The sequence below is a fragment of the Streptococcus sp. FSL R7-0212 genome (assembly GCF_038007985.1).
Taxonomy (GTDB): Bacteria; Bacillota; Bacilli; order Lactobacillales; family Streptococcaceae; genus Streptococcus; species Streptococcus parauberis.
The window spans coordinates 666,714-782,056 of record NZ_JBBOYF010000001.1; the positions used below are offsets into that span (position 1 = coordinate 666,714).

109 protein-coding genes, 1 riboswitch and 1 other annotated feature (2 of these 111 cut by a window edge) are annotated in these 115,343 nt (G+C 34.5%); of the genes, 101 read left to right on the forward strand and 8 right to left on the reverse strand.

Annotation, left to right across the window (positions count from 1 at the left end; translation table 11 throughout):
• Window positions 1-494, reverse strand: the 5' portion of a protein-coding gene (locus MKY69_RS03560; protein WP_003106457.1) for a helix-turn-helix transcriptional regulator. Its footprint begins 181 nt before the window's first position; only the first 494 of its 675 coding nucleotides appear in the window; it begins with the start codon at window positions 492-494; the stop codon falls past the left edge of the window.
• 165 nt (window positions 495-659) lie between these two features.
• Between MKY69_RS03560 and MKY69_RS03565 the strand changes: the two genes are divergently transcribed.
• The 12 genes from MKY69_RS03565 to nfsA all read left to right on the forward strand — a co-directional run bounded on the left by MKY69_RS03565 (window position 660) and on the right by nfsA (window position 12,167).
• Window positions 660-1,019: a RidA family protein gene (locus tag MKY69_RS03565; RefSeq protein ID WP_340790973.1), complete on the forward strand. Its 360-nt coding sequence runs from the start codon at window positions 660-662 to the stop codon at window positions 1,017-1,019.
• A gap of 36 nt (window positions 1,020-1,055) precedes the next feature.
• On the forward strand, window positions 1,056-2,078 hold the full coding sequence (locus tag MKY69_RS03570) for a PTS sugar transporter subunit IIC (protein WP_340790974.1): 1,023 nt from the start codon (window positions 1,056-1,058) through the stop codon (window positions 2,076-2,078).
• Window positions 2,079-2,538: 460 nt separating this feature from the next.
• Complete coding sequence (locus tag MKY69_RS03575) at window positions 2,539-2,862, forward strand: hypothetical protein (RefSeq protein WP_003106460.1); 324 nt, start codon at window positions 2,539-2,541, stop codon at window positions 2,860-2,862.
• Window positions 2,852-4,852, forward strand: a complete 2,001-nt coding sequence (locus MKY69_RS03580) for a V-type ATP synthase subunit I (protein WP_003106461.1) — start codon at window positions 2,852-2,854, stop codon at window positions 4,850-4,852. Before MKY69_RS03575 ends, MKY69_RS03580 begins: the two co-directional genes overlap by 11 nt.
• Complete coding sequence (locus tag MKY69_RS03585) at window positions 4,852-5,331, forward strand: V-type ATP synthase subunit K (RefSeq protein WP_003104626.1); 480 nt, start codon at window positions 4,852-4,854, stop codon at window positions 5,329-5,331. Before MKY69_RS03580 ends, MKY69_RS03585 begins: the two co-directional genes overlap by 1 nt.
• A 63-nt stretch (window positions 5,332-5,394) precedes the next feature.
• Complete coding sequence (locus MKY69_RS03590; RefSeq protein WP_003106465.1) at window positions 5,395-5,979, forward strand: hypothetical protein; 585 nt, start codon at window positions 5,395-5,397, stop codon at window positions 5,977-5,979.
• 8 nt (window positions 5,980-5,987) lie between these two features.
• A complete protein-coding gene (locus tag MKY69_RS03595; RefSeq protein WP_004234336.1) occupies window positions 5,988-6,995 on the forward strand; it encodes a V-type ATPase subunit in 1,008 nt (335 codons plus the stop codon).
• Window positions 6,988-7,308, forward strand: coding sequence for a V-type ATP synthase subunit F (locus MKY69_RS03600; protein WP_003104675.1), 321 nt, complete (start codon window positions 6,988-6,990; stop codon window positions 7,306-7,308). Before MKY69_RS03595 ends, MKY69_RS03600 begins: the two co-directional genes overlap by 8 nt.
• A gap of 107 nt (window positions 7,309-7,415) precedes the next feature.
• A complete protein-coding gene (locus MKY69_RS03605; RefSeq protein WP_013793791.1) occupies window positions 7,416-9,191 on the forward strand; it encodes a V-type ATP synthase subunit A in 1,776 nt (591 codons plus the stop codon).
• A gap of 1 nt (window position 9,192) precedes the next feature.
• A complete protein-coding gene (locus MKY69_RS03610; RefSeq protein ID WP_003103945.1) occupies window positions 9,193-10,572 on the forward strand; it encodes a V-type ATP synthase subunit B in 1,380 nt (459 codons plus the stop codon).
• A 39-nt stretch (window positions 10,573-10,611) separates the two neighbouring features.
• Window positions 10,612-11,229, forward strand: a complete 618-nt coding sequence (locus MKY69_RS03615) for a V-type ATP synthase subunit D (RefSeq protein ID WP_340790975.1) — start codon at window positions 10,612-10,614, stop codon at window positions 11,227-11,229.
• A 197-nt stretch (window positions 11,230-11,426) separates the two neighbouring features.
• Window positions 11,427-12,167, forward strand: a complete 741-nt coding sequence (gene nfsA, locus MKY69_RS03620; RefSeq protein WP_003106473.1) for an oxygen-insensitive NADPH nitroreductase — start codon at window positions 11,427-11,429, stop codon at window positions 12,165-12,167.
• Between the two features lie 355 nt (window positions 12,168-12,522).
• Here nfsA and MKY69_RS03625 read toward each other — a convergent pair whose 3' ends face one another.
• Window positions 12,523-13,119 carry a TMEM175 family protein gene (locus MKY69_RS03625; protein ID WP_076751711.1) on the reverse strand — a complete coding sequence of 199 codons (597 nt, stop codon included), beginning with the start codon at window positions 13,117-13,119 and terminating at the stop codon, window positions 12,523-12,525.
• A 172-nt stretch (window positions 13,120-13,291) separates the two neighbouring features.
• Window positions 13,292-13,406, forward strand: a riboswitch (PreQ1 riboswitch).
• Between MKY69_RS03625 and MKY69_RS03630 the strand changes: the two genes are divergently transcribed.
• The 28 genes from MKY69_RS03630 (at window position 13,404) to MKY69_RS03765 (ending at window position 43,948) form a co-directional block, all read left to right on the forward strand.
• On the forward strand, window positions 13,404-13,910 hold the full coding sequence (locus MKY69_RS03630) for a QueT transporter family protein (protein ID WP_003103402.1): 507 nt from the start codon (window positions 13,404-13,406) through the stop codon (window positions 13,908-13,910). (Overlaps the previous riboswitch by 3 nt.)
• A 117-nt stretch (window positions 13,911-14,027) precedes the next feature.
• Entirely contained in the window at window positions 14,028-15,992 is a 1,965-nt protein-coding gene (ligA, locus tag MKY69_RS03635) for an NAD-dependent DNA ligase LigA (RefSeq protein ID WP_003106480.1), read from the forward strand.
• 11 nt (window positions 15,993-16,003) lie between these two features.
• Window positions 16,004-17,026: a diacylglycerol kinase family lipid kinase gene (locus MKY69_RS03640; RefSeq protein WP_003105693.1), complete on the forward strand. Its 1,023-nt coding sequence runs from the start codon at window positions 16,004-16,006 to the stop codon at window positions 17,024-17,026.
• 4 nt (window positions 17,027-17,030) lie between these two features.
• Complete coding sequence (pulA, locus tag MKY69_RS03645; protein ID WP_340790976.1) at window positions 17,031-19,343, forward strand: type I pullulanase; 2,313 nt, start codon at window positions 17,031-17,033, stop codon at window positions 19,341-19,343.
• Between the two features lie 65 nt (window positions 19,344-19,408).
• On the forward strand, window positions 19,409-21,292 hold the full coding sequence (gene glgB, locus MKY69_RS03650) for a 1,4-alpha-glucan branching protein GlgB (protein WP_013793796.1): 1,884 nt from the start codon (window positions 19,409-19,411) through the stop codon (window positions 21,290-21,292).
• 70 nt (window positions 21,293-21,362) lie between these two features.
• On the forward strand, window positions 21,363-22,502 hold the full coding sequence (locus MKY69_RS03655) for a glucose-1-phosphate adenylyltransferase (RefSeq protein ID WP_003104625.1): 1,140 nt from the start codon (window positions 21,363-21,365) through the stop codon (window positions 22,500-22,502).
• Entirely contained in the window at window positions 22,492-23,625 is a 1,134-nt protein-coding gene (glgD, locus tag MKY69_RS03660; protein WP_340790977.1) for a glucose-1-phosphate adenylyltransferase subunit GlgD, read from the forward strand. The genes MKY69_RS03655 and glgD overlap by 11 nt, the downstream gene beginning before the upstream one ends.
• Window positions 23,622-25,052: a glycogen synthase GlgA gene (glgA, locus tag MKY69_RS03665; RefSeq protein WP_003106489.1), complete on the forward strand. Its 1,431-nt coding sequence runs from the start codon at window positions 23,622-23,624 to the stop codon at window positions 25,050-25,052. The genes glgD and glgA overlap by 4 nt, the downstream gene beginning before the upstream one ends.
• Before the next feature lie 19 nt (window positions 25,053-25,071).
• Window positions 25,072-27,468: a glycogen/starch/alpha-glucan phosphorylase gene (locus MKY69_RS03670; protein ID WP_340790978.1), complete on the forward strand. Its 2,397-nt coding sequence runs from the start codon at window positions 25,072-25,074 to the stop codon at window positions 27,466-27,468.
• A 258-nt stretch (window positions 27,469-27,726) separates the two neighbouring features.
• Window positions 27,727-27,924 carry a F0F1 ATP synthase subunit C gene (locus tag MKY69_RS03675; protein ID WP_003106492.1) on the forward strand — a complete coding sequence of 66 codons (198 nt, stop codon included), beginning with the start codon at window positions 27,727-27,729 and terminating at the stop codon, window positions 27,922-27,924.
• Window positions 27,925-28,015: 91 nt separating this feature from the next.
• Complete coding sequence (gene atpB / locus MKY69_RS03680) at window positions 28,016-28,729, forward strand: F0F1 ATP synthase subunit A (RefSeq protein WP_003104296.1); 714 nt, start codon at window positions 28,016-28,018, stop codon at window positions 28,727-28,729.
• A gap of 15 nt (window positions 28,730-28,744) precedes the next feature.
• Window positions 28,745-29,239 carry a F0F1 ATP synthase subunit B gene (gene atpF / locus MKY69_RS03685; RefSeq protein WP_003102869.1) on the forward strand — a complete coding sequence of 165 codons (495 nt, stop codon included), beginning with the start codon at window positions 28,745-28,747 and terminating at the stop codon, window positions 29,237-29,239.
• A gap of 1 nt (window position 29,240) precedes the next feature.
• Window positions 29,241-29,777 carry a F0F1 ATP synthase subunit delta gene (locus tag MKY69_RS03690; protein ID WP_062806701.1) on the forward strand — a complete coding sequence of 179 codons (537 nt, stop codon included), beginning with the start codon at window positions 29,241-29,243 and terminating at the stop codon, window positions 29,775-29,777.
• 15 nt (window positions 29,778-29,792) lie between these two features.
• Entirely contained in the window at window positions 29,793-31,298 is a 1,506-nt protein-coding gene (gene atpA / locus MKY69_RS03695; protein WP_003106498.1) for a F0F1 ATP synthase subunit alpha, read from the forward strand.
• An 18-nt stretch (window positions 31,299-31,316) separates the two neighbouring features.
• Window positions 31,317-32,195, forward strand: coding sequence for a F0F1 ATP synthase subunit gamma (locus tag MKY69_RS03700; RefSeq protein ID WP_003105640.1), 879 nt, complete (start codon window positions 31,317-31,319; stop codon window positions 32,193-32,195).
• Window positions 32,196-32,311: 116 nt separating this feature from the next.
• Window positions 32,312-33,718 carry a F0F1 ATP synthase subunit beta gene (atpD, locus tag MKY69_RS03705; protein WP_003104762.1) on the forward strand — a complete coding sequence of 469 codons (1,407 nt, stop codon included), beginning with the start codon at window positions 32,312-32,314 and terminating at the stop codon, window positions 33,716-33,718.
• Window positions 33,719-33,730: 12 nt separating this feature from the next.
• On the forward strand, window positions 33,731-34,147 hold the full coding sequence (locus MKY69_RS03710) for a F0F1 ATP synthase subunit epsilon (protein WP_003103020.1): 417 nt from the start codon (window positions 33,731-33,733) through the stop codon (window positions 34,145-34,147).
• Between the two features lie 124 nt (window positions 34,148-34,271).
• Window positions 34,272-34,508, forward strand: a complete 237-nt coding sequence (locus tag MKY69_RS03715) for a DUF1146 family protein (protein WP_003105566.1) — start codon at window positions 34,272-34,274, stop codon at window positions 34,506-34,508.
• A gap of 64 nt (window positions 34,509-34,572) precedes the next feature.
• Complete coding sequence (murA, locus tag MKY69_RS03720; protein ID WP_340790981.1) at window positions 34,573-35,844, forward strand: UDP-N-acetylglucosamine 1-carboxyvinyltransferase; 1,272 nt, start codon at window positions 34,573-34,575, stop codon at window positions 35,842-35,844.
• 3 nt (window positions 35,845-35,847) lie between these two features.
• Window positions 35,848-36,036 carry a DNA-directed RNA polymerase subunit beta gene (locus MKY69_RS03725; RefSeq protein WP_003104489.1) on the forward strand — a complete coding sequence of 63 codons (189 nt, stop codon included), beginning with the start codon at window positions 35,848-35,850 and terminating at the stop codon, window positions 36,034-36,036.
• A 30-nt stretch (window positions 36,037-36,066) separates the two neighbouring features.
• On the forward strand, window positions 36,067-36,936 hold the full coding sequence (locus MKY69_RS03730) for a DNA/RNA non-specific endonuclease (protein WP_003104439.1): 870 nt from the start codon (window positions 36,067-36,069) through the stop codon (window positions 36,934-36,936).
• Window positions 36,937-37,211: 275 nt separating this feature from the next.
• Window positions 37,212-38,255 carry a phenylalanine--tRNA ligase subunit alpha gene (gene pheS / locus MKY69_RS03735; RefSeq protein WP_003106509.1) on the forward strand — a complete coding sequence of 348 codons (1,044 nt, stop codon included), beginning with the start codon at window positions 37,212-37,214 and terminating at the stop codon, window positions 38,253-38,255.
• 85 nt (window positions 38,256-38,340) lie between these two features.
• Window positions 38,341-38,865, forward strand: a complete 525-nt coding sequence (locus tag MKY69_RS03740; protein WP_340790982.1) for a GNAT family N-acetyltransferase — start codon at window positions 38,341-38,343, stop codon at window positions 38,863-38,865.
• 14 nt (window positions 38,866-38,879) lie between these two features.
• Window positions 38,880-41,285 (forward strand): phenylalanine--tRNA ligase subunit beta, encoded by a 2,406-nt coding sequence (gene pheT, locus MKY69_RS03745; RefSeq protein ID WP_340790983.1) that lies wholly within the window; start codon window positions 38,880-38,882, stop codon window positions 41,283-41,285.
• Window positions 41,286-41,461: 176 nt separating this feature from the next.
• Entirely contained in the window at window positions 41,462-41,707 is a 246-nt protein-coding gene (locus MKY69_RS03750; protein WP_340790984.1) for a PfkB family carbohydrate kinase, read from the forward strand.
• A gap of 72 nt (window positions 41,708-41,779) precedes the next feature.
• Window positions 41,780-42,145 carry an OsmC family protein gene (locus MKY69_RS03755; RefSeq protein WP_003106515.1) on the forward strand — a complete coding sequence of 122 codons (366 nt, stop codon included), beginning with the start codon at window positions 41,780-41,782 and terminating at the stop codon, window positions 42,143-42,145.
• Between the two features lie 52 nt (window positions 42,146-42,197).
• A complete protein-coding gene (locus MKY69_RS03760) occupies window positions 42,198-43,271 on the forward strand; it encodes an ABC transporter permease (RefSeq protein WP_340790985.1) in 1,074 nt (357 codons plus the stop codon).
• Between the two features lie 8 nt (window positions 43,272-43,279).
• Window positions 43,280-43,948, forward strand: a complete 669-nt coding sequence (locus tag MKY69_RS03765; protein WP_340790986.1) for an ABC transporter ATP-binding protein — start codon at window positions 43,280-43,282, stop codon at window positions 43,946-43,948.
• 22 nt (window positions 43,949-43,970) lie between these two features.
• On the opposite strand, the gene ypfJ is transcribed toward MKY69_RS03765, so the two are convergent.
• Entirely contained in the window at window positions 43,971-44,915 is a 945-nt protein-coding gene (gene ypfJ, locus MKY69_RS03770) for a KPN_02809 family neutral zinc metallopeptidase (protein ID WP_003106525.1), read from the reverse strand.
• Window positions 44,916-45,102: 187 nt separating this feature from the next.
• Here ypfJ and rexB point away from each other — a divergent pair, with 187 nt between their 5' ends.
• From rexB to rpsU, 5 genes are all read left to right on the forward strand, one after another.
• On the forward strand, window positions 45,103-48,366 hold the full coding sequence (rexB, locus tag MKY69_RS03775) for an ATP-dependent nuclease subunit B (protein WP_340791884.1): 3,264 nt from the start codon (window positions 45,103-45,105) through the stop codon (window positions 48,364-48,366).
• On the forward strand, window positions 48,356-51,994 hold the full coding sequence (gene addA / locus MKY69_RS03780; protein ID WP_340790987.1) for a helicase-exonuclease AddAB subunit AddA: 3,639 nt from the start codon (window positions 48,356-48,358) through the stop codon (window positions 51,992-51,994). Before rexB ends, addA begins: the two co-directional genes overlap by 11 nt.
• Before the next feature lie 109 nt (window positions 51,995-52,103).
• Window positions 52,104-53,234 (forward strand): aminotransferase, encoded by a 1,131-nt coding sequence (locus MKY69_RS03785; RefSeq protein ID WP_311981275.1) that lies wholly within the window; start codon window positions 52,104-52,106, stop codon window positions 53,232-53,234.
• A 14-nt stretch (window positions 53,235-53,248) separates the two neighbouring features.
• Window positions 53,249-54,061: a transporter substrate-binding domain-containing protein gene (locus tag MKY69_RS03790; RefSeq protein ID WP_003104103.1), complete on the forward strand. Its 813-nt coding sequence runs from the start codon at window positions 53,249-53,251 to the stop codon at window positions 54,059-54,061.
• A 127-nt stretch (window positions 54,062-54,188) separates the two neighbouring features.
• Entirely contained in the window at window positions 54,189-54,365 is a 177-nt protein-coding gene (gene rpsU / locus MKY69_RS03795) for a 30S ribosomal protein S21 (RefSeq protein ID WP_000048058.1), read from the forward strand.
• A 108-nt stretch (window positions 54,366-54,473) separates the two neighbouring features.
• Here the strand turns inward: rpsU and mscL are convergent, their stop codons facing one another.
• Window positions 54,474-54,854 (reverse strand): large conductance mechanosensitive channel protein MscL, encoded by a 381-nt coding sequence (gene mscL / locus MKY69_RS03800; RefSeq protein ID WP_003104850.1) that lies wholly within the window; start codon window positions 54,852-54,854, stop codon window positions 54,474-54,476.
• A gap of 126 nt (window positions 54,855-54,980) precedes the next feature.
• Between mscL and dnaG the strand changes: the two genes are divergently transcribed.
• The 17 genes from dnaG to MKY69_RS03885 all read left to right on the forward strand — a co-directional run bounded on the left by dnaG (window position 54,981) and on the right by MKY69_RS03885 (window position 76,417).
• Window positions 54,981-56,792, forward strand: coding sequence for a DNA primase (gene dnaG, locus MKY69_RS03805; protein WP_003106531.1), 1,812 nt, complete (start codon window positions 54,981-54,983; stop codon window positions 56,790-56,792).
• 8 nt (window positions 56,793-56,800) lie between these two features.
• Window positions 56,801-57,910, forward strand: a complete 1,110-nt coding sequence (gene rpoD / locus MKY69_RS03810; RefSeq protein WP_003105447.1) for an RNA polymerase sigma factor RpoD — start codon at window positions 56,801-56,803, stop codon at window positions 57,908-57,910.
• Window positions 57,911-58,063: 153 nt separating this feature from the next.
• Entirely contained in the window at window positions 58,064-58,402 is a 339-nt protein-coding gene (locus MKY69_RS03815; RefSeq protein ID WP_013793810.1) for a metal-sulfur cluster assembly factor, read from the forward strand.
• A gap of 91 nt (window positions 58,403-58,493) precedes the next feature.
• Window positions 58,494-59,345: a dTDP-4-dehydrorhamnose reductase gene (gene rfbD, locus MKY69_RS03820; RefSeq protein ID WP_003103693.1), complete on the forward strand. Its 852-nt coding sequence runs from the start codon at window positions 58,494-58,496 to the stop codon at window positions 59,343-59,345.
• Between the two features lie 115 nt (window positions 59,346-59,460).
• Window positions 59,461-60,615, forward strand: coding sequence for a beta 1-4 rhamnosyltransferase Cps2T (cps2T, locus tag MKY69_RS03825; RefSeq protein WP_003106534.1), 1,155 nt, complete (start codon window positions 59,461-59,463; stop codon window positions 60,613-60,615).
• Window positions 60,605-61,537 carry a glycosyltransferase family 2 protein gene (locus MKY69_RS03830; RefSeq protein ID WP_003105744.1) on the forward strand — a complete coding sequence of 311 codons (933 nt, stop codon included), beginning with the start codon at window positions 60,605-60,607 and terminating at the stop codon, window positions 61,535-61,537. The genes cps2T and MKY69_RS03830 overlap by 11 nt, the downstream gene beginning before the upstream one ends.
• A 3-nt stretch (window positions 61,538-61,540) precedes the next feature.
• Entirely contained in the window at window positions 61,541-62,344 is an 804-nt protein-coding gene (locus MKY69_RS03835; protein ID WP_003103004.1) for an ABC transporter permease, read from the forward strand.
• Window positions 62,344-63,561, forward strand: a complete 1,218-nt coding sequence (locus tag MKY69_RS03840; protein ID WP_103347043.1) for an ABC transporter ATP-binding protein — start codon at window positions 62,344-62,346, stop codon at window positions 63,559-63,561. Before MKY69_RS03835 ends, MKY69_RS03840 begins: the two co-directional genes overlap by 1 nt.
• 10 nt (window positions 63,562-63,571) lie before the next feature.
• Window positions 63,572-65,347, forward strand: coding sequence for a glycosyltransferase (locus MKY69_RS03845; RefSeq protein WP_340790988.1), 1,776 nt, complete (start codon window positions 63,572-63,574; stop codon window positions 65,345-65,347).
• Window positions 65,344-67,092 carry a rhamnan synthesis F family protein gene (locus tag MKY69_RS03850; protein WP_340790989.1) on the forward strand — a complete coding sequence of 583 codons (1,749 nt, stop codon included), beginning with the start codon at window positions 65,344-65,346 and terminating at the stop codon, window positions 67,090-67,092. Before MKY69_RS03845 ends, MKY69_RS03850 begins: the two co-directional genes overlap by 4 nt.
• On the forward strand, window positions 67,089-69,560 hold the full coding sequence (locus tag MKY69_RS03855) for an LTA synthase family protein (RefSeq protein ID WP_340790990.1): 2,472 nt from the start codon (window positions 67,089-67,091) through the stop codon (window positions 69,558-69,560). The genes MKY69_RS03850 and MKY69_RS03855 overlap by 4 nt, the downstream gene beginning before the upstream one ends.
• 8 nt (window positions 69,561-69,568) lie before the next feature.
• Entirely contained in the window at window positions 69,569-70,822 is a 1,254-nt protein-coding gene (locus tag MKY69_RS03860; protein ID WP_340790991.1) for a DUF6056 family protein, read from the forward strand.
• On the forward strand, window positions 70,809-71,741 hold the full coding sequence (locus MKY69_RS03865) for a glycosyltransferase family 2 protein (RefSeq protein WP_340790992.1): 933 nt from the start codon (window positions 70,809-70,811) through the stop codon (window positions 71,739-71,741). Before MKY69_RS03860 ends, MKY69_RS03865 begins: the two co-directional genes overlap by 14 nt.
• A gap of 2 nt (window positions 71,742-71,743) precedes the next feature.
• A complete protein-coding gene (locus tag MKY69_RS03870; RefSeq protein ID WP_076751696.1) occupies window positions 71,744-72,172 on the forward strand; it encodes a GtrA family protein in 429 nt (142 codons plus the stop codon).
• A gap of 170 nt (window positions 72,173-72,342) precedes the next feature.
• On the forward strand, window positions 72,343-74,586 hold the full coding sequence (locus tag MKY69_RS03875) for a GBS Bsp-like repeat-containing protein (protein ID WP_340791886.1): 2,244 nt from the start codon (window positions 72,343-72,345) through the stop codon (window positions 74,584-74,586).
• Window positions 74,587-74,676: 90 nt separating this feature from the next.
• Window positions 74,677-75,900, forward strand: a complete 1,224-nt coding sequence (gene pepT / locus MKY69_RS03880; RefSeq protein ID WP_013793822.1) for a peptidase T — start codon at window positions 74,677-74,679, stop codon at window positions 75,898-75,900.
• Between the two features lie 25 nt (window positions 75,901-75,925).
• Window positions 75,926-76,417, forward strand: a complete 492-nt coding sequence (locus MKY69_RS03885; protein ID WP_003104539.1) for an EbsA family protein — start codon at window positions 75,926-75,928, stop codon at window positions 76,415-76,417.
• On the opposite strand, the gene MKY69_RS03890 is transcribed toward MKY69_RS03885, so the two are convergent.
• Window positions 76,404-76,601 carry a ferredoxin gene (locus MKY69_RS03890; protein ID WP_003102781.1) on the reverse strand — a complete coding sequence of 66 codons (198 nt, stop codon included), beginning with the start codon at window positions 76,599-76,601 and terminating at the stop codon, window positions 76,404-76,406. The genes MKY69_RS03885 and MKY69_RS03890 overlap by 14 nt on opposite strands.
• A gap of 46 nt (window positions 76,602-76,647) precedes the next feature.
• Here MKY69_RS03890 and MKY69_RS03895 point away from each other — a divergent pair, with 46 nt between their 5' ends.
• The 5 genes from MKY69_RS03895 to rplT all read left to right on the forward strand — a co-directional run bounded on the left by MKY69_RS03895 (window position 76,648) and on the right by rplT (window position 79,190).
• A complete protein-coding gene (locus MKY69_RS03895; protein ID WP_003103656.1) occupies window positions 76,648-77,151 on the forward strand; it encodes an SAG1386/EF1546 family surface-associated protein in 504 nt (167 codons plus the stop codon).
• 14 nt (window positions 77,152-77,165) lie between these two features.
• Window positions 77,166-77,846, forward strand: a complete 681-nt coding sequence (cmk, locus tag MKY69_RS03900) for a (d)CMP kinase (RefSeq protein ID WP_003102803.1) — start codon at window positions 77,166-77,168, stop codon at window positions 77,844-77,846.
• A 23-nt stretch (window positions 77,847-77,869) separates the two neighbouring features.
• Window positions 77,870-77,992, forward strand: a sequence feature (ribosomal protein L20 leader region).
• A gap of 14 nt (window positions 77,993-78,006) precedes the next feature.
• The gene (gene infC / locus MKY69_RS03905; protein ID WP_003105630.1) at window positions 78,007-78,537 is read left to right on the forward strand and encodes a translation initiation factor IF-3; all 531 of its coding nucleotides are present in this window, start codon (window positions 78,007-78,009) and stop codon (window positions 78,535-78,537) included.
• A gap of 40 nt (window positions 78,538-78,577) precedes the next feature.
• Window positions 78,578-78,778, forward strand: a complete 201-nt coding sequence (gene rpmI / locus MKY69_RS03910; RefSeq protein ID WP_003099936.1) for a 50S ribosomal protein L35 — start codon at window positions 78,578-78,580, stop codon at window positions 78,776-78,778.
• 52 nt (window positions 78,779-78,830) lie between these two features.
• On the forward strand, window positions 78,831-79,190 hold the full coding sequence (gene rplT / locus MKY69_RS03915) for a 50S ribosomal protein L20 (RefSeq protein WP_003103029.1): 360 nt from the start codon (window positions 78,831-78,833) through the stop codon (window positions 79,188-79,190).
• 68 nt (window positions 79,191-79,258) lie between these two features.
• Here the strand turns inward: rplT and MKY69_RS03920 are convergent, their stop codons facing one another.
• Window positions 79,259-81,469: an LTA synthase family protein gene (locus MKY69_RS03920; RefSeq protein ID WP_340790999.1), complete on the reverse strand. Its 2,211-nt coding sequence runs from the start codon at window positions 81,467-81,469 to the stop codon at window positions 79,259-79,261.
• Between the two features lie 309 nt (window positions 81,470-81,778).
• Between MKY69_RS03920 and MKY69_RS03925 the strand changes: the two genes are divergently transcribed.
• The 5 genes from MKY69_RS03925 (at window position 81,779) to gorA (ending at window position 86,710) form a co-directional block, all read left to right on the forward strand.
• A complete protein-coding gene (locus MKY69_RS03925; protein WP_311981452.1) occupies window positions 81,779-82,939 on the forward strand; it encodes a class I SAM-dependent rRNA methyltransferase in 1,161 nt (386 codons plus the stop codon).
• The gene (gene aroD, locus MKY69_RS03930; RefSeq protein WP_003103566.1) at window positions 82,939-83,619 is read left to right on the forward strand and encodes a type I 3-dehydroquinate dehydratase; all 681 of its coding nucleotides are present in this window, start codon (window positions 82,939-82,941) and stop codon (window positions 83,617-83,619) included. The genes MKY69_RS03925 and aroD overlap by 1 nt, the downstream gene beginning before the upstream one ends.
• Before the next feature lie 61 nt (window positions 83,620-83,680).
• A complete protein-coding gene (gene aroC, locus MKY69_RS03935; RefSeq protein WP_003106557.1) occupies window positions 83,681-84,847 on the forward strand; it encodes a chorismate synthase in 1,167 nt (388 codons plus the stop codon).
• A 60-nt stretch (window positions 84,848-84,907) separates the two neighbouring features.
• Window positions 84,908-85,246 carry a YlbF/YmcA family competence regulator gene (locus MKY69_RS03940; protein WP_003105820.1) on the forward strand — a complete coding sequence of 113 codons (339 nt, stop codon included), beginning with the start codon at window positions 84,908-84,910 and terminating at the stop codon, window positions 85,244-85,246.
• Between the two features lie 111 nt (window positions 85,247-85,357).
• On the forward strand, window positions 85,358-86,710 hold the full coding sequence (gorA, locus tag MKY69_RS03945) for a glutathione-disulfide reductase (protein WP_340791000.1): 1,353 nt from the start codon (window positions 85,358-85,360) through the stop codon (window positions 86,708-86,710).
• A 26-nt stretch (window positions 86,711-86,736) separates the two neighbouring features.
• Here the strand turns inward: gorA and MKY69_RS03950 are convergent, their stop codons facing one another.
• Together MKY69_RS03950 and MKY69_RS03955 are read right to left on the reverse strand one after the other, a co-directional pair.
• Window positions 86,737-87,984, reverse strand: coding sequence for a bifunctional folylpolyglutamate synthase/dihydrofolate synthase (locus tag MKY69_RS03950; RefSeq protein WP_076751692.1), 1,248 nt, complete (start codon window positions 87,982-87,984; stop codon window positions 86,737-86,739).
• A 67-nt stretch (window positions 87,985-88,051) separates the two neighbouring features.
• Window positions 88,052-88,471, reverse strand: a complete 420-nt coding sequence (locus MKY69_RS03955) for a DUF6556 family protein (RefSeq protein ID WP_340791001.1) — start codon at window positions 88,469-88,471, stop codon at window positions 88,052-88,054.
• 221 nt (window positions 88,472-88,692) lie between these two features.
• On the opposite strand from MKY69_RS03955, the gene MKY69_RS03960 reads away from it, so the two are divergent.
• From MKY69_RS03960 to MKY69_RS04100, 29 genes are all read left to right on the forward strand, one after another.
• Entirely contained in the window at window positions 88,693-89,835 is a 1,143-nt protein-coding gene (locus MKY69_RS03960) for a cysteine desulfurase family protein (protein ID WP_003106563.1), read from the forward strand.
• A 1-nt stretch (window position 89,836) separates the two neighbouring features.
• The gene (gene thiI / locus MKY69_RS03965) at window positions 89,837-91,051 is read left to right on the forward strand and encodes a tRNA uracil 4-sulfurtransferase ThiI (protein ID WP_099567825.1); all 1,215 of its coding nucleotides are present in this window, start codon (window positions 89,837-89,839) and stop codon (window positions 91,049-91,051) included.
• 83 nt (window positions 91,052-91,134) lie between these two features.
• Entirely contained in the window at window positions 91,135-92,334 is a 1,200-nt protein-coding gene (locus tag MKY69_RS03970) for a CapA family protein (protein WP_004234282.1), read from the forward strand.
• A gap of 129 nt (window positions 92,335-92,463) precedes the next feature.
• A complete protein-coding gene (locus MKY69_RS03975; protein ID WP_155777843.1) occupies window positions 92,464-92,652 on the forward strand; it encodes a hypothetical protein in 189 nt (62 codons plus the stop codon).
• Complete coding sequence (locus MKY69_RS03980; protein ID WP_155777842.1) at window positions 92,653-93,702, forward strand: replication initiator protein A; 1,050 nt, start codon at window positions 92,653-92,655, stop codon at window positions 93,700-93,702.
• A 206-nt stretch (window positions 93,703-93,908) separates the two neighbouring features.
• Window positions 93,909-94,061, forward strand: coding sequence for a hypothetical protein (locus MKY69_RS03985; protein WP_155777841.1), 153 nt, complete (start codon window positions 93,909-93,911; stop codon window positions 94,059-94,061).
• Window positions 94,062-94,435: 374 nt separating this feature from the next.
• A complete protein-coding gene (locus tag MKY69_RS03990; RefSeq protein WP_076752054.1) occupies window positions 94,436-94,756 on the forward strand; it encodes a hypothetical protein in 321 nt (106 codons plus the stop codon).
• Window positions 94,757-94,777: 21 nt separating this feature from the next.
• On the forward strand, window positions 94,778-96,637 hold the full coding sequence (locus MKY69_RS03995) for a signal peptide protein (protein ID WP_340791003.1): 1,860 nt from the start codon (window positions 94,778-94,780) through the stop codon (window positions 96,635-96,637).
• 59 nt (window positions 96,638-96,696) lie between these two features.
• Window positions 96,697-96,924, forward strand: a complete 228-nt coding sequence (locus tag MKY69_RS04000) for a hypothetical protein (RefSeq protein ID WP_076752058.1) — start codon at window positions 96,697-96,699, stop codon at window positions 96,922-96,924.
• Between the two features lie 11 nt (window positions 96,925-96,935).
• Entirely contained in the window at window positions 96,936-97,685 is a 750-nt protein-coding gene (locus MKY69_RS04005; protein WP_340791005.1) for a hypothetical protein, read from the forward strand.
• 51 nt (window positions 97,686-97,736) lie between these two features.
• On the forward strand, window positions 97,737-98,102 hold the full coding sequence (locus MKY69_RS04010) for a hypothetical protein (protein ID WP_340791006.1): 366 nt from the start codon (window positions 97,737-97,739) through the stop codon (window positions 98,100-98,102).
• A gap of 75 nt (window positions 98,103-98,177) precedes the next feature.
• Entirely contained in the window at window positions 98,178-98,540 is a 363-nt protein-coding gene (locus MKY69_RS04015; protein ID WP_076752064.1) for a type III secretion system protein PrgI, read from the forward strand.
• Complete coding sequence (locus MKY69_RS04020) at window positions 98,485-100,860, forward strand: VirB4-like conjugal transfer ATPase, CD1110 family (protein WP_340791007.1); 2,376 nt, start codon at window positions 98,485-98,487, stop codon at window positions 100,858-100,860. The genes MKY69_RS04015 and MKY69_RS04020 overlap by 56 nt, the downstream gene beginning before the upstream one ends.
• 12 nt (window positions 100,861-100,872) lie before the next feature.
• On the forward strand, window positions 100,873-103,422 hold the full coding sequence (locus MKY69_RS04025; RefSeq protein ID WP_340791008.1) for a phage tail tip lysozyme: 2,550 nt from the start codon (window positions 100,873-100,875) through the stop codon (window positions 103,420-103,422).
• Between the two features lie 12 nt (window positions 103,423-103,434).
• Window positions 103,435-104,013 carry a helix-turn-helix domain-containing protein gene (locus tag MKY69_RS04030; protein WP_340791009.1) on the forward strand — a complete coding sequence of 193 codons (579 nt, stop codon included), beginning with the start codon at window positions 103,435-103,437 and terminating at the stop codon, window positions 104,011-104,013.
• Window positions 104,006-104,638 (forward strand): hypothetical protein, encoded by a 633-nt coding sequence (locus MKY69_RS04035; protein WP_340791010.1) that lies wholly within the window; start codon window positions 104,006-104,008, stop codon window positions 104,636-104,638. Before MKY69_RS04030 ends, MKY69_RS04035 begins: the two co-directional genes overlap by 8 nt.
• A gap of 8 nt (window positions 104,639-104,646) precedes the next feature.
• Window positions 104,647-104,886 (forward strand): hypothetical protein, encoded by a 240-nt coding sequence (locus MKY69_RS04040; protein ID WP_340791011.1) that lies wholly within the window; start codon window positions 104,647-104,649, stop codon window positions 104,884-104,886.
• Window positions 104,886-105,704, forward strand: coding sequence for a hypothetical protein (locus MKY69_RS04045; RefSeq protein ID WP_340791012.1), 819 nt, complete (start codon window positions 104,886-104,888; stop codon window positions 105,702-105,704). Before MKY69_RS04040 ends, MKY69_RS04045 begins: the two co-directional genes overlap by 1 nt.
• 29 nt (window positions 105,705-105,733) lie before the next feature.
• Complete coding sequence (locus MKY69_RS04050; RefSeq protein WP_340791013.1) at window positions 105,734-106,600, forward strand: LPXTG cell wall anchor domain-containing protein; 867 nt, start codon at window positions 105,734-105,736, stop codon at window positions 106,598-106,600.
• A gap of 46 nt (window positions 106,601-106,646) precedes the next feature.
• On the forward strand, window positions 106,647-107,225 hold the full coding sequence (locus MKY69_RS04055; RefSeq protein WP_340791014.1) for a DUF3801 domain-containing protein: 579 nt from the start codon (window positions 106,647-106,649) through the stop codon (window positions 107,223-107,225).
• Window positions 107,222-109,078: a VirD4-like conjugal transfer protein, CD1115 family gene (locus MKY69_RS04060; protein ID WP_340791015.1), complete on the forward strand. Its 1,857-nt coding sequence runs from the start codon at window positions 107,222-107,224 to the stop codon at window positions 109,076-109,078. The genes MKY69_RS04055 and MKY69_RS04060 overlap by 4 nt, the downstream gene beginning before the upstream one ends.
• A 150-nt stretch (window positions 109,079-109,228) precedes the next feature.
• A complete protein-coding gene (locus tag MKY69_RS04065) occupies window positions 109,229-109,609 on the forward strand; it encodes a hypothetical protein (RefSeq protein ID WP_340791016.1) in 381 nt (126 codons plus the stop codon).
• 42 nt (window positions 109,610-109,651) lie between these two features.
• Window positions 109,652-110,716, forward strand: a complete 1,065-nt coding sequence (locus tag MKY69_RS04070) for a hypothetical protein (protein ID WP_340791017.1) — start codon at window positions 109,652-109,654, stop codon at window positions 110,714-110,716.
• 60 nt (window positions 110,717-110,776) lie between these two features.
• On the forward strand, window positions 110,777-111,010 hold the full coding sequence (locus MKY69_RS04075) for a hypothetical protein (protein WP_340791018.1): 234 nt from the start codon (window positions 110,777-110,779) through the stop codon (window positions 111,008-111,010).
• Window positions 111,007-111,345, forward strand: a complete 339-nt coding sequence (locus MKY69_RS04080; RefSeq protein WP_340791019.1) for a hypothetical protein — start codon at window positions 111,007-111,009, stop codon at window positions 111,343-111,345. Before MKY69_RS04075 ends, MKY69_RS04080 begins: the two co-directional genes overlap by 4 nt.
• Window positions 111,338-114,310 carry a PBECR4 domain-containing protein gene (locus tag MKY69_RS04085; RefSeq protein WP_340791020.1) on the forward strand — a complete coding sequence of 991 codons (2,973 nt, stop codon included), beginning with the start codon at window positions 111,338-111,340 and terminating at the stop codon, window positions 114,308-114,310. The genes MKY69_RS04080 and MKY69_RS04085 overlap by 8 nt, the downstream gene beginning before the upstream one ends.
• A gap of 55 nt (window positions 114,311-114,365) precedes the next feature.
• On the forward strand, window positions 114,366-114,632 hold the full coding sequence (locus MKY69_RS04090; RefSeq protein WP_340791021.1) for a hypothetical protein: 267 nt from the start codon (window positions 114,366-114,368) through the stop codon (window positions 114,630-114,632).
• A gap of 207 nt (window positions 114,633-114,839) precedes the next feature.
• Window positions 114,840-115,190 (forward strand): plasmid mobilization protein, encoded by a 351-nt coding sequence (locus tag MKY69_RS04095; protein ID WP_340791022.1) that lies wholly within the window; start codon window positions 114,840-114,842, stop codon window positions 115,188-115,190.
• Between the two features lie 3 nt (window positions 115,191-115,193).
• A protein-coding gene (locus tag MKY69_RS04100; protein WP_340791023.1) for a relaxase/mobilization nuclease domain-containing protein crosses the window boundary here: on the forward strand, window positions 115,194-115,343 show its start. 1,467 nt of this gene lie beyond the right edge of the window; only the first 150 of its 1,617 coding nucleotides appear in the window; its start codon is at window positions 115,194-115,196; the stop codon falls past the right edge of the window.

Here is a 115,343-nt window from a genome sequence, read left to right on the forward strand (position 1 = left end):
ATAATTTCACTAATAATATCTTGGATATTGTTAGATAAAACTTCAACTGTTTCTTCTTGGGTCATAGTCGTTGCTTTTTGAGTTAAATCAGGAATCAGTTGACCTAGGTCTAAATTAGCCAATGATAAAACATTTGCAGCTATATTTTTATAAGCGGAAATGTCCAAATTAATACATAACATACCTTCTAACTGTCCCTGATCATTTTTTATAAAATAAGTTGATCCACGGACTTCCTTATTTTCAGGGCTAACAATTGCTTTATAATTTGTAACATAGTCCTTTTCTAAATAAACCTTTTTATTTATCAAATCTAAAGCAAAAGTAGTAAGAGGGGAATTCTTTGTTCGACCACTAATATGATTATTGACAATCTCACCAATATAAATATCATCTTCATCAATCACATGAAGAATAATTTCATAATTTTTTCCTAAAACACCACTTAAAAATGCAATAACAGTTTTCCAATGATTTAATTGTTCACTTTTCATGTTGATTTTCCTTTACAGCTCTGTTACTTATATAGTAATATATTTCCTCCTAAAAGACAAACAATAGTTATCGTGATAATAAAAAATTATTAAAATGATAAATTTTTATTGACTATGTATCCGATTTCATGTAAAATTTATTTATATCAAAAAGTAGGTTCATTTATGAGTGAGTATCCCAATCCAATTGGGCCATATTCTATTTCCAGAATTGAATGGGATATCCTATATCTTTCTAGTCAATTACCAGTTAATCCAGAAACTGGTAATGTATCCAGTGATTTTAGAGAGCAGTGTCGACAAGCCTTCACAAATATTAAAGGTATTCTACAAGAAAATAATCTTGATTTGAATGCAATTTTTAAACTAACGATATATTTAAATGATATATCACAATTTAATCATTTAAATGAAATCATGTTGCATTTATTTGAAAAGCCTTATCCCACACGAACAGTTGTTCAAGTGGCTGCATTCCCATATGATGCTTCTATCTGTATAGAGGCATGTGCAAAATTATTATAATAAAAAATTTTATTAAAGAATGGTGGAAAATCTTTTATGGACATTATTATTGGTACAGGTCTTCTTTTACTCGTTTTAGCATTATTTTCTCTTTTTAACTATAAAGCACCTCATGGTACTAAAGCAATGGGTGCGCTTGCGGCAGCAGCTTGTGCTTCATTTTTAGTAGAAGCATTTCAAGACTCTTTTTTTGGACAAGTTTTAGGATTTAAGTTCCTAAGTGAAGTTGGTGCTGCTAATGGATCAATGGGAGGTGTGGCAGCAGCTATTTTAGTTGCTATTGCAGTAGGTGTAACACCAGGTTATGCAGTGTTAATTGGTCTTTCAGTAACTAGTTTTGGAATTTTACCAGGTTTTATAGCTGGTTATTTAATGTCATTTGTTGTTAAATGGATGGAGAGAAAAATTCCCGGTGGTTTAGATTTAATTTCAATTATTGTTTTTGCTGCACCAATGACAAGACTTATTGCTAAAGTAATTTCTCCAATAGTTGATAAAACACTTTTAACAATTGGTGAAATCTTAACTTCAACTGCCCAAAGTTCTCCAATAATTATGGGGATTATACTTGGAGGAACAATTGTTGTCGTAGCAACAGCTCCATTATCTTCAATGGCTTTGACAGCTATGCTAGGACTCACTGGTATTCCAATGGCTATCGGTGCCTTATCAGTATTTGGTTCTTCATTTATGAACGGTGTCCTATTTTATAAACTTAAGCTTGGTGAAAGAAAAGACAATATCGCATTTGCGATTGAACCTTTGACTCAGGCCGATGTAACTTCAGCTAATCCTATTCCAATATATGTAACCAACTTCTTTGGCGGAGCAGCATGTGGTGTGTTAATTGCTTTGATGAGGCTTGTAAATGACACGCCAGGAACAGCCACTCCGATTGCAGGATTTGCAGTTATGTTTGCATATAACCCGATGGTAAAGGTTTTAATTACAGCAGTGGGCTGCATCATCTTAAGTCTACTAGCAGGTTACTTAGGTGGCGTTGACTTTAAAAACTTCAAAGTAATTACAAAACAAGAATTACAAGCTATGGATCATTAAGAGCAGAAAGCTTATCAATTAAAATATTAATGAAGACTTAAACCGGATATTAAGTTAATCAAAAAAATAAAAAAATATACAACTTAATATGCAAAAGCTTACTTTTTTTAGAAAAAAGGAGTATTGTATACTTATAAATATCGTACAAGACAAAGAATTTTAGACAGTGTCAGGTCAACTAAAAACGAAACAAATAAATAGTATAATTTTATACAATTTATGTAAGGATTAAGTGCGTGAATAATTGGCTTGTCTTTACAAGCTCCCAAATGAGTTTGAACCAAATTTTTGAGATGATCAGTGATCCAAACTTTATGGGATATCGCATGGCAGAATGAGTCTGCCGGATTTCCCTAAAATTTGGGTTTTTAATTTTTTTGAATGGCATATCAAAAATAAATTCTTACTTAAATTTAATTGGTGAATTTTAAATTGAAGTCTTGTAAGAAAGGAGAAATCTATGTCTCAATCAATTTTGACAGAAATGACAAGCATTGAAGCTGAAGCAAAAGCAATCAGCGATAGCTTTTTACAAAAGAAAAAAGACTACAAAATTCAAAAAAATGAAGAGATTACAAAGTTGAAAGCTACCTATGATGTCGAAATTCAAAATGCTTTAACAGAAAAAGAATTTGACTTAATCAATCAGCTGAAACTTCTGGAAAGCAAAGTGCTAAGTACTCAAGAAATGAATAAAGAAAAAGCTGAAGCTATTATGAAGGATAATAAAGAAACCATTATCAATCAAATAGTAGACAAGGTGGTAAGTACCTATGGCTATTAGTCAAATGAGAAAAATTTCTTTTCTATTTAATAAAGAGATTTTAGATGATTTACTAGTGACACTGCAAGAATTGGAGTCGGTTGAAATAAGAGATATCAGTCAGTTAGATTCTTGGAAAAGCGCTTTCGAAAGTCAAGAGGTTACAATTCCTCAAGTTAAGACTAATAATTTGATGGGTGAAAGTCCGATTAGTGAACATGATTATTTGCATGTATTACAAACAAGGCAAGCAGAGCTAGAAAAATTAATAGCCTCTCTTTCAAACTTTTTACCTAAAGAAAGTAAAATTTCAGCATTAAAAAAAGGGAAGCAAACTGTCTCGCTAGAACAATTATTTGCAGAGGATGCTGATAAAAGATTTAGTTTAGTCCAAGAACTATTAACGCAAAGAATCAATAAGTTAGAGAATGTTAACAAAAAGATATCTGAGTTGAAAGCATTAAATGCAATTCTCTCTAAATGGCTTCCACTGAAAACCTTACCCATCCAACTTAGTCAATACCAATTTCTTCAAGGAGCAATCGGCACAATACCAAATACTGCTGATGGCAAAATTTATGAGCAGTTAAAAAAGAATTCGCAAATGGTTTGTGAAGAGATATTTCATGATGAAACTGAAATTGGATTGTTACTTTTTTGGAATAAGGAAGATGAGGTTAATCTTGAGGAATACCATTTTCTCTCTCTCGACTATCAGGAATCAAAATTGCCTGAGGAAGTAATAAAAATTAATAATGACAATCTTGCAAAACTAGAAAAAGAGAAAATTGCCTTAGAAAGTCAATTAGGAACTTCTGGGCAGGAATTACTGCAATTACAAATAGCTACTGATGCTGTTATTGATACTTATAATCTTCATCAATCAAAATCTAAAATGGCTAGTACTAGCCACTTGGTGACAATCCAAGGATGGAGTGAAACTCAGTCAATAGCTAGAGTTAAAGAAGTCCTCACTAAAAAATTTGGTCAAGCTATTATGATTGATGACCAAGAAGTTACAGAGGCAGATTGGGAAAAAGTACCAATTAAACTTAAGAATCATCCACTAATTAGTCCATTTGAATTGATTACGGAGATGTATGCTTTACCAAAATACAATGAAAAAGATCCAACCCCATTTTTAGCACCATTTTACTTTACCTTCTTTGGAATGATGGTAGCGGATTTAGGTTACGGCTTACTCTTGTTTGTAGCTACTTTCTTAGCTTTGAAACTCTTTTCATTGCAAGAAAAACAAAAACGTTTTTTATCATTTTTCAATATCTTAGGACTTGCTGTTTCACTTTGGGGTCTGATTTATGGCTCGTTTTTTGGCTTCAATCTTCCTTTTGCAATATTATCCACTCAAACTGATGTCATGTCAATATTGATATTATCCGTTATATTCGGATTCATCACAGTCATAGTTGGACTGGTATTGGGTGGTTTACAAGAAGTAAAAATGAAAGATTACGGTGAAGCCTATCGTTCAGGATTTGCTTGGTGTTTCATCTTAATCGGCTTACTATTGATTGCAATAGGTTTAGCAATACCAAAATTTGTTGGTTTATTAATTATAGGTAAATGGTTAGCAATAATTAATGCCATTGGTATTGTGATTGTGGCTGTTGTTAAAGCTAAGAGCCTAAAAGGGATTGGTTCAGGCCTGTATAATCTTTATAATATCAGCTCCTATATTGGAGATTTGGTTTCTTTTACCAGACTGATGGCGCTAGGATTATCAGGGGCGAGCATTGGTTCTGCATTTAATTTAATTGTTGGGATTTTTCCTCCAGTCGGTAGATTTACCATTGGGATTATCCTATTTATCTTATTGCATGCTATAAATATCTTTTTATCACTCTTGTCAGGATATGTTCACGGGGCAAGATTAATGTTTGTAGAATTTTTTGGTAAATTTTATCAAGGTGGCGGGCAGGCTTTTCAACCACTTAAATATTCAGAAAAGTATCTTAAAATTAATAGAGAAGAACAATTGGAGGAAAAATAATGGAAAACTTAGCATCATATTTTGCAACTCACGGAGGCGCTTTTTTTGCAGCTATGGGAATTGCTATCGCGGTCAGTTTGAGTGGTATGGGGTCAGCCCATGGGGTTGGTAAGGCAGGACAAGCTGCAGCAGCGCTTTTAAAAGAAGAGCCAGAAAAATTTGCCTCAGCTTTAATATTACAGCTTTTACCAGGTACACAAGGTTTGTATGGATTTGTTATTGGTATCTTGATTTGGTTGCAATTAACACCAGATTTGTCTCTAGAAAAAGGAGTAGCTTATTTCTTTGTAGCACTTCCAGTAGCAATTGTTGGTTATTTTTCAGCTAAACACCAAGGTAATGTTTCTGTTTCAGCAATGCAAATTCTTGCCAAACGTCCAGAGGACTTTATGAAAGGTGCCATTTTGGCAGCTATGGTTGAAACCTATGCTATTTTAGCCTTTGTTATTTCCTTCATTTTAACTCTTCGTGTTGGTTAATAGGCCTAACTTTTATGAAAATAATACAAGAACTGAAAGAAGGCTTGAAAGGAGTACAGGTTAATGACTGCTATTGAAAATTTAAAAGCTAGTGTTCTTGAAAAAGCTTATCAGGAAGGGCAGGCTCAACTAGATAAAGACTTGCTAGCTATAGATCAACAATTCGATTTGGAAAAAGAAAAAGTAATTGTTGAAAAAAAAGAATCAAAATTGATTCAGTTAAAAGAGCTTGACCGTGGCTATCAGGTCCAGATGCAACAATTACGTAATCAAGAACGGCAATCTAGCTTAGCCATTAAGCAAGAGGTATTAAAATCTTTATTTAATGAGGCTTTGTCCAAAATGGAAAATTGGGAAAAAGGTGAAGAATTATCATTTATGAATCAAATTCTGACAAAATACCAAACCGAAAGCTGTCAGGTAACTTTTGGGCAAATCACCGCTCAAAAATTTAATCAGGATGATTTTCGAAAATTTGAAGAAACATACCCTAATTGTCAATTTTCAAAAGATTTTATTGATGGAGAAGCTGGGTTTGTTATTTCGATGGATAAGGTTGATTATACATACTTGTACAGTCTTCTAGTAAACTCCCTTTTTAAAAGTGAATGCGCGGAGATTTCAAATCAATTATTTAGTGATCGATAGGAGGCGTTATGGAAAAAGAACAATTCGCCCAAATCAATACGACGATTGCAGTTAAAGAAAAAGAAATGATTTCAGCTCAGCAATTCCAAAAAATCCTTTTAAATCCGAATAAAGAGACAATTATTAATCTTATGCAGGAGAAAGGTTACGCCATTAAAGTTGAAAATTTTGAGAATTTGGATCTTGTCGAAAAGGCGCTGATGTCTAAATTAATTGTTGCTTATCAATGGGCTTTTCAAGAGTCTCCTTCGGGTGAGGTTGTGGAAGTTTTAGCTCTCCCTTATCTCTATCATAATTTGAAGGTTCTCCTGAAAGAAAAGGCTAGCAAGCAAGATTTGAGTAAGCTCCTTATCCCGATTGGAAAAGTTTCTTTGAGTCATTTAGACCATCTGGTAAGAACTCTATCCTCAGATGTTTTACCTGACCATTTGGTAAATGAGGTAGCTGCTATTTGGCAAGAACACCTAAACTATCAGGATTACAGGGTCTTAGAAGTTGGCTGTGATTTGGCTTACTTTAAACACCTTAAGCGAATTGCTGAGCAGTTAGACGACCAGAAAATTTATCAAGCAACAAGTCTTATCATTCAATTTTACAACCTAATAACAGTTAAACGTGCTGATGCTTTACACAAAAATCAAGGCTTTATGAAACAATTGATAAGTGATCAAGGTCATTTAGGCCTGAGTACTTATCTTGATCTAGCCGAGGGCAAGGAAGTATCCACTTGGTTTAATCAATTAAATCCGGATGTGTTTTCGTTGCAATTTAAAGAGGCTCAGACTGCTTTAGTTAATGATAAATTAACCCTGCCAGAACTTGAAAGGCTAGTTGATCAACTCTTATTTAGTGCTTTTGAAAGTGGAAAATATAATGCAGATGGTCCTTATCAGCTTTTAAGATATCTTTTAGGACTGGAGTTTGAGATTAAAAATTTCAGACTCTTAATCTCGGCACTTGTCAATGATTTGCCAATTGAACTTGTTAAAGAAAGAATGAGACCTATTTATGAATAATACAACTTATAAAATTGGTGTCATAGGAAATCGGGATGCCATTCTACCTTTTCAAATTATTGGTTTTTTCACTTATCCTGTTGTTAGTGCGGAAGAAGCAGTAAATACTCTCCGTCAATTAGCCATGGATAATTTTGGCATCATTTATATCACAGAAGATATTGCAGAAAAAATACCTGATACCATTGCTTTCTATGACAATCAAATTATGCCAGCCATTATCTTAATTCCAAACTTCAAAGGTAAGGCAAAACTAGGTCGGCAATTTTTGGAAGAAAGAGTGGAAAGAGCAGTTGGGCAAAATATATTATAAGCATTTTAAGATGCATTAAATGAATAGCCAATTTTTAATTAATTGAGATTGTCAGTAAGTAGATTAAATAAATGCATATTTAAAGATAGATTTTAAAGGAGACAAACTTGAGTCAAGGGAAAATTATAAAAGTTTCAGGACCATTAGTTGTGGCCTCTGGAATGGAAGAAGCTAATATTCAAGATATTTGTCGAGTAGGTCGTTTAGGACTAATTGGTGAAATCATTGAAATGAGAAAAGATCAGGCTTCTATTCAAGTATATGAGGAAACTTCTGGGATAGGTCCTGGTGAACCAGTTTCATCAACTGGCCAACCTTTGTCAGTAGAATTAGGTCCAGGATTACTTTCAGAAATGTTTGATGGTATCCAAAGACCACTCGATCGTTTCAAATCAGTTACCAAAAGTAACTTTTTAATTCGTGGAGCTGAAGTTCCAAGCTTAGATCGTGAAGCAAAGTGGTCATTTGATGCTAGTATAGAAATTGGCAGTGAGGTTAACCCAGGTGATATACTAGGTTGTGTTCAAGAAACAAAAGTTATTGAACATCGTATCATGGTTCCAAACCAGGTTTCAGGTAAGTTGATTGCCATTTCATCAGGTCAGTTCACTGTTGATGACTGTGTATATCAAATTAAACAAGCTGATGGTAGTATTTACAAAGGAAGTTTAATGCAAAAATGGCCTGTCCGTAAAGGACGTCCTGTTGCTAAAAAATTAATTCCAGTTGAACCACTGATTACAGGTCAACGTGTCATCGACACCTTTTTCCCAGTGGCAAAAGGAGGAGCTGCAGCTGTTCCAGGACCATTTGGTGCAGGAAAAACAGTCGTACAGCATCAGATTGCAAAATTTGCTAATGTCGATATTGTTATCTATGTAGGTTGTGGTGAGCGTGGTAATGAGATGACCGATGTATTAAATGAGTTTCCAGAATTAATTGATCCCAATACAGGTCAATCAATTATGGAACGGACAGTATTAATAGCGAATACATCGAATATGCCGGTAGCTGCGCGTGAAGCTTCGATTTATACAGGGATAACAATTGCTGAATATTTTAGAGATATGGGTTATTCAGTGGCTATTATGGCAGATTCAACATCTCGATGGGCTGAGGCGCTTCGGGAAATGTCAGGCCGCTTAGAAGAAATGCCTGGTGATGAAGGTTATCCTGCATATTTAGGTAGTCGGATTGCTGAGTATTATGAACGTGCAGGACGTTTTCAAGTTTTAGGAACTGATGGACGTGAAGGTTCAATTACGGCTATTGGAGCTGTCTCACCTCCAGGAGGGGATATTTCTGAGCCAGTTACGCAAAATACATTGCGGATTGTTAAAGTCTTTTGGGGTCTTGATGCACCACTGGCTCAACGTCGCCATTTTCCGGCAATCAATTGGTTGAATTCTTACTCCTTATATAAGGATGAATTAGCAAAAGTGATTAGTAAGAAGGAAAATACAAATTGGTCTGAAAAAGTGACCAGTGCTATGAATACACTGCAAGAAGAAGCAAGTTTAGAAGAAATTGTGCGTTTGGTTGGTTTAGATTCATTATCTGAACAAGATAAATTAACAATGGCAGTTGCCCGCCAGATTCGAGAAGATTTTTTACAGCAGAATGCATTTGATACAGTTGATACATTCACATCATTCAAAAAGCAAGATGCTATGTTAACAAATATCCTTACCTTCCAAAAAGAAGCACAGAGAGCCTTAGCTTTGGGCGCTTATTTTACTGAGATTATGGATGGGACTGTTGCCAATCGTGATAGATTGGCTAGAAGCAAATATATTGCTGAAACTGAACTTGAACAAATAAGTGCCATCAGCGAGCAAATAAAAGTAGACATTCAAAGTATCATTGAGAAAGGAGGACTCTAATATGACAGCTATAAAAGAATATCGAACAGTCAGTGAAGTGGTTGGTCCTCTAATGATTGTGGACCAAGTTTCAGGCGTCCACTATAATGAGCTAGTCGAAATCAGTATGCATGATGGTCAAAAGCGCCAAGGACAAGTCTTAGAGGTTCATGAGGATAAGGCCATGGTTCAATTATTTGAAGGTTCTAGTGGGATTAATCTTGCCAAAACTAAGGTTAGATTTACAGGACATCCACTGGAAGTTGCCGTTTCAGAGGATATGATTGGGCGGATTTTTGATGGCATGGGGAAACCGATTGATGGGGGACCTGATTTGCTACCTGAAAAATATTTAGATATTGATGGGCAAGCAATAAATCCCGTGGCGCGTGATTATCCTGATGAATTTATTCAAACAGGAATCTCAGCCATCGACCATCTGAATACACTCGTCCGCGGACAGAAATTACCAGTTTTCTCAGGTTCTGGGCTTCCTCATAATGAATTAGCTGCGCAGATTGCCAGACAAGCAACAGTATTAAACGCCGATGATAACTTTGCTGTTGTCTTTGCAGCCATGGGCATCACATTTGAAGAGGCAGAATTCTTCATGAATGATCTCCGTGAAACAGGGGCAATTGACCGGTCAGTCTTATTTATGAATTTAGCTAATGACCCAGCAATTGAACGGATAGCAACACCACGAATAGCTCTAACAACCGCAGAATATTTAGCTTACGAAAAAGATATGCACGTTTTGGTTATTATGACTGACATGACTAACTATTGCGAGGCACTTCGAGAGATTTCAGCTGCTAGACGAGAAGTTCCTGGTCGACGTGGTTATCCCGGATATCTTTATACCAATTTATCAACACTTTATGAACGCGCTGGAAGATTAGTTGGTAAAAAAGGCTCTGTAACCCAAATTCCAATTTTAACCATGCCTGAAGATGATATTACCCATCCTATCCCAGATTTAACGGGTTACATTACAGAAGGTCAAATCATTTTATCTCATGAATTGTATAATAGTGGTTTTAGACCTCCAATAAATATTTTGCCATCCTTATCACGTTTGAAAGACAAGGGTTCAGGTGAAGGGAAAACTAGAGTAGACCATGCTGCAACAATGAATCAATTGTTTGCCGCTTATGCTCAAGGAAAACAAGCTAAAGAATTAGCTGTTGTCCTTGGAGAATCAGCCTTGTCTGATACTGATAAACTTTATGTAGACTTTACAAATCGTTTTGAAAAGGAATATATCAATCAAGGTTTCTATAATAATCGAAGTATTGAAGAAAGCTTAAATCTCAGTTGGAAGTTATTAGCTATTCTGCCAAGGACCGAATTAAAGCGGATTAAAGATGATATGTTGGATCAATATCTTGGTAAAGAGTAAGATTTAGCTATAACGCAGTGACAGAAAGGTTTATCACAGATGGTTAGATTAAATGTTAAACCGACGCGCATGGAATTAAATAACTTAAAAAAAAGACTGAAAACCGCTAAAAGAGGTCATAAGTTATTAAAAGATAAACGAGATGAACTCATGCGTCGTTTTATTGCTTTGATAAGAGAAAATGATAGTCTTCGGAAGACAGTCGAGGACAGTCTGCAAGGCACTATGCAGGAATTTGTCTTGGCTAAATCAGTTGAAAGTGACGCCATGGTTGAGGAATTATTTGCTCTACCAGTTCGACAAGCAAACCTTTTTATTGAAGAAGAAAATATTATGAGCGTCCACGTGCCCAAATTTCACATAAAAGAAGAGATTGATAATTCTCAAAGAGAATTTACATATAGCTTCTTAAGTTCAAATAGTGAAATGGATCGAACCATCGAACAGATGGAATCACTGATGGAAAGTTTACTAAGACTGGCTGAGGTGGAAAAGGTCTGCCAATTGATGGCTGATGAAATTGAAAAGACTCGTCGAAGAGTTAATGGTCTGGAATATGCAATTATTCCTCAGTTGGATGAGACAATTCATTATATTGAATTAAAACTTGAAGAAGCAGAACGTTCTAATTTAGTACGTATTATGAAGGTGAAATAAGTATAATCTCTCTTATTTGAACAATAAAAAGACTTGGATCAAGATTCAAGTCTTTTTGTACACAAAATTGTTTAATAAATTCTCATGAATTGACATTGTCTGCAATTACTGATAGAGTCAGAATGACAGTTATTTTATGTTTGTAGCAGGCTTACTATTGCTTATCATTTAATAGAAAAAGTAGAAAGTAAAGATATATGAATCAAACAATCCACACTATATTAGACCATGTTTCTGTAAGAAACTTTATAGACCAAAAATTGTCTGAAAAGGAGATTGAGGTGCTTGTTGAAGCGGCACAGGCGGCCTCTTCAGCCAGTTTCTTACAAGCCTATTCGATCATGAGTATAGATGATCCAAAGTTATTAAAAGAATTGGTGAAAGTTGGAAAACTACAGCCATTTATTTTGGAAGCAGGTCACTTTTTTATTTTTTGTGGTGATTTTAAGCGACATCATGATTTTGCTAAAGAAAAAGAGATTGCCATAGAAGAAACAATTGGTGGAGTAGATGCTTTAATGGTCGGGGCAATTGATGCTAGTCTAGCAGCTCAAAACATGACAATAGCAGCTGAATCATTGGGTATGGGTGTTTGTTATATTGGTGGTGTTAGAGATGGTATTGAAGCAATCTCAGAGCTTCTTGACCTGCCAGATTATGTCTTTCCTGTTTTCGGATTAGTTGTTGGTTACCCAGCAATTAAATATGGGACCAAACCTCGCTTTCCTGCGGATGCCATTCACCATCGAAATGAATATCCCAATGAGACCTTAACTAGCACCTTAGCTTATGAAAAAATTAGTGAGGACTATTACTTGAAACGGTCCAACGGTAAAATACAAAGAACATGGTCTGACACGGCTTTTAAAACACTAATTAATTCGCCACGCCCATTTATGAAAGATTATCTAAAACAACGAGGTTTAGACAAACATTAAAGAGCATCCGAAGGTGCTCAATTTTTTTATTTAGGACAACCGCAAAACGACGGTCTGGGATAAACCACATAATTGCTGTAATGACATAACAAGCAATTGTTAGGGTTGGTGAAAAGTAACTAAGTAAAATTCCTGAACTGTAAAAAACTATTGAAAGAATCCCTTTACTGTCATTGCCAATTGCCTGTTGCAACTCTATTTTGATTAGACTGCTTGCTACAATTTTTTGGTTAATCAGATTAAACTTTGTTTATTTTAACATAGTATAGCTTTTTATAAGTTACGTTTGGTTTTAAAAAGCTCCCAATTCTTCAATTGAGAGCATAATTGGAATCAAGAATAGGAAGTTTGTTAACTATTCATCTGTATCCGTTTGAGTAGTTGTAATTACTTTTGAAAAAACTTTGCCTTGGACAAACCAGAAAATGGCTGTTAATAAGTAGCATGCCATGGCTAGATGAGAAGAGAAAAAACTTAAGATGATTCCAATAGAACAAAGTGCTAATGACAGAGTCCCTTTTTTATCTTGACCAATTGTTTGACCTAATTGGTCTTTTTCATCTGTCATGTTATAGATTTCTTTTTGTAAAAAGACATAAGACATTCCTTTAAAAAGTAAAAGTATTCCATAAACCATTGAAGGCATACGATACATGTGGTACTTACTAACCCATGAAGTAGTAAAAGGAATAAATGACATAAAGAATAACCAGATAACATTTGCCCAAATGATTTTCGCATTAACCAATTTAACGCTTAAGAGGATATGGTGATGGTTAATCCAATATAGGATAACAAAGAAATAACTTAAGGTATATGCCAACAGTTTTGGTAATAAGGGAAGTAAATCATATATGTGGGGACCTTTTGGCATTTGAAATTGTAAAACCATAATTGTAATTACAATTGCTAATATAGCGTCACTAAATGCTTCTAAACGAGAACTTTGCATGAGGATTTCCTATCAATTCTATAAATTTAATAAAAATTTGCATTTTCATTAAATTTAGACACACTTTAATGTACAACACTTATGTTAACATAACTTTGCTTTCTATTACCATTATTTGATAATAGACCAAAGTCTTGCAATTTTTTTGGAAAGTTTCATTTCCTAATCTTTTTATGCTATAATAATTGAGTTGCCGTGCAACCCTTGGTGCTTAAGTTCCTTTCACCAAGCATATTATACGCGAGATAAAGAAGTATCTTTATTTTACGCCAAAGGAGAATCTTATGAAAAATTTTACAGTACGTGATTATGTCCAAATTGCATTAGTTGCAGCTTTATATGTCGTTTTAACGATTACCCCGCCACTCAACGCAATCTCTTATGGAATGTATCAATTTCGCGTTTCTGAAATGATGAACTTTTTAGCTTTTTACAATAAAAAGTACATTATTGCTGTAACAATCGGCTGTATGATTGCTAATTTTTACAGTTTTGGTTTAATTGATGTATTTATTGGAGGAGGTTCAACCTTAGTATTTGTTAGCTTAGGAGTCTACTTATTCAAGAAATATAAATCAGATTATTTATTTAATGGGATGTTAAATAAAGCTTTTCTTTATTTTTCAATCTTTTTTGCACTATCAATGATTACAGTAGCTATTGAACTGAGTTTCTTTGGTTCACCATTATTCCTAACATGGTTTACGACAGCCCTAGGAGAATTTGTATCTTTAATTATTGGTTCAATCATTATTGATAAATTGTCAAAACAGGTTGATTTGACTGTTTAAAGAATCAGTTACTAAATTTGTCCTATAAACAAAGTAACTTCACTACAAGTGAAGTTACTTTTTTTCATAGTAAGTATAGAACCTAGCAAATTAGGTGAATTATGATAAAATAAGATTATGGAAAAACGAATAAAAGAATTAACGGATTTATTAAACCAATACCGTCTGGAATACTATACCAATGATAGTCCGAGTGTTAGTGACCAAGACTACGATAGGCTATATCATGAGTTGGTTCAATTAGAAGAAGAATATCCCGAATATGCTTTAAAAGATAGTCCAACACAAGCAGTCGGTGGACTAGTTTTAACAGGTTTCGAAAAATATCAACACGCATATCCGCTCTATAGTTTACAGGATGCCTTTTCACCGGAAGAGTTGTACTCATTTGACCGACGAGTTAAAGCAGAATTTCCAAGTGCTGAGTATGTAGCAGAATTGAAAATAGATGGCTTATCAATTTCCCTTAATTATCAAGAAGGTAAGTTAGTCACAGGAGCAACACGTGGTGATGGTAGTATTGGTGAAAACATTACAGAGAATATCAAACGGATTAAAGATATTCCTCACCAGTTAGATCAAGCAATTGATATTACTGTCCGTGGTGAAGCATATATGTCACGGAAATCTTTCCAACAAATTAACTTAGAACGGCAAGAAAATGGTGAAACTGAGTTTGCCAATCCAAGGAATGCGGCAGCTGGAACATTACGTCAGTTAGATACATCAATTGTTGCTAAGAGAGAGTTAGCAAGCTTCCTATATCAAGAAGCTAGCCCCACAGATGAATTAAGTCAAGAGTTAGTTCTAGAAAAGTTAGACAACTTAGGCTTCTCAGTTAACCCACGTCGCCTTATCACGCAATCTATGGATGAGATTTGGAACTTTATTCAAGCAATTGAAATTGAACGAGACCAATTATCTTATGATATTGACGGGATTGTTATTAAAGTAAACAGTCTAGCAATGCAAGAAGAGTTGGGCTTTACCATCAAAGCACCAAGATGGGCTGTTGCTTATAAGTTTCCAGCTGAAGAAAAAGAAGCAGAAATTCGATCAGTCGATTGGACAGTAGGTCGAACAGGTGTTGTAACGCCAACAGCCAACTTAACACCGGTTAAATTGGCAGGGACGACAGTAAGTCGAGCAACCTTGCATAATGTCGATTACATCGAACATAAAGATATTCGAATTGGAGATACAGTAATTGTCTATAAAGCAGGAGATATAATACCTGCAGTTTTACGGGTCGTTACAGATAAACGTCGAGATGATTCTGAACCAATGCCGATTCCCAGTCTATGTCCGTCTTGTCAGAGTGAATTGATTCATTTTGAGGATGAAGTGGCCTTAAGATGTATCAATCCACTATGTCCAAATTTAATTCAAAGAAGTTTAGAACATTTTGCTAGCCGAAATGCAATGAATATTTCTGGCTTGGGTCCCGCAATTGTCGAGAAGCTCTATTCAGCAAACCTAATTCATGATGTAGCTGATATTTATAAATTAAATCTTGAACAATTATTAGCTTTAGAAGGTATTAAAGAAAAGTCTGCCGAAAAATTATTAACAGCGATAACTAATTCAAAGAAAAATTCAGCTGATAAACTATTGTTTGGTTTAGGAATTCGGCATGTCGGTGCTAAAGCCAGCCGTATATTATTGGAAGAATTTGGTGATATCGAATCGCTAGTTGAGGCCAACCAAGAAGAAATAAGTCAGATAGATGGATTAGGCACAGTGATTGCCAAATCCCTCGCTCGATACTTTGAAAAAGCCGAAGCCCAATTATTACTGTCAGAATTAAAAAGTGCTGGATTAAATCTTTCTTATTTAGGTAAGAAAATTGATAAAACAGCAAAATTGTTTGGTATGACAGTTGTTTTAACAGGAAAACTAGAACAATTGACTAGGAATGAAGCCAAAGCAAAATTAGAATCTCTTGGGGCAAAAGTTACCTCAAGTGTTTCAAAAAAAACAGACCTATTAGTCGCTGGAAGTGATGCTGGGTCAAAATTAGACAAAGCCAGTACTCTCGGAATTAGAATTGAGGATGAAGACTGGCTAGTGAATTTGTCATAAATGGAGAAAAAATGAAAAAAAGAAAAAAAGCTAGACTAATTTATAATCCTACATCAGGCCAAGAAATTATGAAAAAAAATGTGGCTGATGTTCTTAATATTTTGGAAGGGTTTGGCTATGAAACATCTGCGTTTCAAACAACTGCAGCGAAGCATTCAGCACAAAATGAAGCTAGAAGAGCTGGTGAAGTAGGATTTGATTTAATAATTGCAGCTGGTGGTGATGGCACAATTAATGAAGTTGTTAGCGGAATTGCTCCTTTGAAGAAACGTCCAATGATGGCCATCATTCCAACAGGGACAACAAATGACTTTGCTAGAGCATTGAAAATTCCACGAGCAAACCCAATTCAAGCAGCTAAATTAATTGGTAAAAACCAAACCATAAAAATGGATATTGGACAAGCAAGAGAAGATGTATATTTCATCAATATTGCTGCTGCAGGTAGTTTAACGGAATTAACCTATAGTGTTCCAAGTCAATTAAAAACCATGTTTGGTTATCTTGCATACTTAGCAAAAGGAGTAGAATTACTTCCTCGAGTTAGTAATGTACCAGTTAAAATAACCTATGACGATGGTGTCTTTGAAGGCAATGTGTCCATGATATTTGCTGCAATTACAAATTCAGTTGGTGGTTTTGAAATGATTGCTCCTGATGCTAAATTGGATGATGGAAAATTTACATTAATCCTGGTCAAAACAGCTAACCTATTTGAAATTGTACACTTGTTACGTTTAGTTATTGATGGTGGTAAACATTTAAAAGATAGACGAATAGAATATATTAAAACTAGTAAAGTAGATATCCAACCAAAATCGGATAAACGAATGATGATCAATCTCGATGGGGAATACGGTGGTGACGCCCCTCTTAAGCTAATAAACTTGAAGAATCATATTACATTTTTTGCTGATACCGATTTAATATCAAATGATGCTTATAGTGTAATTGCTGATGAACCAGAAATTGAAGAAATTGCTCAAAAATTTGCCCATGAAGTTGAAGACTTAGAAGGTGAATTAGGGGAATAATAGAATGATAAATAATACAGTCATCGTTCATTACCATAGTCAAGCTGGGAAATATTTTGACTTGAGCTTATGGCAATGGCAAGATGGTAAGTTAGGAAATGATGCTTATTTTTCAAAATTTGATAGTTTTGGAGCTGTTGCAGTTCTTGATTATGAAGCTCCCTATTTTCTTAGTCATGCCTATGTGATTGTAAAAGACCAATTTTGGAAGAAAAAGACTGTTGATTATCGGATTGAAAGAGAATATGGTCTGGAAAAAAGTGAAGTTTGGATTGTTAGCGATGATCCCACCCCTTATTATTCCAGACAGGCTGCTGTCTCCAGTCGTAACTATCGGGTCCGCAACGCTCATGCCTATGATATGGCTGTTAATAGTCAACGCTTTGATAAAAAGTGGGGATTTTCTGGCTGGCTTGGCTATCGTTACTTAGAAAACCAAACTTCCTTTAGACTTTGGGCTCCTACAGCTGAAAAAGTAGATTTAATCCTTTTTGATTCGACGGATAATACTGCTAGTGTCCATCGAGTCTATCATATGGCGCGCGGTAAAGGGAAGAATCCAGACAATCACATTTTGAACCGTCATGGGATCTGGGAGATAACTATTTATGGTAACCATAATTATCAATCTTATGTTTACCGTGTTCATTATCGAAAACGAACTTTCGTGGAAACCCGTGATCCATATTCGATTGCGACTACTGCTAATGGTCGGCGATCTGTCGTAATAGATCCCACAAATTTAGTTCCCGAAGGATTCTCTGTTAAGCACAATCAAGAAGCGACTTGGCGTTTAGATAACCCGAATCAGTCAGTAATATATGAAATGCATGTTCGTGATTTTTCAATATCTGAAACCTCAGGAGTAAGCCCAGAAAATAGAGGAAAATTTAGAGGCCTTTTTGAAAAAGGTACTAGAAATCCGCAAGGTGATGCAACTTGTTTTGATTATGTGACTAATTTAGGTGTTACACATATTCAACTACAACCTATTTTTAACCATCATCAGAATATTGATGAAGAAGGCAACTACGCTTATAACTGGGGTTATGATCCTGAGAATTTCAATGTTCCAGAAGCTAGCTATGCGAGTACTGCGCATGGACCAGCAAGTAGTATTTTGGAGCTGAAAGAGGCTATTCAAGCATACCATGATGCGGGTTTGAATGTTGTAATCGATGTCGTCTTTAATCACACATATTCAAGCCGAGATTCAGCCTTTCAATTATCAGTGCCAGATTATTATTACCGTATGGCCCCAAACGGATTATTCCTAAATGGATCTGGATGTGGTAATGAAACTGCTAGTGAAAAAGAAATGTTTCGCAAATATATGATTGACTCTATATTGTATTGGGTACATGAATACAATGTTGATGGCTTTCGATTTGACTTAATGGGTCTGCATGATGTTGAAACGATGAATCAGATTAGACAAGCAGTTGATAAAGTTGATCCTCGGATTATTTTATATGGTGAAGGTTGGGACATGGGAACTGGCTTAGCTGATTACCAAAAAGCTAAAAAAGAAAATGCTAATTTAATGCCTAGAATTGGTTTCTTCAATGATACCCAAAGAAATGCAATAAAAGGAGCAGAAGTCTATGGTGCTTTTGTAGAAGGATTTGTATCTGGTGCTGCAACTGAAGATGTTATTGCTAAAGCTATATTAGGTAGTGACGAATTAAACCCATACCTTAGTCCTGAACAAGTTATTAATTATGTGGAAGCGCATGATAATTACAATCTAAATGATTTATTCTGGGCCTTAAATGAAAATGATAGTATTGAAATTCATACCAAACGTGTTCAATTAGCAACAGCAATGAACATCTTAATGCAAGGTATTACCTTTATGCAGTTAGGACAAGAATTTCTAAGAACTAAGCTACATGCAACTGGGCCACTTAATGAGTTAACTCAAGAAGACAAGCATAGAGCGATGAATTCATACAATGCTTCGGATAGTGTTAATCAGGTTGATTGGAATTTGGTAACTTATGAAAAAGATACCATAGATTTTGTAAAAAAATTGATTTTTATGAAAACTAAATCAGATATGTTTTCATTTTCAACTTTTGATGAGATTCGGCGTCATGTATATATTGAGAGTGCAACAAAAGGTAGCGGTTTTATAAGTTTTACGATAAAAAATTCAATAAATTATCAATTTATTTTCAGTATTTATGGGAAACGTTTGCGAGAGGCTAAAGAAAATGATATAATTATTACCAATGATAAGCGCCTTCACAATGATGATTTAATTATTAATAACTTGACAGCTATGATCCTTGATATTACCGAAAAACCTGAGTAAGTCAGGTTTTTTTTGCTATCAAGTATCATTTTTATCATTTTAATAACTTAAGAAAGGGTGATGTAATGACAAATGACTTAGATCTTTATACTTTTGGGACTGGGGAAAATTTTCATATTCAAGATTACTTTGGAGTACATAAAACAAGTCAAAATGGCGAACAAGCGTATGTCTTCAGAGTTTGGGCACCAAATGCGGAGACAATTAGTTTAATTGGAGATTTTACTAATTGGTTTGAAAATCCAGTTCCAATGGAAGTAAATGAAGCTGGAGTTTGGGAAGTTATAAGCAACTTACCCAAAGAAGGCCAAATATATAAATATCTAGTCAAGAGGCAAGGTGGACATGTTATTGAAAAAATTGATCCGCTAGCTATTGTATTCGAAAACCGTCCAGGAACTGGAGCAAAAGTTAAAACACTTACTCCTAAAAAGTGGCAAGATGGTTTATGGATGGGAAGACGGAAACGTTTTGGCTTTAAAAAACGTCCCGTTAATATCTATGAAATGCATGCTAACTCTTGGAAAAATGACAATGAAGGCCAACCTTATCAGTTTAAAGAGCTGAAAAATGAATTAATCCCTTATCTTAAGAAAATGAATTATACCCATGTCGAATTTATGCCACTTATGGCTCATCCATTAGGTATGAGTTGGGGTTATCAATTAATGGGATATTTTGCTTTCGAAACTACATTTGGCAATCCAGAAGATTTCCAGGATTTTGTTGAAGAATGTCATCTAAATAACATTGGAGTTTTAGTTGACTGGGTACCAGGACATTATACAAAAAATGATGATGCCCTTGCTTATTTCGATGGGACACCTACATATGAATATCAAGATCATGATCGGGCACATAACTATGGTTGGGATGCACTAAATTTTGATTTAGGTAAGAATCAAGTACAGTCATTTTTGATTTCAAGCGCTATGTTTTGGTTGGAAACCTATCATTTAGACGGTATCAGAGTTGATGCTGTAAGTAATATGCTCTACCTTGATTATGATCAAGGGCCATGGCAACCAAATGTTAATGGGGGTAACCATAATCTAGAAGCAATTGCATTTTTGCAAAAATTGAATCAAACAATTAAAGATAAATATCCTGATGTCATGATGATTGCAGAAGAAGCAACTTCAGATATTCCAATAACTAAACCAATTTCAGAAGGTGGACTTGGCTTTGATTATAAATGGAATATGGGATGGATGAATGATGTTTTAAGGTTTTACGAACAAGATCCATTTTACCGTAAATTTAATTTTAACTTGTTGACTTTTAGCTTCATGTATTGTTTTAATGAGAATTTTATTCTTCCTTTTTCACATGACGAAGTTGTACACGGTAAAAAAAGTCTAATGCATAAAATGTGGGGTGACCGAAATAACCAATTTAGTGGATTAAGAAATTTACTAACCTACCAGATTTGTCATCCAGGGAAAAAATTATTATTCATGGGATCTGAATTTGGCCAATTTCTCGAATGGAAATATGATGATCAATTGGTTTGGGATAATTTAAATGATGATCTCAACCAAAAAATGGCATATTTCACCGCAACCTTAAATCAATTTTACAAAGATAATAATAGTCTTTGGCAAAATGACGAAAATTATGATGGTATTGAAATAATTGATGCAGATAACTTGGATCAGACAGTCCTATCCTTCTGTCGTCAAAACGATAAAGGTGATTTATTGCTTTGTGTTTTCAATATGACACCAGTAGAGCGTCCTAATTTCACAATTGGTGTTCCAGTAGCTGGTCAATATGAAGAAATATTTAATACTGAACTTGAAGTTTTCGGTGGTGTATGGAAAGAAACGAATCCAAACAAAACAACTGAAAATGAAGATTGGAAATCTTATCATGAGACATTGACATTTACTTTACCAGCCTTGGGTGCTAGTATTTGGAAAGTTAAACGTCGCATTAGGAGAAAATAAGATATAGTTATTTCTAATTTTTGTTAATCACATTTTTATTGATTTTTAAAAAAATCAAAGGGGGAAATAAATGAAGAATGAAATGTTAGCTCTTATACTAGCAGGTGGTCAGGGTACCCGTTTAGGGAAATTGACACAAAGCATTGCAAAACCTGCAGTACAATTTGGTGGACGTTATCGTATTATCGATTTTGCTTTGTCTAACTGTGCAAATTCGGGTATCCATAACGTTGGAGTAATCACACAATACCAACCACTCGCTTTGAATAGTCATATTGGTAATGGTTCATCATGGGGCTTGGATGGAATTGATAGCGGTGCCACAATTTTACAACCTTATTCAGCAACTGAGGGAAATCGTTGGTTCCAAGGTACGAGTCATGCGATTTATCAAAATATTGACTATATTGATAGTATCAATCCTGAATATGTTCTCATTTTATCAGGGGACCATATTTACAAAATGGACTATGACGAAATGCTTCAAACACATAAAGATAACTTAGCGAGCTTAACAGTTGCTGTTATCGATGTGCCTCTTAAAGAAGCAAGTCGTTTTGGAATTATGAATACTGATACTAATGATCGTATCGTTGAATTTGATGAAAAACCTGAGCATCCAAAATCTACAAAAGCATCAATGGGGATTTACATCTTTGACTGGAAACGTTTAAGAAACATGCTCGTTGATGCTGAAAAAAACAATGTAGACATGGATGACTTTGGAAAGAATGTTATTCCTGCCTATCTTGAAGCAGGTGAACGTGTTTATACATATAACTTTGCAGGTTACTGGAAAGATGTTGGTACTATTGAATCATTATGGGAAGCAAATATGGAATATATTGCTGAGGACAATGAATTAGATAGCCGTGACCGTTCATGGAAAATTTATTCTAAAAATCATATTGCACCTCCAAATTTTATATCTGAAGAGGCTAAAGTTAGAGATTCATTAGTTGTCGATGGTTGTTTTGTCACAGGTTCTGTTGACCATTCAATTCTTTCAGCTAATGTTCAGGTCAAAAAAGATGCTGAAATTAAAGATTCATTTATTATGAGTGGTGCTACAATCGGTGAGGGTGCGAAAATTTTTAAAGCCATCATCGGTGAAGGCGCTGTTATCGGAAACAATGTCATTATTGATGGTAGTGACGAGATTCAAGTTGTAGGCTATAATGAAATTGTGGGGGTTTCAAATGAAGAGTGATAAGTATTCAGCTATTTTAGGTAGTGCAATTGGTTTTCCTGAAATGGAAGGTTTAACTGACAAACGTCCATTAGCAAACTTACCTTTCGACGGGAAATATCGGCTCATAGACTTTAATTTATCAAATCTGGCAAATGCTGGAATTAGAAGTATTTATGGTATTTTCCGTGGAGAAAACATTCGTTCCGTATTTGATCATGTCCGTAGTGGTCGTGAATGGGGGCTTAATTCATTACTAAGCCATTATTTTCTAGGATTTTATAACACTAAGGAAAGTGATCAAGAAGCAGATGGGGATTATTATGAACAAATCCTGACATATTTAAAACGTTCTGGGTCAGATCAAACCATTTACATGTCATGTGATATTTTATGTAATATCGAATTAGAACAAGTTATTCATTTACATAATGCAAACCAACGTAATATCACTGCTGTTTATAAAAAAACACCTGTTTCTTCGATCTCACCTGAAAATGATATATTAGAAATTGATGAGACTGATACAGTTGTTGGCAGAAGTACCATTCATGAAAAAGAAGGCATTGAAAAAATGTCTGCAGGGATCTATGTTGTCAATACAGATTGGTTGATTGAAAAAATGGAAATTGAAGCTCAAAAGGAACGCCCTAAAAAATTACGTTTCTTATTAAGAGATCTAACTGTTGACGAAGGTGCATTAGCTTTTGAGTATACAGGTTATATGGCAAATATTCATTCAGTTAAATCTTACTATGATGCCAACATGGATATGTTAGAAACTCATAAATTCTATTCACTTCTTTACTCAAATCAACGTATCTATACGCGTGTGAAAAATGAAGAAGCAACTTACTTTGATAAAACTTCCGTTGTTAACAATTCTCAATTTGCATCAGGATCAGTTATTAAAGGAACTGTAGATAATTCTATTATGTCGCGGAATTGTTACCTTGAAGAAGGTGCAGTAGTTAAAAATAGTATTGTTTCACCCAAAGTTAAAATTGGTAAGGATGCTCGAATCGAATATGCAATAATTGATAAATCAGTAAGAATTGCAGATGGTGTTTCCGTTAAAGGTACACCAGAAAATCCTGTCGTTGTCGCAAAAGGTAGTCATGTTATTGAGGATCACATTAAATGAAACTTTTATTTGTAGCAGCAGAAGGAGCTCCTTTTGCTAAAACAGGTGGATTAGGCGATGTTATTGGAGCATTGCCTAAATCACTAGTTAAAAATGGCCATGAGGTTTCTGTCATCATGCCTTATTATGATATGGTAGATGCCAAATTTTCTGACCGAGTCGAAGAAATTACACAATTTTACATTAATGTTGGTTATCGCCATCAATTTGTTGGCATAAAAAAGATCGTTGAAAATGATGTCAATTTCTATTTTATTGATAACCAGTATTACTTCTTCAGAGGGCATGTTTATGGGGATTGGGATGACGGTGAACGTTTTGCCTATTTCCAATTAGCAGCTATAGAAGCAATGGAAAAGATTGGCTTTATACCTGATGTAATTCATGTCAATGATTATCATACAGCGATGATCCCATTCTTATTAAAGGAAAAATATCGTTGGATTCAAACATATAATAATATCAAATCAGTATTCACAATACACAATATTGAATTCCAAGGCCAATTTGGACCTGAAATGTTGAGTGATTTATTTGGTGTTGGTGCAGAACGATACGAAGATGGTACCTTACGCTGGAACAATTGTTTAAATTGGATGAAAGCAGGTGTACTATATGCTGATCGTGTCACTACAGTTTCACCAACCTATGCTCAAGAAATTCAAACACCAGCCTTTGGTAAAGGTCTAGATCAAATTATGCGTATGGAATCTGGCAAACTGTGTGGCATTGTTAACGGTATCGATACTGAATTATTAAATCCAGAAAACGATCCTTACTTGAGTGAACCATTTTCAGTAGCAGATTTATCTGGTAAAGCAGTTAATAAAGCAGAACTACAAAAACGAGTTGGGTTACCTGTTAATGCTGATGTACCTTTAATAGGTATTGTTTCTCGTTTGACAGACCAAAAAGGGTTTGACTTAGTAGTTCAAGAATTAGATAATTTATTGCAACAAGATTTGCAAATTGTTCTTCTTGGAACAGGTTATCACCAATATGAAGAAGCATTCTCATGGTTTGCTCAACAATACCCAGAAAAACTGTCTGCTAATATAACCTTTGATTTAGGTTTAGCACAGGAAATTTATGGAGCTTCGGATATTTTCCTTATGCCAAGCGCATTTGAACCATGTGGTTTATCACAAATGATGGCTATGCGTTATGGAACGATTCCAGTCGTTCATGAAATTGGTGGATTAAGAGATACCGTAACACCATTTAATGCTTATGAGAAGACTGGTACTGGCTTTGGCTTTAACCATTTTACTGGTTACTGGATGACCAATACCTTGCTACATGCTTTAGATGTATATAAGAATCAACCTGAGGATTGGAAAATAATTCAAAAAAATGCTATGACTAGTGATTTTTCATGGGAAACTGCCAGTCTTGTTTATTTAGAACTATACACTAGTTTAGTTTAAGTTTAATTTGGAGAGAGAAATGCAAGTCACAAAAGAACAATTTATACGTGATTTTAAAGATACCTTACATGAGGAACAATTAATTAAAATCTCAGTGGCTAGTGATACAGAGTTATTCTATGCCCTATCTAAATTAGTAAAAAAATATTACACCAATATTTGGATTGATCGAAATCGTCAATTGACAGAAAACAAACAAAAGGTAGCTTATTACTTTTCAATTGAATTTTTACCAGGTCGAATGTTAGAAACAAACTTACTAAATCTTGGTATTTTAGATTTAGCAAAAGAAGCTTTTAATGACCTAGGCGTTGATTTTCAAACTGTTAAAGATGCAGAACATGATATGGCTCTTGGGAATGGAGGCCTCGGACGACTAGCCGCAGCCTTCATGGACTCTTTAGCAACAACTGGTTATCCAGGTTTTGGAAATGGCTTACGCTACCAATACGGATTATTTAAGCAGCGCATCATTGATGGCTATCAGGTAGAATTGCCTGATGCCTGGTTTGGCTCACGCGGAAATGTTTGGGAAGTAAGAAAAGATCATGATATTGTTACAGTTAAACTATTTGGAAATGTTTATTTAAAAGCAGATGATGATGGTAAATTAAAACCGGTTTATGATGGAGCTCAGATTTTAAATGCAGTTCCTTATGATGTACCACAAATCGGTTTTGAAAATGATGTCATTAATAATTTGCGTCTTTGGGATGTTGAAATTCCTGAAGAGTATGAATTAGATTACCCAACATTAGAGTCGCGTCGTCGTATTCAAGATATTACAGCAATCCTCTATCCAGATGACACAAGTTATGAAGGAAAAGAATTGCGTCTTATTCAAGAATATTTCATGACCAGTGCTGGATTGCAAACTATTATTAAAGCTTACCTTAAACAGGGCTTACCTTTAGAAGAGATTTATAAAAAAGTGTCAGTCCATATTAATGATACCCATCCAGCAGTAGCACCTGCGGAATTTATGCGACTATTAATTGATGAATACGGAATCGAATGGGAAGATGCTTGGCAAGCTACTATCAGAACGATGAGTTACACCAACCATACAATCCTTTCTGAGGCTTTGGAAAAATGGAATGCTGACCTCTTCAAAAATGTTTTACCTCGCGTTTATCAAATAATCTTAGAAATTGACAATCGTTTTGTCGCTGAAATGGCTAAAAAAGGTATCCGTCCAGATATTATTGAAAACACGCGTATTGTCAAAGATAATTTAGTTCATATGGCTAACCTGGCAATCATTGGTGGACATTCTGTTAATGGCGTTGCAAAACTTCATACAGAGCTTTTAAAAACTGATACACTGAAAGATTTCTATATTTTGTATCCCGAAAAATTTAACAATAAAACAAATGGTATTGTTCAAAGAAGATGGACACAGATTGCAGCTCCCGAATTATCAGTGGCAATTGACCGAACAATTGGTAATGAATGGCGTAAAGATATCCATGAATTACGCAAATTATTGGCATTTAAAGATGATCAAGCCGTTCTAGATGACTTCTATCAAGTGAAACAAGTCGCTAAAGAACGATTAGCTAAATATATCCTTGAGAAAACAGGAATAGTATTATCCACAAATGCAATTTTTGACGTTCAAGTTAAACGTCTTCATGCTTATAAACGTCAACTGTTAAATGTTTTAAACATTATGAGGATTTATCTTGATTTGAAAGAAAATCCAGATTTAGACATGGTTCCAAGAGTTTTTATTTTCGGAGCAAAAGCAGCGCCAGGATATCATTTTGCTAAATCCGTAATTAAAGTTATTAATGAAATTGCAAATCTTGTTAATAATGACCAAAGTCTTCAGAATAAGCTTAAAGTTGTTTTCCTTGAAAACTACAATGTTAGCTTGGCTGAATTAATTATTCCGGCTGCTGACGTGTCAGAACAGATTTCATTAGCCTCTAAAGAAGCTTCCGGTACATCAAATATGAAATTTATGATGACAGGTGCCGTCACTCTAGCTACTCTCGATGGTGCCAACATTGAAATCAAAGATGAAGTCGGAGACGACAACATTGTCATCTTTGGTATGGATAAAGATGCAGTTTATGATCATTATGCAAAACATGATTATTTCTCACGTGGTTTATATGAGTCTAATCCCCAAATACGTCGTATCGTCGACAGTTTTGTGAATGGAACAATTCCTAATTGCCAACATGAAGGCATGGAAATCTACGAAGCATTAATCACTCATAATGATGAATACTTCTTATTAGAAGATTTAGAATCTTATATAGCTGCTCAAGAACAAATTGATCGATTGTATCGAGATAAAACGCGTTGGGCTCAAATGAGCTTAGTCAATATTGCTACATCTGATAAATTCACTTCAGATGATACAATCAGAGAGTATGCTAAAGAAATTTGGCAACTTGAACAGTAATCTAGTTATCAAAATCTGATAAGACCAGAAAACGGCGAAAGCCGTTTTTCAATTTGAAAGCTATCTTTGATAAAGTCTACTATTATTGGTATAATAATCATAGGCTATTGATTGTTTAAATTGACTTATTATTTAATCATTTTTTGTAATGTTAAGTATTCGTTGAATTATGCACACTCAACTACAATTTTGTATTGACATTCTTTATTTTAAGGAATAGAATAGCAAAGTAAAAAAAATTTTAAGGAGAATTTTATTATGACTTCGTTTTTCGCATTAGCATTAGCATGTATTGGTGTTACCTTAGGGGAGAGTTTCCTGATTGCTAATTTGTTTAAATCAGCAGCTCGTCAACCAGAAATTATGAATCAATTACGTTCTATCATGATTCTAGGTATTGCCTTTATTGAAGGTACTTTCTTCGTAACACTTGCAATGGCATTTATTTTAAAATAAATGCTGAAATTTTAACAAATTAATTTGGATGGTATGTATTTTATAATTTAGGCATACTATTTCAATTGTAAGGTAGATAGGAGGGAATCCGTTGGAAGAACATAGTCCAACACTGATACTAGGTCCTGTGACCTTTAATTTAACCCTGCTTGCAATGTGCTTGGTAACTATCCTACTTATTTTTGCCTTTGTTTATACAGCAAGTCGTCATATGTCAATCCGTCCTAAAGGAAAACAAACTGTCTTAGAATTTTTATTAGATTTTGTTTCCAGTGTTACTGATGAACATATTGAAAGACCATTTCGTAGAACATATTCACTTTTCTTTTTCACAATTTTTCTTTTTGTGATGGTAGCTAATAACCTTGGTTTGGTAACAAAGATTGAAACAATGGATAAGATGAACTTATGGACATCACCTACTGCAAATGTAGGTTTTGATATTGCTTTGTCTTTACTAATCTCAATTCTTTGTCAGGTAGAAGGAATTCGTCAACGCGGTTTTCTTCCTTATCTAAAAAGGTTTGCTACACCATCGATTATGACTCCAATGAATATTTTGGAAGAAGTAACTAATGTACTTTCATTAGCTTTGCGTCTTTATGGAAATATATTTGCTGGTGAAGTTGTTATGAGCTTAATCATGAAATTAATTGCCGCCAATATGGCGTGGTTCCCAGTTGCATTTATTTTGAATATGGTCTGGGTTGCATTTTCAATTTTTATTTCTTGTATACAAGCCTATGTATTTACCAAACTAACATCAATGTATCTTGGTAAAAAAGTCAATGAAGAAGAAGAATAAGAAAGGAGAGCCTCTATGGAATTAACAGTTGGTGAACTTATTGGAAATTTTATTTTAGTAACAGGTTCAATTCTTGTTTTATATCTTTTACTAAAGAAATTTGCATGGGGTCAAATAAGTGGTATTTTAGATGAACGTGCTGCAAAAATCTCAAATGATATTGATAAAGCGGAAAATGCGCGTATTAATGCTGAAAATCTTCAAGTCGAAAGACAAAAAGAATTAGATGGCGCAAAATCAGAAGCTAGTCAGATTATTGTAGATGCAAAAGAAATTGGTCAAGCTCAAAGTACAAAACTTATTGAAGAGGCTAATGATGAAGCTAGTCGTCTAAAAGAAAAAGCTGATATTGATATTGAACGTAGTAAAGCAGAAGCTTTGTCTGATGTGAAAAATCAAATGTCAGATTTATCTATCTCATTAGCAGAAAAAATCATTGGTGCAAACCTTGATAAGGATGCTCAAAGTAAACTCATTGATAGTTATCTTAATGATTTAGGAGAAGCTTAATATGACCAAAAAAGAAGAGACTCTCATTGGGCAATATGCAAAAAGCCTTGTTGAAGTTGCTTTTGAGCATAATGTAAGTCAGCCACTTAAAACTGATTTACTTGCTATTTTGGAGACATTTGAAGCTACACAGCTTGAACAAAAATTAGCAAGTTTAGCCGTTTCACAGGGTGAAAAGGAAAATCTTATTAGGTTACTAAAAGATCCTAGTACAGTTTATATAAACAATTTAATAGAACTACTGATTCAAAATGATCGAATGAACTATTTTGCAAAGATTGTACAAAATAGTTTAGAAAGATTAAGTCAAATTAATAATGAATACGATGTTCAGGTTTCGACTACTGTGCCTTTAACTGAAAAACAAAAATTTCAGATTAGAAATATCGTTTTAAAAAAGTTTGGTTTTAAGACCGGTAGAATTATTGAAACTATCGATGAAGCACTTTTAGGTGGATTCATTATCAATGTAAATAATAATGTAATTGATACAAGTTTAAAACGTCAATTATCAGAATTTAAAAAGAAATTAATATAGAAAGTGGTGTGACTTTTGGCAATTAATGCTCAAGAAATTAGCGCTTTAATAAAAAAGCAAATTGAAAACTTCCAGCCAAATTTCGATGTCACTGAAACTGGTGTCGTTACCTACATTGGTGACGGTATTGCACGTGCTCGTGGATTAGATAATGCCATGAGTGGTGAACTTCTAGAATTTTCTAATGGTGCCTTTGGTATGGCTCAAAACCTTGAGTCTAATGATGTAGGTATTATTATTCTTGGTGATTTTTCAAGTATCCGTGAAGGAGACATTGTTAAACGCACAGGAAAAATTATGGAAGTACCAGTTGGTGAAGCCCTAATTGGACGCGTTGTTAATCCACTTGGTCAGCCCGTTGATGGTTTAGGAGAAATTGCAACTACAGGATTCAGACCTGTTGAAACACCAGCTCCTGGAGTAATGCAACGTAAATCAGTTTTTGAACCTCTACAAACAGGTTTGAAAGCGATTGATGCTTTAGTACCAATTGGTCGTGGTCAACGTGAACTTATTATTGGTGACCGTCAAACAGGTAAAACATCTGTTGCTATCGATGCTATTTTGAATCAAAAAGGTCAAGACATGATTTGTGTCTATGTTGCCATTGGTCAAAAAGAATCAACAGTTAGAACACAAGTTGAAACACTTCGTAAATATGGTGCCTTAGATTATACAATTGTTGTCACTGCATCTGCAGCACAACCTTCTCCATTACTATTTATTGCACCTTATGCTGGTGTAGCGATGGCAGAAGAATTTATGTATAATGGCAAACATGTTTTAATCGTTTATGATGATTTGTCAAAACAAGCGGTAGCTTATCGTGAACTTTCTCTTTTACTTCGTCGTCCTCCAGGTCGTGAAGCTTATCCAGGGGATGTTTTCTATTTGCATAGTCGTTTGCTTGAACGTTCTGCAAAAGTTTCAGATGAGTTAGGTGGTGGATCAATTACTGCTCTTCCATTTATTGAAACGCAAGCTGGTGATATTTCAGCTTATATAGCAACAAACGTTATCTCAATCACAGATGGACAAATTTTCTTACAAGAAAATCTATTCAACTCTGGTATTCGACCAGCTATTGATGCAGGATCTTCTGTATCACGTGTTGGTGGTTCAGCACAGATTAAAGCCATGAAAAAAGTTGCAGGGACTTTACGTCTTGATTTAGCTTCATACCGTGAATTAGAAGCCTTTACTCAATTTGGTTCTGATTTGGATGCTGCTACACAAGCTAAGCTGAATCGCGGTCGTCGTACTGTTGAAATTTTAAAACAACCATTACATAAACCACTTCCGGTTGAAAAACAAGTTGTTATTTTATATGCATTAACACATGGATTCTTGGATGATGTTCCTGTTGATGATATTTTAGCCTTCGAAGAAGCTTTATATGAGTACTTTGATAGTCATTATGCTAATTTATTTGATACAATCCGTCAGACTAAAGATCTACCTGAAGAAACAGAATTGAATAATGCAATTCAAGCATTTAAAGATCAATCGAACTTTAAATAATAATGGGAGGTTTTTGGTATGGCAGGCTCTCTAAGTGAGATTAAAGATAAAATTAATTCAACAGAGAAAACAAGTAAAATAACTAGTGCCATGCGTATGGTCTCTTCAGCTAAACTGGTAAAATCAGAGCAAGCTGCTCGTAATTTTCAAATATATGCATCCAAAATAAGACAAATCACTACTGATTTTTTGAAAGCTGAGTTAACAAATGGGTCATCTACGCATCCAATGTTAGCTTCACGTCCTGTTAAAAAAACTGGTTATATTGTTATTACTTCTGATAAAGGTCTTGTCGGTGGTTATAACTCAAAAATCTTAAAATCAATTATGGAAATGATTGAAGAATATCATCAGGATGGAGATTATTCAATAGTTTCAATTGGTAGTGTTGGTTCTGATTTCTTTAAATCTAGAGGAATGAATGTTTCTTTTGAACTGAGAGGACTTAATGATCAACCGACTTATGATGAAGTTGGCAAAATCATTGAAAAATCAGTTAAGATGTTCCAAAGTGAAATTTTTGATGAATTATATGTTTGTTATAACCATCATGTTAATAGTTTGACAAGCCAAGTTCGGGTTCAAAGAATGCTACCTATTTCTGACTTAGTTGCTGAAGAAGCAGCTGATGAAGGTGTAACTGGATTTGAAATCGAACCAGACCGAGATACGATTATTAATCAATTGTTACCACAGTTTACTGAAAGTATGATTTATGGAGCAATTGTTGATGCAAAAACGGCAGAGCACGCAGCAGGTATGACAGCTATGCAAACAGCTACGGATAATGCAAAAAATGTTATTGATGAACTAACAATTCAATACAATCGTGCACGACAAGCAGCAATTACGCAGGAAATTACAGAAATTGTTGCAGGGGCTAATGCATTAGAATAGACTGTAATTTGCAGATACTGAAATAGTTATTAATTTGTAGATTTCTGATTGATAACAATAATTAAAGGATTAGAACACAGTAGTTCTTCCTTTATAACTTATATAAGGAGAAATTAATGAGCTCAGGCAAAATTGCTCAGGTTATTGGACCAGTTGTTGACGTTATTTTCGACAATGGTGCGACATTACCTGAGATTAATAATGCATTGATAGTTTATAAAGATAGCGACAAGAAACAAAAAGTTGTTCTTGAAGTAGCCCTTGAATTGGGTGATGGGATGGTTAGAACAATCGCTATGGAATCAACTGATGGGCTTACTCGTGGATTAGAAGTTTTAGATACTGGACGCGCGATTAGTGTTCCAGTAGGTACTGAAACTCTAGGACGTGTGTTTAATGTATTAGGTGATACTATCGACTTGGAAGAACCTTTTGCAGCAGATGCAAAACGTGAACCAATCCATAAACAAGCACCAGCATTCGATGAACTATCAACATCTTCAGAAATTCTTGAAACAGGTATTAAAGTAATCGACCTACTTGCCCCTTATTTAAAAGGTGGGAAAGTTGGTCTCTTCGGTGGTGCCGGAGTTGGGAAAACCGTTCTTATTCAAGAATTAATTCATAATATTGCACAAGAACACGGTGGTATTTCTGTTTTTGCAGGAGTAGGTGAACGTACTCGTGAGGGTAATGACTTATACGGCGAAATGAAAGAATCTGGCGTTATTGAAAAAACTGCAATGGTATTCGGACAAATGAATGAGCCACCAGGAGCACGTATGCGTGTTGCCTTAACAGGTTTGACAATTGCTGAATATTTCCGTGATGAAGAAGGACAAGACGTTCTCTTATTTATTGATAATATTTTCCGTTTCACACAAGCAGGTTCTGAGGTTTCAGCCTTATTAGGACGTATGCCTTCAGCAGTTGGTTACCAACCAACACTTGCTACCGAAATGGGACAATTGCAAGAACGTATTACGTCTACCAAAAAAGGATCAGTTACTTCAATTCAAGCTATCTATGTTCCAGCCGATGACTATACTGACCCAGCGCCAGCAACAGCATTTGCCCATTTGGATTCAACAACCAACTTGGAACGTAAATTGACTCAAATTGGTATCTATCCAGCGGTTGACCCACTTGCTTCAAGTTCACGTGCACTTTCACCAGAAATTGTTGGAAAAGAGCATTATGATGTAGCAACAGGAGTTCAACGTGTTCTTCAACGTTACCGTGAATTGCAAGATATCATTGCAATCTTAGGTATGGATGAACTTTCTGATGAAGAAAAAACATTAGTTGGACGTGCACGTCGTATTCAGTTCTTCCTATCACAAAACTTCAACGTTGCGGAGCAATTTACTGGTCAACCTGGTTCTTATGTTCCAGTTGAAGAAACTGTACGTGGCTTTAAAGAAATTCTTGATGGTAAATACGATGATATCCCAGAAGATGCCTTCCGTTCAGTCGGACGAATCGAAGATGTTATCGAAAAAGCAAAAAAAATGAACTATTAATGAGGTGATATCATGACAGAAATGGCTGTACAAGTGGTAACACCAGATGGTATTGTTTATGACCATCATGCTAAATTTATCTCTGTTAAAACACCTGATGGTGAAATGGGTATCTTACCACATCACATCAATTTGATTGCGCCGCTTGTTATCCACGAAATGAAAATTCGTCGTACAGATGATGAAAAACATGTTGATTGGATTGCAATAAATGGTGGTATCATTGAGATAAAAAATAATATGGTCACAATTGTCGCAGATTCTGCTGAACGTGATCGTAATATTGATATAAGTCGTGCGGAACGTGCGAAGTTAAGAGCAGAAAAAGAAATAGCAGAAGCTAAAACTTCTCATGATATTCATGAAGTTGAACGTGCAGAAGTTGCATTGCTTCGTGCCCTTAACCGTCTTAAAGTTGGTAAAAAATAAAAATTAGACTCCTAGTCTGTCAAAAAGTTGGAATGTGTTACTCTAACTTTAAGACAGATTTGGTTGAGTCTTTTTTTATGTTCAAGTTATTCTCTTTAGTTCTTTGTTTTGTTATAATATATTTATGGAATATATCAATAATTTATTAGGTTTGTTTTGTCATTTACTTTTTATCGGCATCAGTTATCAATTATTGATGTCTTTATTTGATTGGTCAAAATTAGTAAAAAATAGAGCTGAAAATTTAGGAAAAATTCAATTATTTGTCTTCTTCATTGCTATTATTATGGGCTATTTAGTAAGTCATTTTATATTAGAGTTAATCCAAATGGGGCAAAGCCTCTTTTTAGTGTTCGGTTAAAGATTCAAAATATAAATTATGTTATAATTTTAATATTAATGAATAGTGAAGAATGGAGAAAAAATTGGATAAAATTATTATTGAAGGCGGACAAACACGACTTAAAGGAGAAGTTGTGATTGAAGGTGCAAAAAATGCAGTTCTTCCTTTGTTAGCAGCCACTGTTTTACCTTCTGAGGGAAAAACAACCTTATATAATGTACCAATCTTATCTGATGTCTATACAATGAATAATGTTGTTAGAGGTTTAGATATTGATGTTTCATTTGATGAAGCAAATAATAAGGTAGTGGTAGATGCATCTGGGGATATCTTAGATGTCGCACCATATGAGTTTGTCAGTCAAATGCGTGCCTCTATAGTAGTATTAGGACCTATCCTTGCTAGAAAAGGTCATGCACAAGTTTCAATGCCTGGCGGTTGTACAATTGGAAGTCGTCCAATTGATTTGCATTTAAAAGGACTTGAAGCAATGGGGGCTAAAATTACCCAAAAAAATGGTGATATTAGAGCAACTGCAGAGCGTTTAAAAGGCGCAACTATTTATATGGATTTCCCATCTGTTGGAGCAACACAAAACTTAATGATGGCAGCAACGCTTGCTGATGGTGTGACTATCATTGAGAATGCTGCAAGAGAGCCAGAAATTGTTGATTTAGCGCAGCTATTAAATAAAATGGGAGCTAAAGTACGTGGTGCTGGTACGGAAACATTAACGATTACTGGAGTTGACAGTTTACGTGGTGTTGAACATGATGTGGTTCAAGACAGAATTGAAGCTGGAACATTTATGGTTGCTGCGGCAATGACTTCAGGCAACGTGCTAGTGAAAGATGCAGTCTGGGAACATAATCGCCCATTGATTTCTAAATTAATGGAGATGGGTGTGTCTGTTACTGAAGAAGACAGTGGAATAAGAGTCAAAGCGGATACTGCCAGTTTAAAACCAGTGACTGTTAAAACATTACCTCATCCAGGCTTCCCAACTGATATGCAAGCGCAATTTACTGCCCTAATGGCCACAGTCAAAGGTGAGTCGACAATGGTTGAGACAGTTTTTGAAAATCGTTTCCAACATTTAGAAGAAATGCGTCGTATGGGATTACAGGCTGAAATCTTGCGTGATACTGCCATGATTCATGGAGGAAAAGAATTACAAGGTGCACCTGTTATGTCTACTGACTTACGTGCAAGTGCTGCCCTTATTCTTACTGGTTTAGTTGCACAAGGTCAAACAACAGTAACACAATTAAGCCATTTAGATCGTGGATATTATCAATTCCATGAAAAATTAAAAGGTCTTGGAGCAACTATTCAACGTGTTAGTGAGGATTAGAAAATGACAAAAGGATGGAAATACGTCTTGAAGCTATTTATCCTAATTATTGTTGTTGCCTTATTAGCCTGCCTATTTTTAGCAATAGGTTTAATGATTGGATATAGTTTTATGGGGGATGGTCAACACCCCACTGCAATATTATCCACGGATAAATGGACCGAATTAATTAATAAATTTACTGGAAAGTAGGCTTTGCCTACTTTTTATATGAGAGGTCAAATGTCAAATCACAATTCCAAAAATTGGAAAAATATAGGTAGTCTTATCTTGCTAATTTTCGTTCTAGCAGGTTCCTATCTAAGTAAGAACGATGTCATTTCGGATAATAATCCGATTAAACAAATCTATCAATCAGTAACCGGTGAAAGTGATGGAAAGCCTTTTACCAAGGACAATAATAACCCTGATACGCCAAGTAAAGCTCAAGCATTGACGGTAATGACTAGTCATGTTAAAAATCAATTAGTTGGTAAAATTACATGGAACGGTGCGGGTGCTTTTATTATCAATAATAACAAAACAAATTTAAATGCTAAGGTGTCTAGTGCCCCTTATGCTAATAATCAAATTAAATATGTACAAGGTCGAAAAGTGCCACTTGTCGCAAATGCCTTATTAGCAAAGTCAACAAGACAATATCAAAATCGTAATGAAACAGGTAATGGTTACACCAATTGGAAACCTGCCGGATGGCATCAGTTACATGGTTTGTTGGGGGAATATGACCATGCGGTGGACAGAGGTCACCTGTTAGGCTATGCCATAGTTGGTGGACTTAAGGGGTTTGATGCCTCAACGAGTAACCCAAGCAACATAGCAACGCAATTATCATGGGCTAATCAAGCAGCAGATGAAGATTCAACTGGTCAAAACTATTATGAGACGCTAATACGACATGCACTTGATCAAAATAAGCGTGTGCGCTATCGTGTAACTTTAGTTTATGAAGGGAACAATATTTTATCTAAAGGAAGTCATTTGGAAGCAAAATCTGATGATGGAAGCTTAGAATTTAATGTGTTCATTCCAAATATTCAAAAAGGAATAAAAGTCAATTATCAGACTGGTCAGGTCGATATAGAACGCTAGGCATAATAGCATTGTCTATTGTCAAGACTTAAACTTTCTGATAGAATAGTTATAATTGAATAGTAGTCAGTGAGACTAGTAATGACAGAGACATTAACAGGGAGTGAAGGCCATAGACTGTAAGCCTTCTTAATGAAAGCGTCATGAATTCACTCATTTATGACTTGAAATTAAGGTCTGAATGATCAGACGAAAACGGATGGTACCGCGTGTCAACGCTCCGCATTTTATGGAGTTTTGGCACGCTTTTTATTTTTCCAAAAGAAGGGAATACAATGGATTTACAAACACAATTAGAGCAATTAAAAACACAAACTTTAGAAGAGTTAAAATCTCTATCAGGGAATCATACAAAAGAATTACAAGATTTACGTGTCTCTGTTTTAGGGAAAAAAGGTTCTTTGACAGATTTATTAAAAGGCTTAAAAAATCTATCAAATGATTTAAAACCAGTGGTAGGGAAACAAGTTAATGAAGTACGTGATGTTTTGACACAAGCATTTGAAGAGCAAGCAAAAATTGTTGAAGCTGCTAAAATTAAAGCCCAATTAGATGCTGAAAGTATTGATGTAACTTTACCAGGCCGTCAAATGAACTTAGGCAATCGTCATCTTATTAGCCAAACTAGTGAGGAAATTGAAGACATTTTCTTGGGGATGGGCTTCCAAATTGTTGACGGTTACGAAGTGGAAAAAGATTACTATAATTTTGAACGTATGAATTTGCCAAAAGACCACCCTGCAAGAGATATGCAAGATACTTTCTATATCACAGAAGAAATCCTTTTAAGAACCCATACAAGTCCCGTACAAGCACGTACCCTTGATCAACATGATTTTGCTCAGGGTCCTCTTAAAATGGTCTCACCAGGCCGTGTATTCCGTCGAGACACAGATGATGCAACTCACTCACATCAATTTCATCAAATTGAAGGTCTGGTTGTTGGTGAAAATATTTCTATGGGAGATTTAAAAGGGACCTTAGAAATGATTATCAAAAAAATGTTTGGTGATGAACGAAAAATTCGTTTACGTCCATCTTTCTTCCCATTTACAGAGCCATCAGTTGAAGTAGATGTTTCATGTTTCAAATGTGGTGGTAAGGGATGTAATGTTTGTAAGAAAACGGGTTGGATTGAAATTCTAGGTGCTGGTATGGTTCATCCAAGTGTCCTTGAAATGTCAGGAGTAGACTCAGAAATTTACTCAGGATTTGCTTTTGGATTAGGTCAAGAAAGAATTGCTATGCTCCGATACGGTATTAATGATATCCGTGGATTCTATCAAGGCGATGTTCGATTTTTAGATCAATTTAAGTAAGTAGCAGAGCCCAAAAATGGAAATTTGTTTTAAGTTACACACTATGTCCTTTCTTTAGTTAAGGTGTGTGCTAGAAGGAGATAGTATGAATAATGATGTTACAATCGACTTGGTTAAGTCAACAGAGGTAGAAGAGTTACAGGCGCTAGCTATTCAAACATTCACTGAAACCTTTGGTGGCCATAATACTGATGAACAGTTACAAGAATTTTTTGATGAAGATTATACTTTAGAAAAGTTACTTGATGAGATTAAAGACCCAAATTGTCTGGTTTACTTTATTAGATTGAATAATGAAGTTGTAGGTCATTTAAAAGTCAATTGGGATAATTCACAAACCGAGCAAGAGTTAGAGAATGCCTTTGAAATACAACGCATTTATCTTCTTAATAAGGTTCAAGGGATGGGATTAGGTAAATATCTTTTTGAATTTGCTTTGGATCGTGCTTATGATTCTGACCGTGACTGGGCTTGGTTAGGTGTTTGGGAAAATAACCATAAAGCACAAGCTTTATACAGAAAATATGGCTTTGAAAAGTTTTCGGAACATTCATTTGCAGTTGGTGATTTAGCAGACACTGATTGGTTAATGAAAAAAGCATTGAAATAGAAAGAAAGAATTTTATGTTAGTATCTTATAAATGGTTAAAAGAATTAGTTGATATTGATGTCCCTTCAGCAGAATTAGCTGAAAAAATGTCGACGACTGGGATTGAAGTTGAAGGTGTCGAAGTGCCTTCTGAAGGTCTCTCAAAACTTGTGGTAGGAAACATCTTATCTTGTGAAGATGTTCCTGATACACACTTGCATTTATGTCAAGTGGATACTGGTGATGATGAGCCTCGTCAAATTGTCTGTGGTGCACCCAATGTAAAAGCTGGTATTAAGGTTATTGTTGCTATTCCGGGTGCTCGTATTGCAGATAATTACAAAATCAAAAAAGGTAAAATCCGTGGAATGGAATCTTTGGGGATGATCTGTTCTCTCCAAGAGCTTGGTCTTTCAGATTCAATTATTCCAAAAGAATATTCAGAAGGTATACAAATCTTACCAGAGAATGCGATTCCAGGGGAAAGCATTTTCCCAGTACTTGATTTAGATGATGAAATTATTGAATTATCAATCACTCCAAACCGTGCAGATGCTTTGTCAATGCGTGGTGTAGCTCATGAGGTGGCTGCGATTTATGGTAAAACAGTTGCTTTCCCTGACAAAGAGCTAGTAGAGAGTAATCAAGAAGCTTGTGATATCTTAGAAGTTACCATTGAGACTGATAAAGTACTAACTTATGCTAGTCGTATAGTTGAAAATGTCACAATTGCCCCAAGTCCACAATGGTTACAAAATCTCTTGATGAATGCTGGTATCAGACCAATTAATAATGTGGTTGATGTGACAAACTATGTTCTTTTATATTTTGGACAACCAATGCATGCCTTTGATTTGGATAAATTTGACGGTAAAAAAATCATTGCCCGTCAGGCAAAGGCTAGTGAAAAACTAGTTACACTCGATGGTGAAGAACGTGAGCTAATTGAAGAAGACATTGTTATCTCAGTTAATAATCAAGCTGTTGCACTTGCTGGTGTCATGGGTGGAAAAGCGACTGAAATTGACAATACTTCAAGAAACGTTGTTCTTGAAGCTGCAGTTTTTGATGGCAAATCAGTTCGTAAAACAAGTGGCCGTTTAAACTTACGCTCTGAAAGTTCATCTCGTTTTGAAAAAGGTGTAAATTATGACACTGTTTTAGAAGCTTTAGATTTTGCGGCAGCAATGCTAACAGAGCTAGCAAATGGCACTGTTTTATCAGGTCAAATACAAGCTGGTCAATTACCAACAGAATCTGTTCAAGTTTCAACAAACTTAGATTATGTCAATGTTCGCTTAGGAACAGAACTAACTTATGCGGATATTCAACAAGTATTTGCTCAATTAGGATTTGGTTTGAATGGCTCTGCTGAAAACTTTACGGTATCTGTACCACGTCGCCGTTGGGATATTTCAATCCAAGCTGATTTGGTCGAAGAAATTGCCCGTATTTATGGTTATGAAAATTTACCAACAACCTTGCCTGAAGCTGGTGGCACTGCTGGTGAATTAACAAAAACACAAAAATTACGTCGACAAATTAGAACAATTGCTGAAGGTGCTGGATTAAATGAAGTGATTACTTACGCTTTAACTACTCCAGATAAAGCAAAAGAATTCACTCTTGAAGCAAGTAATTTAACTGAGTTGATGTGGCCAATGACGATTGATCGTTCTGTTTTGCGCCAAAACATGATTTCAGGAATGTTAGACACTATTGCTTATAATGTGGCTAGAAAAAATAACAATATGGCTATTTATGAGATTGGCAAAGTTTTCCATCAAACTGGAAATCCTCAAGAAGAGTTACCTGAGGAAGTCAATACTTTTGCATTCGCCATCTCTGGTTTGATTGCTGATAAAGACTTCCAAACGCAAGCACAGCCAGTTGATTTCTTCTATGCCAAAGGAATTCTTGAAGTCATGTTTGAAAAGTTAGGTCTAGAGGTCACTTATCAAGCCGAAAAAGAAATGGCAAGTATGCACCCTGGACGGACAGCACGTGTTTATCATAATGATCATCTGCTTGGTTTTGTTGGTCAAATTCACCCTCAAACGGCTAGTAATTATGATGTTCCGGCAACTTACGTTGTTGAGTTGAATCTAACTGTAATTGAAGGACTTTTATCGGATGACTACATATTCCAAGAAATTCCAAAAATTCCAGCGGTTTCTCGTGATATTGCTTTACTATTAGATCAAGAAGTTAGTCACCAAGCTATTTTAGATGCGATCACTTCTGCAAAAGTAAAATTCCTTAAATCAGTTAAACTTTTTGACGTCTATGCAGGCCCTTCACTTGGTGAAGGTAAAAAGTCAATGGCTTATAGCTTAACTTTCCAAAATCCAAATGAAAGCTTAACAGACGAAAAAGTCGCTAAGTATATTGAGAAAATTACCAATGCTTTAACAGAGCAAGTTAATGCTGAAATCAGATAAAATGAAAACCTGAGCGGAAGTTCAGGTTTTTTTGTAAAATAAAATTACTGAAACTGCAGCTGTAGGAAAATAATGAATAAGATTTTAGTAAATTGGTTCAACTCTTTGTGATGTCATGATTAATTTGGCTCGTCTCCCCCAGTCGAAAAGAAGATGTTCATTTTATTTCGCAGGAAATGATGCTAGGTAGCTGTGCATTTAATGTTTCAATAGCCCTTAAAGAAATGTCAATTCTTTTATTACCACCAGTTGGTGCTGGTGATAGTCATGATTGTGCTTTTATGGTAGCTTATTTAAATAATCAAACCATCAAAGAAGATTTGGATTTTGCCAATTATTTTGCTAGTCAGGTGGTAGCAAATAAAGGGGTTTCACTAAGTCGAGAAACTTACCAAAATCTAAAGCAAAGATTAGATTGTTAGTTCACAAACAGTTATTTAGCCTTTCAGATTTCATTTTGTTAAAATAGAGAAAATAACGAAAGAGGAATTATAATGTACCAAGCTAATGTTTTCGGAGATAAATTATATCATGCCACATCAGAGGGTTACGGTGATAGCATAGAATTATTTGGTCAAACCAATGAGGGTGATACACCGATGAGCTTAGTAGTTATTGCACTAGGGGCCTGTGTTACCATGTGTATACAAGGCTTTTATAAACGAAAATATGCAATTGAAGTAATGCCAATAACAGTTAGCACCAGTTTTGAAAATGATAGATTTAATCAAACGATTCAATTACCAGAGAAACTGGAAGAAGAGACTGAGCAAGCTTTACTAGCCTATATTTCTAGAAGTTGCAATGTCAAAAAAGTACTACGACAGGATTTAGTTTTCAATATAAAATTTACTTATTAAAAGGGTGATGTTACCATTCTCCCTTTTCAAATCAGGGAATGAAGGAGAAAAAATGTTTCTAGCACTAAATGAAATGAAAACAGCAAAGCTAAGGTATAGTTTAATTATGGGCTTACTATTATTGATTGCTTACCTTATGTATTTTTTGTCAGGCTTGGCCTTTGGACTAATTGAGGAGAATCGCTCCGCTATTGATAACTGGAAGGCAGATACCATTCTTTTATCCAAGGACGCTAACGCTAGCTTAAATTTCTCCAAGCTTTCGCTTAAAGACAAGTCAGAAATTAAGGCTAAGCAGGTTGAAGAACTGGCAGAAATCAATACCGTTGTTTGGAATAAAAAAGACCCAAAAGAATCTGACAAAGAAAAAGTTGCTTTTTTTGGACTAGATAAGACATCTTCACTTATTCCTAGAGTTATTAACGGAAGAGAGTTGAGGAATAAAGAGGAAATTCTAATCGACCAATCCTTAGCCCAGAAAGCAAATTTTAAAGTTGGAGATACCCTAACAGAGGCGAACAGCAAAGAAAAATTTAAAATAGTTGGGATAACAAAAAAAGCAACCTTTAACGTTGCTCCCGTGATTCACCTATCCTTAGACGACTTTCAAAAGCTTAATCAAATACCATCAAGTAAGAACAACCTAAAGGTTAATGCATACGTGGTTAAAGGAAAGATTGAGTCATTTAATGAAAGTAAGTTTCAAAAAATGACAAGTAAAAAATTTATCCAAAAGTTACCAGGCTATAATGCCCAAGTTTTGACTTTCGGTTTTATGATTGGCTTTTTGATTCTAATTTCCGCTATTATTATCGGCATATTTATGTATGTCTTAACCATTCAAAAAGCACCAATTTTTGGCATCATGAAAGCTCAAGGGATTGCTAACAAAACAATTGCCAACGCCGTTATCTCGCAAACAATTATCCTTAGCTTTATTGGTAGTTCATTAGGGCTTTTAGGGACATGGCTGAGCTCCATAGTTTTACCCCAAGCAGTGCCTTTCCAAGGCAACTGGGTGCTCTATGCAGTCATATTTGCACTAATGATGCTCTTTGCAATTTTGGGAAGTCTCTTTTCCGTTATTGCCATTGTCAGAATTGACCCCCTCAAGTCTATAGGATAGGAGTAGTTATGCCAGTATTAGAATTTAAGGAAATTACAAAAGAATTTAAAGATGGGGATAAAACGATTCAAGCTTTAAAACCTTGTTCATTTTCAATTGAGGAAGGGGAATTCGTTGCTCTAGTTGGTCCTTCAGGATCAGGTAAGTCTACTTTCTTAACCATTGCGGGTGGGCTGCAAGGTCCAGGTAGTGGTCAAGTTATGATTAATGGTCATGATTATACAAATTTATCTGAAAAGAAACGATCACAATTACGTTTCAAAGATATTGGTTTTATCTTGCAAGCCTCAAACTTAATTCCGTTTTTAAATGCTAAACAACAATTGGAATTAGTGGATAAATTGAATAAAACAAAAAATATAAACAAGCAAAATGAGCTGTTTAAAGAATTGGCTATTGAACATCTAAGACATAAACTTCCGCAGGAAATTTCAGGGGGTGAAAGACAACGATTAGCCATTGCTAGAGCATTGTATAATGATCCGGCATTAGTACTAGCTGATGAACCAACTGCTAGTCTGGATACCGAGCGTGCTTTTGATGTTGTCAAACTGCTTGCTAAAGAAGCAAAAGAAAAAAATAAAGCTATCATAATGGTTACACATGATTTAAGAATGATTTCTGATTGTGATCGGGTCTATCAAATTAAAGACGGTCAATTAAGTGAACAAAAATAGGATTGCATAGCAATCCTTTTTTTTATAATCCGTCATATGGTACGGCAAATGTATCCCCGTGTTGAAGGTCTCCATATTCTAAACCTTTATCAAACCAACGTTTACGTTGTTCGGAAGTACCATGAGTGAAGCTATCTGGCATTGTTCGACCATAAGCTTCTTTTTGCAATTTATCATCACCAACAGCATTTGCTGCAGACATAGCTTCTTCAATATCTCCTTTATCTAAAAGGCCTTCACCTTGAACATATTTAGCCCACGTTCCAGCATAGTAATCAGCTTGTAACTCCAATTGAACATTCATATGATTGGCTTCGGTATCATTTTTTCCTTGTCTTGCTTGAGCATATTCCTCTGTTGTTCCTAATAAGTTTTGCACATGGTGACCTACCTCATGGGCGATAACATAAGCCATGGCAAAATCACCAGCCGCCCCATACTTATCACTTAATTCGTTATAAAATGAAATATCAAGATAAACTTTATTATCTCCTGAACAATAGAAAGGTCCAGCAGCAGCTTGCCCTTGACCACAGGCTGTTTGAATTGATCCAGTATAAAGAACTAATTTTGGTTTATCATAAGTTTTACCTTCTTTTTCAAACTGCTGTGTCCAGTAATCTTCAGTTGAAGCAAAAACTTTACTAACAAATTTCACTTGTTCTTCAGAGGCATCAGCACTTTTTGTTTCAGTGACCTTTGTAGATTGATAAGAACTATTATTACCAGTGCTTTCTTGTCCACCACCTGTAAAGATTCCAGAGAGGCCGCCACCTCCCATTACTAACATAACAATGAGGATTAAGATTTTAGATTTCCAACTGCCTCTTGAAAAGAGTAGTTGTAGGAGCATGCCAAGGCCTCCCCCACCGCCTCCGCCACCAAATCCCCCACCGTAGGAGGATCCTGACGTTTCACCGCGTCTATCTTCAACATTCGAACTTTCTCTCATATTATCTGTTTTCATGTAATAGCCCCTTTATCTCCTTATAATAACTTGTGGTTCATGTTTATATTATAATTTATTTTGCTGAGAATTGCTTGATTTCTTAATCGAAAGCGCTATTTTTTTCAATAGAATCATCATTTTGGGGACAGTTTAATAACATTATTTTTGGTATAATGAGAATACTAAATATAGAGAGTTGGTAATGATGAGATTACTATATACTGATATAAATAATTCTTTAACACAGATTCTAGTCAACCATGCTCAAGATTATGCACAAACTGGTAGCAAGGTTTTTTATATTGCTCCAAACTCATTATCTTTTGAAAAGGAACGATCGGTCCTAGAATTACTTGATAGAGAAGCCTCGTTTGATATTACGATTACTCGATTTGCTCAATTGGCTCGTTATTTTACACTTGATATTGATAATCATCCTAATACATTGTCTGACGCAGCATTAGTGATGGTGATTTACAGAAGTATTATGCAACTTACAGAGGATGATTTATCTGTTTATAGTCAATTGAGAGCTGACTTAACCTTTGTCGAACAGTTAAAAGACCTTTATAAAGAATTAAAAATTTCAAATTTATCTGTATTCGATATTTCTTTTGAAAACGAACGTAAAGCACATGATTTAATTACTATTTTCACAAAAATTGAAGAAGTACTGCAAGCAGAATCCTTAGTTCAAGAGAATCCTCTTAATTCTCTAACTGACCATATAATACAAGGCCATTTAGACCAAGAGTTATCGACAACTGTGCTTGTTATTGATGGCTTTACCCGTTTTTCTGCAGAAGAAGAATTGTTAGTTGCAGCCTTGAACGATAAGTGTCAAGAAGTCGTGATTGGAACCTACATCAGTAAAAAAGCACAAGCCAAATCATATATTGAAGGAAATCTTTATCAAGCCAGTTTAGATTTTATGAGGGACTTATCTGGTCATTTTCAGGCTAAGATGGAGTATGTTACTAGTCAACAATCATTTCATGAAGAGTTTGGTCTCTTAAGTGAATTATTGGAGGCTGAAGCGGACTTTACTCAGACCGACAAAATGTTGCCAGCGCAAGCTCGAGAGCGGATTCATATCTGGCAATCGCTCAATCAAAAAGAGGAACTTGAGCATATCGCCAAAGCTATTCGCCAAAAGTTGTATCAGGGTCATCGCTATAAGGACATTTTAGTTCTGTTAGGCGATGTTGAGGCTTATCAGGCGCAAATTGGTCCCGTTTTTGATAAGTATGAGATTCCATATTATTTAGGTCGCTCGGAGGCGATTTTACATCATCCTTTGGTTCAGTTTGTAGAATCTTTGGAGAGATGTCGTTCCTATAATTGGCGTCGGGAGGACATAGTTAACCTTTTGAAATCAGGGCTCTTTGGACATTTTGAGAAAGACTGGGTTGATCAGTTTGAAGCTTATGTTGAATTTGCTGATATTAATGGTTACACCAAGTTTTCACGTCCATTTGAGGTAAACTCAACAGATGGCAATAATCATTTTCGTTTTGATTTGGAAATAGTGAACCAGGTCAGAGAGTTTTCCTTTAGTAATTTAGCCCAGTTATTCAAAAGTCAGAAGCAAAAAGGGCTGTCGCTTCTCGAGAAACTAATGACACTCTTAAATGCAGTCGACTTGCCGAAGAACTTTCAAGAGATGATGACAGTGCAAGATGAAAATGAACAAGAGCGTGATCAGGAAGTCTGGAAAACCTTCGTATCTATTCTAGAGGATTTCCAACTAGTCTTTGCAAATGAAAAGTTGACTTTAGATCAAACCTTATCCCTTTTGAAAATGGCTATGCAAGCTGCTAATTACCGTGCAGTTCCTGCAACATTAGATGTGGTCACTGTTAAATCTTATGATCTAGTAGAACCTCACAGTAAGTCCTTTGTAATGGCTTTAGGATTGACTCAAAATAATTTTCCTAAGAAGACAAAAAATACCAGTCTTATTTCTGATCAAGAAAGAAGTCAAACTAATGAAGATCAGGATTATTTCCATCGATTTGACCTTGCAAGTCAGGATAATGCCAAAAAGAATCATTTTACGGCCTTATCATTGTTTAATGCAGCAACAGAAGAATTACTTTTAAGCTATCCGCTGATGTTAAATGAGTCCTCTGAGGATATGTCTACTTATCTGAAATCAGTTCATCAATATGGTATTCTGATTGAAGAAAAAGGGAAAAATAGTCTGTCACGAACTGACTTAGATATTGGTAACTATAAGTCCTTGTTATCACAACTCGTTGAAATAAATCGTGGTGCTATTGAAGGTGAATTGCAAGAAGAAGATAAAAATTTCTGGACAGTTATGCTTCGTTACTTAAAGAAACGCCTTGCAAATGAAAATCTTCAGTTTCCACAAGCAAAGAATCATTTGGAAACTAAGGCTATTAGTGAAGAAGTCATGTCATTAAGGTATCCTGAGCAAAAACCAATGTCACTTTCAACATCAGCCTTGACTGTCTTTTTTGATAATCAATACAAATATTTCTTGCAATATGTTCTTGGTCTGCAAGAATTGCAAACTATCCATCCAGATGCTCGCCAACACGGTACCTATTTACACAAAGTATTTGAAACAATTATGGGCGATCATCGTCCAATTGATTTTGACCAGAAGGTAGAGGATGCCTTAAATGTAACACGTCAAAACAATCAATTTAAACATTTTTATTTGGAAGATGCGCAGGGCAGATACAGTTTACAAGTTTTAGAAGATATCGCAAAATCAACTGCAGGCATTCTAAAACTTAATCAGAATCTTAAAGTCTTAAGTCAGGAAGAAGCATTTGAATTGCCAATTACTCAGTCCTTATTAGTCAAAGGTAAAATTGATAGGATTGATCAACTTGTTGATGATAGTATTGGTATTGTTGATTACAAGTCAAGTGCTAACAAATTTGACATCGGCCGTTTTTACAATGGCTTAAATTCACAGCTAGTCACCTATTTAGCAGCCTTAAAAGAAAAAGCGGCAGCCATGTCGACAGAAGAAAAAGCGATTTCTATTTTTGGTGCTATGTACTTACATTTACAAGATCCTAAATTAGATTTAAAAGATTTTAAACAGTTGGATGATAAATTAGTTGAGGAAGTATACAAAGATTTAACTTATAAAGGTATTTTCTTAGAAGATGAAAAAGAGAAGCTTTCAGACGGTTCCTACCAAACTAAAAATAACTTGTATAGCCAAGAAGAAGTAAATCAATTAGTCGCCTTTAATCAATTTCTCTATGAGGAAGCTGAAGGTTTGATTCGTAGAGGTCATTTCTTGATTAATCCATATACAGAGGATGGAAAAACTGTTAAGGGAGATCAACTAAAAGCAATTACAAGGTTTGAATCTGATCTTGATATGGGTCAAGCTCGTCAATTAGTGACCCTTCCGACTAGAGAAAAAAGGGAAGGATTTTTAACCATGATGAAAAAGGAGGTGAGTCCAAATGAACTTTAAGCCATTTTTAACTGCTGATCAAATCAAAGCTTTGCAATTACATGAAGCAAGTTCTAATAAAAAGCAAAAACGGACACCTGAGCAAATTGAAGCCATTTATACAAGTGGACAAAATGTTCTTGTATCAGCTTCAGCTGGTTCAGGTAAAACCTTTGTTATGGTTGAACGAATCATAGATAAGCTTCTCCGTGGAGTTGCAATCGAGGAAATGTTTATCTCTACATTTACTGTTAAAGCAGCTACGGAATTAAAAGAACGTCTTGAAAAGAAATTAGTTGAGGCAATTAAAGCTAGTGATGATTATGAGATGAAATCTTTTCTCAATTACCAACTCCAGTCTATACACATAGCTGACATAGGAACAATGGATTCCTTCACCCAAAAGTTGATTTCAGAATATGGTTATACCTTAGGAATTGCGCCCAAATATCGCATTATGCAAGACAAGTCTGAGCAAGATGTTATAAAAGATATTATTTATAAGGACCTATTTGAAATTTACATGGCATCAGATGAGACTGGTGACTTCCTCAGACTAGTCAAAAACTTTTCTGGAAATCGCAAGGATTCAAATGGTTTTAAGGAAATTGTCAATAAGGTCTACACCTTCAGTCAATCAACGGAAAATCCCTTATTATGGCTAGATGAGGTTTTCTTAAAAGGAGCACAAGACTACCAAGGCTATGCTGATTTACCGGATTATATTATCACTGATTTCCTCAAAATCATGTCTGAAACAGCAAAGCAATTACGTGATTTAACTGAGATGGAAGGTTATCCAAAAGAGAAAAAAGATGGTAAACCAACGGCTAAGTATACAGGACACTTAAAAATAATTGATTACTTAGAGCAGAACGCTAATGAGTTTAATTATATTGAAGATAAAGATAAGATAAGTCATTTAGCTAACGAAGTTTCAAACTTATTACCAGCAGGAGATTCTATTACAGTTAACAAAATCGCCTATCAAGTCTATAAGCAAATTAATGCTAGCTTAAGAAACTTACGTCATCTTGATACCATTATTCAGTATCAAGCAGAAAGTATCCCACTTTTAATCCTTCTGAAAAATTTTGTTGTTGATTTTTCAAATGCTTATCTGGATCGCAAAAAAATTGAGAATGCTTTTGAATTTTCAGACATTGCTCATTTTGCAATTGCTCTTCTAGAAACATACCCAGAGATTAGACAGCTGTATCAAGATAAGTACCATGAAGTAATGGTTGATGAGTATCAGGATAACAATCACATGCAAGAACGACTACTTGACTTATTATCAAGTGGGCATAATCGTTTTATGGTAGGTGATATAAAACAATCGATTTATCGCTTCCGTCAAGCTGACCCACAAATCTTTAATAGTAAATTTAAAGCGTATCAGGAAGATCCAAATCAAGGGAAATTAATCCTACTAAAAGAAAATTTCCGGAGTCAATCGGAAGTTCTTGATGTAACAAATGCTATATTTACTCATTTGATGGATGAAGAAATTGGTGATATCCTTTATGATGACAATCATCGTCTCATCCCAGGAAGTGCAAAACAAAGAGAACTGAAAACAAGTAATCAAGCTCAAGTCTGGATTTATGACACAGATGAGACAAGTAATCCTGAACCTGATTCAGAAAGTGACAATGACAACCTTAGCCCAGGTCAAGTCAAGATTGTAGCAAAAGAAATAATCCGTCTTCATCAAGAAGAAGCTGTACCCTTTTCAGAAATTACCTTATTGGTCTCATCCAGAACGCGTAATGACAGTATTTTTCAAACCTTTAATCAGTACGGCATACCACTAGTGGCAGATGGCGGTCAAGAAAACTATCTGAAGTCAGTAGAAGTCATGGTTATGCTAGAAACCCTTCGATCCATCAACAATCCTTATAATGACTATGCTTTGGTTGCCTTAATGCGATCGCCAATGTTTAACTTTGACGAAGATCAATTGGCAAGAATTGCTTTGCAGACAAGCCAAACTCAAAAGTTAGATAGTTATTATGAAAAATTAAAACTAGCAAAAAGTGGACAGGGTCAGCAGCGACAATTAATTACTACTGAATTAGCCGAAAAAATTGGCAAATTTCTAAGTTATCTTAGTCAATGGCGAACCTATTCTCAGAAGCAATCATTGTATTCCCTAATTTGGAAAATTTATAATGATCGATTCTATTTTGATTTTGTTGGAACATTACCGAAAGCTGAACAGGCTCAGGCCAACTTGTACGCACTTGCCTTACGGGCACAGCAATTCGAGAAGACAGGGTTTAAAGGTTTAACACGGTTTATCGGAATGATTGATAAAATTCTAAATAGTCAAAATGATTTGGCTGATGTTGATGTTGCGAAACCAAAAGATGCGGTTAGTATCATGACTATTCATAAATCGAAAGGCTTAGAGTTTCAGTATGTCTTTATCTTAAACTGTGATAAAAAATTTGCCTTGAAAGATATCCACTCACCGATGATTTTAAGCCACCACCGTGGGGCTGGAATTAAATTTTTAGCTGATTTAAAAGACAAATTACAAGCTAATCAACTGGCTAGTCTAAAAGTTTATCTGGAAACAATTCCTTACCAAATGAATCGTCAGGAGTTAATCTTTGCTACCCTATCAGAACAAATGCGACTCTTCTATGTGGCGATGACCAGAGCAGAGAAAAAATTGTATTTGATTGGTAAAGGAAGTCAAAAGAAATTAGTAGATAAATTTGATGGTCAAAAAGAAGGAAACCACTTACCGAAAGCTTTAAGAGAAAGTATGCAAAGCTTTCAAGAATGGATTCTCGCTATCCAGGCTGCCTTTCCACTAAAAGACTTGCATTTTAATCTAGCATATATTGATGATAGTCAACTTACTGATCAAGAAATTGGCCATTTAGAAAACAAACATAGTTTAGATCCTGATAATCTCCAAAATAACCGGCAGACTGATGAGATTGCGCGTGCCATTGATATGTTGGATAAAGTCCAAGAGCTAAATCAAACATACCACGCGGCGATTACTTTACCAACAGTTCGTACCCCAAGTCAAATTAAGAAGTTTTATGAACCAATTATGCCTTCTGAAGGGATTGACATTATCAGTAAAACACCATTTTTACCGGCTGAAATTGTCTTGCCTGATTTTTCAAAAGAAAAAACAGTATTGGCTAGTGATATTGGTTCAGCAATGCATGAACTAATGCAGCGAATTCCCATCTCTGATTCTCTTAGCTTAGATGATGTTGAAGAAGCTAAAAGGTTAATTGATGCAAGTGAGGAAGTTAAAGCAGCATTAAACCTCAATATGGTGTTTGATTTCTTTGAACATACTGCATTAGGTCAAATGCTTCAAAGAAATAAAGAACGTTTATATCGTGAAGCACCATTTGCCATGCTCAAAATGGATAATGCCAGCCACGAAAAATTTGTTGTTCGTGGGATCATTGATGGTTTCTTACGTTTTGATGATAGAATTATCCTTTTTGATTATAAAACTGACAAGTACAAGAATCCTCTTGACATTGGCCATCGTTACCAAGACCAAATGGAACTATATGCAGAAGCTCTCCAACAAGCCTATGGCATTCATAAGATTGAAAAACATTTAGTCCTACTTGGTGGAAAAAAAGTTGAAATAATAACCTTATAAAAAAGAGTTGATTACATTCAGCTCTTTTTTCTTGGAATAATTATGCAAATAGACTTGACAATAGAATAAATATACTATATTCTATTAATTATTATACAGGAGGTGAGATATGCAATTACCAATTTTTGGAGTTGAAGAATGGTTAAATGAAAACGAAAAATTGGCTAAATATGATATAGCTGGTGTCTCCATTTCTTCTCTCTCACTAAATGAGTTATTTGACATTACTGGAACAAACAGGAGTCAATTCTACCAGACATTGGCCAAGACAACTCTGGACTATGGGTGGATTGAAGGGTCACCTCAGTTCAAGCAAGCTGTTGCAAATTTATACAGGAATCAAACAGCTTCGAATATCCTGCAGAGCAATGGGGCAACAGGTGCCAACTTGACCGTCCTTTTTACTTTGGTTGAGCCTGGTGATCAAATCATTGCTCATTATCCCAGTTACCAACAACTTTATGATCTTCCGCGGTCAATGGGGGCATCTATTGACTACTGGCACATTAAAGAAGAAAATAATTGGTTGCCGGATTTAGAAGAATTAAGAAATCTGGTTGGACCTAAGACAAAGTTGATTACTATCAATAATGCTAACAATCCTACTGGAGCTTATATGGATCGGGACTATCTCCTGGAGCTGGTGGAGATTGCTAGGTCCTGTGGCGCTTATCTCTTGTCTGATGAAGTTTATCATTCCTTTGAGAGCAATCAATTGTTAGGAATTGTCGACCTTTATGACAAAGGAATTAGCGTCAACAGTTTATCCAAGACTTTTTCCTTACCTGGCCTTAGGATTGGTTGGATAGCTGCTGCAGAAAGCATATGTAAGAAAATAAAAAATTATCGGGATTACACAATGATTTGTGCAGGCGTCTTTGATGACAAGGTGGCTAGTTTAGCCCTTTCTCACTCAGATAAAATTCTCAAAAGGAATGAACAGATTGTAAGTGAAAATCTGGCCATTTTGCAAGAGTGGGTAACTCAAGAAGACAAAGCAAGTATGATCGCACCCAAAAAAGTTTCGACAGCTTTTGTCAAACTTGATATTGAAGGTCCAATTGAAAACTTTTGTCGGTACCTTTTAAACGAATATGAGACTTTGGTTGTACCGGGTAATCGCTTTGCCCGTGAGTCATATGTCAGAATTGGCTATACCTGCAAAAAGGAAACCTTAATTGCGGGCTTACAGTGCTTGAGCTTAGCTTTAAACAAGTATCAAGCAGATAATAAAAAATAGATGAGGAATTTATCATGAATAAAAAACAAATTTTAACTAGTGTAGTTGCAACTATGGCTCTTTTAAGCTTATCTGCTTGTGGTAACAGCAGTAAGGAAAGTCTCCAAGATCAGATTAAAAAGGATGGAAAATTAGTCGTCGCTCTTAGTCCAGATTATGCACCTTTTGAATTCAAAACATTGCAAAATGGCAAAGATACAATTGTCGGTTCTGATGTTCAATTGGCACAAGCTATTGCTGATGAATTAGGTGTCAAATTAGAAATTTCACCGATGAGTTTTGATAATGTCTTATCAAGTGTTCAAACGGGTAAAGCAGATATGGCCATTTCAGGAATTTCTTATACAGAAGAGCGTGCAAAAGTTTATGATTTTTCAAAACCATACTATTCTACTGAAAATGCAATTTTGATTAAAGCATCAAATAAAAATCAATTACAAAATTTGGATAGTTTAGCCAACAAAAAAGTGGCTGTCCAAAAAGGGACGATAGAAGAGGGGTTGTCAAAAGAGCAATTGAAATCATCGCACATCGTTTCGTTAACTGCTATGAGTGAAGCTGTCAATGAATTAAAATCTGGTCAAGTTGACGCAGTTGATTTAGAAGGACCAGTAGCAGAAGGTTATCTTGCTCAAAATCCTGAATTAGCAATTGCAGATTATAAGCTAAAAACTAGTGAAGGTGATGCAAAAGCAGTAGCAATGCCAAAAGGCAGCAAGGAGTTAAAAGCTACAACAAACAAAGTGATAACTAAACTAAAAGCTAAGGATGGCTATAAAAAATTTATAAAAGAAGCAGCAAAACTAACAGGAAAAGCAGTTGATTAAAATTCTTGTCAAAGTTTAATTCCTCCAAAAGAATCCATACATGAAAAATTTATTGACATTTTCCGAAAAGTCATGTAATATAGTTAAGAACGTGAAAATGTTACGATATCTTGAGGAGGTGAAACACATGTCAAAAACAGTAGTACGTAAAAATGAATCACTTGACGATGCACTTCGTCGCTTCAAACGTTCTGTAACTAAAGCTGGTACTCTTCAAGAATCACGTAAACGTGAATTCTACGAAAAACCTTCTGTAAAACGTAAACGCAAATCAGAAGCAGCTCGCAAACGTAAAAAATTCTAATTTATAGAACATAAAAGCAGTCTTTCGTAAGAAAGACTGCTTTTGATTCTCTTCTTCAAAATGGCCCCGAAAAAAAAGAAGCCAAAGGCTTCCATTTTTTATATCTTCTTAAACTTCTTTGCTTGCAAGTAAGTCGCGGATTTGAACAAGTAGTTCTTCTTGAGTAGGACCAGCGATAACTGGTTCTTCTTCAACTTTACGGTAACTCATAGCTTTATTTGCAGCTTTAACTACGAAGAATAAAGTAGTACCAACGATTATGAAGTTGATAACAGCAGCGATGAAGCTACCATATTTAACACCATTCCATACTAATTCAGCAATGTTAGAAACACCAGCAGCTTTTAAAACTGGGTTTAAAATAAGTGGAGTAACCACATCAGCAACTAAAGAGTCAATGATTGCTTTAAATGCAGCACCAATAACAACAGCTACAGCTAAATCTAACACATTCCCTTTAAATAAAAATTCTTTTAATTCTTTTATCATTAGAATTCCCCTTTTCTTAGTTAAGATTATCGTAACATAAATTTTATGATAATGACAACCAATTTAACCTTGTTTTTTTAAATTTACAAAATTCTTTTCAAGTGATATAATAAAGATAAAATTAAAATGGGATTTTTGTGGGGAGGTGAAGTCTTGGCAGTTGATAAAGAAATGATTTCCCAAATAAAAAATAGCCTAAATATTGTTGATGTCATTGGAGAAGTTGTCAGTCTTTCACGATCAGGTCGACATTATTTAGGACTGTGTCCCTTTCATAAAGAAAAGACACCCTCATTTAATGTCATAGAAGACCGACAATTTTTTCATTGTTTTGGTTGTGGCAAATCTGGAGATGTTTTTAAATTTGTCGAAGAATATCGGCAAGTTCCTTTCTTAGAAAGCGTTGAAATTTTAGCTGAAAAAGCTGGTATGGCGGTCAATATAGCCTCACAAAGGCAAGACTATAGTCCACGTGTCTCAGCTCACCAACAATTAATAGCAATTCACGAAGATGCTTTGAAATTTTACCACGCTGTCTTAATGACGACAACTGTTGGGCAAAAAGCTAGGAACTACCTTTATAATAGAGGGATGACAGATGAGTTATTAGAGCATTTTAATATTGGTTTGGCGCCTGATGAAAGTAACTATCTTTTTCAAAGCTTATCAAAAAAATACAGTGAAGAAGAATTAGCAGCTTCGGGCCTTTTTAATTTATCGGAGCAATCTAATACCATTTATGATGCCTTTCGAAATCGGATAATGTTCCCATTAACTGATGAAAGAGGTAGTACGATAGCATTTTCAGGACGGATATGGACTGAAAAAGATCAAGCGGCCAAAATTGCTAAGTATAAGAATTCAAGAGCTACAGTACTTTTTAATAAATCCTTTGAATTTTACCATTTAGATAAGGCCAAGCCTGTTATTTCAAAAACACATGAAGTGTTTTTGATGGAAGGGTTTATGGATGTAATTGCTGCTTATCGAGCAGGTTTTGAAAATGCTATCGCTTCAATGGGGACGGCATTGACTCAAGAGCATGTCAATCATCTGAAAAAATTAACTAAGAAAATCGTTATCACTTACGATGGTGATAGTGCTGGTCAAAATGCAATTGCTAAATCTCTAGATTTATTAAAAGAGTTTCAAGTTGAAATTGTTAGAATTCCAAATCAGATGGATCCAGATGAATTTATTCAAAAGAATTCTGAAGAAGAGTTGGCAAATCTACTTAGTCATTCTAGAATTAGTAGCACAGAATTTTTTATCGATTACTTTTTACCCGAAAATATGGATAATTTGCAGTCTCAGATTGCTTACGTTGAAAAGATAGCGAAAATTATTGCAGCCGATCCATCTATAACAGCACAAAATTCATACATTAATCGTGTTTCTGATTTATTACCAGATTTTGATTACTTACAAGTTGAACAGTCTGTTAACAGTTACCGACTACAAGATAGACAAGAACGACAAGGTCAGATTGTTAAATCGGAATCAACCTTGGTTACGTTACCTATTAGTAAGAGTATAACAGCCTTAGTTCGCACGGAAAATCATTTACTACACCGGATAATTCATAATGATTATTTATTAAATGAATTTCGAACTAAAGAAAATTTTTATTTTGATACACCTAGTTTAGAAGAGTTGTATCAGTTATTAAAAACTAATGGGGAAATTAGTCCCCTGGATTTATCTCAACTTTCTCAAGAAGTCACCCAAGCTTATTATCGCGTATTAGAAGAAAGTCTCCCTGTAGAAGTAGCACCAGGTGAGATTGATGATTTACTGCAAAAGCGCCAGCGATTATTAAAAGAAAGAGATATTCATAAACAAGGAAAACAAGTTAGAGAATCAAGCAATAAGGGTGACCATCAATTAGCCTTAGAAGTTTTGGAAAATCTAATAGCGCAAAAACGAAATATGGAATAGAGGAAAAAATGGCCAAAGAAAACGATATTACAACTTTTAACGTTCAAGTTGCAGATTTTATTCGTAATCATAAAAAAGAAGGATCTGCAGTTGATGATGAAATTACAGAAAAATTAGTTATCCCATTCGTTTTAGATGCTGACCAAATTGATGATTTATTAGAACGCCTGACTGATGGCGGTATTTCTATCACAGATAAAGAAGGAAATCCTTCATCTAAATATGTTGTTGAAGAACCAAAACCTGAAGAACTTACAGATGAGCAATTAATCGGAAGTAATTCAGCTAAGGTAAATGATCCAGTTCGTATGTACTTGAAAGAAATTGGGGTTGTTCCACTATTAACTGGTGAAGAAGAAAAAGAATTAGCAGTAGCTGTTGATGAAGGCGATTTAGAAGCTAAACAACGTCTGGCTGAAGCTAATTTACGTCTTGTAGTATCTATTGCTAAACGCTATGTTGGTCGTGGCATGCAATTTTTGGATTTAATTCAAGAAGGTAATATGGGGCTTATGAAAGCAGTTGATAAGTTTGACTATTCTAAAGGTTTTAAATTTTCAACTTATGCAACATGGTGGATTCGCCAAGCAATTACACGTGCCATCGCCGACCAAGCACGTACTATTCGTATTCCAGTACATATGGTCGAAACGATTAATAAATTAGTTAGAGAACAACGTAATTTGTTACAAGAATTAGGACAAGACCCAACGCCAGAACAAATTGCTGAGCGCATGGAAATGACACCTGATAAAGTACGTGAAATTCTAAAAATTGCTCAAGAACCTGTTTCACTTGAAACTCCTATTGGTGAAGAAGATGATAGCCATCTTGGTGATTTTATTGAAGATGAAGTGATTGAAAATCCAGTAGATTATACAACACGTGTTGTTTTACGTGAACAATTAGATGAAGTTTTAGATACATTAACTGACCGTGAAGAAAATGTATTGAGACTACGTTTTGGTCTTGATGATGGGAAAATGCGTACTTTAGAAGATGTTGGTAAAGTTTTCAACGTTACAAGAGAGCGTATCCGTCAAATTGAAGCCAAAGCACTCCGCAAACTCCGCCACCCAAGCAGAAGCAAACAATTAAGAGACTTTATTGAGGACTGATAAGTGCCAGTGACACTTATCAGCGGTTTTCCTAGAAATTAAAGAGAAAACTGGTTTGGACCTTTTTAACGGTGAGCTTGAAATATAAAACGAGCCTAGAAGATCAAGAAAGAATAAAATCCTTGAAATAGATGAAATATGGAGATATGAGCCATGACTGATGATAAAAAATATACTGACGAACAAATTGCTAAAATTAAAGATCGTATTTTAGAAGCACTTGAAATGGTAATTGACCCAGAATTGGGAATTGATATTGTCAATCTTGGCTTAATCTATGAAATTCATTTTAAGGATGATGGTCATACACAAATTGATATGACCTTAACTACCATGGGTTGTCCACTAGCCGATCTCTTGACTGACCAAATTCATGATGTTATGAAGGATGTTCCAGAAGTGACTTCGGTGGATGTGAAACTTGTTTGGTATCCGGCTTGGACAGTCGATAAAATGAGTCGTTATGCACGAATTGCTCTAGGAATTCGATAAAAAGTATAAAAGGGATGAAATATCCCTTTTTTTATTGTAAAATATATGATAGTTATATACTTGATTACAGCAAGTTTAAGGAGAAAAATATATGATTTTAATTACAGGTAGCAATGGACAACTAGGTACAGAACTTCGTTATTTATTAGATGAAAGAAATGAAGAGTATGTCGCTGTAGATGTAGCAGAAATGGACATCACAAATCCTGAAAAAGTAGAAGAAGTTTTCTCACAAGTAAAACCCACTCTAGTCTATCATTGTGCAGCTTACACAGCTGTAGATGCTGCTGAAGACGAAGGCAAAAAACTTAATCAATTAATCAACGTTGATGGCACTGAAAACATTGCAAAAGCATGTGGAAATCATAATGCAACCTTAGTTTATATCTCAACAGACTATGTCTTTGATGGTCAAAAACCAGTTGGAGAAGAATGGTTAGAAACTGATGTCCCAGATCCTAAAACTGAATATGGTAGAACAAAACGTTTAGGTGAAGAAGCAGTTGAAAAATATGCAGATAAATTTTACATTATCAGAACGGCATGGGTTTTTGGGAATTATGGCAAAAACTTTGTTTTCACAATGCAAGAGTTAGCAAAAAAACATCCAAAATTAACTGTTGTTGATGACCAACATGGTCGTCCAACATGGACACGTACGTTAGCAGAATTTATGACCTATTTAGCTGAAAACAATAAAAATTTTGGCTATTACCACTTGTCAAATGATGCTAAAGAGGATACAACTTGGTATGATTTTGCAAAAGAAATTTTAAAAGATACAAATGTTGAAGTTACTCCAGTTGATTCATCTGCTTTCCCGGCTAAGGCAAAACGTCCACTAAATTCTACAATGAATTTAGATAAAGCAAAAGCTACAGGTTTTGTGATTCCAACTTGGCAAGATGCCTTAAAAGAGTTTTACAAACAAGAAGAAAAATAAAAAAGTTTAGCCAAAGACCATAGCTCTTTGGCTTTTTCTATTGGTAAAATATCGCTATTGCTAGTCTTTTATGCTATAATAATCATTGATTATATTTAGAATGGGGCACTGTGACATGCAAGACGTTTTTATTATTGGTAGCCGAGGTTTACCTGCAAAATATGGTGGTTTCGAGACTTTTGTGGATCAATTAGTGACACATCAAAAATCACCTGATATTAGCTATCATGTTGCTTGTCTAAGCGATACTCAACATCATGAACACTTTGAATATAATGGAGTGGATTGTTTTTATATTAATCCTCCCAAACTTGGTCCAGCTCGAGTCATTGCTTATGATATCATGGCCGTAAATTATGCCCTGTCTTATATTGACCAACATCAAATTGACAAACCGATTTTTTATTTATTAGGGAATACCATAGGTGGCTTTATGGGACCTTTGGTAAAAAAAATTCGGGATCGAGATGGACTGTTTTACATCAATCCTGACGGTTTGGAATGGAAAAGGTCAAAATGGCCAGTTCCGGTAAGATGGTATTTAAAATTTGCTGAAAAGAAGATGACCAAACTTGCTGATTTAGTTATTTCTGACAATATTGGCATTGAAAAATACATTAATGACAACTATCCTTGGGCCATGACTAAATTCATAGCCTATGGAACCGATACTAAGCCCTCTAATTTATCTTTTGAAGACGATATCGTGCGTGATTATTTTTATCAATTTGACTTCAATGAAAAAGGCTATTATTTAGTTTTGGGTCGCTTTGTACCTGAGAATAATTATGAAACGATTATCAATGAGTTTATGACTTCACACACAGAACGGGATTTGATTATCATTTGTAATAATAAAGGTAACGCCTATTATGATACCTTAATTAAAAAAACCGGCTGTAATAGAGATGAGCGTATAAAATTCATTGGGACACAATATGACAGGCAACTTGTTAATTATATCAGGGAAAATGCATTTGCTTATATTCATGGTCATGAGGTTGGTGGAACCAACCCAGGTTTATTAGAAGCGTTAGCTCATACCAATCTTAATTTAGTACTGGGAGTTGACTTTAATAAATCAGTTGCAAGGACCAGTGCACTCTATTGGACTAAAAAAGAAAATGACTTATCACAGTTAATTGATAGTGTCGACGAACGTTCAAACTATGAGTCGCTAGGCCAAGAAGCTAAGAAAATTATTCAGGAAAATTACACATGGGAAAAAATAGTAGAGGAATACGAGGCTTTATTTTTAAATGAAAATTAATATTCTGATGTCTACATACAATGGGGAAAAATACCTAGCCCAACAAATTAAAAGTATCCAAGATCAAACTCTTACTGATTGGAAACTTTTAATTCGAGACGATGGGTCTAGTGATAGGACACCTCAAATCATTAAAGAGTTTGTAGACATAGATTCTCGAATTGTTTTTATTAATGAAAATGATCGAGAAAATTTTGGAGTTATCAAAAATTTTTATACTTTAGTAAAACATGAAGTAGCTGATTTCTACTTTTTTAGTGATCAAGATGATTATTGGATACCAAGGAAACTTGAAATATCTATTGAAGAGGCATTGAAATATAATGAAAGTGAACCACTTTTAGTTTATACAGACTTGTCAATTGTCAATAATCAATTGGAAGTTTTGCAAGAAAGCATGATTCGTTATCAATCTGATCACGCTAATACAGATTTATTATCAGAATTAACAGAGAATTCTGTGACTGGTGGGACATCAGTCATTAATCATTGTTTGGCAGAATTATGGACACAGTCTGATAACTTATTGATGCATGATTGGTATTTAGCCTTAATTGCTGCAGCAAAAGGCAAACTAGTTTATATCGATCAGCCAACGGAGCTATATCGTCAGCATGAAGCTAACGTTTTAGGAGCTAGAACGTGGTCAAAACGAATCAATAGTTGGATCAATCCAAGCCAATCTCTAAAGAAATATTGGTGGCTAATTACATCAAGTCAAAAACAAGCAAGTTATTTACTTGAATTGGATATAGATAATTTTAAGAAATCTATGATTGAATCATATGTAACTCTGATTGAACAACCCTTTTTAACACGCATAGAATTATTAAGAAAGTATGGTTTTAAAAAAAATAGACCATTTCACACATTTATATTTAGAACTCTAATTATTACAAAATTAGGGTATAGGAGAAAGTAAGTAATGGAATTATTCAGTAAAAAGAATCGTATTCTTTTGAAAGAATTAGTTAAAACTGATTTTAAATTAAGATATCAAGGAAGTGCCATCGGTTATCTATGGTCCATCTTAAAACCGCTAATGATGTTTACAATTATGTATTTGGTCTTCATCCGCTTCTTGAGATTAGGTGGGTCTGTACCGCATTTCCCTGTTGCCTTGTTATTAGCCAATGTTATTTGGTCATTCTTTTCAGAAGCGACAGGTATGGGAATGGTTTCGATTGTAACAAGGGGAGATTTACTCCGAAAGTTAAATTTTTCTAAGCATACAATTGTCTTTTCTGCTGTATTAGGCGCATTAATCAATTTTTCAATCAATCTAGTAGTCGTACTTATCTTTGCGGTCATTAATGGTGTTACCATTTCTTCACATGCATACCTTGCAGTATTTTTATTTATTGAACTATTTGTGTTAGCCGTCGGAGTAGCTTTGCTTTTATCAACATTATTTGTTTATTATCGAGACTTAGCTCAAGTTTGGGAAGTTTTGATGCAAGCTGCCATGTATGCGACACCGATAATTTATCCTATTACATTTGTATCTGACCAACATCTTTTAGCAGCAAAAATTCTAATGTTAAATCCACTTGCACAGATGATTCAAGATTTTAGATATTTGTTAATTGACAGAGCAAATGCGACAATTTGGCAAATGTCACATAATTGGTATTATGTTATTATTCCCTATATTCTACCTTTTTGCATTTTGGCTTTAGGAATTATTGTATTTAATAAAAATGCTAAGAAATTTGCGGAGATTATCTAATGACAGAAACTAAAAAAGAAATTGCAGTAAAAGTAGAACATGTTAGTAAATCCTTTAAATTACCGACAGAAGCAACAAAAAGCTTTAGAACAACTTTAGTCAATAGATTCAGAGGGATAAAAGGTTTTACAGAGCAACGTGTTTTAAAAGATATTAATTTTGATGTACATAAAGGTGATTTTTTTGGAATTGTTGGACGAAACGGCTCTGGTAAATCTACATTATTAAAAATCATTTCACAAATCTATGTTCCTGAAAAGGGTCAAGTGACTGTTGATGGTAAAATGGTTTCATTTATTGAGTTAGGTGTGGGCTTTAATCCAGAATTAACTGGACGCGATAACGTCTATATGAACGGTGCCATGCTTGGATTCACACAAGAAGAAGTAGATGGTATGTATGATGATATTGTTAGCTTTGCAGAGTTACATGATTTCATGAACCAAAAACTAAAAAATTATTCTAGCGGGATGCAAGTCCGCTTAGCATTTTCTGTTGCAATTAAAGCACAAGGAGATGTTCTAATACTTGATGAAGTATTAGCGGTTGGGGATGAAGCATTTCAACGAAAATGTAACGACTACTTTATGGAACGCAAAGCTAGTGGAAAGACTACAATATTAGTTACCCATGATATGGGTGCTGTAAAAAAATATTGTAATCGTGCTGTGCTTATTGAAGACGGCTTAGTAAAAGCGTATGGTAACCCTGACGATGTAGCCAATCAATATAGTTTTGACAATGCTATTGTGACAGATGAAGTTGAAACTGCTGAAGAGGGTCAAAAAGTACAGAAGAAAGAAGTTATCTTAATTGATAATTTTGATGCTAAGTTGTTAACATCACCGCAAATTTCCCCTGAAGATGAAATAAAAATTGAATTTAAATACAATGTTTTAAGAGATATGGATACTCATATTGCTTTGTCATTCATAGATATTGATACGAACTTGGGTTTGTATAATGATAATTCGATGGATTTAATGACAAAAGGAAAAGGCGAAAAAGTAGTCTCAATTACTTGTAAATTACCATTTATTAATCATGCAAAACTGAAACTTGCAGCAACAGTTCGTGACAAGGATAAACATCCAATAGCTTTCCTCTCAACTAGTGCTGTGCCTGTTATTTTAATTAATCGAAAAATAGATGTAGCAGACGAATCTGAATGGGACGCCAATACTGGTATTTTAAGAAGAAATAGTAATTGGAAATAAGAAGGTTGTTATGAAAAATATACTATTTATTTCACCAACTGGAACTTTGGATAATGGAGCCGAACAGTCTATTACAAGCTTAATGGGTCATTTGGCAGAGTCAGGATATCATATAATTAATGTCGTCCCCTCAGAAAACCATTCTACAACTGAAAATTATCATAAAAAAATGGAGAGTAACAATATTGAGTTAATCCCACTAGAGTATAAAAATTGGTGGTGGGAAGATGCTCCAGGAATTAAAAAAGATAGTCTTCAAGATAGAACATTATTTTATCAAAAATATGTATATGAATTAAGACAATTAATTCAAGAAAAATCGGTTGATATTGTAATTTCAAATACAGCAAATGTTTTTCAAGGAGCCATTGCTGCTGCAATAGAACAGAAAACCCATTATTGGTTAATTCATGAATTTCCTTTGGAAGAATTTTCATACTATAAAAAATTAATACCATTAATGGAGAGCTTATCTGATAAAATTTTTGCTGTATCCGGAGAATTAGAGTCACATCTACAGAATTTATTTGAGAATAGTGAAAAATTATCATCCTTCGTTCCATTTGGCGCCTTTCAATCAAATCTAAAAGATAATGTAAATGATGATATTCGATTGGTTTCTATAGGTAGAATCAATGACAATAAAAATCAACTTGAAATACTTAAAGCTTATTTACACTTATCATGTCCACGTCCAAATTTAATTTTTATTGGTGACTATGATGAAACTTATAAAAATAAATGTGATCAATTCATCTCTGAGAATCAGTTAACAGGGATAACATTTATACCAAATAAATCTAATCCATGGGATTATGTTACAGGTAGTGATATTATTTTATTAACCTCTAAAATGGAAACATTTGGTTTAGTTTATGCAGAGGCTCTATTAAATGGTGTACCAACAATTGCAGCTAATAACCCAGGGTATAAATCGGTAACAAACTATTTTGGATTTGGCCAGTTGTATGAGTTAGGAAATGTTCAAGATTTAGTAAATAAAATTCAATCTTATCTAGCAAATTATAATGATTTCAAAAGCAGTGTATTAAATCAGGTAAATAAAATTCAAAATCTTTATACTATGGAAACTGCTTATTCTAATATTTTAGAAGTCTTGAATGGTGATGGTGGTTATAAAGAGAAATCATATTTTCCATTATTGAGCAACTTTATAGGTGCATATGATCCTCAAGAGATTTTTTCACCAGCAAATAAAGAAAATGTGAAAATATATTACAGATCTGATTCAGAAAATTGGGATGAGCGCAGATGTATTAGTTACTCATTAATTAACAAAGATAAAATATCATTTTCACTTCCAGACAATACCTTTGAAGTAAGAATTGATATGTCTGAAAGACCTAGTTATTATAAAGAAATTCGACTTAAAAATATTGAAGATAATACACAACTACTTCCCAAAACCATTTCGGGAATAAATGTTGGGGAAAGTTATTATTTCAATCATGTGGATCCTCAGATGATTTTTAATATTTCTTATTTAAAAAGCAAAAATTTTGAATTAAGTTATCTTGTTTCAAATTTGTCTCACCTTTATCAAGATGATTTTCTCCCTGATTTCTTATCATCCCAACTTAATAACGTACTAAAAAAACAAAAAGAATATGATTATCTTGAAATTCTTAATAATCAGTTGTATGAAAGAAATAAAGAAATCCAAACCCAGTTAGAAGAAATGGTTGTCAGATATAACTCGGTAACACATTCTAGACGTTGGACAATTCCAACAAAGATTATCAACTTTTTAAGGAGAAATAAATGAAGCGTCTGCTTTTGTATGTTCATTTTAATAAATATAATTTAGTGAGCTCTCATGTTCAATACCAGCTAGAACAGATGCGACCTTTATTTTCAAAAATTATTTTTATCTCAAATAGTCCTGTTTCAAATATTGATATTGAAAACTTAAAATCAAAAGGATTATTTGATGATTTCATTCAAAGAAGTAACAGTGGTTTTGACTTTGCTGCCTGGCGTGATGGAATGGCTTATATCGGTTTTGATGAATTATCAAACTTTGATAATGTTACAACTATGAATGATACTTGTTTTGGTCCATTATGGTCTATTGAAAACTATTATGAGAAATTTGAGCAAGATGACAAAATTGATTTTTGGGGTTTAACTAATAATCGCAAAACTAAAGATTTTAAAGAGCATATTCAAAGTTACTTTATGTGCTTTAAAAATGAAGTTTTAAAATCAGATGTATATTTAAATTTTTGGAAGGCAATAATTGAATTTTCTGATGTTCAAGACGTTATCAAGCACTACGAGACTCAGGCCACGACTAGATTGATTGAAGCTGGATTTAATTACAGTACAATTTTTAATACTGTAAAAGAAGATGCTAGTCAATTACTGCATGCTGATTTTTCTTATTATCATCCCACAGCGATTCTTCAACATCGAGTACCTTTCATCAAAGTAAAAGCAATAGATAATAATCAACATATAACTCCATATTTATTGGACTACATAAAAACAGAGTCTACTTATCCAGTGGATTTGATTGTTGAGCATATGTCAGATATTAATTATCCGGATTTTAAATATCTATTAGCAAATAAATATCTAAAATCTGATTTGCCAAGTGAAGTAATTAATAAAAAAGTTGCAATTCATTTACATACTTTTTATGTTGATCTTTTACAAGAATTTTTAAGTGCATTTGAGAATTTTCATTTTGATTATGATTTGTTTATTACAACTGATATCGAAGAGAAAAAAACACAAATTGAAAATGTATTGAATGAAAATAATCAAAAAGCTGAGGTCTTTGTAACTGGTAATATTGGTCGCGATGTTTTACCAATGTTGCTTTTAAAAGAAAAATTGTCAGTTTATGACTACATTGGTCATTTTCACACCAAAAAATCCAAAGAAGCTGATTTTTGGGCTGGAGAAAGCTGGAGAAAAGAGCTTATCAAAATGTTGGTCCTTCCAGCAGATAGCATCTTAGCAACTCTTGAAAAAAATAAAGTAGGTATCGTTATTGCTGATATGCCGACTTATTTCCGTTATAATAAGATAGTAACGGCTTGGAATGAAAATCTTATAGCCCCGGAAATGAATGAGTTATGGAAAAAAATGGGATTAACAAAGTCCATTGATTTCAATCATCTTCACACTTTTGTCATGTCCTATGGAACCTTTGTCTGGTTTAAATATGATGCTTTAAAGCCTTTATTTGACTTGAACCTGACAGCAGAAGATGTACCTGCTGAGCCATTACCTCAAAATTCAATATTACATGCAATAGAAAGGCTATTAATTTATATTGCTTGGAATCAACATTATGATTTTAGGATTTCTAAAAATCCAGTTGACTTAACTCCATTCATCGATAATAAATTATTGAATGAACGTGGAAATGGTGCACCAAATACCTTTGTAGACTTCACTTACATGGGTGGTATAAAAGGAGCATTAAAATATATTGTGATAGGACCTGCTCGAGCAATAAAATATATAATTAGAAGGTTAGGTGAGAAAATTAGGAAATGAAAAAAAATAAATTTGGAAAGAATTGGTTAGGAATCTTAAATGTTGTAATATTATTCATTACGACTTTTATCATGAATTTTTATCTAGTAAATAAATCAATTTTGACTAATGTTGCTGGTTTAAATATTAATTACAAATCATTATTATCATTAGAAACGAAATTTGCATTTATTTCATTAATAATTTTCCTTATATATCTTTCACTGTACAACAATATTAAAAATTTTATAAAATCAATAATTTCAATAGTAGTTTACTTGTTAATCAGTATCTTCATTAGATTTTCTTCAAATTTGAATAATATTAAGATCGATTATATCAGTTTACTAAAAAATGAAATTATATCTAATAGAGCTTTGATTATAATTGTTGTATTATTATTGATCAGCTTAGTGTTTCACTACCTTATACTGTTTTTTGAAAAGTTTGATAGATTTGAAAAAGTACATCTCAATACCCAAACTTACGAAATTATTATTGGTTATCTAGTTTCATTAATAGCATTTGCTTCGTCGAATATATCGATATTTTATAGCGAATCAATACCCAATTTAACACAAAGCAATGGTTATTTTGACTTTGTCTTGCTTACATTGATTATAACATTTGTTTTATTTGCTTTGTTTTCAACGATAGTACTTTTGTTTTTGAAAGGTTTTCGTCAATTAATCCATCTTGATATGGGGTTTTCAATTAGTTTATCAACTAGTCTAATTTTTGCCATACTATTGAATTTTTTGTTACAGTATGGTGTTAAAGCAGATTCTGACTTTATGGGGATTTTCTATTTTGATGGTGCCACATTTTTTCAAATAACTTTATTAACTTTAGTCTTTATTCTTTTTTATGCTATTTTAAATGATTATCTAATAAGTACATTATTAGTTATTTTGACTACTATACTTATAGGAGTTGTTAATTTTGTTAAAGTCAAAATGAGAAGTGAACCTTTATTAATTACAGACATTGTATGGATAAAAGATATTAAACTAATTTTAAGTTTTTTGGATAAAAAGTACTTGTTATATTTAATATTATTAGTTGTTATTCCATCCATAATTTATTTTGTGTTTAAGAAGAAATTTAAGAATGTTAAAAGTTTCAATGGAACTGTGTTCCGAACTACAACTATAGTTATTGTTTTTCTATTATTATTTTCTGTTTATCAAATATTCAGGAATGAAAAAAAAGGTAAGATTATAGAAAATATCCCTGTATTATCTAAATTGAATAATTCGTTGGATATAGCTTATATGGGGCATTTAACCAATTCTCAATATAAATCGGTTTCTTATGTCTGGATAAAGCAAATTAGTAAGCCAGTCATGGAAAAACCTTATAAATACTCAAAAAAACAAATTTCAAAGATAGTAAAAAAATATAGTAAAAGAGCTGATGAGATTAATGCAACGAGAAATAATAACATTACTGACGAAACAGTTATTTTCATATTAAGCGAGAGTTTTTCAAAACCCGAAAGATTGCCAGGAGTTTCTATTTCTAAAGAAATATTACCTAATATTAAAGAAATAGAAGATAATAATACATCTGGATTAATGAAATCCGATGGTTACGGTGGAGGAACTGCTAATATGGAGTTGCAGTCATTGATTGGATTACCATATTATAATTTATCCCCAGCAGTTTCAGTTATGAATACTGAAATAGTACCGAAAATGAGTTACATCCCTTCAATTTCAAATTATTTTTCTAATAAGAATAAAATTGCAATTCACTTAGGGGATTCTCACACTTATTCAAGAAAAGATGTATATAATCGAATGGGGTTTGATACATTTGTTGCATCAGAAGGAACCGGAAATTTACCAACAATTTCTGAAAAATTAGGTTTGTATCCTTCAGATAAATCAACTTATCAAAATGTGTTAGATAAAATTGATAAAAAAAATAGTCAATTTTTCTCTGTAATTACTTTTCAAAATCATGTTCCATGGTTACAAGAACAACCAGCAGATATTGCAGCTACTGGGGAAAATTTTGATGAGAATCAGTTAAACTCATTAAATAGTTATGTTAAATTAATGTATGCTACTGATATTGAAACTAAATCCTTCTTGGACAGTCTAAAGAAAATTGATAAAAAGATTTCAGTTGTTTTTTATGGAGATCATCTTCCTAGTTTCTATCCAAATTCAATATTCAAAGAAAACCCCAATTTAAAATATGAGACTGATTTCTTTATTTGGAGTAATTATAAAAATAAAAAATATAAATATAGTAAAGTAAATTCAAGTGATTTTCCTGCATTGTTATTGAAACATACTAATTCAAAAGTAAGCCCATATGATGCACTTTTAACAGATGTATTAGAAAAGGCAAGTATTGATAAAAATAATCTTGATAATGACGGAAAAGAAATAAAGAATGACTTAAAGATAATTCAGTATGATATAATATTTGGCTCTCGTTATCTTAAACATTATAAATCGTTTTTTAATTTGAAATAGAGGTTAAAATGAAGAAAATTTATAAGATGGTGTATTTTACATTCTTTAGTTTATTGTATTCTTTACAATCAATAAGCTTTATAAACCAACCTGGAGATCAAACTTGGTTTCAAAATATGGCAAAAAAATATCATTATGACTATTTTAAATTTGCTATAGATAGATACCAAAATTGGAGTAGTAGGTTATTTATTGAATCTGCAACAATGTTTTTTTCAGTTAATTATCTTTTGTTTGATCTAGTTTTATTTATTGCTACTTTAATATTATTTTATGTCTTATCAGATATTATAGTAGATAGTAAAATAAAAGAATCCTCTGTTATTGTTTTTTTAATACCAATTATTTTTATTTATATATTTCCTACTGATTTTTTTCTTGGAGCAGGACTAATTGCGACAATTACAAATTATTATTTTCCAATGGTATTATTTATAGTTGCAATGTGGTTGATTACAAAGAAGAATAAAATTGCTAAGATATTATCTTTCCTTTTCTTGATTCCGACAGTTATGCAAGAACAATTTGCATTAATTAGCTTTTTATTTTTATTGTATCTCATAATTTATTATTATAAAAATAATAATAAATTTTCTAGAACATATATCATTGCTTTCCTTATTTCTATTCTTTCCATTTTTTCAATGTTATTTTCCCCAGGAAGTCAGATTAGAAAATTAAAAGAAGTAAAAGCTTGGTACCCGAAATTTGATCATATTTCAGTTTTTAAAAAGATATGTTTAGGATTTTTTGATACAAATAATAGTTTGTTTTTCGGTAATCAAATAACAGCAATATACATACTTTTGATTCTTTTTATTATTTTAGCTCTTTACAAGAAAGAGATTTTAATATTGATTTCAAGTATTTGCTTATTTAGTATGATAATTTCTGATAAATTGGGTATTAAGACATTGTTCTATTCACTCAAAACGGTGGTTGCAAATTTAAAGAATTATAATATTACTGTCGAGTTAATTTATGTATGGTTAATGTACTTAACGCTTTTACTATTTTTGGCATTTGCTATTTATCGATTGATTTCTAATTATGATAAGAAAATTTTCTTAATATACATCGTTGTAATTGGTTACCTTGGTAGAATGTCAGTTTCATTTTCACCAACAATATATGCCTCTGGAGTAAGAACTCATCTTCCAGTTTTATTAAGTATATATATAGTAATAATGTTCTTGATAAAGGAATTGTATGTGGAATTGACTAACTTGGAAAAGAAAGGTCTGAACAATGAAAAAACTTAGTATTATTATTCCTTGTTATAATGAGGACGAGACAATTTATCCATTTTTAAATGAGACAAAAAAAATAGAAAAATTGATGCTTGATGATTTAATATTTGATTATATTTTTGTCAATGATGGGTCATCTGATAAAACTCTAGATGTTTTACGTAATGCTTCTAAAGAATATGTTAATGTAAATTTTCTCTCCTTCTCTAGAAATTTTGGGAAAGAAGCTGCCTTACTAGCTGGTTTGGAAGAATCAGATGGTGATTTAGTTACTGTGATGGACGTAGATTTACAAGACCCACCTGAATTGTTGATTCCAATGTATGAGAAAATTAATGATGGTTTTGATGTTGTAGGAACTCGAAGAGCTGATCGAAAAGGTGAGCCGGTTATTAGATCTTTTTTTTCTAAATTATTCTATAAACTTATAAATATTGTTTCTGATACAGAGATGGTTGATGGTGCTAGAGATTTTCGGTTAATGACTAGACAAGTTGTAAACAGTATTCTTGAGCTAGGAGAAGTTAATAGATTTTCGAAAGGCTTATTTGCATGGGTAGGATATAAGACTACATATATTTCTTTTGATAATAGAGATAGAGTAGCAGGAGAAACTTCTTGGAATTTCTTTAGCCTATTGAAATACTCCTTGGAAGGATTAATAAATTTTTCAAGTGCGCCGTTAGAATTAGCAACTTGGTCAGGTATTCTTTCTTTTTTAGCAGCTATTTTTGGAATAGTATTTATTGTCCTTAAAAAAATCTTTATTGGAGACCCTGTTTCTGGTTGGGCAAGTACAATTTGTATTATTTTACTCTTGGGTGGGCTTCAATTATTGGCTTTAGGTATAATAGGAAAATATATTGCAAAAATTTTCTTAGAGACTAAAAAACGTCCTGTTTATATTATAAAAGAAAAAAGTGATTTGTAATTATGCTAAAAAAGATATTGAATAATGAAGTTTTTAAATATTTGTTTTTTGGTGTTTTAACCACACTTGTCTACATGTTTGTTAGGCTGTTATGTTTTTCTCTGACTAAAGAAGCGACTTTATCAGCTCTGGTTGCTAATGTTGTTGCGGTTATGTTTGCATTTATTACTAATGATATTTTTGTTTTCAACCAGGTTAGAGCTGGTTGGTTTAATCGATTAATTAAGTTTAGTATTGCAAGAATTGCTACTTTATTACTTGATTTGGCTCTCGCTTACCTACTGGTTGAAAAGTTTCCAAATATCATTGGTCAATTTGTTAATCATAATATCAGTCTTGTTAATGCTGTTGAGACAATCATTGGTCAAGTGCTAGTCATTGCTCTAAATTACGTTTTCAGTAAATTATTTATTTTTAAAAATAGCAAATAAACTACAAGTAATCCTATGTTCGACAGTAGAACTAGGATTGCTTTTTTAGTTTAGTCAGTTTGAAGCATATATGAATTAATGTTATAATTATTTAAATATTAAATTGAAGGTCGGTTACCATTTTGAAACTTAAAAACAACATATTTTTAATAGCACCTTTTGTTTTAAGCATGCTTTTTGTACAAAAGAATGTCTTGGCAGAAGATGTCTTGGTAGAGCCTAATACACCGTCTACTACAACAACTACAAATATTAATAATACCACACCAGTATCTACTGATTCTGGATTAACTCAAGAAACTAACAGCATAGTAGGTACAGGAACTAGTGTACCAAATCAAGAGATTTCTTCATCAGATGTATCTGTAACAGCTGAGGTTCCTGTTTCTGAATTAAATCTTAGCCAAACAACAAGTACAACTATAACTAGTCAGTCAGTTGTGCTTAGTTCAACTGAAGCAAATGTTCAAACTAATGAGAGTACTGATATTGCTTCAACTGTCACAGCAGATGAAGTAAATCAAGTGGCTTTTTTATCTGAAGAAATTAGTGCTCCAGAAAAACAAATGGCATCAGTAACAATGGCGGCAACAACTACAAGTCCTGTAACCGCCACAGCTGATGATAAAGGCATATCGATTACTTATAACCAACCAATTCCAACAGATGCTTCCATACTATATGCTGTATGGGGAGATGTTAATAATCAAAATGATTTAGTGTGGTATACAGCTTCTGCTCAAGGAGCAGCTTATGTTGATTTTTCTCGACATAAAGAATTTGGCAGCTATCATATCCATGCTTATCAAAAATCAGATGGTGTCATGAAAGGGATTACTACCTTAGATGTGACATTATTGAAACCACAAGTAACAAGTCAAATTACGCAAACTAGTCCATCGAGCTTTACAATTAACGTTAATAACGTACCAGATACCATTACAAGTGTTTCTATTCCTGTATGGACTGATCAAAATGGTCAAGATGACCTCAAGTGGTATAAAGCTAGTAAAGTAACAACTGGTAATTACCAAGTATTAGTAAACATTGCAAATCATAATAATGAAAAAGGATTATACAAAATCCATATTTATGGTCAAAGTACAATTACTGGTGGTCAAATTGGCTTGTTGACGACTACTTTTAGTAATGTTGAAACGAAACCTAATGCAACTGTTTCGGTAACTAACTATCAAGAGACCAAAACTAGTTTCACTGTAAATGTGGTTGGTACTAGTCAGACTAAAACTATTTCAAGTATTTCGATGGCGGTATGGTCGGAATCAGCTGGTCAAGATGATTTAAAATGGTATAAGCCTCAAATTTCCAATAATAGCACAAGTCAATTGATTGACATTGCCAACCACAGCAATACTTCTGATAATTATATTGTTCATGTCTATACTAATTATACCGATGGAAGTAAAGTTGGTACTAATCTTGGTAGTTTTAAAATATCTAAAGAAGTAATTCAACCAGTTATTATTCAACCAAAAGTTACTGTATCAAATTACCAAGCAGATAAAGGGATCTTAACAGTCGATGTTCAAGGTGGTACAAAAACAATTAAAAAAGTTAGTGTAGCTGCTTGGTCCTTATCTGACCAATCCAATATACATTGGTATCAAACGACTGATTTACTTAATCAAACAGCTAGCATTCAGGTCAATGAGGCACTACATCAATTTTTAGCCGGCAACTATACAGTTCATACTTACATCGATTTTAGTGATAATACAAGAAGTGGATTTAACCTAGGTCAATATTACTTTGAAAGTACCGGGAAATCAGCTTCACAGGGAAATTATGCCATTATTAATAAAGTTGTCTATCTTGATGCTGGGCATGGAGGTTATGATCCAGGCGCGAGCTATTTCAACCAAACAGAGAAAACCTTGAACCTTGCAATGCAGAATTTAGTGAAAACGAAGTTAGAGGCTGCAGGATATAAGGTTGTCTTAACGAGAACAGATGATAGCTATATGGATCTATTACCTCGTTCAGAAAAAGCAAATAACTCATTATCTGACCTTTTTGTCAGCATGCACTTTAATGCTTCGACAGCGAGCACAGCAAATGGTATTGAAACATATTACTATGAGTACTATCCAGAGTACCCATCAAAAATTAACGAAACTTTCCATAATGATGCTGAACGACTAACTCGTAGCTCAATGTTGGCTAATGCCATTCAAGCTGCTACTGTGTCAAATACTGGCGCGAAAAACAATGGCGTACTTAGAAACACATTTGCTGTCTTAAGGGAAACAACAGCTCCAGCTGTGCTTCTTGAACTAGGTTACATGTCAAATCCGACAGAGTTCCAAAGAATTAACTCAAGTGCTTATCAAGAAAAACTAGCACAGGGAATTGTTTCTGGAATTTTATCCTACTATAAGACTTACACAATTTAGTATAATGAAAAGGCTTAAAAATCATCTGAAAGAAGAGTTTTTTAAGCCTTTCTGTGTTATAATGTTATTGATTAAGTTATGAGGTGAATTATGCAATATCAAACTTTGTTAGACAGATTTATAAAATATGTCAAAGAAAATACGCGAAGTAATCCTGACTCAACAACTACACCAAGTACTGAAAGTCAAGTTGCTTTTGCATTGAATATTTTGCAACCAGAAATGGAAGCAATTGGTTTAAGTAATGTTCATTATATTAAAGAAAATGGTTATTTAATTGGAACATTACCAGCAAATAGTGCTACATTAACACGTAAAATTGGTTTTATTGCTCATATGGATACTGCTGATTTTAATGCAGAGAATGTTAGCCCGCAGATTATTGAAAATTATCAGGGTGGTAAGATTGAACTTGGTCAATCAGGCTATTCACTTGTTCCAGAAGAGTTTCCTAATTTAAATAATTATCTTGGACAAACCTTGATTACAACTGATGGTACTACTTTACTTGGCTCAGATGATAAATCTGGGATTGCTGAAATTATGACAGCAATAGAGTATTTAGTTGCTAATCCAAAAATCGAACACTGTGAAATTCGTGTAGCCTTTGGGCCAGACGAAGAAATCGGTGTTGGAGCTAACAAGTTTGATGTCGAAGACTTTGACGTTGATTTTGCTTATACAGTCGATGGTGGTCCACTTGGTGAATTGCAATATGAAACCTTCAGTGCGGCAGCTCTAGAGCTTAAATTTATGGGCCGTAACGTCCATCCTGGTACTGCTAAAGGGCAAATGGTTAACGCTATGCAATTGGCGATTGATTTTCATAATCAATTGCCAGAGGCAGATAGACCTGAAAAAACTGATGGCTACCAAGGCTTCTATCATTTACATGGTATGTCAGGCAGTGTAGAAGAAGCGGAAAGCTCTTATATCATTCGTGATTTTGAGGACCAAGCCTTTGAAGCGAGAAAAGCTGAAGTTCAAGCTATTGCTGATAGAATGAACCAAGAACTTGGTGCTGAGCGCGTGCTTGTTACCTTGTCAGATCAGTATTACAATATGAAAAAAGTCATTGAAAAAGATATGACACCAATTACGATTGCTAAATCAGTTATGGAGAATCTTTCTATTAAACCGATTATTGAGCCAATTCGTGGGGGTACTGATGGGTCTAAAATTTCCTTTATGGGAATTCCAACACCAAACATCTTTGCCGGTGGCGAAAATATGCATGGTCGTTTTGAATTTGTTAGTCTTCAAACTATGGAACAAGCAGTAGATGTTATCATCGGCATTGTTCAAGAGGCTTAAATGACTGTAAAAATGGAGGGGACAAATGATAAAAATATTTGGTAAAATTCGTTACCATTGGCAACCTGAGTTATCTTTTTCCATCATTTATTGGTCAATTGCTTTTGTTCCTATATTTATAGGACTGTCTCTCTTATATGAGCGGACAGATATTCCCAGTCAAGTCTTTGTCCTATTTGCTATCTTTATTATCCTAGTTGGTATTGGTCTTCAACGGTATTTTATTATTGATGAAAAACGAGGAATTATAAAAATCGTTTCTTTGAAATTTTTTGGTCCTCGTCGGATTAAAATTAAAGATATCAGAAAAATTGAAGTTACTAAATCAACTATTACAATTTTTGCAAAAGGAAAAAAACACCTGTTTTATATGCGAAAATGGCCTAAAAAATATTTTTTAGATGCCTTGGCAATTAATCCTAAATTTAGAGGTGAAGTCGTTCTTGTTGATAATTTGGTAAATTTAGATTATTTCGAAATTTATAAAAAAGATAAAAAGCCTCTTACTGGATTGTAAGGGCTTTGGTAGGGCAAGATTTGACTGCTAAGATAGCGTCTTGATCTGTAGGGTCGATATTTTGACTTAAGTTTTGTGAATCTGAGAATTTAACGATTCCATCATCTTGATAGTCAAAGAGGCTTGAATAGGTTTGGCAGAGCCCACAGGCAATGCATTTTTCTGGAATAATAGATACTTTCATAGTATTATTCTAATATGAATTTGTTAATTTAACAAGGGGGAGAAACATGGCTAAAGAACCATGGGAAGAAAAAATTGTAAAAGATTCGAGAGAATCCAGGACACGACATGCGAGGAGTGCACTTCTTAGTACACCGTGGTTAACAGCACTCTTGAGTGTGTTCTTTGTTATTATTGTAGCTATTTTATTCATTTTTTTCTACACTTCAAACAGTGGTGGTAATAAACAAAATGATACTATTGGATTTTATGGGGCTTCTTCTTCAAAGGCTTCAAAAAAATCTGACAATAAAAACAAAACAACAAATACTAAAGATTCAAGTAAAGCTACAAGTAATGATGAAGCATCTGGTACAAGTACTGATGACAGTTCTAGTTCTTCAAGTTCAAGTGCTGAAGGACAAACAATTGTTGTTCAACCAGGTGAGGGTGTAGCTTCCATCGCAGGAAGAGCTGGAATTAGTGTTGAAGAATTACAAGCACTTAATCCAGACCATATGACTCAAGGGTATTGGTATGCTAACCCTGGAGATGCAGTTATTATCAAGTAGTTGAAGAGGAATTTATGAAAGCCATTAAAATAGCGATTGATGGTCCAGCTTCAAGTGGAAAAAGTACTGTAGCCAAGATTATTGCAAAAGATCTTGGCTACACTTATTTGGACACTGGTGCTATGTATCGCTCAGCGACATATATCGCATTAAAAAATAAATACACTGAGCATGATGTTCAAGACATATTAGATAATCTTGCTCAAACACCTATTTCATTTAAGAAAGCAAGTGACGGTAGTCAAAAAGTATTTCTTGGTGATCAAGACGTTACATTGGATATTAGACAAAATGATGTCACAAATAATGTCTCTTGGGTATCAGCTATTCCAGAAATACGAGAAGAATTAGTTAGGCAACAAAGACGTATTGCTGAAACTGGATCAATTATCATGGATGGTCGTGATATTGGAACAGTAGTTTTACCTGATGCAGAATTAAAAATATTTTTGATTGCTTCAGTGGATGAACGTGCACAAAGAAGATACAAAGAAAATATTGAAAAAGGTATCGAAACTGACTTAGAACTCTTAAAACAAGAAATTGAAGCAAGAGATTATAAAGATAGTCACCGTAAAGTTTCTCCTCTTAAAGCGGCAGAAGATGCTATTGTTTTTGATACAACGGGGATTGATATATCGGGTGTTGTAAAATTTATTGAAGAAAAAGCAAAAAAAATGATTGACATGCAATAGTTACTATGGTATTATAGTAACAATGAGAAAAGCAGAAGTGAGAGCTTCTCGCCTTGCGACTTAGGTTGTCTGGCCCAACATGTCAAATCCAATAGGATATAAATGTGTGCGGGCCTGATTTATCAGGCTCGTTTTCGTTTTTCTCTAAAAAAATAAAGAGGTGAAGATCATAGCTAAAAAAGATCTATTCATTAATGATGAAATTCGCGTTCGTGAAGTTCGTCTAGTTGGTCTAGAAGGTGAACAATTAGGTATTAAAACATTATCAGAAGCTCAAGCACTTGCTGATTCTTTAAATGTTGATTTGGTTTTAATCCAGCCACAAGCTGTTCCTCCGGTTGCCAAGATTATGGACTATGGAAAGTTCAAATTTGAGTATCAAAAGAAACAGAAAGAACAACGTAAAAAACAAAGCGTTGTGACTGTTAAAGAAGTGCGTTTAAGTCCTGTTATTGATAAGGGAGACTTTGAAACAAAACTTCGTAATGGTCGTAAATTTCTTGAAAAAGGAAATAAGGTTAAAGTTTCTATCCGCTTTAAAGGGCGTATGATTACTCATAAAGAGATTGGTGCAAAGGTTCTAGCTGAATTTGCTGAAGCAACTCAAGATATTTCTATTATTGAGCAAAGAGCAAAAATGGATGGTCGCCAAATGTTTATGCAACTTGCACCAATTACCGACAAGAAATAATTGTCATTGTTATATACTAAGTTAAGAGGAGAATACTAAAATGCCAAAACAAAAAACTCACCGCGCATCAGCTAAACGTTTTAAACGTACAGGTTCTGGTGGTTTGAAACGCTTCCGCGCCTTCACTTCACACCGTTTCCACGGAAAAACTAAAAAACAACGTCGTCATCTTCGTAAAGCTACAATGGTAAGTTCAGGAGATTTCAAACGTATTAAAGCAATGCTTACAGGTCTTAAATAAGATACCCTATAGCATTTACTAGATTTATTAGAATTATTTGGAGGAAATATAAATGGCTCGTGTTAAAGGTGGAGTTGTTGCACGTAAACGTCGTAAACGTGTATTAAAATTAGCAAAAGGTTACTATGGAGCAAAACATATCTTGTTCCGTACTGCAAAAGAACAAGTAATGAATTCTTATTACTATGCATACCGTGACCGTCGTCAAAAGAAACGTGACTTCCGTAAATTGTGGATTACACGTATCAACGCAGCTGCTCGTATGAATGGTTTGTCTTACTCACAATTAATGCATGGTTTGAAACTTGCTGAAATTGAAGTTAACCGTAAAATGCTTGCTGACTTAGCAGTTCATGATGCTGCTGGCTTTACAGCACTTGCTGACGCTGCAAAAAACAAACTTGGTAAATAATTACTTAACAAACTAATGCTAGTCATTAGTTTGTTTTTTGTATATAAAAAACAGAATGATGACTAGCATCATTCTGTTTTTGTTTTAGACTCATTATTATCTTTTTTATCTCCTTGCTCTTCGCTGGAAGAAGAACTAGAGGATGAAATTTCTTTTCCTCCACCGTCAGGGTATAAATCTAGATATGAAGGAGCCTTAAATAAATCACGTGTAGTCTTCTGATCTCGTTTATCATATAAACTAGTTGATTTATTTCCTAATTTCTTTTCGAGTGCTTTCATTTGTTTAAGCTGTTTTGTATAGATAAATTTAGTTGCATCAACTTGTTTTAAACCATTATCTTGATCAAAACGTAACAAATCACCAGTTTGGACAGTATCACTAGCAGTTAATTGATTAGTGATAGCTTCTCTGATTAATTTAGTCTTTTCTATTGTTGCCTGATCCGGATTGGTAATTTCAGCACCAGTTTTGGTGTCATATAATCGACCACTATAGTTTGTAAAGTCAGGTGTCATATAAGTACCGCTAGTCCTTTGGGCAACAATTTGCTTGTTTTGAGGAGATAATAAATCTTGTCCTAATAGGACATAATTACTTGTGTTAACTCCTAAAATATGTAATAAAGTTGGTAAGGCATCAATTTCACCACCAAAGGTTTCTTTTATGCCACCTTCTTTATATCCTGGGATATGAATCATATAAGGGACTCGTTGAAGCATTGCATTATCATATTCTGACCAAGTCTGAGGGTCTTTACCAAGTAATTCAGCTAAGCTAGTATTACGTGAATTTGAAATACCATAGTGGTCACCATACATAACGATAATTGAATTATCATATAAACCAGAGGCTTTCAGATAATCAAAGAAGGATTTTATTGAAGCATCTAAGTAATTTGCTGTTGCAAAATAGCCGTTGATAGTTTCATCATCAGTATTAGCTAATGGGAATCCTTCTTCTTGTTCTTCACCTTTTAAACTAGTATATGGGTAATGATTACTTACTGTAATAAATTTAGTATAGAAAGGTTGTTGCATTCTTTCTAGATAGCGTATGGAATCTTTAAACATATATTTATCATTAAGGCCATACTGGAAGGAGTTATTTTTATCTTGCTTTTGGAAATAACTAGAATCAAAGAAGTAGTTATAGCCCCACTGCTTATAAGCATTATTTCGATTCCAAAAAGTTCCAACATTTCCGTGGAAAACAGCACTTGAGTAGCCGCCATTTTGATTTAAAATAGTAGGTGCAGAAAACTGAGTATTGTCGCCACCATAGTTAACCATAAAGGAACCACTATTTAAACCAAATAATGAATTTTCCATCATTGTCTCTGCATCCGAAGTTTTCCCAGCTTTGACTTGATGGAAAAAATTAGAAAAGGCTAGGGTTGAGTTTGAATGATATAAAGAATTTAAAAATGGTGTAACTTCATATTCTTTTCCATCTGCTTGGAGTTTATAATCAATTATAAATTGTTGGAAGCTCTCCAAGTGAAGAACAATAACATTTTTGCCCTTGGCGATTCCGTAATATTTTGAATCTGGAGCAGCATAATGTTCTTTAACGTAAGATTTAACGTCAATTAATTCGTTTGCAGTAGCCCCATTTCTTTCTTTTTGAGCCTGATAAGTTTGGTTACCACTATAAACAGTAAATGCTGGTAAACCTAATGCCCTAACTACATATGTATTTGAAAAACCACGTGTTAGAAGTTCTGGGCGATCAATTTCAGCCATAAATAAATTGATAGAAGCAAAAAGTAAGGAAAGTGCAGTAATTGCAAATGACGCACGTTTATTAAATGGTCGATGATCAAGTGTAATTCTTTTTCTTGCAAAGAGATATCCTAAAATAATAAAGTCGATAATAAAAATGATATCCCAAATTCGGACCAGATTAACAGCAGAATCGCCTAAACCGGCTGAAACTTTACTTGAAGCAAGCATGGCGCTTACTGTTATGAAATCTGAGAATTCACGATAATAAATTGAATTTGAAATTAACAGTAAGTTTAAAATGATATAAATTATCCAACTTACAATATAAAAAGCCTTAGTATTTCTGATATATAAGGAGCAACCTAATAATAGTAAGGCAAATGGTATTGGATTAATTAAAGATAGTAGAACTTGGTAAAGATTATCTAGTTCAAGACTAAAGTCGAAGTGATAGGCCCAAATTGTTTTGAACCAATAAATAGTAACTAGGATAATAATAAATCCTAGTCGTGTGTTAATTAAGTTTGATAAACGTTTTTTTAATCGATTCACAGTAAGAACATCCTCGTTTATTTTCCAAGTTATGAAGGGTTAATATGTTAAAGTATAACTATGTTAACTAAAAACTAACTTAAAGTTTAAATTAAGAAAATAGTTTTTAGCTCGTCATTTTTTAAAATATTAACGGACTAGGAATGTGTAATATTATTTTTAATGAGTTCTGTCATTCAGAAGTTTGTGTCGCAAATTTTATCGAGCACAAAAATCCCAAATTAAATTATATCAAAAAATAGGGGCTTGTGCTCACCATAAGTTCAAATTTAGTATGAATTTTACTTATAATTTGTTATAATATAGATTATGAACAAACTCTATATTAATTCTTTTGTTGAAAAGAAGTTATCATCTGGGGTTCAATTGCTTGATGAAAGGGACTTTGATCAACTCGATCAACTCGATCAACTAGTTAGCCTATTTGGTAAATCAAATAGGCAAATTGGAACTGCTTATCTTTCTAAACAAAATAAAGGCATTGGTTGGTTTATTGGGAAAAATATAGATCAGTTAAGTATACCTTTCTTTGAAAAGTTGTTTAAAAAAGCTAAAGAAAAGCGGTCAAACTATACTAAAACAGATAGGACAACTGCTTACCGTGTTTTTAATCAAGAAGGAGACCATTTTGGTGGCCTAACGATTGACATCTATGGCGACTATGCACTTTTTTCTTGGTACAATACTTTTGTGTTCAAGCACAAAAAAATGATAATTGATGCATTTAAATCTGTTTTCCCGGATATAAAAGGTGCCTATGAAAAAATTAGATTTAAAGGTTTAGACTTCGAATCTGCCCATTTGTTTGGTGAAGTTGCACCAGAAACTTTTATTGTTAAAGAAAACTCTGTCAATTATGAAGTATTTTTAAATGATGGATTAATGACAGGTATTTTTTTAGACCAACATGATGTCAGAAAAGCTTTAGCAAGTGGCCAGGCAAGTGGTAAAACTCTACTAAACATGTTTTCTTATACAGCAGCATTTTCCGTCGCAGCAGCTATTGGTGGCGCGAGAGAAACAACTTCTGTTGACTTAGCAAAACGCTCTCGTGAACTATCACAAGCCCATTTTAAAGCAAACCAAATTGATACAAGTAACCATCATCTGATAGTGATGGATGTTTTTGACTATTTTAAATATGCTAAGCGTAAAGGCTTAAGTTTTGATATAATAGTTATTGATCCACCCAGTTTTGCTAGAAATAAAAAACATACATTTTCCGTTTCTAAAGATTATCATAAGTTAATCGCTGAAGCATTGGAAATTTTAAACCCCGAAGGACAGATTATTGCTTCTACAAATGCATCTAACCTAACTGTAGAACAATTTAAAAAACAGCTCCTTAAAGGGTTTGGAAATCGGAAACCACAATCGATGAGTTTACAACAATTACCCAAAGATTTTACAATAAACCAATCAGACGAAAGAAGTAATTATTTAAAGGTATTTACAATAAAGGTACGATAATGAAATTAGTAGCTCCGATAATGCCAAGTAGTTTTGAAGAGGCGCGTGAAATTGACGTCTCTAAATATGATGGTGTAGATTTAATTGAATGGCGAGCAGATTATCTTCCTAAGGAAGATATTATGACTGTTGCACCAGCTATTTTTGAAAAATTTTCAGGACGTGAAATTATTTTCACTTTACGAACTAATCGTGAAGGGGGGAGAATTGAACTTGAAAATCAAGAATACATTGACTTAATTAAAGAAGTTAATGCTATTTATAATCCAGACTTTATTGACTTTGAGTATTTTTCACACAAAGATGTCTTCAATCAATTGCTTGAATTTCCAAATTTAGTTTTGTCTTATCATAATTTTGAAGAAACGCCTGAGAATTTAATGGAATCATTTTCAGAAATGACAAAATTGGCTCCACGGGTAGTAAAAATTGCTGTTATGCCGAAAAGTGAACAAGATGTTTTAGACTTAATGAACTACACTAGAGGATTTAAAGCATTAAATCCTGAACAAACCTTTGCAACAATGTCTATGGGTAAACTTGGAAGACTGTCCCGTTTATCAGGTGACGTCATTGGTTCATCTTGGACCTTTGTTTCAATGGACCATGTCAGTGCTCCAGGTCAGGTTTCTTTAACAGATATGAAAAAAGTAAAAGCAATTTTAGAAGCCGATAATTAAGTAAAAATGAGCATTATTCTAGTGAAAACTAAAATAGTGCTTTTTTAATGAAAGGATAATAATGCGATTTTTAACAGCAGGAGAATCACATGGTAGTCAATTAACTGCCATTATTGAAGGAGTACCGGCAGGATTAAATCTGAACGAAAATATCATTAATCAATCACTAAAACGTAGACAAGGTGGTTATGGCCGTGGTGCTCGCATGTCGATTGAAAATGATAAAGTAATTATTTCATCAGGAGTTCGTCATGGACAAACGACAGGGGCACCTATTACATTGACTGTTATTAACAAAGATCACCAGAAGTGGCTCGATATTATGGCGGTTCAAGAAGTAGACGGAAAGATAAAGTCTAAACGCCGAGTTAAGCATCCTCGACCAGGACACGCCGATTTGGTAGGTGGTATTAAATATGGCTTCGCAGATTTAAGAGATGCTTTAGAGAGGTCATCGGCTCGAGAAACGACGATGAGAGTTGCCGTTGGAGCTGTCGCAAAACAAATTCTCGTAGAGTTAGATATTGCTATTTTAAACCACGTTCTTGTTTTTGGTGGCAAAGAGGTCCAAGTTCCTCTTAACTTAACTTTTTCTGATTTACAGCAAGCTGCTTTGGAATCTGACTTGTCAATTACCAATAAAGCTCAGGATAATGAAATTAGAGATTATATAGATCAAGTCAAAAAAGAAGGCAACACCATTGGTGGCGTAGTTGAGACCATTGTACGAGGTGTTCCAGCTGGTCTAGGTTCTTATGTTCATTGGGATAAAAAGTTAGATGGGAAAATGGCACAAGCAGTTCTATCTATCAATGCATTTAAAGGTGTTGAGTTTGGGATGGGATTTGAGATGGCCTATTTAAAAGGGTCAGAAGTGATGGACCCCATTCAATGGTCTATGGAAGAAGGTTATAGCCGTCAGTCAAACCATCTAGGTGGATTTGAGGGGGGTGTAACTAATGGCGAAGATTTAATCATCAAAGGTGTGATGAAGCCAATTCCAACTTTGTACAAGCCTCTAATGTCCGTCGATATAGATACCCATGAACCGTATAAAGCAACGGTTGAACGCTCAGATCCAACAGCTTTACCGGCTGCTGGTGTGGTAATGGAACATGTTGTGGCTACTGTCTTAGCAAATGAACTATTGGAAAAATTTTCATCTGATACGATGACTGAGTTAAAAAAAGCTTTTGCTGATTACAAAGCTTATGTTGACAGTTATTAGGCGACAGATGTAATTATCTTATGATATGATATGAACATAAAAGATCAAAGGAGAAATCTTATGTCACAAGAAATTTATGACTATGCCAATAAAATTGAAAGAGCTTTAAGAGCTCTTCCTGAGTATAAAAAAGTAGAATCTGCTAAAGATGAAATAAAAGCAGATGAACAAGCCAATCAATTGTTTGATGAATTTGTTGGAATGCAAGAAAAAATTCAAAATATGATGCAGACTGGACAAATGCCAAGTCCAGAAGAACAAGCTGAAATCCAAGGTTTGAGTCAAAAAATTGAAGCAAATGACTTATTAAAAGCATACTTTGATGCACAACAAGCATTATCAGTTTATGTAACTGATTTGGAGCGCATCATCTTTACACCACTTAAAGATTTACTTTAATACTCTTAAAAACTTAGATTGTTTTCAATCTAAGTTTTTTTGTCGATTTTATTTCTTGAGGCCAGTTTTTAAATGTGTTACATTATTATCAGAAAGTATGAAGGTAAATGTATGAAAAAATATGATTATATAGTAATTGGGGGCGGAAGTGCAGGCATTGCTTCTGCTAATCGTGCAGCTATTTATGGTGCTAAAGTATTGCTAATTGAAGCTTCAGAGATTGGGGGAACCTGTGTAAATCTTGGATGTGTACCTAAAAAAGTGATGTGGTATGGTGCTCAAGTGGCAGAAACAATCCAAACCTATGCTAAAGATTATGGTTATACTTTAGAAAATGTTGACTTCAATTTTGCAACATTAAAAGCTAATAGACAAGCCTATATTGATCGTATCCATCAGTCCTATCAAAGAGGATTTGAATCAAACGGAGTGGAACGTATCAATGCCTATGCTAGTTTCATTGACGCCCATACTATAACAGCAGGAGATGAAACCTATACTGCTCCGCATATTCTGATTGCAACTGGTGGACATCCGGTTATTCCTCAAGACGTTCCTGGAGCAGAATTAGGAATTACTTCTGATGGTTTTTTTGCTTTGGATAATATTCCTAAACGGACAGCTGTTATTGGTGCAGGCTATATTGCTGTAGAAATTGCAGGTGTCTTAAATGCTCTAGGGTCACAAACTCATTTACTTGTTCGACATGATCGTCCACTAAGAAGCTTTGATAAAGATATCGTTGCAAGTTTAATTGATGAAATGGCAAATACGCAGATCCAACTCCATACACAGACGCAAGTACAAAGTTTGCAAAAACAAGAAGATAATTCAATTTTATTGACTAAAAATGATGGTAGCCAGTTGGAAGTTGATCGGGTTATTTGGGCAATAGGGCGTCAATCAAATGTTACAGGATTTGGCTTGGAAAATACAGGTGTCGAACTAGATGAGCAAAACTACATTAAAACTGATGAATATGAAAATACAAGTGTTCAAGGGATTTATGCAGTAGGTGATATCAATGGTAAGCTTGCACTTACTCCGGTTGCAGTTGCTGCCGGTAGAAGACTCTCTGAACGTCTATTCAATGACAAACCAAATGAAAAGTTAGACTATACCAATGTTCCGACAGTTATTTTTAGCCATCCAGCAATTGGTTCAGTAGGCATGACAGAAGAAGAGGCAATAGAAGTTTTTGGTGAAGACGATATCAAGGTTTATCAATCTTCATTTACTTCAATGTACACTGCCGTAACGGACCATCGCCAGGTGTGCAAAATGAAGTTAGTTACTCAAGGGGAAAATCAAAAAATTGTTGGGCTTCATGGTATCGGCTATGGAGTTGATGAAATGATTCAAGGATTTGCAGTTGCAATCAAGATGGGGGCGACAAAGGCAGATTTTGACAACACAGTAGCAATTCACCCAACTGGTGCAGAAGAATTTGTGACAATGAGATAAATAAAAGCTCTCCATCAGGAGAGCTTTTATTTAATATTTGAATGAATGTAATCCCTTACCTCTGAAATAAAGTAGAGCGAGCCAGTAACGACATATAAATCATCACTTGATTTACTGGATTCAATCCAATTTCTAAAATCACTAATTCTTGGAAACTGATCAGGATAGTTTTCCAATTGTTCAGCTTCGAAAAAATTAAAAGTTGTCACTATAACATCAAATTCGCTTAAAATTTCAAGAAGCTCGCGGAGTGGCTTACGACGAAGGCCAGCAAAAAGAATATGAATTTTGCTGTCATCGAAATTTGTAACTAGCAAATCCTTCAGTTTTGTTACCGAGTCAGGATTATGTGCGCCATCCAACATCAGGTTTGAAGTTACAAATTCCGTCCGACCAGGCCACCTAACATCAGCCAAAGCTTGAGGGAATGCCTGTGGATTTAATTTCGGAAATTCTTTTTGCAATAGCAAAGCTGTCATGATTGCTAGACTTGCATTTTCCTGTTGGTGTTTGCCAAGAAGCTGTAGCTTTACACGCTCGATCGATTGATTCTGCCAGTGGAAATCAAATGTCTCTCTGTTAGAATTTATGGAAAAAGCTGTGCCTAAGGAGTACACGTTACTCTGGTTTTTGTGAGCTTGTTCCTCAAACACTTTGGCTGCGCTGGATTCCAATTTCCCTAAAATCAAGAACTCATGTCCCTTTAAGACACCTGCTTTATGTTGGGCAATGCTTGACAAAGTTTGTCCCAATTTTTCTTGGTGATCAAGGCTAATTGAGGGACAGACAACAGCTAGGGCTTGAAAAACATTTGTCGCATCATTTTTTCCACCAATGCCGGCTTCTATGATGGCCAGATCAACCGGATTAACTTCTGCAAAATAAATGAACATCAGTAAGGTTACAATTTCAAATTCAGTTGGACGATCCCATTTGGTTTCTAATGGGAGACCTTGAATAAGCGGTTTTAAAATTAAAACGCATTGGATTAAATCTTGGTCTGATATATCTTGTCCATTAATGGCAATCCGTTCATTAAAACGGGTAATAAAAGGTGATGTAAAACTACCAGTCTTGTAACCTGCTTGAGAAAAGATGGTGCGTAGATAGGCAGTTACGGATCCTTTGCCATTCGTTCCAACAACATGGATAGCTGGAAATTTTTTTTGTGGGTTATGCAGTTGATTTAGCAACCAGTTCATCAGTTCTAAATCAACCTTTCGACCAAATGCTTTAAAACTATGTATCCAATTGAGTGTTTCTTGAATAGTCATCTTTATTTCCTTATATTTGGTAAAATTTGACAAAAATCAAGCCTGAGTATTCACTCAGACTTTCGATTTATTGTGTATTTGTGCTTGTTGTGGTATCACTTGGAACGGTTTCTTGACTAGATGATGGTGACTGATTACTATCAGGATTATTAGTTGTAGTAGTTGTGGACGTATCAGTTTCGATTGAACTACTTGGAAGACTTGAACTTTGATCAGTTGATTCTTGACTATTGTCTGATTGCTTGCTTGACTCTTTTTCAATAATTTTAACAATAGTTGAACTTGAATGATCTGCAGAATTATCTTTATTGTTTGTATCCTCAGGGTGAAGGGTACGCATAATCGTAATGGTTGCGACTATAATGGATAAAATCCCCCCGACTAAGGCAATTGTCTTTTGCAGTGCTGACAAGCCAGTTACGATGTGTTTTGCTGGGACCGATTTTTTGTTTGGCGTTTTAGCTTTACGTGAATAATTTGATGACATGCTTACTCCTTATATATAAGTATTCCTTATTTCATTCTTACAATTAACTTTTGAATAAAAAGTTCACTTAATAGTATATGCTTCAAAAAAAACTTAGTCAACCATTTACCTTACCTTTTAGCTACAAATTGGTGCCGATAATTTTTCTTAAAAATTATGCTTCTGGCATTTCAATTAATTTGTGATAAAATAGAGTGATTGATTATAATAGGAAGTGACAAATGATATATTTTGATAATGCTGCAACTACAATGCCTGACCCTCAAGCTTTGAGAACCTATCAGGAAGTTGCCAGTAAAATTTATGGTAATCCCTCTAGCTTGCATCAACTAGGAACAAATGCTAGTCGTATTTTGCAAGCCTCACGTAAACAAATAGCTGATCTTTTAGGATGTAATGAGCAAGAAATCATCTTTACTTCAGGGGGTACAGAAAGTGATAACTGGGCCCTTAAAGGTTTAGCCTTTGAAAAAGCAAGTTATGGCAAACATATAATTGTTTCTGATATTGAACACCCTGCGGTTAAAGAAAGTGCTAAATGGTTGGAAAGCCAAGGTTTTTCAATTTCATTTGCACCGGTCACTAAGGATGGATTTGTTGATGTAGAGAAACTAGCGAATTTAATTCAACCTGATACAATCCTTGTTTCGGTTATGGGGGTTAATAACGAAATTGGTTCTATTCAACCCATTAAAGCTATTTCAGAACTTTTATCTGATAAGCCAGGCATTGCCTTTCACGTTGATGCTGTTCAGGCAATCGGTAAAATTCCAACTTCAGAATTTTTAACAGACCGTGTCGATTTTGCATCTTTTTCGGGACATAAGTTTCATGCTGTTCGAGGCATTGGCTTCCTCTATATGAAGACCGGCAAACGACTTAGTCCTTTATTAAATGGTGGTGGACAAGAAAAAGGTCAACGCTCGACAACTGAAAATCTACCAGCTATTGCTAGTATGGCTAGGGCTTTACGTCTTTTAAATGAACGTGAAGAAAGTGCTTTGAAAAAGATATCAGTTATGAAGCAAGTCTTATTTGAAGCCTTATCAACGTATAAGGATGTAACTGTTTTTTCAGGTATAGAAGGCTTCGCACCGAACATCCTGACTTTTGGGATTAAAGGAGTACGAGGAGAAGTTTTGGTCCATGCTTTTGAAAGTCATGAGATTTATATTTCTACTACTAGTGCCTGTTCATCTAAGGCCGGCAAACCAGCAGGAACGTTACTTGCTATGGGAGTGCCTTTGCAAGATGCTCAGACGGCCGTTCGAATTAGTTTAGATGACGATAACGATATGGGACAAGTTGAACAATTCTTAACAATCTTTAAGCAGATTTATGATAAAACACAGAAAGTAAGATAAAATGCAATACTCAGAAATTATGGTTAGACACGGTGAGTTGTCTACTAAAGGAAAAAATCGCATGCGCTTTATTAATAAATTAAAGCGCAATATACAAGATGTTCTTTCAATCTATCCAGAGATTAAAGTCCATTCTGACAGAGATAGAACTCATGTCTTCTTAAATGGCACCCCCTATGAACCAGTGATTGAAGCTTTGAAATTAGTTTTTGGTATTCAAGGTCTATCTCCAGTGTATAAAGTAGAAAAAAGTGTACCTGTTTTGGTTGAAACCGTTCAGCAAATTATGACAGGCCTCTACTTTGAAGAAATGACATTTAAAATTTCTGGGAAGCGCAGCGATCACAATTTTGAATTAGACAGTACTGAATTAAATCGCATACTTGGTGGAGCTGTTTTTGAAGTTTTACCTAATATTAAAGCCCAAATGAAAAAACCAGATGTTAATTTAAAAGTTGAAATCCGAGATGAAGCAGCATATATCTCATATGAAGATATTAAAGGTGCTGGCGGATTACCTGTTGGAACTTCTGGTAAAGGGATGTTAATGCTATCCGGTGGGATTGATTCACCAGTTGCAGGCTACTTAGCATTGAAACGTGGTGTAGAAATTGAAGCTGTTCATTTTGCTAGTCCTCCTTATACAAGTCCAGGTGCTTTGAAGAAAGCGCAAGAGTTGACACGTCGTTTGGTTAGATTTGGTGGAAACATTCAATTTATCGAGATTCCATTTACTGAAATTCAAGAGGAAATTAAGGATAAAGCTCCGGAAGCCTACTTAATGACATTAACTCGTCGTTTCATGATGCGTATTACTGATGCTATTCGTGAAAGTCGTAGTGGTTTAGTAATTATTAATGGAGAAAGTTTAGGTCAAGTAGCTAGTCAAACTTTGGAAAGTATGCAAGCAATAAATGCCGTAACTACAACACCGGTAATTCGTCCTGTTGTCACTATGGATAAATTAGAAATCATCGATATAGCTCAAGCTATTGATACCTTTGATATTTCAATTCAACCATTTGAAGATTGTTGTACAATTTTTGCACCTGACCGTCCTAAGACAAATCCGAAATTGAAGAATGTTGAAAAATATGAAGAACGCTTTGACATCGAAGGATTAGTGGCGCGTGCAGTAGCCGGTATAATTGTTTCTGAAATTGGTCCAGAGCAAACAAGTGATGATATGACAGATCTAATCGACTCAATTTTATAAAAAGAATCCAACTGTTTGGATTCATTTTTCTATATTAAAGGGCTTTCAAATATGATATACTAAGGGGAAGAAGGGGTGATGTTATGAATGAAAATAAAAAAATCCGTAAAATAATGTACTATGTTTTAGTGGCAATTGTTTCCACGTTAGTTTTTGCCTTGATATATGACTTTCTTGGTTTTCACAAAGGCGATACACAAACAGCTACTAAGGAATCTCAATCCAAAGTGACGAAAACAGCACGGATTGTAGCTAACGGTGATATTCTTATTCATGACGGGCTCTATATGAGTGCTGAAACCAGCAATGGTCATTATGATTTTAACCCCTACTTTGAGTTTGTCAAAGGCCATATCAAAAGTGCGGACTTAGCGATTGGTGACTTCGAAGGAACCATCAGTCCAGACTATCCACTAGCGGGTTATCCACTTTTTAATGCCCCCAAGGAAATTGCTAGTGCCATTAAGTCAACCGGTTACGACGTGGTTGATTTAGCTCATAATCATATTTTAGACTCAGGCCTAGCCGGAGCAATTAATACTAAAGATACTTTTAAAAAGTTAGGAATTGATAGCATTGGTATCTATAGTAAGAATCGTTCAAAAGAAGATTTCCTAATTAAAAAGGTTAATGGAATAAAAATTGCCATCTTAGGTTATTCTTATGGATATAACGGAATGGACGCAAACTTAACAAAGTCAGAATATGAAAAACACATGTCCGATTTCGATGAAAAGAAAATCAAAGCAGATATTCAAGAAGCCGAAAAGAAAGCTGATATAACAATTGTAATGCCTCAAGATGGCGTTGAATATCAACTTCATCCAACAGACAAACAAAAGGAATTATATCAAAATATGGTTAATTGGGGAGCAGATCTTGTTTTTGGAGGACATCCTCACGTTGTTGAGCCTGCTCAAGTGATTAAAAAAGGAAACGAGAAGAAGTTTATCATTTACTCAATGGGGAACTTTATTTCAAACCAACGATTAGAGACAGTTGATGATATTTGGACTGAACGTGGTTTGTTAATGGATGTAACAATCAATAAAAAAGGTAAGAAGACGACTATTAAATCAGTCCTTGCTCACCCAACAATGGTATTAGCTAAAGAACGGGGTGTTGTTGGAAAAGATGGCTATGAATTATATAATTATCGCACCTTAATTCTTGAAGATTTCATCAAGGGTGGTAAATATCGAAAAAAAATTGATAGTGCTACCCAAGAAAAAGTTGATATTGCTTATAAAGAGATGAATGAACATGTTAATTTGAATTGGTAATCGTTAAAAAAACTTGCGTAAGTGTCTAGAGTTTCGGGAAAAAGAATCATAATATATTTTAAAGCTTAAGAGAACGAAAAATTCGTTCTCTTTTTTGCTTGTCAAAATAAAATCTTTGGAGAAAATCTTATGAAAAAGAAACAACAGACTTCAATTGCGAAATTGACTAAGAATATGATGATTATTGATTTGATGAAAACAATGGGTTGGCCAAGAGAACGTGCTGAAATAGCCATTGAAGAATTAGAAGCAGTTAGTCTTATTCAATTTCCAAATCAAGGAGGAATGAGAATGAGAGTGAATGTCGAGGTGAATTAAATGAGTATAAATAGAGATATAACAATAAATCAACTAACAACTCAGACATTTTATCAAATTCCTCAATTATTTATGACTCGTACTGAAAGAAAATGGGATGCTGAAAAAAAGAGGTTGATTACAATCCGTTACACAAGTCCTTATGTCAAACTGTCCTCAGATGCTAAATTAGGTTATGGTGCTCTTCTCAATCGCTGTCAGTTAAGTATTCATTCGTATGAGCAAGGGAACAAAGATTATGTAGATGAGAATGGCTCTGTCTTCATGATTTTTACGGTTCAAGATTTGATGGAATTATTAGACAAATCGAAACCAACTGTAACAAAAATCAAAAAAGAATTAGCTGATATGGGTCTGTTAAGAGAAGTAAGACAAGGGAATAATAAACCAAATAGATTATATCTTCAAAATGTTGATGCGACTTGTCAAATCATCGAATATTACGACGAAGATAAGACACTTCTTAAACAATTTGATTATTTTGGAAAGCTATTATTCCAAAAAGAGGAATCTGTTGAAGAGACCGCTCAAACCCTTGGTACAAGCGGAGGTAAAAAATTTGAACGTCCAAAATCTTTACCTCCGGAGGTTAAAAATTTTAACCCTAGTAATAATAATAAGAGTAATACTGAGAATAATAATATTAGTTCTAGAAAGACTTCAAAAAATTCTAAAGAATTTTCTTCATCTGCTGGAGCTGATAATATTACCTCAATTGAAAAAGTTGAAAAATATATTGAGCCTCAATATTATTCTCTCCTGCAGGTAATTGCTGATGAATATAACGGTAAGTTTTGCCAACAAGATTTATTCACTGGAGAATTTCAAAATTATAGTCTAACTCATAAACAAAAAATGATGATAGGCCAATACCTCTCTGACGGCTATATAACAAGTCGAGAAATGATTAACGTTATTGAGCGAATACCCTATGACAGTGAATCCCCTTTGGCATATCTTCTTAAGTCCTTAGAAAATCTCAGGGAAGAAAGAAGACTTGAGGCTAAAATATTAGCCCATAGAAAAGCTGAAATGGCTTTTTCCGAATAGAAGGAAATCAAATAGATGACACTAGAAATGAAGGGGATAGTACTCTTAAATTTATTCATAATTTCAATATTGGTTTACCGATATTGTCTTGAAGGGGAAGGTATTATTTATTACTTTTTAGGCCTTTTTTATACTTGGATACTAGGTATTGCAGTGGTTTACCTTTTCTATATTTAGACACTTGAACTAGAGGAGATTAATAACAGATGAATATAAGACGATTAATCGTGAATAAAATAAAACATTTGAAATATGAAAATACAAGACTGGGTGTTCTTGCTGAAAGACAACTTGATGTTCTTGATAAAACACAGTCCTCACAAGAAAGCTATAAAGCATTCTTAGCCGACTTAAATTAAGTTTGAGCAATTAACTTGTTTAACTACTCAACTAGGCACTAGACATAATATAATCTCAAAATTCTTTTTCTCTCTCGTTTAGTGTCTAGTTGAGTAGTTAAGCTACTTTGACCTTTGAAAACTAAATAACCCCACTGTCCAGATTAGCGGAAACTATGCATAAAAAACAAAATAGGGGCGGTGTTTGTAACTAGAAAAGGATATCTAGTGCTGTTTCCATAATGTAAAAGCATAACTAATTTAACAGGAGTTATAAGCTGAAGAGGTTTGCGATTCTTAAACCATAAATCGTGCGTAAAAAATACAGTAAAACTTCACAGGAGTTTTCGGCATGGCTGTAAATTCAGCCTTTCATTCAAAAAAGGAGATTAGTTATGAATGAAATAAAAAGTAAATTAGGTCAGGTTCTAACAATTACTGACTTAAAAGAATTAGGAAAACAAGGAGGTACAACTGCTAGACTTGATTCAGGAGAAATAGTCACTCTCAGAAAGAATTATGGAACTATTATCCGTCAAGCTATTATTGAAGGCCAGAGAATGGAAGTAGATCTTATTATCCCTTACTCAGAACTTTACAAGCAAATCAGAACTCTAAAAAGAAATCATATACTGATTGCTAGAAAAATCAAAGTAGGCAATAAAAAGACATTACAACTAACTGGTCTAGGTTATCATAGACTTGACAAGAACTAGAGAAAAATAAAGGTTAATAACATGACTCAAGAGACAAAAGAAATTTTTTCAATCCGCAAATTTAAAACGGGTACTCATTCGGCGTTGCTCGGTAAATTTGGTGTAACGCTTGCTACTTCAGTAGCTTTAATGACAGCAGGTGGTGTTGTACATGCCGAACAAGTAACAGGAACGACTACAACACCTACAACTACTCAAGTTGCACCAGCAACAAGTACACCAACAGCTGAAATTCCTACGAGTGTTCCAGCAGGAACAACACAGGATCAAGCTAAAACAACTATTGATGGCGCACAAGACACATTGAAAGATAATGTTGCTAGTGCTGAAAAATCAGGAGTTGAAGTAACTACTGGTGAAACAACTGATGTGACATTAAATGATGGTAATGTTGTAGACAAAAGTAATGAAGTTTTAACTGATTTATCTAATCAGGATAAAGCAGTTGCTGAAGCTAAGGCAAAACAAGAAGCTAATCAAAAAGCATATACTGATGCTAAAACGTCTCGTGATACAGCTGTATCTGAAGGGCAATCAGATTTAAGTCATGCTGAACAAGGTGTTGATGATCAAGTAGCAGTTGCTAAAAAGAATGGTATTGAAGTAACAACTGATAGTAAAGACCTTACTCCAAAATATGTTGACACTAAGGGTTTAACTGGTTCAGATTTAACAACAGCCATGGCTAAAAACATTGCATTGTACAATCAAGCGGTTAAAGATGGTGTTGGTATTATGGATGCCTCAACAGCTCAAATGAAAAAACAAATTGCTGATTATCTATTAGCATTATCAAATTATCAAAAAGGTGTGGCATCAAATACAGGTCTTCAATGGCAAAATGCTGTAACTTTAGAAGCTGGTTCAGGTGCAACTAAAATGAAAGGCGCTGAAAAAGTATATGCTGAAGGTGACGGAACAATCAAAACAGCTGGTATGTATGCCACTCAATCAGTTAACCTTAATCAAAATACAGATGCTAACTTTGATAACATCTTTAAGATTGATGGAAAAGGAACTATCCTTGTTAAAAACACAACAAATGGTGATGTGAAGTTAACCTTTAGTGAAATTAATGCTCCAGGCAATGTCGGAACATATGTTGCTATTTGGGGTGATGATAAAGGTGGTATTGCGTGGTCAGTCTTTGCACTCTATAACGGAACAGGAACTACAACAGGTGGTGGTGAAGGTAATACTGGAACAGGTGGAACAGCCACTGTAACAGGAACAATTTTAACTTATGTTCATTCCTATAAAGGCCAAGCTGAAACAACTAAAGGTGTTTCTATTGTTACCTTTAACGATATCGACAATGACCAAACAGTTAAAATGTCAGGACTTGACGGTGCTAAAATTACGAATGGTAAAAATGTTAATCAATCAGGAAATGATTTTACTGTAACTGGTGGTGACGTTTCACAAGGTTCATCAGGTGAATTAGGAACTAATGGGGTTCGCTGGAATTTCTCAAATTCAGAAACTCGTAACTTCACATTTAGTCATTCAACAGCTAAAAATAATACTTCAATCGTAGGTGGTATCTTTGGTTCAGCGTCTAACGTGCCTCAAAAGCCAGTTGCTCCTAAGTTAACAGCTCACAAAGCAACTGTAACGGCTCCAATTGCTCCAACAGCACCAGTTAATCAAAAAGTGAGTGTACATTATTATAAAGTGGTGACAACACCTACACCAGTTAAACCAACTGGTTATAAACCAAGTACACCAACTCCACAAACACCAGTAGCACAATCAAGTGTAGGTTTACCACATACTGGTGATAGTAAAGATGGGTCAATTATTCAAATGGTAATTGGTGCTCTAATGGTTTCATTTGTTGGATTCACAGCTATGAAGTCACATAAAAAAGAAGAAAAATAATTAGCTAGAAAAGGTATCTTTAGATACCTTTTTTATGCTTTTAAGAAAGAGGTTCATTAATGGAAATGTTAAAAACAGTTATCACTGCCTTAGGTGTTGCAGGCACAGTTAGAGGCCTGATGGGTGTGTGGTCAGGATGGGAAGAATTCACCATTGGAAAAGAAACACAAGCACCACAAAAGCAAAAGCAAGGTGAAGCGGGTATGATTTACGGTGGTATGATGGCGGCTGGAGCAGTTACGATTGCTACAGGGATTATTACAGCTTTAGGAGGCTTACATTTCTAAGGAGGTAGAATGTGGATGTTGACCTATTAACAAAAACATTATCTGAGTATAGTCCAACTGTGAATGCAACCACTGATCTAATAGTTAGTTCAGTTCGTCCAATCGCTCTTATATTGGTTAGTATTTTCTTTCTTATAGAAATGGATTCATGGTTTAAGTATATGAAACAAGAGGGTGGAGGACTTACCCAAGAATTATGGCTTGATATAGCTTTTAAATATGCTTTAGCTTATTTACTTGTTATGATGTCTAGTCAGATTTTTGATGCAATTGTAGAATTAGTTAATTTTATTCTAACTACAATTAACCATGTATTACCAGAAAAAAAGATAAGTACAGTTGTAGAAGTTGGGAAAATAAAAGGAGTAGTTATTAAGAATTTCTTCTTAATTGTTGGTTCAATTGTAGATTTTATGTCAAAAATAAGTGTAAAACTAATTTTAATGATGCGATATCTAGAAATGTATCTATTAAAAGCAGTAGCACCACTCCTAATTGCTTTCTTCATGTCAGATGCCACGAGATCTATTGCCATAAATTTGCTTAAATTTTTTGGAGCAGTAGCCTTTCAAGCCGTGATTATCTTAATTATAGTTAGGCTTTACCCAGCCTTGATGTCAGACGACTTATTAAAAGTGAAAATGGCAAACGGTTTTGATGGTTGGAAAACTGCTTTAGGTTCAATAGCTAAAGGAATAATATTTTTATTTTTAATTTATGGCTCACAGAAAAAAGCAAAAAGTCTGCTTGGGGCTATGTAAAATTAATGATGCATGTTATAATAAAGTAATAAAAGAATCGAGGAGATAACCATGGAAGCTAGACGTCACAATAGGTTTTCAGATGATATGAAGAAGTCCATTGACTATAAAAATGTGTTTTCTGTGCTAACTTCAATTATTGGTTTTATTTTATATCGAATTTTTAAACTATTTATGTTTGTTATCTTTAGTCCTTTTTACCTTTTAATATTTTTGAAAAATTGGGTTGTAATTGGGATAATGACAACTGTTACTTATGCTATTATTGCTTTTTTATATTATAATAACACTGGAAAAATATTAGTAGATGGTTTTAGTAGTCCTATACTATGGACTGATACACGAATTACAATTCTATTGATAGTTTCAGCTATACTTGCTCTCATTGCTACAATTGGACAATTCTCAGATAAGTAAAATAAAACAATTTATATAGACATCTCCCCTCACTTAATTTAAGTGAGGTTTTTTGATGCTAGAAAGGAGGTACCATTGGCACAAAAACTTGGTTCAGAATTCCTTAGAGAATTTGATAAGTACGAAAGACCATGGGTCTTTGGAAGAACTAAAAGACAATTATTCATGTCTGCTGGTATAGCACTTTCAATAGGCTTGTCTGTTGGTTTAACCTACATTCATTTTTCAAGAGTAATCTTGATGATTATTATAGGTGTCATTTTAGTACCAGTAACACTATATGGAACAAAGAAAGATATTTCTTTAAAAGAGAGGTACAATTATTTATTCCATATTCACACTTACTCTTATCAAACAAATCATAATTGGAAAGGAGAGGTAGATGCTAAAGAAGATTTCAAAGTTAAAAAAGGAGTCACCGAAGTTATCGAAGGCTGAAAAAGAACGCCGTAAACGTCTAAGACGAAGTCTAAAGCCTTCTACACAGTCAGCCATCTATTTCACAAGTCTATTAGAAAATGGACTCATGCACGTCAAGAAGAATACTTATTCTAGAACCTATAAAATAGGTGATGTAGCTTATACATCAGCTAACAATGAAGATAAAGCTGATGTTATGGATACCTATGCTGAAGCACTTAATAGTCTTGATGCAGGTAATAACTTTCAACTTTTAGTTATTAATCGTAAGTTGGCCAAGAATTCTTTAGATAAAGTCTTATTCGAACTAGAGGGTGATTCAGAGGATGTTTATCGTCAAGAATACAATGATATTATATCTGATCGCTTCACAAAGGACTCTAAAAACTTCCAAGTAGACAAGTATGTCACTATTGCTACAAATGATACTGAAGAAAGTCAAGCTGAAATTCAACTTCATGAAATGGCAACGGCCATTCATGATCAATTCCAAGAACTAGAAATTGGTTTTGAGCCAATTGACGGATTGGAACGTCTGAAGGTCTGTCACCAACTCCTGCAGGGAAATCCCTATTTTCCTTACAATTATAAGGACATTGCTCTTTCAGGACTAAGAGCCAAAGACTTTATTAGTCCAAGTCGATTTGTCTTTAGAGAAGACTTTATTCAGATTGATAAAGCATTTGCTAAAGTCATGTATATTAATCATTTTCCAACGTTTTTGACTGATAAACTCATTCATCTTCTCACAGGTACAGGAATAGAGATGGCCATTTCTATTCATGCGGAACCCTACGAACCTGGAGAGTTTGCAGAACAGCTACAAAATGCTCAGGCCATTGTAAAAATGGAAATGGTACAAAGTCAACGTGATGGTGCGATTGATGGTATAGACCCAGAATTAGCGACCTCTGGCGTTGCACGTGAGACAAACCAAACCACTGAACGGTGGAAAGAAGAGATACATGAGAATGACCAAAAAGCGTTCTCGGGTGTTATGGCAGTCTATTTTAGAGCAGATAGCCTAGATGAGTTAAAGATTGCGACTGAAAACATTCAATCCCGTGGTCGACGATTGGGCGTCCGTTTTGAAGAAACCTATTATTATCAAAAAGAAGGCTTGAATACCATTCTTCCAATTGGTCAAGCCTTTTTAAATGTCAAGTCAGACTTTATGCGACCAATGACAACGTCTAATATCGCAACACAAGTTCCTTTCACTAATGTAGACTTACAGTCTAATCAACCTAATGCTATATATTATGGCCAGAATCAACTGTCACACAATATTATTACACTGGATAGGAAAAGAGACCTTAACTCCTCAAATGGGGTTATATTAGGCTCTACTGGCTCAGGAAAGGGGATGACGGTTAAAACAACGGAGATTATTCCAACGCTCTTGAAATATCCTGAAGATAGAATCATCATTGTTGACCCTGAGAATGAATATTCAGATATTGGTCGTGCTTTCAATGGTCAATCTATTACAATCAGTCCTAAGTCACCAACACATCTAAACCTATTAGATTTACCAGAAACAGAAGAAGTCTTAATAAATGATGATAATGAAGTTATTGACTCGATCGCTGATAAAGCTAACTTGCTGATGGGGTTATTTGATTCAATCCTGAAAGATTTAACAGATGATCATATCACTATCATTGATAGGGTAACAAGAGACGTTTATAAAAAACATGACAAACCAACACTTGTTCATTGGCAGGAAATCTTAAGGGAACAGCCTGAAGAATCTGCTCAAGAATTAGCTGTTAAAGCTGAAATATATACGACTGGTTCACTTAATCTATTTGCTCATGATACTAACGTTAATTTATCTAGCCGATTGATTGTTTTCAACTTAAAAGGACTCTCCAACAAATTGAAACCCTTTGCTTTGATGGTTATTCAAGACTATATTTGGCAACAGGTTATTGCTTGCCAGGGTAAACAGACCATACGACTTTATTGGGATGAATTACATCTAACATTTAGAACAAAAACAGATGCTTCATTCTTTGCGGAATTATGGGCACGTATTAGAAAATATGGTTCTATTCCTACAGGAATCACTCAGAATATCGGTGTTATCCTAGCTTATGAAGAAGGAAAGAATCTCTTGTCAAATAGTGACTTTATGATTCTGTTAAAACAGAAACCTCAGGATATTGTCCGCTTGGCACAAGTGCTTGATATTCCTGATGCTTTAATCAAATACATCAAACGTCCTAAAGCAAAAGGAACTGGTCTTATTGTTGCTGGTTCAACCATAGTTCCTTTTGAAAATCCAATTCCTAAAGATACACAACTTTACCAATTGACGCAAACAGATGCGTAAGAGGTAGATAGAATGGGAATAGATAAAGATGAACTAGCTCAAAAACTTGAAGATTATCAAGATTTGTCTCCAAAGAAGGCATTAAAGGAAAGCCGAAAAGAACTAAGAGAACTTAAAGCTGATTTTAAAACGGCCAAAAAGCTTAAGGTTGATAAGGATAAAGTTGATGCAGTCCGTCAAAAATATCATCTTCAAAAGCGTGTTTATAGTTTTCAAATCAAACGAACTGGTGGTACCCGAAAAAGAAAAATAGCCAAAAGAGGATATCAGACCTCCAGACAAGTTGCTGAATCTATGGTTGGTGAGCAAGATGTTTTAAGTGATATTGCCACTAGCCGGCGTAAAATCCGACAGACCCATACCAGTATTGAACAAAGTAAAAGGATGGCTAAATACTCAAGAAAGATTGTCTCACATACAGCAGGGTCTGGATATGGTGTTATTAATAGAAGTTATAATCTTACAAAAGGAAGAGGTTTTACTAGGACACCTAAAGGGGAACGTTTAGGGGATAACCTAAGAAAGAAAATGGCCAAAAGAAGTTCTAAAATTGCTCGCTCTAAAGCAGGAAAAGCTTCAAAGGTTAGTATTAAAACTATAAAATGGCTTGCAAAGCCAGTTATAACCATTTTAGCGAACCCTCTCTCTTTAAAAGCCTATGTCATTGGTGTATTAATGTTACTTGTTATGTCTATCTTCATGAAGAACCCTACACCAATGCAACAAGATGAATTTGCTTTAAATGACTCTTGGCTTTATATGAGTAAAATTGACCGTGAGAAATCAAATGATAAGGTGGACTATTGGACTAATATTGATGATGTCATGATGTACATGAATTACCGATATGAGGACTATCAATTAAGTGATTCTTGGAATAGACCATTTATTGCAGGAGGAAGTCAAGGTAATACTTATAAGAATGCTTTATCAACCATTTGGGATTCTTTGAATGGAGATAAGGATCACTTACAAACGATGAAAGATATTTATTCTCAAAAGGGTAAAAATGCCTGGTTATTATTATCAAAAGATGATAAGGAAGAGTATGAAGAGTTGTTGAGCGAATCCAAAGAAGAAGGTTATTATAGTGATTACCAGGAGTTATCGAATCCGTTTTATAAAGAAGGAGATGCGAGTTTTAAAAATCCTTTGGTTATTTCAAAACGGTTTGGCTATAGTTCCAAAGACAAAATTTATCACAAGTCAATAATGGAAGCTAAAGCAGGTCAACAGTTACTAGCTGTTATGTCAGGTGATATTGAAGTTACACAAGACACTATTATCATTAAAACAAGTGATGCAATATTTACCTATGAGCATGTATCGGGAATACGTGTGAAAACTGGTGATAAAGTTGTCGATGGTCAAGAAATTGGAACAGTAAAAGATTCTAAAGGTCAGCTTGTGTCTTATCAGAAGCTAGAAGAAAAAGCTACCAAAACTCAAAAAGACAAGTGGACTTATGTCAACCCTGGGTTTTATTTTACGAGTGTGACTTATTCTCAAACTACTTCAGTTATGACTGATTTAAACTTAGAGGGAAGTCTAGCAAATAAGGCTAAGGCAGCCTATGACTATCTTAAGAAGAAGATACCAAATGCTACAGATAATGGTATTGCATCTTGGTTTGGTAACTTTGCGACAGAAAGTAACTTAACTGCTAAACGTGCTGAAGGGGACTTTCTAAAACCACCAGTAGGGGCTTCAGATTCATCATGGGATGATGAGTCTTGGTTATCTATAGGTGGCCCAGCTATCTATAATGGTGGCTATGCAAATATCTTACGTCGAGGGCTAGGCCTTGGTCAATGGACAGATACTGCAGATGGAGCAAATAGACATACACTCTTATTGAATTATGCTAAAGAAAAGAATAAGAAGTGGTATGACTTAGAACTGCAGTTGGATTTTATTCTGAATGGAGATAATCCCTATTATCGTGAAATCGCAAAAAACATCATCACTAATAATGATGATGTCTCCGTATTGACAAAACGTTTCTTAAATCAATGGGAAGGGAACTCTGGAGATAAACTGTTAGAGCGACAAAACAACGCAAAACAAATGCTTCAGTTCTTTAAACAACCTTTAGCTTCCCATGGGGGAAGTGGAACAATGGCCTCTTCTTGGGAGTTTCCTGAAAGCTATAGAGATAAACTAAAGAATCCCCCTTCAACTAATGCTATGCGAACACAACCTGGTAATAGCTACCCACAAGGTCAATGTACCTGGTATGCTTATAATCGTTTGGTTGAATTAGGCGAAATTAAGGATTTATCAGGTACTTATGGCTTCTTAGGAAATGGTCAGAATTGGGTTGCTTCTTTAGGCGGTAAAGGATGGGAAGTTAGTCAAACTCCTAAAGAAGGAGCAGTCGTATCTACCTTAGGAGGCTTTGATGGCACAATGGCTATGTATGGTCACGTCAGTATCGTGGAAGTCGTTAACCCTGATGGTTCATTCTTAATGTCTGAGTGTAATTACAATTTTGTTCAAGATAAAGTCCATTACCGAGTTTGTCGACCAGCACCTTATTATAGTTTTGCGACACCAAAATAGAAAGGAACTTATATGTCTGTCTTAAAGAATATTTTTAAAAAACCCGATAACAGATTAAAAGAACTAAGAAAGGCAAAGGGATTAACTCAAGCTGAGTTAGCTAAAATCCTCAACACAAACCAATCACAATACGGAAAATATGAGAATGGTAAGACAAAACTTAGCCTAGAAAATTCAAAAATATTGGCCAATTACTTTGGAGTATCAACACCTTATCTTTTAGGTTTAGATGAAACTCCAACACTAAAAGATTCAGATTCTACTCAAGATAATTTAGAATTATCAAATCTGACTCTTTTCCAAAAAATTAGTTTAAATCAGGATGCAAGTAATGCCTTTGAGGACATCATCTATTCAATACATTTGCTATCAGAACGTGATGATAAGCATTCTAAATTATATATAAGAAGTGTCACGAACTATATTTTAATGATTATCTCTTCTAAGAGTAGCTCACTTGGGAACAAATCACCCTTTCATCGTACCGAGAAGGCAGAGTTTGAGTATGAATATCAAAAGTACATTTTACCATTTGAAAAAGCAGTTCTAAAAATTGAAGTAAATCTGAAGGAGGAAAAATCTATTGATTGATGATAATAAGCTAAAAAGATATAAAATTTTAGGTCTAATCATTGGTGCAATTCTTGTCTTTATTATTGGCTATGGTTCTGGCCAAGTCAAAATAAATGCCAAGGAGGCTCCTAAAAAGACCCAAACAAAAAAAGTTGATGCTGAGACGTTGACTCAGAAGAAAGTTCAAAGCTTTTTGATAGCTTACTATACGAAGAAGGACTTAGAAGAGAATAGGAATCGGTATCAACCATTTATGACAGAATCGATGTATAACCAAGAAATCTCAAAAGAGAATGAATCTGTTAACCAAGCTTATAAAGGTTATGTTGTAGATTTCAAGTTGAAAGAGTCTGATATATATATTGATCAAAAATCAAATAGTGCTATTGCTAAAGTACGATACACGAATACCCTTTTAGCGAAAAAGAATAAGTATGAAAAAGCTCAAAAAAATGTTTCTAATGAAGCGACATTGAAAATAACATATACCCTAGATGCTAAAGGAAAGCTTAAGGTTAATCAACTTCAACCCGCTCTATTGACAATAAGTGGGCAAGAAGAAGATTATCCAAGCTATGGAAACACTCATAAAACTGAGTCATCTGATTCACAACAAACATCAGATAGTAACCAAACAGAATAGGAGAAAAGATGGCAAAAAAAGTAACCTGGCAAGAAGCCAAAAAGAAGTATGAAAAAGGACTAGAAGAACTAGATAAGCTTAAGAAACAAGAAAGTGCTCTAGTCGAAAAGAGAAAGAAACAAGAACAGTTAAGTAGAGAAGCCTATGCTAACTATATGACAATTCTCTCAGAAGACAGTCCACGTACCCAAAAAGAGATTGAAGATTTTCTTCAAGGAAGAACACCTTACTCTTCAGGAGGTGACTGATGTTTCAACTTAATATTAAAAACCAAAATCTAGTTAAAGAGTTTACCTCAAAGGATAGCCTCTTAAATTTTCTTGAAAGAGAAAATATTAAGTGTCAATCTGAAGATTTAGAAGCTATCTGCAGTGTAACTCATGCTGATAAGAACGGGGAAGTGTTAGAAACAATTTCATTTGATTTACCCTTACTCTCTGGCCAAAAAGTTGATGATCTATTACTTAAGTTTGGACAAATCAAACGAAAACATTCTCCAGTTAAAGTTAATCTTAAGAGACCTAGTTTGCCAGTTGAAAAACAAAAGACATCTTCAGAAGAAGTGCTCCTATCTAAGAAAAAATCTAATGATGCTAACTCAAACAGGAAAAAGAAGCCATTGGTGCAACTACTTTTAGTTGGTCTTACTGTTCTTTCAGTATTGTTAGCAGGGTCTAGTTTTATGACAAGTCAAATGCAGGCTAAGAAGTTGGTAGAAATCCAACAGGAACTTCATAAAAATCCTAAGTCAACTCATCAAAGCCAAGGAGAAAGCGATGTCTTCTGTCGCTATTTTCTGCCTAACTATTTTTCTGGAAATGATAAACAGATGAAAGATTTTATCGCTTCTGACAAATCAATTGAAGCGAGAGAAGGTCAAACACAGTCAGTCTTACTAGAGAAGACTAAATATAAAGAGGCTAATCAAGTATTAACTTATGTCATTGCTTTAAAAGAAAAGGAGGAATTAAAAACAGAACGTCTCACCATAACAATAAAAAAAGCACCTTCAAGCCATTATGGTTTTGAAGTAATTAAACAGCCTACTGAAACCCCATTCCCTTAGAGGAAAGCAGAATGAAAAGGAAAATTACCATGAAAAAAACAACATTACTTAGTTCAATTGCCATTGCTACAATCTTATTAGGTGGTTCTACAATACATGCTGAAGATATGGCTACAACAACTACACAACCTGGAACTGTGGTCGTTGATACAAGTACTCCGTTACCAGGTACAGGAACTACAATTGGTACTGATACAGGAAGTACACAACCAGGAACAGGTACAGTACCAGGTACTGATACAAGTACTCCGTTACCAGGTACAGGAACTACACCAGGTAGTGACACAGGAAGCACACAGCCAGGAACAGGCACAGTACCAGGTACTGATACAAGTACTCCTTTACCAGGCACAGGAACTACACCAGGTAGTGACACAGGCAATACACAACCAGGAACAGGTACAACTCCAGGTAGTGACACAGGAAATAGTCAACCAGGAACAGGTACGACTCCAGGTAGTGATACCGGAAATACGCAACCAGGTACAGGAACTACTCCAGGTAGTGATACCGGAAACACACAACCAGGAACAAGTACAACACCAGGTAGTAATACCGGAACTCCTAATTCAGGAAACGTAATAAGCAATCCTGCTCCTATAGTTACTCCAACTCCTGAAGCGCCTTTAGATTTAGGTAATAATCAAGTCATTACTGGAATCTCAGATGGTGTAGCGATACTTTCAGATGGTTCAAATAAACCTTTGAGTGAATTAGGTGCTAAAGATAATGGAGACCAAACGTACACTGTAAAAACAAAAGACAACAAATTAGTAACACTACCAACTACTGGTGAACATACTGGACTACTATTAGGCATTGTAGGTTTTGTTTTATTTATAGCAGGAGCTGTTTTGTCCTACAAGAAGAAAAAAAGCAACAATTCAGAAAACTAATATCAGTTGACCACAAATTTGTGGTCTTTTTTCATAAGGAGAAAATATGGAACAAGAACAAGCATTATTTCAATTAAAGAATATCGGTAAAGGGACTGGAGAGATTCTTTTAAAAGGTATCCTTGCTTTACTCGAAAAGTCAAAAGAAGAAGGAAAAGTGATAAGTAATGTACTATCGAAAAATGGTGAATTGAATTGGAATAAATTCATGTCTTCAGATGCTTCTAAAGAAATAAAACGATTCAGAACATCAGAAATTAATTTACAAAAGTTAAAGGAATATTTAAAGCAATATGGCGTAAAATTCTCTGTAAAGGAATTAGGCGATAATGATGTGGCATTAGCTTTTGAAGCAAAAAATAGTGATGTTATCAGGGATGCATTTGAACATTTAGTCTCAGATGTAACTGAGGTCTCAAAAGATGACAAAACCAAAGAGGCCGTCAATAGTTTAGTTAAGGATCCTGAAGCAAAGTCTTTTGATGAGAGATTAAAGAATGCTAAAGAAGAGACAGCACAAAAAATCGCAGTTAAGGAGGCACAAGAAAAACAATTGAGACAAAGTCAAGGTAAAGGAAAACTTCCGAAAAAGGATAAATTACAAGAAGAGGTTATTAAAGAATGATGAACTCAGACAATACACGTTCAAAAAAGCCTTATATTATTTTAGGGCTTTTTCTCTTCTTGATTAGTAATTACATTGTCAGAAGAGTAGAACTATCACCCGTAAACAACTTTGCTTTAGACCCATTAGGCTTACAGCGATTATCAGCCGTTTTGAAACACCCTTTTGATAATCTTGTGGCTTTTATTACTGTCAGTCCTAAATCACTATTAGGGGGTGTTTTAGGACTGTTTTTGGCTTTTCTGTTTTATTATCGAAAATCTGATTTAGGTCATTATCGTTTTGGTGAAGAACACGGTTCTGCTCGATTTGCGACAATTGAAGAATTAGCTAAGTTTAGAGATAGTGACCCAGAAAATGATATGATATTTACTCAAAATGCTTATATGGGCTTATTTAATAAAAGGCTAGAGTATGCTGTTCAACTAAATAAAAACACCCTTACAATCGGCCTTCCTGGTGATGGGAAAACAAGAGCCCTTATTAAACCTAACATTATGCAGGCTAATGCTTCTTTTGTAATTACTGACCCCAAAGGGTTACTTGTCCACGAGGTTGGTCATTTATTGAAAGAAAAAGGCTATCGTATAAAGGTTCTAGATTTAGTTACCTTATCAAATTCAAACCATTTTAATGTATTTGATTATATGACTTCTGAAAATGATATTGATAGAGTCGCAGAATCCATAGTTAATGGGACAAAGAAAACCGATAATCAGGGAGAGGATTTTTGGGCACAAGCGGAAATGTTACTAATTCGTGCTTTAGTAGGCTATCTTTACTTTAATGATAAAGTGTTGGCCCAGGATGAAAAAGGGCCAAATTTAGGCAAAATTGCGGATATGTTACGAAACTTAAAAAGAGAAGACCCTGACATTGAAAGCCCTGTAGAAATTCTCTTCAAAAATTTGGAAAAGAAATTACTAAACAACTATGCTTGTAAGCAGTTTGATTTATTTATGGCTAATTTCAAAGGTCAGACTCTCTTATCAGTTCTTGCTATCGCTTCTAGTAGATTCTCTGTATTTGATCATCAGGCTGTAAGAGATTTAATTTCAAATGATAATATGGAAATTGAAACTTGGCAAACACAAAAAACGGCAGTATTTATCGCCATTCCAGAAACGGATAAAACTTATAATTTCTTGGCAAATCTCTTATTTGTTACCATGTTAAGAGTTTTACCCATGACTGCTGATGAAATACTGCAAGGGAGAAGTAAGAATTATAAACCATCCGATTTATTAGCGATGCGCCTTCTAATGGACGAGTTTGCACAGATTGGTAAAATACCATACTTCACTGAGTCTCAGTCCTCTGTACGCTCTAGAGGAATTTCTATGGATATTGTCTTACAAGCTCTTAACCAATTAAAAGCAGTCTATAAAGATGATTGGAAAACTATTCTAAATAACTGCTCTGTCCTCTTATATCTTGGTACCAATGATGAAGATACAATGAAATACTTTTCAATGCGTGCTGGTAAGCAAACAATCCAACAACGTAACTATTCGCAATCTTACGGTCAGCAGGGGTCTTCAAGTGATAGTACACAGACAATTCAACGTGACTTAATGACACCAGATGAAGTCGCTAGGATTGGGGTTGATGAAGCACTGGTCTTCTTTTCAAAACAACATGTTTTCAAAGACAAGAAGTTCCGTCTTGAAAGTCATAAAAATTACCATAAATTAGCTGAAAGTCCTGAAGATACTGAACGCTGGTATACCTATGATATGGATAATGCGGATATTGAAGAATTTCTAGATAATATTAATAAAGCAGGTGCCGTTACAATAGAGGGACAAGAAGAAGTTGAAAGAAGAGTTGCGAATAGAACAATCTTTAATTAAGAAAGGAGTAAAAATTTGTCGAAATTAGAGCAATTAATTGAGGATTCCTTCATACAGTTATCAAAAGAGAAGAGCTCACTTTACTACTCTCAAGTAGACAGAGGCGATTCTGACATATTTAATAGAGAAGTAGAGGAGGCCTATGAAAAAATGCGACAGCTAATAGGTCTTTCATTGTTAAAGAACCAGTTGAAATTATCAGATATGCCAAGAGAAAGTCGCATGAACAGCCTTGAGATAAGTGGCTATTTTAGTATATTAGCCCACCGTTATGCTTGTGATGGTGGTGATGTTGATTACTTAACAGAAGTGTTATCAATCATGTATGATGACGCTATTTACGGCGTAATGAATGAAATTATTAATCAAAGTGAATTCCATGCTTTGATTTGTCAATGGTTAAACTATATTGACTATGATAAAATAGAGTTCAAAGGAGATAAAAACTTTGAGCGCTATTTTCAAGAACAAAAAGTAAAGCATTCAGAATTATTTTCATCTTTCGGAATGGAAAAAAACATTCATTCTTAGGTATGTTTTAAATGAACTGATTAATTAAAGGAGTATGAATTCATGGGGGTTTCAAAATTTTATGCAGTGGTAAAAAGAAAAGATGGGAATTCACAGGTTGTTAATGCATTTGAAGCCTTAGAGCTTGCTGACGATGATCCTTGGAATTATCCAGTTGATAAAAATGAAGGTGTCTTTTTTGACTTAGATACAGATTTAAAAGTCAGTCCATCTCGAGGGAGAACTAGTAGAAAAACTCATAAAAGGGGACAGCCATTTTTTCGATATTTTACTGGTGAATCTAGTCCGTTAAAAGATCAGAACGGTAGTTTCTCTTATACTCCTGAATTAATTGCTTTTCTCTCCGCATTTGAAAACATTCATAAGTTCCAAATACAAGAAGATGACACTTCCATTATTATTTTTCCGGAGAGAATTAATAAGCTTCAAAGAGTTACTTTCCCAGATGGGAGTTATTCAATACTAAAGTTTTATATGAAGTTGGATGAAACTTATCCTTACTCGACTTATTATCGTTTGAATGGTATTTTAGCAATCGAGTTTTATGTTTCTGGAAAACCTAGTCGATTGAAGCGAGCAGAATTAGCTAGAAAAGGCATACCACTTTTTGAAGCGAAAGCATTCTTTCCTAAATGGATTCAAGAATCACTTCCTGAAGAATTTGATAACATCCAAAAATTGAAAGAAATCGCTAAAGAAATTAAAATAACTTATCAAGATAGAAACTATAAACTCTTAGGAAAATTCCAAAAAGCGCATAGAATAATACCAGAAAATGAAAGGAAGTATCAGATTTTGAAGTCATTTGAAGACCAGTGTGCTGAACTACAAACTCAAATTAAAGAATTAGAAGAGTGTTACAATCAAAAAAGTGATAAAGTAAAACAATTGAGCTCACAGATTGCTCAAGCAGAAGTTCGATTACGTCACTACCAAGAAAAGGAAGAATACTATAAAAAGACGGAGAGGGAAAATCAAAGATTAAATATAGAAATTAATCAGTTAGAATCAGCTAATGCACATCTCACTAATGAAAAAAATAATGTCCAAGAAGAAAATAAGGCTCTGCGAAGTCGAACCTTTATACAAAGACTATTTAACAAGTAATATTTCGTGACTAAACAGTTCAAATAAAAGAACTGTTTTTTTTTGATGGAAAGGAAAAATATGAATTTAGAACAATTAAAACAAAGAAGAGATGAATTAATTAAGGATAATGAATGGATGGATAGGCTGATAGAAGAAAAAGAAGAAGACCTATGGGAGTTGAAAGTGAGAACAATCGCATCTTCAGAATTAGCCCGATCAGCTATGCAGTCAGCGTTACGAACAGCTGGAATTGTTGATTCCTTTTATGGTCATAAGGATAAATCAAAAGATTTGGAGGACTTTGTTGAATGATGAGAAATAATCAATCAGACCAAGTAATATCAATTGGATTTTATGAAGGGTTTTATGAGACTCTTTCAGAAGTCATACTAACTAAGGTTTTTCAGGAAAGTCAAGAAGGTCAATTTAGTCAAACTAGCCTTGAAAAAACGAAAACAGTTATTCTAGCAAAAAGCGTTTTATTGATGAAGCATCATGAATTTAGACAATTAAGTCCTTATTTATTTACATATACCATTTCTAGCGATCAACGCCCACTGGCAAAATCTATTGATGATTCTACAGAAACGTTTGATGGTGTGAAGAGATGGGCAAAGAAAATACTGGAGGAAAGTGTCCATGGCTAAAAGTATTGATGAATTAAGGCAGACTTCTATTTTAGACGTGGCACAAGATTTAGGTATGTCTCTAAAGCAGAACACAAGTCATGAGTACCAGTGGAAAGAACACGATTCTCTTAAGATTTTTGCCTATAAAAATACGTACTCCTGGTTTAGTAGAGATATTCACGGCGATGTTTTTTCTCTTGTACAAACTGTTAAAGAAGAATTGACTGGAGAAAAAGTTTCTTTTAGAGAAGCCAAACACTATCTTGAGACAGGAGAATTTAAATTATTTGAAAAGAAAGAGGCTCCGAAAGAGCCTTTTTCCTATTATCTAAAAACCTATGAAAATCCTAAATTCGAAGAGGCAAGAAACTACTTGCGAAACGAACGTGGGTTATCAGATGCTACTATTGATTTTTTCCTTGAGAAAAATGTCTTAGCACAAGCTAAGCATAAAACAGGCGACCATTTAGAAGATGTCATTGTATTTAAGACACTCGATAGTCAAGGAAACGTTTCAGGAGGTTCTTTACAAGGAATTGAGTATAATCCTACCATACACGAAAGAGGTCGTTTAAAACGACTTATGAGAGCCTCAGACGGTCTTTCAGGAATGCACGTTGATATTGGTACACCCAATAGATTAATAGTAGCTGAAGCCCCTATCGATCTCATGAGTTATTATGAACTCCATAAGGAGGATTTAGATAATATCCGTTTACTTGCCATGGATGGTTTAAAAGAGTCCACTATTGGAAGACACCTTGCTGAAGTAGAGGCGATTAGTGCTGGAAGACCAATTTCCTGGTCTATTCAAGAATTAGGACAGTCATTAACTAAAGCTGTGGAGGAAGGTTACTTTGAACGTCCAGAAAATAAAACAAAAATTACACTGGCGATTGATAATGACAATGCAGGCCAGAAATTTATTAAAAAGTTAAAGGATAGAGGAATATCTTTAACTGCAGCTATTCCTGAAATTCAAGATGGTGAAAAAAAGGCAGATTGGAATGATGTCTTAAAAAAGTTAAAGGAGAATAATATGGTTGATAATAAAAAAAACGTTCCTGACAGAAGTCAAGAACGTTTTGCTGAGAACAACATCGGGGATTTACCTAACCGAAGTCAGGAGGCAACACCTCTACCTGATGTGAAGTCACATCTTTTGACTAGCTTGTCACCAAACCAGCCTCAGTCTCAGCCTTTATTATATTTTAGCACAAGTTCTCCTTCAAAGTCAATCTATAAACCGAGCTATCATCCCATAACTGACCAAGAATTAAAAAAATTAAATCGTTATGCACCTCAGCTACAATCAATCGCAGAATGGTATCAAGATGAGTTGGCAGATAGAAAAGTTTACTATTTCTATCAAGATAAAGATGAAGTTAAATCTATGGAAGTTCAATTTCAAAAAAGAAATTTCATGCACTTAACAGGTCTTTTTCCAATAAAGGAGGGCCAGACTTCAGAGAAAACACTAGAAGACTTTGTTATTGGTCAAGGGAACTATGACAATATCATGATTACTAACAGAGGGGCTACATTTGAAAAGCTTCAAGTTCTCCCTGATTTAAAAGCAATAGTTGATTCCTCCTCATTTCTTTTTGATGACTTATCAAGTATTTCTAAGTTTCATAATATCAATACAACATCTGCTATACGGACAGACGATCAAGATTTATTAATTGCTTTTCGAACAGAGGATGGTGTGACATTCCCAGCTTCACTTTTGAGATTGAAAAAGCCCTTAAACTTACAGTTAGATACTGATGCTGAAGAAAAAGTTATTCTAGGAGTTCTCAGTCAATCTGAGACTGGTGTCAAAATCCATTCTATCAATGCAAGTTATATCCTTGATGAGGGAAAAGAATTAAAAGCTATTTTAGAAAATGGTGACCTCGAGCCAGAGCTAGAGATTGAAAATGATAAAAGTATTTTGGAAGATAAAAGCATAGAGAATAGTATTGAAAAAATTGAAGGAGGTGATGTAAGTATTAGTGATCTGATTAATCAAAAAGATACAAGAGCCTTATCAAAACATTTAAAGAAAGGTGTCAAAAACTATTTGAATTCTAAAAATTATAAACAATTTTTAACTGTTATGAGTAAGTTTCATACTTATTCGCCAAGAAATATCCAGCTTCTAATTGCACAGAATCCTACCGTTTCTCAAGTAGCCTCTTTCAAATCATGGAAACAAAATTTTGAAAGAAGTGTTAAAAAAGGAGAGAAAAGTTTACGGATTTTTGCTCCAATGACAATCAAAGAAAGAGACCAAAAAACTGGTAAAGTTATCCTGGATAAAGAGGGAAAAGAAAAGACAAAAACTATTTTTAAGTTGGTTCCTGTTTTTGATGTTGCACAAACTGAAGGTAAAGAGTTGCCTAGAATGGTTCATGAATTAGAAGGAACTCATGAGCAATACGCCTCAATTTATCGAGCAACAAAAACTTTTGCAGAGAGTCAAGGTGTAACGTTAACTTTTGATAAAACCTTAACAACTAGCAATGGTTATTATTCACCAAAGAATAAAACGATTGTTATTAAATCAGGTATGTCAGAACAGCAAACACTGAAAACAATTTTTCATGAATTGGCTCACATGCACCTAAAACATGATATCGGAAATATTAATCGCAGTCATGCAGAACTACAAGCAGAGTCAGTTGCTTATGTAGTGGCAAGTCATTTTGGATTTGATACGAGTGACTATAGTTTTGGTTACTTGGCTTCCTGGAGTCAGGATAAAGAAACACTTGAACAACTTGAGAATCAATTAGTCGTTGTACAAAAGGAATCAAAAGAGTTGATTCAAAATTTAGATGCTAACTTAGAAAAACTGTTAAATAAATCTTCAAAGGAAAATTCATTTGAGAATAAACTTAGGCAAATGAAAGAAGTGAGCTTGCAGTACGTCAAAGAAAAAGAGAAGGAAGAACAAGCTTCAAAAAAGTTAGAGAGCGACAAGGAGAAAACCAAGTAGACCTTGTCACTCAATTAAAACTAAAAGCAACTCAAAGTAGAAGAGGAGAAAATTAATGAAAGAAATAGAAGAAGTATTATTATCACAAGTGACTTATCTATCGAAGTCATCAGAATTGATTGTTGATACAAATAAGTTATCTTTTAGTAGGAAAGCTATGATTGCTGAAGTTGAAACTGATTACCAATGGCTGAAAGAAAGTGACTCAGATTTAGCAGATAGTTATTTAAAAACAAGTGAATACTTATCAAGCTTAACTGATGAAACTTACCAATTATTAGTTGATAAGCTTGTTCGTTATGGAACTATTGTTGAAGAGTAGTTTCTATAAAAAGTGCGAAGCACTTAAAAAGGGGATTGGGGATTTCCCCAAAAACATGAAAAAAGATAACCTCTCAAATTTATCAAACAGATAAATTTGAGAAGGGTTATTCTTTTGAATTTCGTATTTGTATATACAAATGCTATGCTTGCCAGAGGAAGAGGTTAAAATGAGAAGTTCAAAAAGATAGAATGGAGATTACTAAAAATGAGGTTAGAAAATTCACGAAGCAGACACATTCAAAAGTTATTCTGGGTAACTGAAGAAGAGAATATAAAAATTAAAAAACAAATGAAGGTGGCAGAACTCGAAAACTTTTCCAACTTTGCAAGACTTATGCTAACAACTGGTCAAGTGACTGTTGTTGACTTTGAAGGTTTAATTGATTTTAAAAAAGAGGTCAATCGAATTGGTGTAAACATCAATCAAATAGCTAAGGGTGTGAACTTGGGTGATGAAGTTTCTGTCGAAGTTTTAGAAAAGTTATTGAATGAGGTGAAAGATATTGATACGAAACTTCTTGAACTCATTAGTCACTTTGAAGCTCAGGGAGATTAATATATGGTCGTTACAAAAGTCTTACAAATTAAAAAAACGGATAGCCTTAAAAGAGCTGTTAAGTATATTTTAGATGATGCTAAAACTTTGGAAACTGACTTATCAAAGGATAGTCCATTTCCATTAGTAGTCAAGGATGGACAAGTCTATCAT

Excerpts from the sequence above, each read along its gene's own strand:
- cmk (WP_003102803.1), top strand. The coding sequence starts at position 77,166 with ATGAAAGCCATTAAAATAGCGATTGATGGTCCAGCTTCAAGTGGAAAA.
- MKY69_RS03790 (WP_003104103.1), top strand. The coding sequence starts at position 53,249 with ATGAATAAAAAACAAATTTTAACTAGTGTAGTTGCAACTATGGCTCTT.
- MKY69_RS03710 (WP_003103020.1), top strand. The coding sequence starts at position 33,731 with ATGACAGAAATGGCTGTACAAGTGGTAACACCAGATGGTATTGTTTAT.
- gorA (WP_340791000.1), top strand. The coding sequence starts at position 85,358 with ATGAAAAAATATGATTATATAGTAATTGGGGGCGGAAGTGCAGGCATT.
- MKY69_RS03725 (WP_003104489.1), top strand. The coding sequence starts at position 35,848 with ATGACAAAAGGATGGAAATACGTCTTGAAGCTATTTATCCTAATTATT.
- rpoD (WP_003105447.1), top strand. The coding sequence starts at position 56,801 with ATGGCCAAAGAAAACGATATTACAACTTTTAACGTTCAAGTTGCAGAT.
- MKY69_RS03845 (WP_340790988.1), top strand. The coding sequence starts at position 63,572 with ATGAAAAATATACTATTTATTTCACCAACTGGAACTTTGGATAATGGA.
- atpF (WP_003102869.1), top strand. The coding sequence starts at position 28,745 with ATGGAATTAACAGTTGGTGAACTTATTGGAAATTTTATTTTAGTAACA.
- MKY69_RS03715 (WP_003105566.1), top strand. The coding sequence starts at position 34,272 with ATGGAATATATCAATAATTTATTAGGTTTGTTTTGTCATTTACTTTTT.
- MKY69_RS04075 (WP_340791018.1), top strand. The coding sequence starts at position 110,777 with ATGAATTTAGAACAATTAAAACAAAGAAGAGATGAATTAATTAAGGAT.
- MKY69_RS04010 (WP_340791006.1), top strand. The coding sequence starts at position 97,737 with ATGGAAGCTAGACGTCACAATAGGTTTTCAGATGATATGAAGAAGTCC.
- pheT (WP_340790983.1), top strand. The coding sequence starts at position 38,880 with ATGTTAGTATCTTATAAATGGTTAAAAGAATTAGTTGATATTGATGTC.
- aroC (WP_003106557.1), top strand. The coding sequence starts at position 83,681 with ATGCGATTTTTAACAGCAGGAGAATCACATGGTAGTCAATTAACTGCC.
- MKY69_RS04045 (WP_340791012.1), top strand. The coding sequence starts at position 104,886 with ATGTTTCAACTTAATATTAAAAACCAAAATCTAGTTAAAGAGTTTACC.
- MKY69_RS03970 (WP_004234282.1), top strand. The coding sequence starts at position 91,135 with ATGAATGAAAATAAAAAAATCCGTAAAATAATGTACTATGTTTTAGTG.
- MKY69_RS04030 (WP_340791009.1), top strand. The coding sequence starts at position 103,435 with ATGTCTGTCTTAAAGAATATTTTTAAAAAACCCGATAACAGATTAAAA.
- cps2T (WP_003106534.1), top strand. The coding sequence starts at position 59,461 with ATGCAAGACGTTTTTATTATTGGTAGCCGAGGTTTACCTGCAAAATAT.
- MKY69_RS03840 (WP_103347043.1), top strand. The coding sequence starts at position 62,344 with ATGACAGAAACTAAAAAAGAAATTGCAGTAAAAGTAGAACATGTTAGT.
- MKY69_RS04060 (WP_340791015.1), top strand. The coding sequence starts at position 107,222 with ATGATGAACTCAGACAATACACGTTCAAAAAAGCCTTATATTATTTTA.
- MKY69_RS03575 (WP_003106460.1), top strand. The coding sequence starts at position 2,539 with ATGTCTCAATCAATTTTGACAGAAATGACAAGCATTGAAGCTGAAGCA.
- MKY69_RS03870 (WP_076751696.1), top strand. The coding sequence starts at position 71,744 with ATGCTAAAAAAGATATTGAATAATGAAGTTTTTAAATATTTGTTTTTT.
- MKY69_RS03580 (WP_003106461.1), top strand. The coding sequence starts at position 2,852 with ATGGCTATTAGTCAAATGAGAAAAATTTCTTTTCTATTTAATAAAGAG.
- rplT (WP_003103029.1), top strand. The coding sequence starts at position 78,831 with ATGGCTCGTGTTAAAGGTGGAGTTGTTGCACGTAAACGTCGTAAACGT.
- MKY69_RS03785 (WP_311981275.1), top strand. The coding sequence starts at position 52,104 with ATGCAATTACCAATTTTTGGAGTTGAAGAATGGTTAAATGAAAACGAA.
- MKY69_RS03600 (WP_003104675.1), top strand. The coding sequence starts at position 6,988 with ATGAATAATACAACTTATAAAATTGGTGTCATAGGAAATCGGGATGCC.
- dnaG (WP_003106531.1), top strand. The coding sequence starts at position 54,981 with ATGGGATTTTTGTGGGGAGGTGAAGTCTTGGCAGTTGATAAAGAAATG.
- MKY69_RS03875 (WP_340791886.1), top strand. The coding sequence starts at position 72,343 with ATGCTTTTTGTACAAAAGAATGTCTTGGCAGAAGATGTCTTGGTAGAG.
- rexB (WP_340791884.1), top strand. The coding sequence starts at position 45,103 with ATGAGATTACTATATACTGATATAAATAATTCTTTAACACAGATTCTA.
- MKY69_RS04065 (WP_340791016.1), top strand. The coding sequence starts at position 109,229 with ATGCGACAGCTAATAGGTCTTTCATTGTTAAAGAACCAGTTGAAATTA.
- addA (WP_340790987.1), top strand. The coding sequence starts at position 48,356 with ATGAACTTTAAGCCATTTTTAACTGCTGATCAAATCAAAGCTTTGCAA.
- MKY69_RS03565 (WP_340790973.1), top strand. The coding sequence starts at position 660 with ATGAGTGAGTATCCCAATCCAATTGGGCCATATTCTATTTCCAGAATT.
- pulA (WP_340790976.1), top strand. The coding sequence starts at position 17,031 with ATGATAAATAATACAGTCATCGTTCATTACCATAGTCAAGCTGGGAAA.
- MKY69_RS03995 (WP_340791003.1), top strand. The coding sequence starts at position 94,778 with ATGACTCAAGAGACAAAAGAAATTTTTTCAATCCGCAAATTTAAAACG.
- MKY69_RS03865 (WP_340790992.1), top strand. The coding sequence starts at position 70,809 with ATGAAAAAACTTAGTATTATTATTCCTTGTTATAATGAGGACGAGACA.
- MKY69_RS03595 (WP_004234336.1), top strand. The coding sequence starts at position 5,988 with ATGGAAAAAGAACAATTCGCCCAAATCAATACGACGATTGCAGTTAAA.
- nfsA (WP_003106473.1), top strand. The coding sequence starts at position 11,427 with ATGAATCAAACAATCCACACTATATTAGACCATGTTTCTGTAAGAAAC.
- MKY69_RS03640 (WP_003105693.1), top strand. The coding sequence starts at position 16,004 with ATGAAAAAAAGAAAAAAAGCTAGACTAATTTATAATCCTACATCAGGC.
- MKY69_RS03985 (WP_155777841.1), top strand. The coding sequence starts at position 93,909 with ATGAATATAAGACGATTAATCGTGAATAAAATAAAACATTTGAAATAT.
- MKY69_RS03655 (WP_003104625.1), top strand. The coding sequence starts at position 21,363 with ATGAAGAATGAAATGTTAGCTCTTATACTAGCAGGTGGTCAGGGTACC.
- MKY69_RS03980 (WP_155777842.1), top strand. The coding sequence starts at position 92,653 with ATGAGTATAAATAGAGATATAACAATAAATCAACTAACAACTCAGACA.
- pepT (WP_013793822.1), top strand. The coding sequence starts at position 74,677 with ATGCAATATCAAACTTTGTTAGACAGATTTATAAAATATGTCAAAGAA.
- MKY69_RS03610 (WP_003103945.1), top strand. The coding sequence starts at position 9,193 with ATGACAGCTATAAAAGAATATCGAACAGTCAGTGAAGTGGTTGGTCCT.
- MKY69_RS03585 (WP_003104626.1), top strand. The coding sequence starts at position 4,852 with ATGGAAAACTTAGCATCATATTTTGCAACTCACGGAGGCGCTTTTTTT.
- MKY69_RS04055 (WP_340791014.1), top strand. The coding sequence starts at position 106,647 with ATGGAACAAGAACAAGCATTATTTCAATTAAAGAATATCGGTAAAGGG.
- MKY69_RS03925 (WP_311981452.1), top strand. The coding sequence starts at position 81,779 with ATGAACAAACTCTATATTAATTCTTTTGTTGAAAAGAAGTTATCATCT.
- MKY69_RS03890 (WP_003102781.1), bottom strand. The coding sequence starts at position 76,601 with ATGAAAGTATCTATTATTCCAGAAAAATGCATTGCCTGTGGGCTCTGC.
- MKY69_RS03885 (WP_003104539.1), top strand. The coding sequence starts at position 75,926 with ATGATAAAAATATTTGGTAAAATTCGTTACCATTGGCAACCTGAGTTA.
- MKY69_RS03815 (WP_013793810.1), top strand. The coding sequence starts at position 58,064 with ATGACTGATGATAAAAAATATACTGACGAACAAATTGCTAAAATTAAA.
- MKY69_RS03855 (WP_340790990.1), top strand. The coding sequence starts at position 67,089 with ATGAAAAAAAATAAATTTGGAAAGAATTGGTTAGGAATCTTAAATGTT.
- MKY69_RS03860 (WP_340790991.1), top strand. The coding sequence starts at position 69,569 with ATGAAGAAAATTTATAAGATGGTGTATTTTACATTCTTTAGTTTATTG.
- ligA (WP_003106480.1), top strand. The coding sequence starts at position 14,028 with ATGGAAAAACGAATAAAAGAATTAACGGATTTATTAAACCAATACCGT.
- MKY69_RS04085 (WP_340791020.1), top strand. The coding sequence starts at position 111,338 with ATGGCTAAAAGTATTGATGAATTAAGGCAGACTTCTATTTTAGACGTG.
- MKY69_RS03830 (WP_003105744.1), top strand. The coding sequence starts at position 60,605 with ATGAAAATTAATATTCTGATGTCTACATACAATGGGGAAAAATACCTA.
- MKY69_RS03960 (WP_003106563.1), top strand. The coding sequence starts at position 88,693 with ATGATATATTTTGATAATGCTGCAACTACAATGCCTGACCCTCAAGCT.
- rpmI (WP_003099936.1), top strand. The coding sequence starts at position 78,578 with ATGCCAAAACAAAAAACTCACCGCGCATCAGCTAAACGTTTTAAACGT.
- MKY69_RS03615 (WP_340790975.1), top strand. The coding sequence starts at position 10,612 with ATGGTTAGATTAAATGTTAAACCGACGCGCATGGAATTAAATAACTTA.
- MKY69_RS04020 (WP_340791007.1), top strand. The coding sequence starts at position 98,485 with ATGCTAAAGAAGATTTCAAAGTTAAAAAAGGAGTCACCGAAGTTATCG.
- MKY69_RS03940 (WP_003105820.1), top strand. The coding sequence starts at position 84,908 with ATGTCACAAGAAATTTATGACTATGCCAATAAAATTGAAAGAGCTTTA.
- ypfJ (WP_003106525.1), bottom strand. The coding sequence starts at position 44,915 with ATGAAAACAGATAATATGAGAGAAAGTTCGAATGTTGAAGATAGACGC.
- MKY69_RS03760 (WP_340790985.1), top strand. The coding sequence starts at position 42,198 with ATGTTTCTAGCACTAAATGAAATGAAAACAGCAAAGCTAAGGTATAGT.
- MKY69_RS03630 (WP_003103402.1), top strand. The coding sequence starts at position 13,404 with ATGAAAAATTTTACAGTACGTGATTATGTCCAAATTGCATTAGTTGCA.
- MKY69_RS03570 (WP_340790974.1), top strand. The coding sequence starts at position 1,056 with ATGGACATTATTATTGGTACAGGTCTTCTTTTACTCGTTTTAGCATTA.
- MKY69_RS03690 (WP_062806701.1), top strand. The coding sequence starts at position 29,241 with ATGACCAAAAAAGAAGAGACTCTCATTGGGCAATATGCAAAAAGCCTT.
- atpD (WP_003104762.1), top strand. The coding sequence starts at position 32,312 with ATGAGCTCAGGCAAAATTGCTCAGGTTATTGGACCAGTTGTTGACGTT.
- pheS (WP_003106509.1), top strand. The coding sequence starts at position 37,212 with ATGGATTTACAAACACAATTAGAGCAATTAAAAACACAAACTTTAGAA.
- MKY69_RS03850 (WP_340790989.1), top strand. The coding sequence starts at position 65,344 with ATGAAGCGTCTGCTTTTGTATGTTCATTTTAATAAATATAATTTAGTG.
- MKY69_RS03700 (WP_003105640.1), top strand. The coding sequence starts at position 31,317 with ATGGCAGGCTCTCTAAGTGAGATTAAAGATAAAATTAATTCAACAGAG.
- rfbD (WP_003103693.1), top strand. The coding sequence starts at position 58,494 with ATGATTTTAATTACAGGTAGCAATGGACAACTAGGTACAGAACTTCGT.
- MKY69_RS03895 (WP_003103656.1), top strand. The coding sequence starts at position 76,648 with ATGGCTAAAGAACCATGGGAAGAAAAAATTGTAAAAGATTCGAGAGAA.
- MKY69_RS03755 (WP_003106515.1), top strand. The coding sequence starts at position 41,780 with ATGTACCAAGCTAATGTTTTCGGAGATAAATTATATCATGCCACATCA.
- MKY69_RS03990 (WP_076752054.1), top strand. The coding sequence starts at position 94,436 with ATGAATGAAATAAAAAGTAAATTAGGTCAGGTTCTAACAATTACTGAC.
- MKY69_RS03730 (WP_003104439.1), top strand. The coding sequence starts at position 36,067 with ATGTCAAATCACAATTCCAAAAATTGGAAAAATATAGGTAGTCTTATC.
- rpsU (WP_000048058.1), top strand. The coding sequence starts at position 54,189 with ATGTCAAAAACAGTAGTACGTAAAAATGAATCACTTGACGATGCACTT.
- glgD (WP_340790977.1), top strand. The coding sequence starts at position 22,492 with ATGAAGAGTGATAAGTATTCAGCTATTTTAGGTAGTGCAATTGGTTTT.
- MKY69_RS03955 (WP_340791001.1), bottom strand. The coding sequence starts at position 88,471 with ATGTCATCAAATTATTCACGTAAAGCTAAAACGCCAAACAAAAAATCG.
- aroD (WP_003103566.1), top strand. The coding sequence starts at position 82,939 with ATGAAATTAGTAGCTCCGATAATGCCAAGTAGTTTTGAAGAGGCGCGT.
- thiI (WP_099567825.1), top strand. The coding sequence starts at position 89,837 with ATGCAATACTCAGAAATTATGGTTAGACACGGTGAGTTGTCTACTAAA.
- glgB (WP_013793796.1), top strand. The coding sequence starts at position 19,409 with ATGACAAATGACTTAGATCTTTATACTTTTGGGACTGGGGAAAATTTT.
- MKY69_RS03950 (WP_076751692.1), bottom strand. The coding sequence starts at position 87,984 with ATGACTATTCAAGAAACACTCAATTGGATACATAGTTTTAAAGCATTT.
- MKY69_RS03975 (WP_155777843.1), top strand. The coding sequence starts at position 92,464 with ATGAAAAAGAAACAACAGACTTCAATTGCGAAATTGACTAAGAATATG.
- MKY69_RS04000 (WP_076752058.1), top strand. The coding sequence starts at position 96,697 with ATGGAAATGTTAAAAACAGTTATCACTGCCTTAGGTGTTGCAGGCACA.
- MKY69_RS03750 (WP_340790984.1), top strand. The coding sequence starts at position 41,462 with ATGATGCTAGGTAGCTGTGCATTTAATGTTTCAATAGCCCTTAAAGAA.
- MKY69_RS04040 (WP_340791011.1), top strand. The coding sequence starts at position 104,647 with ATGGCAAAAAAAGTAACCTGGCAAGAAGCCAAAAAGAAGTATGAAAAA.
- MKY69_RS03670 (WP_340790978.1), top strand. The coding sequence starts at position 25,072 with ATGCAAGTCACAAAAGAACAATTTATACGTGATTTTAAAGATACCTTA.
- MKY69_RS03675 (WP_003106492.1), top strand. The coding sequence starts at position 27,727 with ATGACTTCGTTTTTCGCATTAGCATTAGCATGTATTGGTGTTACCTTA.
- MKY69_RS03765 (WP_340790986.1), top strand. The coding sequence starts at position 43,280 with ATGCCAGTATTAGAATTTAAGGAAATTACAAAAGAATTTAAAGATGGG.
- MKY69_RS04025 (WP_340791008.1), top strand. The coding sequence starts at position 100,873 with ATGGGAATAGATAAAGATGAACTAGCTCAAAAACTTGAAGATTATCAA.
- glgA (WP_003106489.1), top strand. The coding sequence starts at position 23,622 with ATGAAACTTTTATTTGTAGCAGCAGAAGGAGCTCCTTTTGCTAAAACA.
- MKY69_RS03590 (WP_003106465.1), top strand. The coding sequence starts at position 5,395 with ATGACTGCTATTGAAAATTTAAAAGCTAGTGTTCTTGAAAAAGCTTAT.
- MKY69_RS04090 (WP_340791021.1), top strand. The coding sequence starts at position 114,366 with ATGAAAGAAATAGAAGAAGTATTATTATCACAAGTGACTTATCTATCG.
- MKY69_RS04070 (WP_340791017.1), top strand. The coding sequence starts at position 109,652 with ATGGGGGTTTCAAAATTTTATGCAGTGGTAAAAAGAAAAGATGGGAAT.
- MKY69_RS03835 (WP_003103004.1), top strand. The coding sequence starts at position 61,541 with ATGGAATTATTCAGTAAAAAGAATCGTATTCTTTTGAAAGAATTAGTT.
- MKY69_RS03625 (WP_076751711.1), bottom strand. The coding sequence starts at position 13,119 with ATGCAAAGTTCTCGTTTAGAAGCATTTAGTGACGCTATATTAGCAATT.
- mscL (WP_003104850.1), bottom strand. The coding sequence starts at position 54,854 with ATGATAAAAGAATTAAAAGAATTTTTATTTAAAGGGAATGTGTTAGAT.
- MKY69_RS03740 (WP_340790982.1), top strand. The coding sequence starts at position 38,341 with ATGAATAATGATGTTACAATCGACTTGGTTAAGTCAACAGAGGTAGAA.
- MKY69_RS04080 (WP_340791019.1), top strand. The coding sequence starts at position 111,007 with ATGATGAGAAATAATCAATCAGACCAAGTAATATCAATTGGATTTTAT.
- MKY69_RS04050 (WP_340791013.1), top strand. The coding sequence starts at position 105,734 with ATGAAAAAAACAACATTACTTAGTTCAATTGCCATTGCTACAATCTTA.
- MKY69_RS04095 (WP_340791022.1), top strand. The coding sequence starts at position 114,840 with ATGAGGTTAGAAAATTCACGAAGCAGACACATTCAAAAGTTATTCTGG.